At 56.0% G+C, this 115,343-nt stretch carries 106 protein-coding genes, 4 tRNA genes, 1 rRNA gene and 2 riboswitches; of the genes, 37 read left to right on the top strand and 74 right to left on the bottom strand.

What is annotated here, in order from left to right; genetic code table 11:
• Positions 1-372: 372 nt before the first annotated feature.
• Positions 373-1,898 (bottom strand): 16S ribosomal RNA (locus tag QMQ05_RS00545).
• A gap of 446 nt (positions 1,899-2,344) precedes the next feature.
• On the opposite strand from QMQ05_RS00545, the gene QMQ05_RS00540 reads away from it, so the two are divergent.
• Positions 2,345-3,295: an NAD(P)H-dependent flavin oxidoreductase gene (locus QMQ05_RS00540; RefSeq protein WP_345472132.1), complete on the top strand. Its 951-nt coding sequence runs from the start codon at positions 2,345-2,347 to the stop codon at positions 3,293-3,295.
• Between the two features lie 19 nt (positions 3,296-3,314).
• Here QMQ05_RS00540 and panC read toward each other — a convergent pair whose 3' ends face one another.
• From panC to dacB, 13 genes are all read right to left on the bottom strand, one after another.
• Entirely contained in the window at positions 3,315-4,187 is an 873-nt protein-coding gene (gene panC / locus QMQ05_RS00535; protein WP_345472130.1) for a pantoate--beta-alanine ligase, read from the bottom strand.
• A 4-nt stretch (positions 4,188-4,191) separates the two neighbouring features.
• Entirely contained in the window at positions 4,192-5,058 is an 867-nt protein-coding gene (locus QMQ05_RS00530; protein WP_345472128.1) for a Rossmann-like and DUF2520 domain-containing protein, read from the bottom strand.
• A 2-nt stretch (positions 5,059-5,060) separates the two neighbouring features.
• Entirely contained in the window at positions 5,061-6,431 is a 1,371-nt protein-coding gene (locus tag QMQ05_RS00525; protein WP_345472126.1) for a PH domain-containing protein, read from the bottom strand.
• Positions 6,428-6,925 carry a PH domain-containing protein gene (locus tag QMQ05_RS00520; protein WP_345472124.1) on the bottom strand — a complete coding sequence of 166 codons (498 nt, stop codon included), beginning with the start codon at positions 6,923-6,925 and terminating at the stop codon, positions 6,428-6,430. The genes QMQ05_RS00525 and QMQ05_RS00520 overlap by 4 nt, the downstream gene beginning before the upstream one ends.
• Positions 6,894-7,355, bottom strand: coding sequence for a DUF3180 domain-containing protein (locus QMQ05_RS00515; protein ID WP_058256674.1), 462 nt, complete (start codon positions 7,353-7,355; stop codon positions 6,894-6,896). Before QMQ05_RS00515 ends, QMQ05_RS00520 begins: the two co-directional genes overlap by 32 nt.
• Positions 7,352-8,185, bottom strand: a complete 834-nt coding sequence (folK, locus tag QMQ05_RS00510; RefSeq protein ID WP_345472121.1) for a 2-amino-4-hydroxy-6-hydroxymethyldihydropteridine diphosphokinase — start codon at positions 8,183-8,185, stop codon at positions 7,352-7,354. The genes QMQ05_RS00515 and folK overlap by 4 nt, the downstream gene beginning before the upstream one ends.
• The gene (gene folP, locus QMQ05_RS00505; RefSeq protein WP_345472120.1) at positions 8,172-9,074 is read right to left on the bottom strand and encodes a dihydropteroate synthase; all 903 of its coding nucleotides are present in this window, start codon (positions 9,072-9,074) and stop codon (positions 8,172-8,174) included. The genes folK and folP overlap by 14 nt, the downstream gene beginning before the upstream one ends.
• Positions 9,075-9,081: 7 nt before the next feature.
• Complete coding sequence (gene folE / locus QMQ05_RS00500; protein ID WP_058256671.1) at positions 9,082-9,660, bottom strand: GTP cyclohydrolase I FolE; 579 nt, start codon at positions 9,658-9,660, stop codon at positions 9,082-9,084.
• A gap of 9 nt (positions 9,661-9,669) precedes the next feature.
• Positions 9,670-11,595, bottom strand: coding sequence for an ATP-dependent zinc metalloprotease FtsH (ftsH, locus tag QMQ05_RS00495; RefSeq protein ID WP_058256670.1), 1,926 nt, complete (start codon positions 11,593-11,595; stop codon positions 9,670-9,672).
• A 108-nt stretch (positions 11,596-11,703) separates the two neighbouring features.
• Positions 11,704-12,255: a hypoxanthine phosphoribosyltransferase gene (gene hpt, locus QMQ05_RS00490; RefSeq protein WP_345472117.1), complete on the bottom strand. Its 552-nt coding sequence runs from the start codon at positions 12,253-12,255 to the stop codon at positions 11,704-11,706.
• 49 nt (positions 12,256-12,304) lie between these two features.
• Positions 12,305-13,246: a tRNA lysidine(34) synthetase TilS gene (gene tilS / locus QMQ05_RS00485; RefSeq protein WP_345472115.1), complete on the bottom strand. Its 942-nt coding sequence runs from the start codon at positions 13,244-13,246 to the stop codon at positions 12,305-12,307.
• Entirely contained in the window at positions 13,243-14,163 is a 921-nt protein-coding gene (locus tag QMQ05_RS00480) for a zinc-dependent metalloprotease (protein ID WP_345472114.1), read from the bottom strand. The genes tilS and QMQ05_RS00480 overlap by 4 nt, the downstream gene beginning before the upstream one ends.
• A 17-nt stretch (positions 14,164-14,180) precedes the next feature.
• On the bottom strand, positions 14,181-15,545 hold the full coding sequence (gene dacB / locus QMQ05_RS00475) for a D-alanyl-D-alanine carboxypeptidase/D-alanyl-D-alanine endopeptidase (RefSeq protein WP_345472112.1): 1,365 nt from the start codon (positions 15,543-15,545) through the stop codon (positions 14,181-14,183).
• Between the two features lie 97 nt (positions 15,546-15,642).
• On the opposite strand from dacB, the gene QMQ05_RS00470 reads away from it, so the two are divergent.
• The gene (locus tag QMQ05_RS00470; protein WP_013347472.1) at positions 15,643-16,122 is read left to right on the top strand and encodes an inorganic diphosphatase; all 480 of its coding nucleotides are present in this window, start codon (positions 15,643-15,645) and stop codon (positions 16,120-16,122) included.
• 382 nt (positions 16,123-16,504) lie between these two features.
• On the opposite strand, the gene QMQ05_RS00465 is transcribed toward QMQ05_RS00470, so the two are convergent.
• A complete protein-coding gene (locus QMQ05_RS00465; RefSeq protein ID WP_345472109.1) occupies positions 16,505-17,698 on the bottom strand; it encodes a DNA recombination protein RmuC in 1,194 nt (397 codons plus the stop codon).
• A gap of 46 nt (positions 17,699-17,744) precedes the next feature.
• Here QMQ05_RS00465 and QMQ05_RS00460 point away from each other — a divergent pair, with 46 nt between their 5' ends.
• Entirely contained in the window at positions 17,745-18,350 is a 606-nt protein-coding gene (locus QMQ05_RS00460) for a pyroglutamyl-peptidase I (RefSeq protein ID WP_345472107.1), read from the top strand.
• Here QMQ05_RS00460 and QMQ05_RS00455 read toward each other — a convergent pair.
• On the bottom strand, positions 18,347-19,744 hold the full coding sequence (locus QMQ05_RS00455; RefSeq protein WP_345472105.1) for a PLP-dependent aminotransferase family protein: 1,398 nt from the start codon (positions 19,742-19,744) through the stop codon (positions 18,347-18,349). The two genes, QMQ05_RS00460 and QMQ05_RS00455, sit on opposite strands and share 4 nt — an antisense overlap.
• Before the next feature lie 60 nt (positions 19,745-19,804).
• Between QMQ05_RS00455 and QMQ05_RS00450 the strand changes: the two genes are divergently transcribed.
• Together QMQ05_RS00450 and QMQ05_RS00445 are read left to right on the top strand one after the other, a co-directional pair.
• Positions 19,805-20,431: a YczE/YyaS/YitT family protein gene (locus QMQ05_RS00450; RefSeq protein ID WP_345472103.1), complete on the top strand. Its 627-nt coding sequence runs from the start codon at positions 19,805-19,807 to the stop codon at positions 20,429-20,431.
• A 420-nt stretch (positions 20,432-20,851) separates the two neighbouring features.
• The gene (locus tag QMQ05_RS00445; RefSeq protein ID WP_345472101.1) at positions 20,852-21,454 is read left to right on the top strand and encodes a hypothetical protein; all 603 of its coding nucleotides are present in this window, start codon (positions 20,852-20,854) and stop codon (positions 21,452-21,454) included.
• A gap of 15 nt (positions 21,455-21,469) precedes the next feature.
• Here the strand turns inward: QMQ05_RS00445 and QMQ05_RS00440 are convergent, their stop codons facing one another.
• Both QMQ05_RS00440 and serS read right to left on the bottom strand, forming a co-directional pair.
• Positions 21,470-22,300: an HAD family hydrolase gene (locus tag QMQ05_RS00440; protein WP_345472099.1), complete on the bottom strand. Its 831-nt coding sequence runs from the start codon at positions 22,298-22,300 to the stop codon at positions 21,470-21,472.
• A gap of 124 nt (positions 22,301-22,424) precedes the next feature.
• Positions 22,425-23,702: a serine--tRNA ligase gene (serS, locus tag QMQ05_RS00435; RefSeq protein ID WP_345472097.1), complete on the bottom strand. Its 1,278-nt coding sequence runs from the start codon at positions 23,700-23,702 to the stop codon at positions 22,425-22,427.
• 38 nt (positions 23,703-23,740) lie between these two features.
• Here serS and QMQ05_RS00430 point away from each other — a divergent pair, with 38 nt between their 5' ends.
• Complete coding sequence (locus QMQ05_RS00430; protein ID WP_345472095.1) at positions 23,741-24,787, top strand: diacylglycerol/lipid kinase family protein; 1,047 nt, start codon at positions 23,741-23,743, stop codon at positions 24,785-24,787.
• 72 nt (positions 24,788-24,859) lie between these two features.
• On the opposite strand, the gene pheA is transcribed toward QMQ05_RS00430, so the two are convergent.
• Positions 24,860-25,783 (bottom strand): prephenate dehydratase, encoded by a 924-nt coding sequence (pheA, locus tag QMQ05_RS00425; RefSeq protein ID WP_345472093.1) that lies wholly within the window; start codon positions 25,781-25,783, stop codon positions 24,860-24,862.
• Positions 25,780-26,106: a rhodanese-like domain-containing protein gene (locus QMQ05_RS00420; protein ID WP_345472092.1), complete on the bottom strand. Its 327-nt coding sequence runs from the start codon at positions 26,104-26,106 to the stop codon at positions 25,780-25,782. The genes pheA and QMQ05_RS00420 overlap by 4 nt, the downstream gene beginning before the upstream one ends.
• A 68-nt stretch (positions 26,107-26,174) precedes the next feature.
• On the opposite strand from QMQ05_RS00420, the gene QMQ05_RS00415 reads away from it, so the two are divergent.
• Entirely contained in the window at positions 26,175-27,524 is a 1,350-nt protein-coding gene (locus QMQ05_RS00415) for an amidase (RefSeq protein WP_345472090.1), read from the top strand.
• A 52-nt stretch (positions 27,525-27,576) separates the two neighbouring features.
• Positions 27,577-29,034: a peptide MFS transporter gene (locus QMQ05_RS00410; RefSeq protein WP_345472088.1), complete on the top strand. Its 1,458-nt coding sequence runs from the start codon at positions 27,577-27,579 to the stop codon at positions 29,032-29,034.
• A 57-nt stretch (positions 29,035-29,091) separates the two neighbouring features.
• Here QMQ05_RS00410 and QMQ05_RS00405 read toward each other — a convergent pair whose 3' ends face one another.
• From QMQ05_RS00405 to QMQ05_RS00395, 3 genes are read right to left on the bottom strand one after another with little or no spacing between them, the layout of a single operon-like run.
• Complete coding sequence (locus QMQ05_RS00405) at positions 29,092-29,304, bottom strand: helix-turn-helix domain-containing protein (RefSeq protein WP_345474582.1); 213 nt, start codon at positions 29,302-29,304, stop codon at positions 29,092-29,094.
• Positions 29,305-30,066, bottom strand: coding sequence for a hypothetical protein (locus tag QMQ05_RS00400; RefSeq protein ID WP_345472087.1), 762 nt, complete (start codon positions 30,064-30,066; stop codon positions 29,305-29,307).
• 60 nt (positions 30,067-30,126) lie between these two features.
• Positions 30,127-30,450 carry a DUF4190 domain-containing protein gene (locus tag QMQ05_RS00395; RefSeq protein WP_058256651.1) on the bottom strand — a complete coding sequence of 108 codons (324 nt, stop codon included), beginning with the start codon at positions 30,448-30,450 and terminating at the stop codon, positions 30,127-30,129.
• A 16-nt stretch (positions 30,451-30,466) separates the two neighbouring features.
• Here QMQ05_RS00395 and pgm point away from each other — a divergent pair, with 16 nt between their 5' ends.
• Positions 30,467-32,101, top strand: coding sequence for a phosphoglucomutase (alpha-D-glucose-1,6-bisphosphate-dependent) (pgm, locus tag QMQ05_RS00390; protein ID WP_434063162.1), 1,635 nt, complete (start codon positions 30,467-30,469; stop codon positions 32,099-32,101).
• Between the two features lie 285 nt (positions 32,102-32,386).
• Here the strand turns inward: pgm and QMQ05_RS00385 are convergent, their stop codons facing one another.
• From QMQ05_RS00385 to QMQ05_RS16935, 5 genes are all read right to left on the bottom strand, one after another.
• Positions 32,387-33,319, bottom strand: coding sequence for a nucleotidyl transferase AbiEii/AbiGii toxin family protein (locus QMQ05_RS00385; RefSeq protein WP_345472084.1), 933 nt, complete (start codon positions 33,317-33,319; stop codon positions 32,387-32,389).
• Positions 33,316-33,858, bottom strand: coding sequence for a type IV toxin-antitoxin system AbiEi family antitoxin domain-containing protein (locus QMQ05_RS00380; protein ID WP_345472082.1), 543 nt, complete (start codon positions 33,856-33,858; stop codon positions 33,316-33,318). Before QMQ05_RS00380 ends, QMQ05_RS00385 begins: the two co-directional genes overlap by 4 nt.
• Positions 33,859-33,988: 130 nt before the next feature.
• Positions 33,989-35,437 carry an amino acid permease gene (locus QMQ05_RS00375; RefSeq protein ID WP_345472080.1) on the bottom strand — a complete coding sequence of 483 codons (1,449 nt, stop codon included), beginning with the start codon at positions 35,435-35,437 and terminating at the stop codon, positions 33,989-33,991.
• A 79-nt stretch (positions 35,438-35,516) separates the two neighbouring features.
• Positions 35,517-36,950 carry an aldehyde dehydrogenase family protein gene (locus QMQ05_RS00370; protein WP_345472078.1) on the bottom strand — a complete coding sequence of 478 codons (1,434 nt, stop codon included), beginning with the start codon at positions 36,948-36,950 and terminating at the stop codon, positions 35,517-35,519.
• Positions 36,951-37,007: 57 nt separating this feature from the next.
• Positions 37,008-37,103, bottom strand: a complete 96-nt coding sequence (locus QMQ05_RS16935) for a glutamate-cysteine ligase family protein (RefSeq protein WP_350340392.1) — start codon at positions 37,101-37,103, stop codon at positions 37,008-37,010.
• 174 nt (positions 37,104-37,277) lie between these two features.
• Here QMQ05_RS16935 and QMQ05_RS00365 point away from each other — a divergent pair, with 174 nt between their 5' ends.
• From QMQ05_RS00365 to QMQ05_RS00335, 7 genes are all read left to right on the top strand, one after another.
• Positions 37,278-38,648, top strand: a complete 1,371-nt coding sequence (locus QMQ05_RS00365) for a hypothetical protein (RefSeq protein ID WP_345472076.1) — start codon at positions 37,278-37,280, stop codon at positions 38,646-38,648.
• A complete protein-coding gene (locus QMQ05_RS00360) occupies positions 38,645-39,010 on the top strand; it encodes a GntR family transcriptional regulator (RefSeq protein WP_345472074.1) in 366 nt (121 codons plus the stop codon). Before QMQ05_RS00365 ends, QMQ05_RS00360 begins: the two co-directional genes overlap by 4 nt.
• 37 nt (positions 39,011-39,047) lie before the next feature.
• Positions 39,048-39,142, top strand: a riboswitch (TPP riboswitch).
• Positions 39,132-39,926, top strand: coding sequence for a hydroxyethylthiazole kinase (thiM, locus tag QMQ05_RS00355; protein ID WP_345472072.1), 795 nt, complete (start codon positions 39,132-39,134; stop codon positions 39,924-39,926). (Overlaps the previous riboswitch by 11 nt.)
• On the top strand, positions 39,919-40,560 hold the full coding sequence (gene thiE, locus QMQ05_RS00350; RefSeq protein WP_345472070.1) for a thiamine phosphate synthase: 642 nt from the start codon (positions 39,919-39,921) through the stop codon (positions 40,558-40,560). Before thiM ends, thiE begins: the two co-directional genes overlap by 8 nt.
• Entirely contained in the window at positions 40,542-41,984 is a 1,443-nt protein-coding gene (gene thiD, locus QMQ05_RS00345) for a bifunctional hydroxymethylpyrimidine kinase/phosphomethylpyrimidine kinase (RefSeq protein ID WP_345472068.1), read from the top strand. The genes thiE and thiD overlap by 19 nt, the downstream gene beginning before the upstream one ends.
• 29 nt (positions 41,985-42,013) lie before the next feature.
• Entirely contained in the window at positions 42,014-43,291 is a 1,278-nt protein-coding gene (locus QMQ05_RS00340) for a uracil-xanthine permease family protein (RefSeq protein ID WP_345472066.1), read from the top strand.
• Positions 43,292-43,514: 223 nt separating this feature from the next.
• A complete protein-coding gene (locus QMQ05_RS00335) occupies positions 43,515-44,921 on the top strand; it encodes a sugar porter family MFS transporter (protein WP_345472065.1) in 1,407 nt (468 codons plus the stop codon).
• A gap of 82 nt (positions 44,922-45,003) precedes the next feature.
• Here QMQ05_RS00335 and QMQ05_RS00330 read toward each other — a convergent pair whose 3' ends face one another.
• From QMQ05_RS00330 to QMQ05_RS00295, 8 genes are all read right to left on the bottom strand, one after another.
• A complete protein-coding gene (locus QMQ05_RS00330) occupies positions 45,004-46,392 on the bottom strand; it encodes a histidine phosphatase family protein (RefSeq protein ID WP_345472063.1) in 1,389 nt (462 codons plus the stop codon).
• A 33-nt stretch (positions 46,393-46,425) separates the two neighbouring features.
• A complete protein-coding gene (locus tag QMQ05_RS00325) occupies positions 46,426-47,421 on the bottom strand; it encodes a LacI family DNA-binding transcriptional regulator (protein ID WP_345472061.1) in 996 nt (331 codons plus the stop codon).
• 1 nt (position 47,422) lies between these two features.
• Positions 47,423-48,247, bottom strand: coding sequence for an inositol monophosphatase family protein (locus QMQ05_RS00320; protein ID WP_345472059.1), 825 nt, complete (start codon positions 48,245-48,247; stop codon positions 47,423-47,425).
• The gene (locus QMQ05_RS00315) at positions 48,240-49,007 is read right to left on the bottom strand and encodes an HAD family hydrolase (RefSeq protein WP_345472058.1); all 768 of its coding nucleotides are present in this window, start codon (positions 49,005-49,007) and stop codon (positions 48,240-48,242) included. Before QMQ05_RS00315 ends, QMQ05_RS00320 begins: the two co-directional genes overlap by 8 nt.
• Positions 49,004-50,083, bottom strand: coding sequence for an ABC transporter ATP-binding protein (locus QMQ05_RS00310; protein WP_345472057.1), 1,080 nt, complete (start codon positions 50,081-50,083; stop codon positions 49,004-49,006). The genes QMQ05_RS00315 and QMQ05_RS00310 overlap by 4 nt, the downstream gene beginning before the upstream one ends.
• A 20-nt stretch (positions 50,084-50,103) precedes the next feature.
• On the bottom strand, positions 50,104-51,270 hold the full coding sequence (locus QMQ05_RS00305; RefSeq protein WP_345472055.1) for an ABC transporter substrate-binding protein: 1,167 nt from the start codon (positions 51,268-51,270) through the stop codon (positions 50,104-50,106).
• A gap of 47 nt (positions 51,271-51,317) precedes the next feature.
• The gene (locus QMQ05_RS00300) at positions 51,318-53,150 is read right to left on the bottom strand and encodes an ABC transporter permease (RefSeq protein WP_345472053.1); all 1,833 of its coding nucleotides are present in this window, start codon (positions 53,148-53,150) and stop codon (positions 51,318-51,320) included.
• Between the two features lie 217 nt (positions 53,151-53,367).
• Positions 53,368-56,556 (bottom strand): beta-phosphoglucomutase family hydrolase, encoded by a 3,189-nt coding sequence (locus QMQ05_RS00295; RefSeq protein WP_345472051.1) that lies wholly within the window; start codon positions 56,554-56,556, stop codon positions 53,368-53,370.
• A gap of 92 nt (positions 56,557-56,648) precedes the next feature.
• Between QMQ05_RS00295 and QMQ05_RS00290 the strand changes: the two genes are divergently transcribed.
• A complete protein-coding gene (locus QMQ05_RS00290; RefSeq protein WP_345472049.1) occupies positions 56,649-57,626 on the top strand; it encodes a hypothetical protein in 978 nt (325 codons plus the stop codon).
• A gap of 42 nt (positions 57,627-57,668) precedes the next feature.
• On the opposite strand, the gene QMQ05_RS00285 is transcribed toward QMQ05_RS00290, so the two are convergent.
• Positions 57,669-58,985 (bottom strand): ABC transporter substrate-binding protein, encoded by a 1,317-nt coding sequence (locus QMQ05_RS00285; RefSeq protein WP_345472047.1) that lies wholly within the window; start codon positions 58,983-58,985, stop codon positions 57,669-57,671.
• A gap of 170 nt (positions 58,986-59,155) precedes the next feature.
• Positions 59,156-60,178, bottom strand: coding sequence for a LacI family DNA-binding transcriptional regulator (locus QMQ05_RS00280; RefSeq protein WP_345472046.1), 1,023 nt, complete (start codon positions 60,176-60,178; stop codon positions 59,156-59,158).
• A gap of 173 nt (positions 60,179-60,351) precedes the next feature.
• Here QMQ05_RS00280 and QMQ05_RS00275 point away from each other — a divergent pair, with 173 nt between their 5' ends.
• Genes QMQ05_RS00275 through QMQ05_RS00255 form a run of 5 tightly spaced genes read left to right on the top strand, consistent with a single transcriptional unit; the run spans position 60,352 to position 66,900 of the window.
• A complete protein-coding gene (locus tag QMQ05_RS00275; protein WP_345474812.1) occupies positions 60,352-61,488 on the top strand; it encodes a Gfo/Idh/MocA family protein in 1,137 nt (378 codons plus the stop codon).
• Positions 61,485-62,738, top strand: a complete 1,254-nt coding sequence (locus tag QMQ05_RS00270; RefSeq protein ID WP_434063161.1) for a dihydrodipicolinate synthase family protein — start codon at positions 61,485-61,487, stop codon at positions 62,736-62,738. The genes QMQ05_RS00275 and QMQ05_RS00270 overlap by 4 nt, the downstream gene beginning before the upstream one ends.
• Positions 62,735-63,643 (top strand): sugar phosphate isomerase/epimerase family protein, encoded by a 909-nt coding sequence (locus QMQ05_RS00265; RefSeq protein ID WP_345472044.1) that lies wholly within the window; start codon positions 62,735-62,737, stop codon positions 63,641-63,643. The genes QMQ05_RS00270 and QMQ05_RS00265 overlap by 4 nt, the downstream gene beginning before the upstream one ends.
• 30 nt (positions 63,644-63,673) lie before the next feature.
• Positions 63,674-65,821: a DUF6807 family protein gene (locus QMQ05_RS00260; RefSeq protein ID WP_345472043.1), complete on the top strand. Its 2,148-nt coding sequence runs from the start codon at positions 63,674-63,676 to the stop codon at positions 65,819-65,821.
• Positions 65,806-66,900 carry a M24 family metallopeptidase gene (locus tag QMQ05_RS00255; RefSeq protein ID WP_345472042.1) on the top strand — a complete coding sequence of 365 codons (1,095 nt, stop codon included), beginning with the start codon at positions 65,806-65,808 and terminating at the stop codon, positions 66,898-66,900. The genes QMQ05_RS00260 and QMQ05_RS00255 overlap by 16 nt, the downstream gene beginning before the upstream one ends.
• A gap of 73 nt (positions 66,901-66,973) precedes the next feature.
• Here QMQ05_RS00255 and QMQ05_RS00250 read toward each other — a convergent pair whose 3' ends face one another.
• The 4 genes from QMQ05_RS00250 to QMQ05_RS00235 form a co-directional block, all read right to left on the bottom strand.
• The gene (locus tag QMQ05_RS00250) at positions 66,974-67,882 is read right to left on the bottom strand and encodes an NAD-dependent epimerase/dehydratase family protein (RefSeq protein ID WP_345472041.1); all 909 of its coding nucleotides are present in this window, start codon (positions 67,880-67,882) and stop codon (positions 66,974-66,976) included.
• 8 nt (positions 67,883-67,890) lie between these two features.
• Complete coding sequence (locus QMQ05_RS00245; protein ID WP_345472040.1) at positions 67,891-69,246, bottom strand: Gfo/Idh/MocA family protein; 1,356 nt, start codon at positions 69,244-69,246, stop codon at positions 67,891-67,893.
• A gap of 93 nt (positions 69,247-69,339) precedes the next feature.
• Positions 69,340-70,170 carry a carbohydrate ABC transporter permease gene (locus QMQ05_RS00240; protein ID WP_345474808.1) on the bottom strand — a complete coding sequence of 277 codons (831 nt, stop codon included), beginning with the start codon at positions 70,168-70,170 and terminating at the stop codon, positions 69,340-69,342.
• Between the two features lie 142 nt (positions 70,171-70,312).
• Entirely contained in the window at positions 70,313-71,239 is a 927-nt protein-coding gene (locus QMQ05_RS00235) for a carbohydrate ABC transporter permease (protein WP_345472038.1), read from the bottom strand.
• A 421-nt stretch (positions 71,240-71,660) separates the two neighbouring features.
• Between QMQ05_RS00235 and QMQ05_RS00230 the strand changes: the two genes are divergently transcribed.
• Positions 71,661-72,719: a mandelate racemase/muconate lactonizing enzyme family protein gene (locus QMQ05_RS00230; RefSeq protein ID WP_345472036.1), complete on the top strand. Its 1,059-nt coding sequence runs from the start codon at positions 71,661-71,663 to the stop codon at positions 72,717-72,719.
• Between the two features lie 58 nt (positions 72,720-72,777).
• On the opposite strand, the gene QMQ05_RS00225 is transcribed toward QMQ05_RS00230, so the two are convergent.
• Entirely contained in the window at positions 72,778-74,193 is a 1,416-nt protein-coding gene (locus tag QMQ05_RS00225; protein WP_345472034.1) for a glycoside-pentoside-hexuronide (GPH):cation symporter, read from the bottom strand.
• A 289-nt stretch (positions 74,194-74,482) separates the two neighbouring features.
• Between QMQ05_RS00225 and QMQ05_RS00220 the strand changes: the two genes are divergently transcribed.
• Entirely contained in the window at positions 74,483-75,490 is a 1,008-nt protein-coding gene (locus QMQ05_RS00220) for a LacI family DNA-binding transcriptional regulator (protein ID WP_345472032.1), read from the top strand.
• 56 nt (positions 75,491-75,546) lie between these two features.
• Here QMQ05_RS00220 and QMQ05_RS00215 read toward each other — a convergent pair whose 3' ends face one another.
• The 9 genes from QMQ05_RS00215 to QMQ05_RS00175 all read right to left on the bottom strand — a co-directional run bounded on the left by QMQ05_RS00215 (position 75,547) and on the right by QMQ05_RS00175 (position 82,544).
• Entirely contained in the window at positions 75,547-76,269 is a 723-nt protein-coding gene (locus QMQ05_RS00215; protein ID WP_345472030.1) for a glycerophosphodiester phosphodiesterase family protein, read from the bottom strand.
• Positions 76,266-77,060: an HAD family hydrolase gene (locus QMQ05_RS00210; protein ID WP_345472028.1), complete on the bottom strand. Its 795-nt coding sequence runs from the start codon at positions 77,058-77,060 to the stop codon at positions 76,266-76,268. Before QMQ05_RS00210 ends, QMQ05_RS00215 begins: the two co-directional genes overlap by 4 nt.
• A 1-nt stretch (position 77,061) precedes the next feature.
• Positions 77,062-77,961: a PfkB family carbohydrate kinase gene (locus QMQ05_RS00205; protein WP_345472026.1), complete on the bottom strand. Its 900-nt coding sequence runs from the start codon at positions 77,959-77,961 to the stop codon at positions 77,062-77,064.
• An 11-nt stretch (positions 77,962-77,972) separates the two neighbouring features.
• A complete protein-coding gene (locus tag QMQ05_RS00200) occupies positions 77,973-78,641 on the bottom strand; it encodes an alpha/beta hydrolase (protein WP_345472024.1) in 669 nt (222 codons plus the stop codon).
• On the bottom strand, positions 78,641-79,429 hold the full coding sequence (locus QMQ05_RS00195) for an enoyl-CoA hydratase/isomerase family protein (protein ID WP_345472022.1): 789 nt from the start codon (positions 79,427-79,429) through the stop codon (positions 78,641-78,643). The genes QMQ05_RS00200 and QMQ05_RS00195 overlap by 1 nt, the downstream gene beginning before the upstream one ends.
• 33 nt (positions 79,430-79,462) lie before the next feature.
• A complete protein-coding gene (locus QMQ05_RS00190; protein ID WP_345472020.1) occupies positions 79,463-80,209 on the bottom strand; it encodes a LysR family transcriptional regulator substrate-binding protein in 747 nt (248 codons plus the stop codon).
• Positions 80,210-80,298: 89 nt separating this feature from the next.
• Positions 80,299-80,730, bottom strand: a complete 432-nt coding sequence (locus QMQ05_RS00185) for a universal stress protein (RefSeq protein WP_146277221.1) — start codon at positions 80,728-80,730, stop codon at positions 80,299-80,301.
• Positions 80,731-80,787: 57 nt separating this feature from the next.
• Positions 80,788-81,486, bottom strand: coding sequence for a dienelactone hydrolase family protein (locus tag QMQ05_RS00180; protein WP_345472013.1), 699 nt, complete (start codon positions 81,484-81,486; stop codon positions 80,788-80,790).
• Between the two features lie 86 nt (positions 81,487-81,572).
• Complete coding sequence (locus QMQ05_RS00175) at positions 81,573-82,544, bottom strand: nucleoside hydrolase (RefSeq protein WP_345472011.1); 972 nt, start codon at positions 82,542-82,544, stop codon at positions 81,573-81,575.
• Between the two features lie 204 nt (positions 82,545-82,748).
• Here QMQ05_RS00175 and QMQ05_RS00170 point away from each other — a divergent pair, with 204 nt between their 5' ends.
• Complete coding sequence (locus QMQ05_RS00170; protein ID WP_345474806.1) at positions 82,749-83,741, top strand: LacI family DNA-binding transcriptional regulator; 993 nt, start codon at positions 82,749-82,751, stop codon at positions 83,739-83,741.
• Between the two features lie 22 nt (positions 83,742-83,763).
• Here QMQ05_RS00170 and QMQ05_RS00165 read toward each other — a convergent pair whose 3' ends face one another.
• Positions 83,764-84,300 (bottom strand): YdeI/OmpD-associated family protein, encoded by a 537-nt coding sequence (locus tag QMQ05_RS00165; protein ID WP_345472009.1) that lies wholly within the window; start codon positions 84,298-84,300, stop codon positions 83,764-83,766.
• A 74-nt stretch (positions 84,301-84,374) separates the two neighbouring features.
• Here QMQ05_RS00165 and QMQ05_RS00160 point away from each other — a divergent pair, with 74 nt between their 5' ends.
• Positions 84,375-84,830 (top strand): DUF523 domain-containing protein, encoded by a 456-nt coding sequence (locus QMQ05_RS00160; RefSeq protein ID WP_345472007.1) that lies wholly within the window; start codon positions 84,375-84,377, stop codon positions 84,828-84,830.
• 76 nt (positions 84,831-84,906) lie between these two features.
• Here QMQ05_RS00160 and QMQ05_RS00155 read toward each other — a convergent pair.
• Positions 84,907-84,990: transfer RNA gene (locus QMQ05_RS00155), tRNA-Leu, on the bottom strand.
• Between the two features lie 281 nt (positions 84,991-85,271).
• On the opposite strand from QMQ05_RS00155, the gene QMQ05_RS00150 reads away from it, so the two are divergent.
• The 7 genes from QMQ05_RS00150 to pknB are packed head-to-tail and all read left to right on the top strand — an operon-like array spanning position 85,272 to position 94,536.
• On the top strand, positions 85,272-86,084 hold the full coding sequence (locus tag QMQ05_RS00150) for a DUF3662 and FHA domain-containing protein (RefSeq protein WP_334121257.1): 813 nt from the start codon (positions 85,272-85,274) through the stop codon (positions 86,082-86,084).
• The gene (locus QMQ05_RS00145; protein WP_334121258.1) at positions 86,081-86,560 is read left to right on the top strand and encodes an FHA domain-containing protein FhaB/FipA; all 480 of its coding nucleotides are present in this window, start codon (positions 86,081-86,083) and stop codon (positions 86,558-86,560) included. Before QMQ05_RS00150 ends, QMQ05_RS00145 begins: the two co-directional genes overlap by 4 nt.
• A gap of 3 nt (positions 86,561-86,563) precedes the next feature.
• On the top strand, positions 86,564-87,964 hold the full coding sequence (locus QMQ05_RS00140) for a PP2C family protein-serine/threonine phosphatase (protein WP_345472003.1): 1,401 nt from the start codon (positions 86,564-86,566) through the stop codon (positions 87,962-87,964).
• Entirely contained in the window at positions 87,961-89,358 is a 1,398-nt protein-coding gene (locus tag QMQ05_RS00135; RefSeq protein ID WP_058256609.1) for an FtsW/RodA/SpoVE family cell cycle protein, read from the top strand. Before QMQ05_RS00140 ends, QMQ05_RS00135 begins: the two co-directional genes overlap by 4 nt.
• On the top strand, positions 89,355-90,809 hold the full coding sequence (locus QMQ05_RS00130; RefSeq protein WP_345472000.1) for a peptidoglycan D,D-transpeptidase FtsI family protein: 1,455 nt from the start codon (positions 89,355-89,357) through the stop codon (positions 90,807-90,809). The genes QMQ05_RS00135 and QMQ05_RS00130 overlap by 4 nt, the downstream gene beginning before the upstream one ends.
• A complete protein-coding gene (locus QMQ05_RS00125) occupies positions 90,806-92,626 on the top strand; it encodes a protein kinase domain-containing protein (protein WP_345471998.1) in 1,821 nt (606 codons plus the stop codon). The genes QMQ05_RS00130 and QMQ05_RS00125 overlap by 4 nt, the downstream gene beginning before the upstream one ends.
• A complete protein-coding gene (pknB, locus tag QMQ05_RS00120; RefSeq protein WP_345471996.1) occupies positions 92,623-94,536 on the top strand; it encodes a Stk1 family PASTA domain-containing Ser/Thr kinase in 1,914 nt (637 codons plus the stop codon). The genes QMQ05_RS00125 and pknB overlap by 4 nt, the downstream gene beginning before the upstream one ends.
• An 11-nt stretch (positions 94,537-94,547) precedes the next feature.
• Here the strand turns inward: pknB and QMQ05_RS00115 are convergent, their stop codons facing one another.
• Genes QMQ05_RS00115 through QMQ05_RS00105 form a run of 3 tightly spaced genes read right to left on the bottom strand, consistent with a single transcriptional unit; the run spans position 94,548 to position 96,154 of the window.
• Complete coding sequence (locus QMQ05_RS00115) at positions 94,548-95,192, bottom strand: anthranilate synthase component II (protein WP_345471994.1); 645 nt, start codon at positions 95,190-95,192, stop codon at positions 94,548-94,550.
• Positions 95,189-95,359, bottom strand: a complete 171-nt coding sequence (locus QMQ05_RS00110; protein WP_345471992.1) for a hypothetical protein — start codon at positions 95,357-95,359, stop codon at positions 95,189-95,191. Before QMQ05_RS00110 ends, QMQ05_RS00115 begins: the two co-directional genes overlap by 4 nt.
• 9 nt (positions 95,360-95,368) lie before the next feature.
• The gene (locus QMQ05_RS00105) at positions 95,369-96,154 is read right to left on the bottom strand and encodes a class E sortase (RefSeq protein ID WP_345471990.1); all 786 of its coding nucleotides are present in this window, start codon (positions 96,152-96,154) and stop codon (positions 95,369-95,371) included.
• Positions 96,155-96,376: 222 nt separating this feature from the next.
• On the opposite strand from QMQ05_RS00105, the gene QMQ05_RS00100 reads away from it, so the two are divergent.
• Entirely contained in the window at positions 96,377-96,634 is a 258-nt protein-coding gene (locus QMQ05_RS00100; protein ID WP_345471988.1) for a cell division protein CrgA, read from the top strand.
• A gap of 52 nt (positions 96,635-96,686) precedes the next feature.
• On the opposite strand, the gene QMQ05_RS00095 is transcribed toward QMQ05_RS00100, so the two are convergent.
• Positions 96,687-97,004, bottom strand: coding sequence for a DMT family transporter (locus QMQ05_RS00095; RefSeq protein ID WP_345471986.1), 318 nt, complete (start codon positions 97,002-97,004; stop codon positions 96,687-96,689).
• A 14-nt stretch (positions 97,005-97,018) separates the two neighbouring features.
• A riboswitch (guanidine-III (ykkC-III) riboswitch) is annotated at positions 97,019-97,075 on the bottom strand.
• A gap of 15 nt (positions 97,076-97,090) precedes the next feature.
• The gene (locus QMQ05_RS00090; RefSeq protein WP_345471984.1) at positions 97,091-97,975 is read right to left on the bottom strand and encodes an ArgP/LysG family DNA-binding transcriptional regulator; all 885 of its coding nucleotides are present in this window, start codon (positions 97,973-97,975) and stop codon (positions 97,091-97,093) included.
• 70 nt (positions 97,976-98,045) lie between these two features.
• On the opposite strand from QMQ05_RS00090, the gene QMQ05_RS00085 reads away from it, so the two are divergent.
• Entirely contained in the window at positions 98,046-98,663 is a 618-nt protein-coding gene (locus QMQ05_RS00085; protein WP_345471982.1) for a LysE/ArgO family amino acid transporter, read from the top strand.
• A gap of 484 nt (positions 98,664-99,147) precedes the next feature.
• Here the strand turns inward: QMQ05_RS00085 and QMQ05_RS00080 are convergent, their stop codons facing one another.
• On the bottom strand, positions 99,148-99,882 hold the full coding sequence (locus QMQ05_RS00080; protein WP_345471980.1) for a rhomboid family intramembrane serine protease: 735 nt from the start codon (positions 99,880-99,882) through the stop codon (positions 99,148-99,150).
• A gap of 218 nt (positions 99,883-100,100) precedes the next feature.
• Positions 100,101-100,646 (bottom strand): peptidylprolyl isomerase, encoded by a 546-nt coding sequence (locus QMQ05_RS00075; protein WP_022874483.1) that lies wholly within the window; start codon positions 100,644-100,646, stop codon positions 100,101-100,103.
• Between the two features lie 170 nt (positions 100,647-100,816).
• On the opposite strand from QMQ05_RS00075, the gene QMQ05_RS00070 reads away from it, so the two are divergent.
• A complete protein-coding gene (locus QMQ05_RS00070; protein ID WP_058256597.1) occupies positions 100,817-101,023 on the top strand; it encodes a hypothetical protein in 207 nt (68 codons plus the stop codon).
• Between the two features lie 7 nt (positions 101,024-101,030).
• On the opposite strand, the gene QMQ05_RS00065 is transcribed toward QMQ05_RS00070, so the two are convergent.
• Together QMQ05_RS00065 and QMQ05_RS00060 are read right to left on the bottom strand one after the other, a co-directional pair.
• Complete coding sequence (locus QMQ05_RS00065; RefSeq protein ID WP_345471976.1) at positions 101,031-101,900, bottom strand: DMT family transporter; 870 nt, start codon at positions 101,898-101,900, stop codon at positions 101,031-101,033.
• Between the two features lie 131 nt (positions 101,901-102,031).
• Positions 102,032-103,003, bottom strand: a complete 972-nt coding sequence (locus tag QMQ05_RS00060; RefSeq protein WP_345471974.1) for a bile acid:sodium symporter family protein — start codon at positions 103,001-103,003, stop codon at positions 102,032-102,034.
• Between the two features lie 111 nt (positions 103,004-103,114).
• Between QMQ05_RS00060 and QMQ05_RS00055 the strand changes: the two genes are divergently transcribed.
• Complete coding sequence (locus QMQ05_RS00055) at positions 103,115-104,257, top strand: glycosyltransferase family 4 protein (RefSeq protein ID WP_345471972.1); 1,143 nt, start codon at positions 103,115-103,117, stop codon at positions 104,255-104,257.
• Positions 104,258-104,323: 66 nt separating this feature from the next.
• On the opposite strand, the gene QMQ05_RS00050 is transcribed toward QMQ05_RS00055, so the two are convergent.
• From QMQ05_RS00050 to dnaA, 11 genes are all read right to left on the bottom strand, one after another.
• Positions 104,324-104,396 (bottom strand) — tRNA-Ala (locus tag QMQ05_RS00050).
• A 92-nt stretch (positions 104,397-104,488) separates the two neighbouring features.
• Positions 104,489-104,561 (bottom strand) — tRNA-Ala (locus tag QMQ05_RS00045).
• 7 nt (positions 104,562-104,568) lie between these two features.
• Entirely contained in the window at positions 104,569-104,688 is a 120-nt protein-coding gene (locus QMQ05_RS16930) for a DLW-39 family protein (protein WP_022874488.1), read from the bottom strand.
• Between the two features lie 30 nt (positions 104,689-104,718).
• Positions 104,719-104,792: transfer RNA gene (locus QMQ05_RS00040), tRNA-Ile, on the bottom strand.
• Positions 104,793-104,912: 120 nt separating this feature from the next.
• Positions 104,913-105,512: a DUF3566 domain-containing protein gene (locus QMQ05_RS00035; RefSeq protein WP_334121275.1), complete on the bottom strand. Its 600-nt coding sequence runs from the start codon at positions 105,510-105,512 to the stop codon at positions 104,913-104,915.
• On the bottom strand, positions 105,509-108,136 hold the full coding sequence (gyrA, locus tag QMQ05_RS00030; protein ID WP_434063159.1) for a DNA gyrase subunit A: 2,628 nt from the start codon (positions 108,134-108,136) through the stop codon (positions 105,509-105,511). The genes QMQ05_RS00035 and gyrA overlap by 4 nt, the downstream gene beginning before the upstream one ends.
• Before the next feature lie 54 nt (positions 108,137-108,190).
• On the bottom strand, positions 108,191-110,194 hold the full coding sequence (gyrB, locus tag QMQ05_RS00025) for a DNA topoisomerase (ATP-hydrolyzing) subunit B (protein WP_345474802.1): 2,004 nt from the start codon (positions 110,192-110,194) through the stop codon (positions 108,191-108,193).
• A 344-nt stretch (positions 110,195-110,538) separates the two neighbouring features.
• Positions 110,539-111,096, bottom strand: a complete 558-nt coding sequence (locus QMQ05_RS00020; RefSeq protein WP_345471969.1) for a DUF721 domain-containing protein — start codon at positions 111,094-111,096, stop codon at positions 110,539-110,541.
• Entirely contained in the window at positions 111,089-112,252 is a 1,164-nt protein-coding gene (recF, locus tag QMQ05_RS00015; RefSeq protein WP_345471967.1) for a DNA replication/repair protein RecF, read from the bottom strand. The genes QMQ05_RS00020 and recF overlap by 8 nt, the downstream gene beginning before the upstream one ends.
• A 57-nt stretch (positions 112,253-112,309) precedes the next feature.
• Positions 112,310-113,437 (bottom strand): DNA polymerase III subunit beta, encoded by a 1,128-nt coding sequence (gene dnaN, locus QMQ05_RS00010; RefSeq protein ID WP_334121277.1) that lies wholly within the window; start codon positions 113,435-113,437, stop codon positions 112,310-112,312.
• Between the two features lie 469 nt (positions 113,438-113,906).
• The gene (dnaA, locus tag QMQ05_RS00005; RefSeq protein WP_334121278.1) at positions 113,907-115,343 is read right to left on the bottom strand and encodes a chromosomal replication initiator protein DnaA; all 1,437 of its coding nucleotides are present in this window, start codon (positions 115,341-115,343) and stop codon (positions 113,907-113,909) included.

The following is a 115,343-nucleotide window of genomic DNA, read 5'->3' as shown; positions in this document are numbered from 1 at the left end:
CACCGAAACACCAAGAACCCCAACACCACAACAACAACCCCAAAGGATCATCACCACGGTATTAGAGGCTTGTTGCCTCAAAACCCAACAGCATGCCAAACCATACAAACCACACACCACTCACACACCACGTTCCAACACCACCAACAACAACCCCCAAGAGGACCATCATCACCAGTGCGTACTAACAGCACACAAACACCATGCAGCCACAGCCAGTACCCCACACACACCACACAACCCCCATATAAAGGACTGATCAGGCATGCATGCTTTCCAGTACTGAGTTCATTGATATTCCACCCATGAGCAACCCACCCGTACAACACTCGTGCACAGACATGGGCAACCAAAAAATGGTTAGCTCCTTAGAAAGGAGGTGATCCAGCCGCACCTTCCGGTACGGCTACCTTGTTACGACTTAGTCCCAATCGCCAGTCCCACCTTCGACGACTCCCCCCACACAAGGTGGTTAGGCCATCGGCTTCGGGTGTTACCAACTTTCGTGACTTGACGGGCGGTGTGTACAAGGCCCGGGAACGTATTCACCGCAGCGTTGCTGATCTGCGATTACTAGCGACTCCGACTTCATGGGGTCGAGTTGCAGACCCCAATCCGAACTGAGACCGGCTTTTAGGGATTAGCTCCACCTCACAGTATCGCAACCCATTGTACCGGCCATTGTAGCATGCGTGAAGCCCAAGACATAAGGGGCATGATGATTTGACGTCATCCCCACCTTCCTCCGAGTTGACCCCGGCAGTCTCCCATGAGTCCCCACCACTACGTGCTGGCAACATGGAACGAGGGTTGCGCTCGTTGCGGGACTTAACCCAACATCTCACGACACGAGCTGACGACAACCATGCACCACCTGTGAACCAGCCCCGAAGGGAAAGACCATCTCTGATCCGGTCTGGCACATGTCAAGCCTTGGTAAGGTTCTTCGCGTTGCATCGAATTAATCCGCATGCTCCGCCGCTTGTGCGGGCCCCCGTCAATTCCTTTGAGTTTTAGCCTTGCGGCCGTACTCCCCAGGCGGGGCACTTAATGCGTTAGCTACGGCGCGGAAAACGTGGAATGTCCCCCACACCTAGTGCCCAACGTTTACGGCATGGACTACCAGGGTATCTAATCCTGTTCGCTCCCCATGCTTTCGCTCCTCAGCGTCAGTAAATGCCCAGAGACCTGCCTTCGCCATCGGTGTTCCTCCTGATATCTGCGCATTTCACCGCTACACCAGGAATTCCAGTCTCCCCTACATCACTCTAGTCTGCCCGTACCCACCGCAGATCCGAGGTTGAGCCTCGGACTTTCACGGCAGACGCGACAAACCGCCTACGAGCTCTTTACGCCCAATAAATCCGGATAACGCTTGCGCCCTACGTATTACCGCGGCTGCTGGCACGTAGTTAGCCGGCGCTTCTTCTGCAGGTACCGTCACTCTCGCTTCTTCCCTACTGAAAGAGGTTTACAACCCGAAGGCCGTCATCCCTCACGCGGCGTCGCTGCATCAGGCTTGCGCCCATTGTGCAATATTCCCCACTGCTGCCTCCCGTAGGAGTCTGGGCCGTGTCTCAGTCCCAGTGTGGCCGGTCACCCTCTCAGGCCGGCTACCCGTCGTCGCCTTGGTGAGCCATTACCTCACCAACAAGCTGATAGGCCGCGAGTCCATCCCCCACCGATAAATCTTTCAACAACCCACCATGCGGTAAGAAGTCATATCCGGTATTAGACCCAGTTTCCCGGGCTTATCCCAAAGTCGGGGGCAGGTTACTCACGTGTTACTCACCCGTTCGCCACTAATCCACCCTGCAAGCAGGGCTTCATCGTTCGACTTGCATGTGTTAAGCACGCCGCCAGCGTTCATCCTGAGCCAGGATCAAACTCTCCATAAAAAACAAAAAGCCACCGAAACCCCTCGGAAAATAAGGGAGAATCAATGAAAAAATCCTGGCGAATAAAAAACACTCAAGAACACTACACGGGGGTGTAATGCCTCAAGCAAATGTTATGTATTCACCAAATAAAAATAATTCGGTATCAACAAACTTGGCACACTATTGAGTTCTCAAACAACAAACACTCTCGACACCACAACCACCACAAAACCAGTGACTGCTTCGCTCCGGAGCAACTTTTCTACCCTACCATGTTTCGTGACCCGGTCAAAACCGGTGAAACCTTTCGGTGAAAAGTGATTGGCTGCCAGGTAAACAACTCGTAGATTCCGTGTTGTTTCCGTTCCGGCAACAGATAAAAACTATACAGAGGTTTTCACGATGTTACAAATCGAGGAGCCGCGTTCTAGGTCACATCAAGTTTGCTGTTCTAGTCTGGGCTCATGAGCGACCTACAGCACCTCCTTGGCTACCGTGAACCGATCTTCAATGCCCCTATGGCCGGCGCTGCAGGAGGCGCCTTAGCCGCAGCTGTTTCTCAGGCAGGTGGTGTGGGCATGATCGGAGTTTCCGGTTCCCCCAAGACCGAATGGATCAAAGAACAGGTAGGGCACGTTGCCGACCTAGAGACGCCGTGGGGTGTTGGCTTCATGGCATGGTCCTTGGAAGCTGACCTCTCCCCCTTGGAAAGCTTCCTTGAATTCTCCCCCTCCTTGGTCTCGCTAAGTTTCGGCGACGTCACCCGCAGTGCCGCATTAGCCCATGAAGCGGGAGTGCTCACTGCCATGCAGATTGGTAACGCTGCAGAACTGGAACGAGCCATGGAAGATGACATCGACATCATCGCTCGTGGTGGTGAAGGAGGTGGGCACGGGCGTAATGAGTCAGCCACCCCGCCGTTGCTACAACTGGCCACTGCGCAACACACTAAACCGGTGGTGGCGGCCGGTGGTATCGGCACCGCTCACGGGGTCGCAGCAGCGTTGACCGCGGGAGCTCAAGCAGCCTGGGTCGGCACGCGATTCTTGTCGGCCAGCGAATCCTTAGGCCATGAGAACTTCAAGAGTGCTGTACGCCAAGCGGGAATGGACGACACCACCTATACCCGAGCCTTTGATATCGCCCAGCAACTTGCTTGGCCGGCCGAATTCGGCGGACGCGCCCTACGCAATGAATTCAGTGAAACTCATGAAGACTTGGACTCGTGGGAAGCAACCCCGGAGCTACGCGATGAGATGTTGCAGGCCCGCGCCGAAGCGCGAGCCAACATGGCCCCGGTATATGCAGGTCAAGCAGTCCAGTTTGTCCAGGCACCACAGACCGCGGCCGAGGTGGTCACCGAACTAGCCGGTTTCCGTCAGATCTTGCGCGATACCGCCAGCCGTTTTGCCTAGAAACTAATTTATCCCAGTACTAGGCGGAGATCGGCTGGTTGTCGATCAAGCGCACCTTACCAACCAAGGCGGCTACCAGGATGAGGCCTTCACCGGTGAAGGGAGTGTCCTGGCAGTTGAAGGCCAATTCTTGAAGGGTATTTGGGTCAACCACCACAAAGTAGTCGAGCTCAACGAGCGGCTCCATCTGGAATAGCCCGATCGCGTCCTCAATATTCAGTGGCTCGTGGCGGGCGGCACGCTCGGCGATGAGCTTGATAGCCCGGTGCAGGACCAGGGCGGCCTTTTGCTCTTCGGCGCTGAGCAGTGCATTGCGGCTGGAGAGTGCCAGGCCCTGCTCATTGCGCACGATCGGTACCAAACGCAGCTGGACCGGGTAGTCCAGGTCCGCGACCATACGACGGATCAAGGCCACCTGCTGGGCATCCTTCTGCCCAAAGTACGCTCGGTATTCGCCTTGGCGCGGGTCGGCGAAATGCAACAGCTTAGCGACCACTGCCAGCATGCCATCAAAGTGGCCAGGCCGAGAGGCACCCTCGTAGAGTTCGCCCATGCTTCCGGAGTTCAGCCGAACCAAGGGCAGGCCCGCGTGGTAAACCTCGCTGGCTTCGGGGGCAAAGATGATGTCCACACCGGCTTCGGCCGCCAACTGTGCATCGGCCTCGAGTTGGCGCGGGTAGCGGGCATAGTCGTTGGCGTCGTTGAACTGCAGTTCGTTGACAAAGATGGAGATCACCACCAGGTCGTTCTCTTCACGAGCGGCCTGGAAGAGGGAACCGTGCCCCGCATGCAGGGCTCCCATGGTGGGCACAAAGCCCAGGGAGTCCGGGTTAGCTTGGGCGATGGCTGCCTTCAGCTCGGCACGGGTTTTACAAATCTTGGGGGTTTTCACTCTTCTATTCTAGAACTCGCAACAGTTCTTCGAGGGTGCCTTGAGAGATCAGTCCGCGCTGTGCAGCTCTGAGGGCAGTAGCCCGCGAGAGGCTGCGGTAGGAATTATTGGTTTCGGCTGGATCGTTGGCCAGTGCCTCAAGGTGCGCGGCCACCGTGCCAATATCGCCCCTGGCTACCGGCCCGGTCAGCGCCCCGGCCCCCGAACGCAGCGCATTATCCAAGCTCGCACTCATCAATGCGCGCAAAGTATTGGACGGATCTTCAACCCCGATGCGCCGCAAAATATCCGCAGACTGAGCGGTGATGGTGTTCAGGTGGTTGGCTGCGTGAGCGAGGGCCGCGTGATAGCTGGCGCGGTCTTCTTCTGCGATAACCACCGGTTCGGCGCGCATTTCTACGACCAGTGCTTGGGCTACCGGAAGCATGACCTCTTCGGCGGTCACCGCAAAAACGCAGTCGGTCAGTCGACTCAAGTCCATGCTCATGCCGGTGAATGTCATCGCCGGGTGGATCGCCAGGCCAAAGGCTCCAACGTCTAGGGCCGGTTGCAGGATGGAGGTGCCGTAGCGTCCGGCGGTATGTGCGATCAGTTGCCCGGGTTGAATATGTCCGGCGGCGGCCAGCCCGGCGACAAGTTCGCCAAGCACATCATCGGGGACCGCAAAGAGCACCAGTTCGCTGCGGCGGAGGATTTCGGCCGGGTCCAGGAGTTCAACCTCGGGTAGCAGCGCTTCGGCGCGGGTTCTTGAGGCTTCGGAGACGGCGTGAATTCCGGTAATCCGGTGTCCGCTGGCGGCCAGTGCGGCCCCGAGCACGGTACCAACCTTGCCCGCGGAGATGATGCCTATTCCCAAACGTGGAGCTTGCACACTTACCTTTCAGCCTGGCGCTCGGCTTGAGCCAGGGTAAATTCTGCTGCGGTCTGCGCATCAATCTGATGCAGGTAACCAATGATATTGCCGCCGGCACAATGCAGGCGGACCCCGGCCAGTTCACGACGTTTCTCCCACGGGCCCTGCCTGAATTCCGTACCTTGGACGCGGTGGTGCGGGACAAAACTTGCGGTGCGGGCCAACCAACCATAGCGGGAGATCACGGTGGTTTCGGTACTCAAAAATCCTTGATGTTTCCACGCTGCCGGGGAGAGAAGTTTTGCCCGGGGTGGGGAGCCGATGAAGCCATGGTTGTATCCGGTGCTGACAGCGGTGGAGAGCACTTCACGCTGATTGCTGATGCCCAGATCGGGCAAGAGAATCCCCATAATGCGGGTCACCGCGTCAAAGTCTCCGACCGGTAGTACCTGCAGGTTATCCAGCTCGTCACTTTTGGTGCCGAGCACGTTGACTTCCAGCTTGTACCAGCCGAAGAGCCGCCATAATAGTGGGGCGGTGATGGAAATGGCCTGCACGCGCCCGGCGGGAATGGAATGCTGGCGGGTATCAGCCAATCCGTAGCTGATTCGCATTCCGGTATCCGTGGCGCTGGCAGTGTAGTTCCATCCTTGGTTCAGCTGTTTGTAGAACCAGCCACCAAAGCTTAGGAGAATTGGCAGGACGGCGGCGATCATGCCGGTGATTCCACTGAGCCAGAGAACCACAATGACCACGCAGGCCAGCGTGCCGATCAGCATCGGTAACTGCAGGAAGAGTGAGGCGAACAACCGGGTGATGGGGACCTTGGCCATCAGTGGCGTGGATGCTTCGGGAGTATTGGCGGCGAAGGTTCCGGTGTGTTCTGGGGCTTGCGATGGGCTTGCCGTGGGGTTTGCTGCCGATGGCCCGGTGGCGCGTTGCAAGATGAGCTGACGCAGTTCGTGGGCTTCGGCCTTACGCAAAAAGGCTAGGCGTAGCACCGATTCGGAGGAGTCGGCCACGTCAAAGCGTAGTTCGGCCAGACCGAGTAGTCGGGCGATGAGCGGTTGGGCAATGTCGATGCCCTGCACCTTGTCGATGCGCGCCTGCTTTTGGCTCCGAAACAGGGCACCCGAGTTCACGTAGACGTGGGTTTCGGTGAGCTTGTAGCGGGTGAAGTACCAGGACAGGAAGTAGAAGGCCAGCACCACCAGTAAGGCGGCGGCACCTAAGACCACGGTCCACTTTAATCGTTCCCCGGAAAAGCGTTCGGCCATAGATAATTCGTCGGTATTCTGCCAATAAATGTAGAGCAGACCGACGATGGCCAGCCATCCATGGACAATGGGGCTGGCCGGGTGGACGCGTTGCCAGTCAGAATTCTGGCTCACAGCATTTTCTCTTCCCCGGCGGCCACCAGACGTTCACGCAAGAGCTGTCCTTGGGCCTCGGGTAAACCATAGACGTGGGCGGTAGCCCCGGCACCGGCGGTGTTGAGTGTGAGTTGGCACAGTCCATAGCGGCGTTCCAAGGGACCACTGTTGACCTCAACGTATTGCATCCGCCCGTAGGGGATGACCAGCTGTTTGCGCCACATCACCCCGGAGCGAACCACAAAGTCTTCTTCGCGTTCAAGGTAGCCCAGGGCCGCAACTTGCCGGCGCAAAATCCGCAGGGTCAGCAACGCAATGATGACCACCAGGAGCACCGGAAGGATGACCAGCCACAGCAGAACCTCTACCCCGGTGGCCAGGAGAATGCCCGGGATCAGCGATACCAGCAGGATCAGTCCCCAGGTGATCGCCCAGGTAGTGAGCTTGACCTTAAAGTAGGAGGGATCTGCGGGGGTGAAGCTATTCGGTGACCACGGAGTTGTTGCTGTCATCGGTGTCCTCTGGAGGTAACTTGCATAGATGCTGGACAATATACCCGATGATCACCATCAATATCCCGGCGCCGGCCAACACCAAACCGCGGGTCAGCGTGGGGCTTTGGCCATTAGCTAGCCACAGGGTCACGATGGCTGGTACGTGCCACCCGGTGATCACCGCGCCGGCATAGGCCGAGGCCTGCGCCAAGACCAGGGTGCGCGCGGCGGCAATCGGTTCAAAGTGTGATTTACCCAGGGTGGAGCGTTTTACGCGGATGCCTAGGAACAAGATGACCGCGCAGACCGCTCCTAAGGAGTACAGCGCCGAGTAGTCCAGTACCGGGGCGAAGCGTGAGGATGCGGTCAGTACCCGTAGGATGATCCAGCCAGCCACGGCCCCAATGACCGCGCACCACAGTACCCAACGCAGCTTCAGCTTGTTCATAACCGGATGATGTCCTTGGTGTCCGCTGCCTCGGCGGCCAGGCGGGAGACCAGTTGGCCTTCCAATACCGCGTCGGGGTCCATCCAACTCCACGGGGCCAGCACAAATCCGCGGATCGCGGCCCTCGGGTGTGGCAGAGTCAGGCGTTCATCGTTCAGACGCAGCTGATCAAAGGTGATCAAATCCAGATCCAGGGTGCGTGCTTCCCAGCGTACGGTGCGAGTGCGATGATGTTTGGCTTCGATGCTCTGGCACAAGTCCAAAAGTTCATGGGCCGAACGCTCGGTGCGCACCTCGATGACCTGGTTGGTGTAATCGGGTTGCTCTGGCGGCCCGCCCACCGGCTTGGTGATCGCTACCGGTGAGACCTTCAGGATCTCAAGCTCCTCACCCAAATCCTTGAGGGCTTGGGCCAAGGTGGCCTGCGGGTCGCCAAGGTTGGCGCCCAGGGCGATGATCGCGGTGTGCTGTTTCTGCTTGCGATTCAGCGAGATGGTCACGTCGGTGAAGGGTACCGGGATCGGAGCCTGTGGCTTATGTACCACGACGTCTACTTCCAGCACGCTGCGGTAGGTAGTGAGGATGGCTTGGGCGATTTCGTTGCCCAGTTTCTCGATCAAATCCCAGGGTCCGGCCTGGATTTGTTCCACCACCAGCTCACTGACCTCACCGTAATGCACGGTGTCCAGAACATTGTCGCTGGCTGCAGCGCGGGAGATGTCCACGTGCAGCACCACGTCAATGATGAACTTCTGCCCGTCGCGCTTTTCATGGTCAAAAACCCCATGGTAGCCGGTGGCAGAAATCCCGAAAATGCTAATGCGATCCATAGGCCTTCACGACTTCGATGGCGTCGCGGCTACCAGCCACATCGTGCACGCGTACGGCCCACACCTGGTCCTTAGCAGCTAGCGCGGTGGTGGCAGCGGTGGCGATATCGCGTTCGAGTGGGGCGCGGCTACTCTCACCGGTGGCCAGCAGCTCACCTAGGAAACGCTTGCGGCTGGTGCCGATCAGCACCCGGTGACCCAGCTCTTCGAGGGCATCGAGGTGCCCGAGTAGCGCCCAGTTGTGTTCGGCATCCTTGGCGAAGCCCAGTCCTGGATCGATGATGATCTGCTCGGGGGCGACGCCCTTGGCCACAAACTCATCGCGCAGCGTGCGCAACTCGCCAATGACCTCGGTGACTACATCCTGGTAGTTCGCTTCGGCCACCATGGATTGTGCGGTGCCGCGACGGTGCATCAGCACATAGGGGACGCCGGTTTCGGCGATCAGCTCGGGCATGCCCGGCTCATAGGTCAGCCCGGAAACATCGTTGATGATGTGCGCGCCAGCGTTGATGGCAGCGCGGGCGGTGCTCACGTGCATGGTGTCCACCGAGATAATGGCTCCGGCCTTCACCAGGGTTTCGATCACCGGAATGATGCGTGAACGCTCCAGCTCGGGATCAACATCCTTGGCCCCGGGTCGGGTAGATTCTCCGCCCACGTCGATAATGTCGGCGCCTGAGTACAACAGCTTCAGACCGCGGTCGATGGCTGCATCGGCGGACAGGTACTGTCCACCATCGGAGAAGGAATCTTCGGTGACGTTGAGGATTCCCATGACCAGGGTGCGGCCGGTGGGCAGATCTGCCAGGGTCTTGACCTTGGACTTGCGGATCACGGGCAAGGGACTGGTATTCGGGCCGGTGCCCGGGATGGCGCCTAGCGACATAGGGTTCCTACTTTCCGAGAATCAGGCTCATGGCTTCGGCACGCGTCGCGGTTTCCCGCAACTGCCCGCGCACCGCACTGGTCACAGTCTTCGCGCCGGGCTTCTGCACGCCGCGCATGGACATGCACATATGCTCGCATTCAATCACAACGATCGCACCGGCAGGGTTCAGGTGTTCCACCAGCGAATCAACGATCTGCGTGGTCAAACGTTCCTGCACCTGCGGGCGGCGGGCGTACACCTCAACAAGTCGGGCCAGCTTGGACAGGCCGGTGACCTTGCCACCCTTGCCCGGGATGTAGCCGATATGCGCCGAACCGTAGAAGGGCACCAGGTGGTGCTCACAGGTCGAATAGAACGGGATGTCCTTGACCAGGACCATCTCGTCATGCTCGATGTCGAAGGTGGTCGACAGGTGCTCTGCCGCGTCCTGATGCAAACCTGCAAAGAATTCCGCGTAGGCCTTAGCCACCCGCTTGGGGGTGTCTTGCAGGCCGTCACGATCGGGGTCTTCACCAATGGCTTCCAGGATCTCGCGGACGGCTGCCGCGATCCGCGGCTGATCGATCTGTTCTAGTTCACTCACGCTTCGATCCTAGTCGGTCGAGGTAGCTGCGCGCTCCTTGGGGCTTAATACCGGGCCATCTGAGTGGACCGGGCGGTCCTCGTTGCTCAGCCACACATCGCGTACCTCACGCTTTTGCAGGTCCGAGAAGATCTCAGCGATTTCCTTCTGGTTCAGCGTCTCACGCTCCAGCAAAGCCAGGGCCAAACGATCGAGCACGTGACGGTTACGCATCAGCGCCTGGTAGGCGTCATTGTGGGCCTGCTCGATCAGCTCGCGTACTTCCTGGTCCACCAGGTGAGCCATCTCGTCGGAGAATTCGCGCTGTGCGCCACCCATTTGCTGGTCTGCGGCGGAACCGGCCAGGCGTACGGCGCCGACCTTTTCGCTCATGCCGTATTCGGTGACCATCTTGCGGGCGGTGGCGGTAGCCTTCTCAATATCGTTGGAGGCACCGGTGGAAGGATCGTGGAAGACGATCTCTTCGGCCACACGACCACCCATGGCATAAGCCATCTGGTCCAGCAGCTCATTGCGGGTCACCGAGTACTTATCGGACTCCGGAACCACCATGGTGTAACCCAGGGCGCGACCGCGAGGCAGGATCGTAATCTTGGTGACCGGTGCGGTCTGGTTCATCGCAGCAGCCACCAGTGCGTGACCACCCTCGTGGTAGGCGGTGACCTTGCGTTCGTGCTCGTCCATCAGGCGGGTGCGCTTCTGCGGGCCAGCCATGACACGGTCGATCGCCTCATCCAACGCACGATCATCGATCAGGTTCGCGTTGGAACGCGCGGTGAGCAGGGCGGCCTCGTTGAGCACGTTGGCCAAATCGGCACCGGTGTAACCCGGGGTCTTCTTCGCGACGGCGTTCAGATCCACGGTGGCATCCATTGGCTTGCCCTTAACGTGAACCTTCAAAATGTCTTCGCGACCCTTCAGATCCGGTGCTTCTACCGGGATCTGGCGGTCAAAACGGCCCGGGCGCAGCAGGGCCGGATCCAGTACGTCTGGGCGGTTGGTAGCGGCGATCAGGATGACGTTGGTGGTGGCGTCGAAGCCGTCCATCTCCACCAGCAGCTGGTTCAGGGTCTGTTCGCGCTCATCGTTACCGCCACCGATACCGGCGCCACGGTGACGACCCACGGCGTCGATCTCATCAACGAAGATGATGGCCGGGGAGTTGTTCTTGGCCTGTTCGAACAGGTCGCGCACGCGGCTAGCACCAACACCAACGAACATTTCAACGAAGTCAGAACCGGAGATCGAGTAGAACGGTACCTGAGCTTCACCGGCAACGGCCTTAGCCAGCAGGGTTTTACCGGTGCCCGGAGGACCGTAAAGCAGTACGCCCTTAGGGATCTTTGCGCCCACGGCCTGGAATTTGGCTGGTTCCTGCAGAAATTCCTTGATTTCGTGCAGTTCTTCCACGGCCTCATCGGCACCGGCAACGTCCTTGAAGGTCACCTGTGGCATGTCCTTGGTGATCAGCTTCGCCTTGGACTTACCGAACTGCATGACCTTGGAGCCGCCGCCCTGGGAGCGGGCGAGGATGAACCAGAAAATACCGGCGATCAGCAGGAATGGAATGATCACGCCGAGCATCGAGAGTAGCCAGTTGCTTTGTACCGGCTGATCGGTGAACTTGCCTGGTGCAGCCTTGTTGATGGCGTCAACCACCTGTTCGGCGCGTGCGGTGGAGTAGTAGAAGCTCACCGAGGTGCCCTTGTCTACGCCATCCACCTTCAGTGCATCGCGTAGTTTCAAATCGACTCGTTGATCCGAGTCAAACATCTTGGCTTCGGTGACGTTGCCGTTGGTCAGCTGTTGCAGGCCTACGGACGTGTCTACCTTCGCAGAATTATTGCCAAAGACCATCGGCAAAAACAGCACGACGGCGACAACGCCCACTAGAACCCAAATGATCCAGCTATTAAAAAGCTTCTTCGTTTTCATTGATCCGCAAGGCCCCGCGCCTCACGCATCCCCCTCACGCACTTCTCTGGCGTCCGGGTCACGCCACCTTCGATACTTCACAACGCCCTAGTGGCGAAAAAAGTTCCCCTACTGGTAGATATGCGGAGCCAAGGTGCCCACGCAGTCCAGGTTGCGGTACTTTTCCGCGTAGTCCAGGCCGTAGCCCACGACAAATTCATTAGGAATATCCATGCCGACGTACTTCACGTCGATCTCTACCTTGGCAGCCTCAGGCTTGCGCAGCAGTGCACAAATTTCTACCGAAGCTGGACCACGGGATTCAAGGTTGGACTTCAGCCAGGACAGGGTCAGACCGGAGTCAATGATGTCCTCAACGATCAATACGTGCTTGCCCATAAGATCTGAGTCCAGGTCCTTGAGGATACGTACCACGCCGGAGGACTGGGTACCGGAACCGTAGGAGGACACTGCCATCCAATCCATGGTCAGGTGTGATTCCAGTGCGCGGACCAGGTCAGCCATGATCATCACGGCACCCTTGAGCACACCCACGACGAGAATGTCGCGGCCTTCGTAGTCCTTGTCGATCTGCGCGGCGAGTTCTGCCACGCGTGTCTGGATTTCTTCCTTGGTGTACAGAACATGCGCCAGATCGGCTTTGACTGCATTGGAATCCACGAGGGTTCTCCTGATTTTAGAGGTGTGGTACTTACCTAGAGTGCCACATTTAGTGAACTGTTGTTGAGCCGGTCCTCGTGAAAACGATCACCGACCGCTGCCGGAAGGCACTGATTTTGCCATCTAGTTGCACCGGACCAGCAGATTTGGACTTGGGCACACCGATTCCGGCCAGCGCGCATAGCGCTTGTGTTCGCTCATGGCCCACATTTTTTGCTCCGGCTTCGATGGCACAAAGACGTAACACTCGTGAGGCTACAGCCACCGGAAGTTTGCTGAGTTCAGACAGGTTCAGCCCGTGCGCTTCCGTGGCCTGCTGTGCCCAGAGATCTAAGGCGTCGGCATCGGCCGCGGCTAGGGTGGCGGTGCGGGCTAAGGCCTCGGGCAGGTGCTCACCGAGTTGGCTTCGCAAAAACGGCAAGATTTCGTGGCGGATCTGGTTCCGGCGGTAGCTGGTGTCAGTATTACTCGGATCCTGCCAGTACACCATGTTGGCCTGCTCGCAGATCTCTTCGGTTTGTTTGCGCGTCAATTCCAAAAGGGGACGGCGGTAGGGTCCACGTTCGGCTGGGATCCCGGCTAAGGATCGGGTCCCCGATCCACGCAGTAACCCGAGCAGGACCTGTTCGGCCTGATCATCGCGGGTGTGTGCCAGCAGTAAATTTTGAGCGCCGGTATCCGTCAGCGCTTGCTCAAATTTTTCATAGCGCGCGGTTCGTGCGGAAGCTTCATCATTGGAGGTCTGTACGCGGTAGGTGAGCACCGGTTCCAGTTCCAACTCACGGCATTGCTCGGCAGCACGCTGCGCCACGCCGGCGCTATCGGACTGTAATCCGTGGTCCACGATCACTGCCCCGAAGCGATCTGGCAAGGTGGCCGCCGCAATGGCTAGGGCTAGCGAGTCCGCGCCGCCGGAGACCCCAATGAGAGTCAGCCCTGGGCCGGTGACCCGAGAGATAGCGGAGCGAGCAGCAAACAGGGCCTGGCTCATTGGGTGCGGGCCAGCCAACGTTCAGGGTGGTCAAGTTCCTCGCCGGTGGGAAATAGTTCTCGGGAGCTGAAGACCTGATTAAATCCTTCATATCCGATGTCGTTAACCACATGGCGCACGAACTTGGCTCCGCGCTTGTACTGCAGGGCCTTGGCATCTAGGCCTAGGAGCTTTCCTAACAAGGTCGCCAACGCGGAACGGTTTTCGCCGCGGGCTTCGAAGCGTCGACGGATGGTCTTAATGCTTCCAATAGTGGTGACGTCATTCATGACCACCATGGCGTGGCCTTCCAGCACCGACATGATGCTGGTCAGCTCGCTGACCTCGGATTTCATGGACTTAAGCCGTTCACCGAGTTGGTTCATGGAACCTTCATTTTCCAGTGGTCCAAAGGCTTCGGCGATGGTGGACTTCATGACTTCGGGAATCCATGGCGCATATTCAAACTGCAGGCGGTGGGTCTGTTCATGGGTGGCAATCCATAGATAAAAATCTCTGGCGTTGAGGTTGAGTTCCCCACGGATCTGGGTGATGGTCGGGGCGTTCAGTAGCAATCGTGGGCCGACAAAGGGATCAAATTGTCCTAGCACTCGGGTGCCCAGTACCGAAAGTACTGCACCAAGTTCGGCTCCGGTCACGGCCGGGACCAGGGCGGGCACGTTAACGTCTGCTGGGAGCATCGCTTCAAAGTTTTGGCTGACGGCCTTGGCCCAACCAGCCCGGTCTACCACGAGGGTTTGTGAAGGTGCGGTGGAGGTGAGCTTGGAGATTCTTTCGGCCTCTGTCAGTCCTTCACCGGCGGCAATACGCAGCTCTTCAACAATGCGGGCAGCATCTTTTTTGACGATTTTTGGTCCGGCAGGCATCAGCGTTTTGGCCGCATTGACCGCTAATTTCCAATCAACAACCTTGTTCATGTGCTGCTCCTGATCCTTTAGCTCTGGCAGCCGCAACCGCGGATGGCGGTCACTGCTGAGTCGATAATCGGCTTGTGCGGTGCGAGTGTTCCACCCGGTTGGTGGGCAAAAATTGAGAAGGCAAGCAACCGCCCATCTTGGGTAATGGTCATTCCGGTCAGTGTGGCGACTCCGGTCAACGAGCCGGTTTTGGCACGCACCAATCCCAGTGTGGACTGTTGACCTAAGCGCTTCATGAGTGTCCCGTTGTAGCCTGCCACCGGCAAGGAATACACCAGTTCACGCAGTTCCGGCTTGTTGCTGGTGGCCGCTGCGCGCAGCACAGTGGTCAGAGCGGCGGGAGAAATTTTGTTCTGTGCCGCCAAGCCGCTGGTATCGACCAGTTGCACGCCTTCTGCCCCGTGCTCTCCAGCGACCGCTGCTACGGCGGCCCCTGCCTGCTCGGGGGCGACACCGCGTTTGATGGCCACGAGTCGTCCCATGGTTTCGGCGATGTAATTATCGGAGACCAACAGCATGTGTTTGATGATCTGCCGTAGGGGCGCTGATTTAACCTCGGTGATCTTCTCGCCACCGTCATAGGATCCGCGTCCACCTTCGGTAACCTTCACCGAGGCGCTAAGTTCTTTTGAAAAGACCTTGCGTACTTGTTCGGCAGCATCGGACTGGTACGCGGCGTTGGTGCTTTCCCCGGCACGTCCGGCGTAGTGCGCGATCGGGTAGACCTCGCCGATGTTGTTGGACGTGAAGAGCGACTTATCCCAGGCAGAGTTATTGTGGGCGTCGCCAAAGAACGAGTCATCGAGCCACAATGTCACTTCGCTGATGCCACGGGTTTTGAGTTCTTTAGCGGTTTGTTCGGCGAGGGTGGCCAATCCGGCGTAACCTTTGGGGTGGGAGGGGTCTGATTTTCCGTCGCCCAGCAGGACGTCTCCCCCACCATGCAAAATCAGGGTATTTCCATCAAGTAAGACCGATGTGGATAGCTGACTGTCTCCGCCCAAGGTGTCTAAGGCAGCCAGTGCGGTCACGACCTTCAGGCTGGAGGCCGGGGTGCCGTTGGTGCCGGCGTTGCGGTCATACAGGACCGTGTCGCTGGCAACGTCAACAACTTGCGCGTTAAAGCTGGTGCCGTCCGAGGTATCGGCCAGGATCGCATCAAGTTGTGCGGTCAGTGTTGCAGCATCGGGAATCGGGGCGTCAGGATTGAGGTCAGCCACGGTGACCGCGTCTTTTTCGGCCAGCTGCGCGCTGGCCGGGGTGTAGAAAGCTTCGGGCTCACCGGTGAAGAAACGCGGGGCCAGCACCATGGCCAGAATGACTGCAACCACGCCTAGCACGGCCACCCCCAGCGTAAGCGCGCGTCGGGCGGCAGTGTTCATATGGTTACATTCCTCTCGAAGTTTTATCGAAGGGGCCCTTCGGGGCGATACCCTTATTAGCGGATAACCCTAAGACTAGTTTAGGAGCGTGCTTTTCATGAGCCACGACGTGACCATCGAGATCCCAACCGGATCGCGCGTCAAGTACGAGATCGACCACGAGACCCACCGCCTGCGTTTGGATCGCGTGCTGTTCACCTCGATGCAGTACCCAACCCACTACGGTTACTTCGACGATACTCTGGGCGAAGATGGTGATCCATTGGATGCCATGGTTTACATCCCAGGCGTAGACCTGATCCCAGGTGTTGTTGTTGAGGCCCGCCCGATTGGCGTATTCAACATGACCGACGATGGCGGTGGCGATGCCAAGCTGCTGTGCGTTCCTGCCGACAAGCGCTTTGATCACATCAAGGAACTTGAAGACATCGACGAATGGCTGATCAAGGAAATCGAGCACTTCTTCACCCGCTACAAGGACCTGGAACCAGGCAAGTGGGTTAAGGCTGAAGGCTGGGAAGGCCGCGAAGCTGCTGAAGCTGAGCTGGCTCGTTCCATCGAGCGTTTCAAGGCCTAGGCCACAACTAATGGCGGCAACCGATCGGTTGCCGCCATTTGTTTCTTAATCTACGACTTTCTTAAACTGCGGACGAGATCCGGATGCGCTGATTGCTGCTGCGAGATTAGGCCATCTAAAAACCTCAGATCTCCGGCAGCTGCGTTTCGAAGAGCCCGCAAAGTTCCCAGGTCTAGAAGCCCTGACTCACGGAATGAGTAGGGGCAGCGGCCACGCACAGTCACCCGGCTTTATTCTTTGTTTTTTCGTTGGTTCCGACGGCGCCCAAATGCGGCGCAGGCAGCAATGAATGCCATACCGAAAAGCATCGCCAGCAAATACTCAGGTCCCATATTGACCTCCCGATTCGGGGTTCGATTCTGCCACCACGCTACCAAAAACCTCAGATCTCCGGCAGGATCCCTGGCAACTGCGTTTCAGCGTTCAGCGACTGCACATCGCGTAGCGTGCGTTCCACCGCACGCGTCCTGGTTCCGGCAGCCTGCACGGTATTTTGTGCTGCCGAGAGTTGTTTGCCCAGTTTGTCCCAGACATCCCCGTACTTGCGGAATTCCTCCTTGGCCCCAGCCAATACCTTCCACACTTCGCTGCTACGTTTCTCGATGGCTAGGGTCCGGAATCCCATTTGCAGGGAGTTGAGCAAGCTCATCAACGTAGTTGGCCCGGTGACCAATACTCGGTGTTCGGTCTGAAGTTTGCTAGCTAGTCCGGGGCGGCGTACTACTTCAGCAAACAGTCCCTCGGTGGGCAGGTACATGATGGCAAAGTCAGTGCTGTGCGGAGGGGCAATGTATTTGGAGATCAGCTTGGCTTGTTCCACGATTGCGCGGTCCAAGGCCCTATTGGCCTGTTCGATGGCCGCCAGATCCCCGGATTCTTGGGCGTCGAGCAGACGCTCATAGTCTTCCTGAGGCAGCTTCGAGTCAATCGGTAGGTAGATTTCCCCGTCTTCCCGCCCAGGGAGGATTACGGCAAATTCCACCAGCTCGCGACTACCGGGAACGATACTGACGTTCTGCGCATACTGATCCTTGGTGAGAATGTCTTCCAGTTGCCGCTCCAATTGAACTTCACCCCAGGAACCGCGACTCTTCACATTGATCAAGACGCGCTTGAGCCCACCGACGTCCTGGGCCAGCGACTGCATCTCTCCCAGTCCTTGCTGGACCATTTCTAGTCTCTTGCTAACCAGCTCGAAGCTTTCGCCCAGACGTTTCTCCAGAGTGCCCTGTAGTTTCTCATCCACGGTTTCACGCATCTGATCCAGCTTGGCTTCGTTGCCGGCGCGTAGCTTGTCCATTTGTTCCTGCATTAGCGTCTGCAGTTGCAGGTGGCGGCGGGCATTGCCCTCAGCCATGGACCCCAACTTGGCATCGATCTCGGTACGGATTTCGGCCAAGTTCTGCCGTAGCTCTCCACGCTGCGCACCCAAGTCTTGGCGCAACTCACCATGGGTGGAACGAACAGCTTCTCTAATGGCTTCGTTATCCCCGCCAGTTCGCCGTATCAGCAACAAAGCAATACATGCCGTTGCAAGAATATTGATGACCACCAGTACAAACACCGCAATTATCATGCTCTAAACCTATCGTTGAGCACCGACAGTTAGGCATAATGAGCTCATGCACATTCTGGTGACAGGTTTTGAACCCTTCGGCAGTGACACGATCAACGCCAGCGCAGAAGTCGTGTTTCGACTCCCCAAGTCGATGGGCCCGCACCGAATAAGCACTGCCACCCTGCCGGTCGCTTTCGCCACCTCGGGACCAGCGCTTGAACAGCTGGTGGACGAGCACCAGCCGGACATACTGCTCTGCCTCGGTGAAGCCGGAGGCCGCAACGCGATCACTCCCGAGGCCTACGGGGTCAACATTAATGACGCCCGGATTCCAGACAATAATGGTCATCAGCCACGCGGCCACGTGATTGACCCGCAAGCCCCTCCTAGGCGTCCGGCGGGCCTCGATCCGAATATCGTGGTGGAGATCCTAGTCCGCGCAGGATTCAATGCTTCGGTGTCCGATGATGCAGGAAAGTTCGTCTGCAACCATATTGCATTCACTGCTTATGGCTTGAGAGTCCCGGCCTTATTCATCCATGTGCCAGCGGTGCGCCCCACCGGAGCCCGAGCCCTCGTCGGAGCCGAAACCGATGGGGCAACTGTCGATTCAGGCTGGAGCTTTGAGCAGCTGACCGATGCCATAATGACCGTAATAGCGAGCCTCTAAGCCACCTGTCGCCACGCCTGGATAATTGCCGGCAGTGCCTTTTCCAGCTCTTCCCGGCCTTGAGCATAGGGAAGGCGCACATAGTGCTCGAGCCCGTGCCCATCCACCGCAAAAGTGGACCCCGGAGCGAGCAGCACCGAGGTGAGTTTCCGCGCCAGCGCGGTGGATCGCGGACTTGGCAGGTGGCACCACAGGCTCAACCCGCCAGCCGGATTATTCGGCCGCCAGTCAGGCAGGTGCTCCGCCAACTGACCCAGCATCCAGTCGCGGTTGTCGCGCAGCTGGGCCCGGGTCTGTTCACTTAATGCCGTGCCGGAATTGAGCAGGTTGGTCAGCACCAGCTGTTCGAGGATTGGCACACCCAAGTCCATGCTCATACGAGATCTCGCGATGGCTCCGGTGAGGTGTCTCGGGGAACGGATCCACCCGAGCCGCAACCCGCCCCAGTGCGATTTGCTCGCACTTCCCACGGTAATCAGGTTCTTGGAGTAGGCGGCCATGGGCAGGGTTTGTGGGCGTTCATCGAGCCAGAGGTCCACGCAGGTTTCATCAACAATTCCCACGGTGCCAGAAGCATCTAAGGCTCGCGCCCACGCCTTGCGTCCATCATCATCCAAGAGCGTTCCCACGGGATTGTGGAAGTCCGGCAGGCAGAGCATCGCTTTGGCCCCGGTGGTGTGTAGCATCTGCGAAATCTGCGAGATGTCCGAGCCCGAAGCATCGATTGGCACTCCGACAGCTTTGGCTCCGGTGGCTTTGAGGGCCAAAAGCGAATTCGGGTAGGTGGGGGTCTCAGCCAACACTTTCTGACCTCGGCCCAGCACCGCACGTCCGGCCGCCGCCACACCAGGCAGTGCGCCGGTGGTGACGATCATCTGGTCGGCGCCGGTAGGTAGGCCGCGTGCAGTGTAATAGTCGGCTAGGGCCTGACGTAACGCATCGAGCCCCAGCGGGTAGTAGCCCATGGTTGCTGCGTAGGCGGGAAGCTCCGCTACCGCTTGCGCGTAGTTTTCCACCATGCCTGCTGGAGCACTGGGTGCGGCACAGGTCAGGTCAATGGCCGTACTGGAGCTTACCGGGCCAAATCCGCCTAAGGGTAGTGGTTCAGATCCACCTGCCGCCGGCCCGCCAGGAATTTGGGCCACGGTGCCCGAGCCCTGTCGAGAAGTGGCGTAGCCAGCCTCGCGTAGTTCGGCGTAGGCACGGGAGACCGTGGTGCGGCTCAACTTCAAGGCGGCAACGACGTCGCGTTCACTCGGTAGAGCGGTGCCGTGCAGGATGCGGCCGTTAGCAATCAATGAGCGAAGGGTTGAATAGAGCCAGCGATAGGCGGGTTGTCGCGGGTCGATGTCGCCGAGCATGGCAACCAGCGAGATGGCTGTGATGCGCCCCATAAAGCCACTCCTTCAAAATTGGCTATTTTTTCTAATACCAATTTATCGGATGATTTTTATATGACGATCACCAACCTCACTCCGCGCCAACAACTGAGCTCAGGAAGGGTGCCCCTGCGCCTGACCAATCTCTTCATCGGGCTGACGCTCTACGCGCTGGCCATGGCGTTGATTATTCGCGCGCAGCTGGGTGTGGACCCCTGGGACGTCTTCCACTTGGGGCTGGCGAATTACCTACCACTTTCACTGGGTGTGATCGTTATTCTCACCGGGGTGCTGATCTTGTTGGCATGGATCCCGCTGAAGCAATGGCCCGGCATTGGCACCATTGCCAATGCGCTCTACATCGGCGTAGCGCTGGACTTCTTCCTCTGGGTGTTACCCGAGGTGCATTCCCTGGGCTGGCAGATTGCGGTGTTCGCCGTAGCCATCATCATCAACGGACTGGGCGGTGCAATGTACATTGGCAGCCATTTCGGAGCCGGTCCGCGCGACGGGCTGATGACCGGACTGCACCTGCGCACCGGATTGTCCATCCGTCTGGTACGCACCGCGCTAGAGCTTACGGTATTGGGCATCGGCTGGCTGATGGGTGGCCCGGTAGGCATTGGAACGGTGGCCTACGCCCTGTTGATCGGACCAGCCACGCAGTTCTTCTTCCGCTGGACGATCATCCGACTGCCCTAACCGGGTTACCCTAACGCCGCACTAGTCGCCTGCGGCTTCAAAGAAGAGGGCGGCAGTGGCCGGGACCGACTGGACCAATGGCCTAGGGCCCGAAGCTGCCGCTCATTGGCCAACTGCCACTCTATAGCCATGACCTAGATCGGAGGGTGTGAGCGGTTAGTACCACTAATATTCGGAATCACCGGAACTGCTTCATTCTTGACCACCCTGAATTTCGGGTTACCTCGGCAACACCGCGATCTTTCCGGTTCAAGATTGGCTCTGCACTGAATTAATGAGAGCACAATTTGTATCGACATAATCAGGGCTGAGCAGTATCGAATACCCATCAAACGCCAGCAAAGCACTTAGATTTCACGACGACACAACGCATGTGGCAGTACCCACGACAAATGAAGCTTCACACGCAATACTGGAAATATGTTTGTTGTTGCGCTCAGCCCCCGGCCCCGCTCGGTCACCGATGTTGCCGACGCCAGCGAGCAATTATGGCACCAGCTCTCGCAAGTAGACACCCATGCACCCTTCACCGCATTGAGCGGTCAATTATTACTGGGTGTACCCAAAGATCCCGAAGCCGCCGTGGATGCGCTGATGCGCGTGGCCAGACTGAACTTCTGCAATATTGGACTGGGTATCGGAAGCCTCTATGAGCCGGTACCGACCGAGGCAGACTTGGTGGAAGGCAAGGCCGCACGCCGAGCCCTGGGTGCTTTGGAAGCGGCCAGTCACCGCGGTGAACGGGTACCAATTTGCGTCTCCTCGGGCACCGATGAGACGGATGCCGAACTAGAGGGCCTGCTGCGCATGCTGGGCCAGTGGATTCGCACCCGTACCGAGGCTGAATGGTCAGTGGTGGATCTGCTCACCCCGGGAGTGCGTGGTCAGCAGAAAGCCGTGGCCGAAATTCTTGGCATTACCCCGCAGGCGGTGTCTGCTGCCATCGTGCGTTCCGGGTATAACGATGAGCTCGGCGCACGAGCCGCCATTGCCCGACTGCTGGAATTCACTGACCAGCTTTAGCGCGCAATGGCAGGACTAGCCTTCGAGAAGTCTTTCGAGAACGATCGCCAGACCATCGTCATCGACGCCTTCGGTCACGGCGTCCGCGGCGTCCTTAACTTCATCCGGCGCTTGGCCCATGGCTACGCCATGACCAGCCCACTGGAGCATTTCGATGTCATTGCGGCCATCGCCTACGGCCAGTGAATCGGCCAGATCAAATTTGAGGATCGCGCGTAGGCGCTCCAGACCACTAGCTTTGGTGGTGCCGTCGGCGGCGATATCCAGCCACGCGGTCCACCCTACGGAGTAGGTCACTCCGGATAGGCCCAGGCCTTGCACCGCATGACCGAATTCCTCGGCAGTATTGTCGGTGGAGAACACCACAACACGCACGGCCTTATTGCTGAGTAATTCTTCGAAATCCACAACCCTGGTTTCTGCGCCAAAGCTGGCATCGCCAAAGGCTTGGTTAGATAGAAATTCGCCACGCTCGTTTTCCAGCGCGTACTTGGCCTTGGGCAACTGCTTCCACAGGGCCTTGAGTGCTACCGAAGGATCAAAAACTTCGCGGTGAATCACTTCGATGTCATTCGCGCTCACCTTGGCCAGCACACCACCATTGCTGACGACCACGTAACCATGGTCAATACCGAGTTCTTGCATGATGGGCAGGGCAGCTCCCAGCGACCGTCCGGTGGAGATAATCACTTCGTGACCTTGTTCCACCACAGCACGGGCTGCTTCGCGCACCCGCTGGCTCATTTGCCCCTGATGGTTGACGATAGTTCCGTCCACATCAAGGCAAATCATCTTTTTTTGCTTATCTAGTCGGTCATCGTTGCCGATCTTTGTCATAACTGTCATGGCTCAAGTTAACCACCACCACCACATTTTGGCGATGACCCACGGCACAGGAGCAACTGAACAGCTGGTTAACGACAGTTGCCGGCCACCCGCAATGGATGACCGGCAACTATGTGAACCTGTTTTACTTGAGGACTTCGAGTCCGCCAAGGTATGGCTGCAACGCCTTAGGTACATTAACCGAACCGTCTGGGTTCTGGTGGTTTTCCAGAATCGCGACAATCCAGCGGGTGGTAGCCAAGGTGCCATTCAGGGTAGCGACCGCACGGGTCTTACCTGGCTTGCCGTCAACGATTTCGCGTTCGCGAATGTTCAAGCGGCGAGCCTGGAAGGTGGTGCAGTTAGAAGTTGAAGTCAACTCACGGAAAGCATCCTGAGTTGGCACCCATGCTTCGCAATCGAACTTGCGGGCGGCGCTCATGCCGAGGTCACCAGCGGCGGTATCGATCACGCGGTATGGAAGTTCCATGCGGCCAAGCATTTCTTCTTCCATGGCCAGCAGGTTCTGGTGCTCAGCTTCAGCATTCTCGATGCTGGTGTAGATGAACATTTCCAGCTTGTTGAACTGGTGCACGCGGATGATGCCACGGGTGTCCTTGCCGGCTGAACCTGCTTCACGGCGGTAGCACGAGGACCAACCGGCGTAGCGGATTGGCCCCTGCGACAGATCCATGATCTCGTCTGCGTGGTAACCAGCTAGGGCAACCTCGGAGGTGCCGACCAGGTACATGTTGTCACGCTCGAGCTTGTAGATCTCGTCGTCGTGCTCCACGTCGAAGCCGGTACCCTGCATGGTTTCTGGGCGAACCAAGGTTGGGGTGATCATCGGGATGAAGCCACGTTCCATGGCCACGTCCAAGGCCATGTTCATCATCGCGATTTCCAGGCGGGCGCCGATGCCCTTGAGGAAGTAGAAGCGCGAGCCAGAGACCTTGGCGCCACGTTCCATGTCAATCGCGTCGAGCTTCTCGGCGATTTGCAGGTGATCCAATGGTTCAAAGCCTTCGGCCTTAAAGTCACGGACCGTACCCACGTGCTTCACGACGGTGAAGTCGTCTTCGCCGCCGGCAGGAATGCCGTCGATGATCAGGTTCGGGATCAGGCGCTGTAGCTCGGTGCACTTGGCAGAAGCTTCATCAGAGGCTGCCTGAGCAGACTTGACCGAGGAGGCCAGCTCTTTGACCTCGGCCAGTAGCGCGGTGCGCTCCTCGCCCTTAGCCTGGCCGACCTTCTTAGAGAACGCGTTCTGCTCGGCACGCAGGCGCTCGTAGGTGGCAATGGTTTCACGACGTGCCGTGTCAGCTGCCAATAGTTGGTCAACTAACGACTCGTCGGCACCGCGCGCGCGTTGCGAGGCACGGTACAAATCCGGATTTTCGGTGAGCATTTTCAGGTCGATCACACGTTAAGCGTAACAATCATGAGTACGATGAAGGCACTATGCAGAAAAATCGTGTGATCGTTTTCTCTGCCGTGGCCGCTGCAGCTGCCGCCGCGGCGACCAGTTGGTACTCCGTGCGTAAGCTCTCGCACTACCGAAAGCCATCGGCCCAAGAACCGCTGGCGGCCGAACATGTCACCGCCAACAAGGTGGCATTGGTCATCAATCCCTCCAAGTCAGGCGCTGAAGAAGCGCAGAAGGCTGTGGAGCGCGTGTGCGCCGAAGCTGGACTTGAAGCACCACTAGTCCTGCACACCACCAAGGAGAACGCTGGCCAAAACGCAGCCCGGGAAGCCTTGGATGCGCAATGCGACACAATTATTGCCGCCGGCGGTGATGGAACAATTCGTGCCGTCGCAGAAGTACTCGAAGGCACTGAAACCTCCCTCGGTGTGCTCCCACTGGGCACCGGAAACCTGCTGGCACGCAATGTCGAGATCCCTATCGATGATCTTCACACCGCAGCCCTGGTTGCCGTGCGGGGCATGGTGCGCCGTATCGATGTGGGACATATGAAGCTGAAACTGTTGGACGGTAACGAAGCTGACCATGCATTCTTAGTCATTGCTGGCGTTGGCACGGACGCGGATCTTTTTGATGACACGAACGAAGAACTCAAGTCCAAGGTTGGCTGGCTCGCGTACTCAGAAGCTGGCCTGCGCCAGCTTCCAGGCAAACGCAAGAAGGTCAACTTCAAGTTGGACGGAGACGAGAACTGGCAGTCCCGCAAGGTCCGCTCGGTACTCTTCGCCAACTGTGGCAAGTTGCAAGGCCTGGACTTTGTCCCGGACGCCAAAATTGACGATGGTGTGCTCGACGCGGTGATCCTTTCCCCACGCTCGGCCGCGGGGTGGATGTGGATCCTGCTCAAGACCGCATTCCGAGCTAAGAACAAAATTCCGGTGATGAGTTTCTATCAGACTCCAGGTGTTGCCTTGCGTTGCACCGAGCCGATGAATACCCAGATTGATGGGGATCCGACCGGTCAGGTGAACGAGTTGGAAGTCAGCGTCTCACCGAGCGCTTTGCGCCTGCGTACCCCGTAACTCAATAACTATTCTGCACACAGCGAAGGCTCTGCTGGTCCATGAGGATCAGCAGAGCCTTCTGCGTTGAAGCTACAGTCGATCGCGCAGCGATTTCACCCAGGCGCGGGCATCGCTGAACGCGGCATCGGAATTATGCGTATCTACAAATGGTTCAACACCCTGGGCAGCCGGGTAGGAACCGAGGAAGCGTAATTCTGGGGATACGCGGTGCAACCCAGAGAGGGCCGCTGCTACGCGTTCATCAGCGATGTGTCCTTCGAAATCCACGGAGAAGAAGTACTGGCCTAAGCCTTCTCCTGTGGGTCGTGATTCGATGCGTGAAAGGTTGACTCCGCGAGCGCTGAATTGCTCAAGAATCTCCATCAGTGCACCGGGACGGTCCTGTGGCAACGGCAGGATCAAGGTTGATTTATCCACGCCACTGGGCGCTGGAATCTTTCCCGGACGGGTCACCAGAATGAAGCGGGTGACCGCACCAATGTTGTCTTCCACGCCGCGCACCAGCACGTTCAGTCCGCGTTCTTCAGCTACCAGCGGGTTGCAGATCGCGGCGTCATGCTGCGGCTCATTCTCCGTCAGGGCCACTGCTGCGGCTGCGGTGGATGAGGCCGGGGTGAATACGGCAGCAGGGATACTCGCTTCGGCCCACAACCGACATTGAGCCCACGCATGCCCGTGGGTGGAGATCAATTGGATCTGGTCCAGCGAGGTAATGCCAGGGCGTACCGCCAAAACAAAGCTGATGGGCACAAGAATCTCTGCAATGATCTGCAGGGCTTGGCCCTGAGCGATGGCATCTAAGGTGGCGGAAACGCCACCTTCCACCGAATTCTCAATGGGCACCATGGCGGCATCAACACTGCCTTCACGCACCATGGACAGTGCAACGTTCACATTAGTTGCAGGGATACGCTGTGCGTCCACAGCCCCGGGAACCTGCAGTAGCGCCGACTCAGTAAAGGTGCCAGCAGGTCCCAGATAGGCGTATTTCATCGGACGGTAGGCTCCTGCCCGTTCTCCGATTCCATTGGTAGTCCGGCTTCAATCCACGAATCGGATCCACCGGCAATGTTGAAGGCGGTGTAGCCCATTCCAGTCAGCCATGAGGCAGCCTGAGCAGAACGCCCACCGGTACGGCAGATCACGTAGGTGTCCATGTCTGGGTCCAACTCGCCAACACGCTCCGGCAAAGTACCCAGCACGATATGCGTAGCACCGGTAGCGTGGCCAGCTTCCCACTCGAAGTCTTCACGCACGTCAAGGATGAAGGCATCCTTCGGGACATCGTTGACCGAAACAGTCTCAAAATCGCTCATGGCTAGCATTCCTCACTTTTAGGGTGTTTGCTTAATAAGACTAGTCATTTCCTGCGTCGAAAGCTGACATGTTTCCCACCAGCGCCTTGAAATTGCGAGACGACCTAGCCCGTGGCGAGATTTCAAGCCGCGAGCTCACCGAGCACTACCTGAACCGCATTGAGCAGCATCAGGACTTGGGCGCCTTTGTGCACGTGGCAGACGATGCGATGGCAGCGGCCGCCGCTGCCGATGAGGCGCAGGTGCGCTCTGAGACCGGCCGCCTGCATGGCCTACCGACGGCGTTCAAAGACCTTAACGACGTTACTGGGATGCCCACGACATATGGCTCGGCCGCAATAGATCATCCGGTAGCCACACGCGATCATTCGCTCGTGGAACGCTTGCGCGCCGAAGGTGTGGTGATTCTGGGTAAGACGCAGGTCCCAGAATTTGGGCTCAGTAGCCATTCGGAAAACCTGGTTAACCCACCATCTCGAAACCCCTTTGATCTGAAACGTTCTTCTGGTGGTTCATCGGGTGGGCAGGCAGCGGCAGTAGCTGCCGGACTGATTCCGCTGGGTCCAGGCTCCGATGGTGGTGGCTCGGTACGTATCCCGGCCGCTGCCTGTGGGCTCATTGGGCTCAAGCCATCGTTGGGGCGAGTTCCCTCAGACGTGTTGGACGGGTATGTTGATCCACTCGGTGCACCGAAACTCGCGGTCTCTGGTCCGTTGGCCCACGATGCGTTGGATGCTGCGCTGTTATTGGATGCCATGCGGGGCAAGGATCACTATCTGCCGCTGTTACAAGGTAGCTACCCACAGAGATTGACCGATCTGAACATTGGCTTCAGCGCTCACTCCCCCTTTGAATCTGTGTACGATATTTCGCTCTCTGTCGAGGCCCGTACCGCCTTTGAGCGGGGTCTGGAAATACTAGGAGGCCAGCGCCATCGGGTACAGCCTGCGCAGCTGGAGTACGCAACGGACTATCCGCAAACTTTTGCCACGGTGTGGACCAATGGGCTCAAGGACGTCCCGGTGAATGACGAGTCTTTGCTCGGTGAATTGGCGAGGGACTTTAGGCGCCGGGCTGCAGGACGGACGCTGGAGCAGAATCTGCAGGCGGGTTCACGACTGAAGCAGATCGCAGCTGATTTTGTGCGGCAATGGTCCGCCTACGACGTGATCGCTACTCCGGCCATGGCGAGCATTCCACCGCTGATCGGGCACTATACACAATCCACCGCGGATCACGATTATATGTTGCAGTGCCAGTACACCCCCTATACCTCGATGGTGAACGTCGCCTCAGTTGCTGCCATCACCATTCCGGTCACGACCACCGAGGATGGGTTACCAATGAGTATTCAGCTGATTTCTCCGCGATCTGACGAAGGACTGTTGCTTGCGTTAGCAGCCCAGATGCAGGTGTGAACTTTCCCATATAAGTAGGTACTCGAGTAGGCAAAAGCGAAAAATATTACGTATGTCTACTGCAACAACGAGCACTTCTAACACCGGAAGGACCTTCTTCGGTCACCCCGGTGCGCTCGCAAACCTCTTCAGCGTAGAAATGTGGGAGCGATTCTCCTTCTACGGCATGCAGGGTTTGCTGGCTTATTACATGTACTACTCGGTCACCGACGGTGGCTTGGGTATGGATCAGGGCCTAGCCCTGTCCTTGGTGGGTGCCTACGGTGGCGCCGTATACCTCTCCACTATTTTGGGTGCGTGGCTCTCGGACCGACTCTTTGGTTCCGAACGCGTACTGTTTTTCTCGGCCATCGCCATCATGCTCGGCCACATCGGCTTGGCGTTGCTGCCTGGTTACATTGGTTTGATCATTGGCCTGATCCTCGTTGCCGTGGGTTCAGGTGGCCTCAAGGCTAATGCTGTGGCACTGGTTGGATCACTCTACGCCAAGGATGATCCTCGCATTGATGCTGGATTCTCCCTGTTCTACATGGGCGTGAACATCGGTGGCCTGATCGGCCCACTGCTCACCGGCTGGCTGCAGGTGACCTACGGTTTCCACATCGGTTTTGGTGCCGCCGCCATTGGTATGGGTATCGGTCTAAGCATCTACGCAGCGGGACGTAAGAAGCTACCTGCTGGTGGCAATATCCCTAATAACCCATTGCCAGCTGCCGAGCGCAAGCGCTACGTCTTCATCTTTGCTGCCGTCCTGGTGATCATCATTGCTGCCTTTGCCACCAAGATCGTCACCCCAGAGAATCTGGCAAAAACCATCGCTTACGTGGTGATTGTTGCTTCTGTCATTTACTTTGCACTGATCTTGCGTAGTAAGAAGGTCAACGCCACGGAACGCAAGCAGGTCTGGGCCTTCATTCCGTTCTACATCGGCTCAGCAGCATTCTGGGCGCTGTTCCAGCAGCAGTTCACCTTCATTGCTGCATACTCAGATCAGCGTTTGGACCGCCACCTAGGTAACTGGGAAATGCCACCAAGCTGGGTGACCTCGATCAATCCAGTCTTCATCATCATCTTTGCCGGTGTATTTGCCGCCATGTGGACCAAGTTGGGCAAGCGTCAGCCACGCACTTCCCTGAAGTTCGGGCTTTCACTGGTGATCGTTGGCGCGGCTTTCCTGTGCTTCATTCCGCTGGAATCCTTCCCCAAGACCCCACTACTAGCCTTGGTGGGCATCTTGCTGCTGTGCACCTTTGCTGAGCTACTGCTCTCGCCAGTAGGCCAGGCCATTGCCACCAAGCTGGCTCCGGCCGCATTTGGTACCCAGATGATTGCGCTGTTCTTCCTGTCGGTATCCCTAGGCACCACCCTTTCGGGTGTGCTCGCCGGCTACTACACTCCGGGCAACGAGATTCCTTACTTCATCGCCATGGGTGGCACCGCCGTCGTTCTGGGTGTAGCCATGATGGCTGCAACTCCAGCATTGAAGAAGTTGATGGGTTCAATTCACTAAACTGAGCACGACGACACTGAGGCGCGGATCTTCTTAGCGAAGGTCCGCGCCGCGGTTTTAACGAAGCACCAGCAGGTCGCCGATCTCGCAACCCAACGCATGGCAAATGGCGACTAGAGTGCTGAAACGGATTGCCTTTGCGCGGTCGTTTTTGAGGACCGAAAGGTTCACCACCGACACGCCGACTATCTCGCTCAACTGAGTCACAGTCATTTCGCGTTCGGCAAGCAGTTCAGTTAGTCGGCAGTGTACGCCGCGAAGTTCCACCAGCTACACCAATCCGTCGGTATCGTGTTTCAACCGCTCGTTCTGCCGAGCCAAGCGCATTCCAGCATTCACCAGCTCAACCACAACTAAAATGGCCAGAGCCATGAACAACGGCCCAAATTCATAGTTGATGGAGAAGGTCAGCTCCGGCCAGGGCGAGGAACCGGGGAATTCTTGCTCGCCTACACTTGCATACCCGTCGACCCTCAGTGCTTCTTCGCCGACCCGGTAAGCGCCAATACCGGTAAGCGTCTGGCCGAGCAGGGTTCCAAAGGCCAGAGCCCCAGCGGAGAGCCTGCCCATTCGCAGCAGGGAGCCACTGAACGGCTTGGCGGAAATAAGTTTGTTGCACAGGGTGATGACCGCCGCCAGCACCGCGACCGCGGCCAGCCCGGAGACCAGCATGCCTGCGGCCAACAGTCCGCGCGTTGCAAAGCTCAGGTTCGTTGCGGTGACCGAGACCGTCGTGATTTCGCTGTGTACGGTTCCCGCATGGTCAGGAGTGACGCTTATGACCGAAGGATACTGCGGCCAGTAGGGCTCAACCGGCACCTGGACGTTCATCTCCCCATTGGCAAGCGCGGTCACGATGCCAATGAGCGCCGAACCACTGATCAGGATCAGACCGATCCAGGCGATGACCCTGGTGAAGGCGAGAACCCCGCCCGCGCTGGATGCCCTGCCGCGCAATGCGTAAGCAATTCCGAGAACGACCAGCACCCCAAGCAAGCAAAGTATCAGCAGCGATGGAAATAGTATGCTCACAACAAACCTATCGATATTCGTTAACAACGATTATCGATAATATAGCATGGCTTGGTCTATTTACGAGTAGGTCATGTTCTCGTCATAGGAATAGCTTCCGTACTCGGAACCGATGAACCAGATAAACCAGATCATTGCCGCGTAAGCGAGGATGGCTAGGGCTAATCCGAACCATGAGGTGATGAGTCCAGCTAAAGCCAACCCTCTAGATTGCGGTTCACGACGGTAGGCCATGTGTCCTGTAATGACTCCGGCCAGCGGAACGAGGATAATAGCAGCAAAGCCCAACATCGATAAGATGCCCAGCACTAAGGAAGCCACGGACAATCCGGTGGACTCTCGAGGTGGCTGGTAGGGATATTGCGGATACTGGTAGTAGCTCATCACCTACTATTCTTCTATGAATTCGCATAAAGCGCATCAACCTGAGAGGCAATCTGTGGCACATCTTCGAGCTGGCCAACCAGCTAACGAATCCGACCTGATTAATCTTCAGGAGGTGCTCGACGCCTACAGCGACATCACACCCTCCACTAACAACCCAGACCAGGCAGTCATTTTTGGCACTTCTGGGCACCGTGGCACCTCGCTCAACGGCACCTTTAACGAAGCTCATATCGCCGCTATCACCCAAGCCGTGGTGGACTACCGTGTAGCTGCCGGGATCACCGGTCCAATGTACGTGGGCAAGGACAGCCACGCACTCTCCGAACCGGCCTACCAAACCGCACTTGAGGTACTGGCTGGAAATAACATCGAGGTATTAGCCGAAGACGGCCTGACGCCTACCCCTGCGGTGAGCCACGCAATCTTGGTCCACAACGCCCGTGGCAAGGACCAGGCCGATGGACTGATCATCACCCCATCGCACAACCCACCAACGGACGGAGGCATTAAGTACAATCCTCCGCATGGTGGCCCAGCAGAATCTGAGATCACCGGACCCATCGCAGCGCGTGCCAACGAACTGTTGGCCAGCGGGCAGATCAAGAGAAGCCAAGCTAACGCCAAGCCGTTCGACTTCCGCGAGCTCTACATTACCGACCTAGCTGAAGTCATCGACTTTAAGGCCATTGCAGAATCGGGCATCTCTATCGGGGCTGATCCATTGGGTGGTGCTTCGGTACATTACTGGGGCGAAATCGGACGCCGGTACGGATTGAATCTAGAAGTAGTCAACGAGAATGTTGATCCGCGCTTCGGCTTCATGACCCTAGATAAAGACGGCAAGATCCGCATGGACTGTTCCTCGGCTCATGCCATGGCATCCTTGGTAGCAAATCGCGAAAAATACGACATTGCCACCGGCAATGACGCGGATGCTGACCGTCACGGTATCGTCACCCCGGACGCGGGCTTGATGAACCCCAACCACTTCCTGGCGGTAGCTATCGACTACCTGCTGACCCATCGTGAGAATTGGCCAGCAGATGCGCAGATCGGCAAGACCTTAGTCTCTTCGGTACTCATCGACAAGGTGGTGGCTTCCCATGGCCGTACCCTGCGTGAGGTGCCGGTGGGCTTTAAATACTTCGTTGAACCACTAGCCTCGGGCAAGGTGGCATTCTGCGGTGAAGAGTCTGCTGGTGCTAGTTTCTTAGATTTCAGCGGCAAGGCCTTCAGCACTGATAAAGACGGTCTGATGCTGGCCCTGCTGGCTAGCGAGATGCGCGCTGTGACCGGCAAGAGTCCAAGCCAGTTGCACGCCCAATTAGTCGAGCGCCACGGCTCTAGCTTCTATGACCGCTTTGATGCTCCGGCTAATCGCGAGCAGAAGTCAGTACTGGCAAAGTTGGATCCTTCGATGGTCTCTGCCACCGAATTGGCTGGCGATACGATCACCGCGAAGGTGACCGAAGCAGCTGGTTTCGCCATTGGTGGCTTGAAGGTCTCGAGCGAGCACGCATGGTTCGCTGCCCGCCCCTCGGGTACCGAGGACATCTACAAAATTTATGCAGAATCAACAAAATCACCCGAACATCTGCAGCAAGTGCTCGCAGAAGCTCGGGTGATTGTTGACGCCGCGCTGGCCTAAGTCAAAGATTCACAATCCTTCAGTGGCCTAGTTGCGGAGAATATATCCGCGGCTGGGCCACTACTGCCTTTCGATCGGTTCACCACTCCAAACAGTGGATAGACAGTAATCACTAGGCTAATAACTCGATGATGCCGTCCAGCGAGCCTTCGGGCTACAGTGCGTATGCGGCAGTTTAGCCAGATTCAGCATGCATGGCCGGCCGGCACAGTTCCCCAACCTTTTCTTCCCATGTCGAAAGACAATAGACTCCAGCTGACGCTCGGTCAGACCTGGACATTATGGTTACTGATTGTTTGACCTACTCGGCGTTGAATCATCAATATCCATGATCAATTTTGTGAGCCACTTACGGGCTGCGTCGATGCTTGGAAGTACTAGTGATTCACCACGAACTTGCGTCTCCTTGCGAGCCTCGCTATACGGAATGTCCCAGCCATCCATTGCACGCAATGGTATTGGTGGCCACTTCTGAGAACACCGAAAATCAAACGTGCGCACGCTAAATTTGTGAACTTCAGACAAATCAGGGTCGACACTACACAGGAGCTGTAAATCCACGAGATCATGGGCACGGTTATAAGCGGGGTCAGTTACTGCATGAATTTTCTGTGCAATCTGGAATTCCAGATCGACCAGCTCTACCGGCACTAAATCACCAAAACCAAAATATGCGCCAAGTTCGATAAGCTCACCGTCTAGGACGAGCCGACTATGGGCATGCGGTTCGATCTCTGGATCAGACACCTCAACATCTAGCCCGGCCCACGTGCTACCGAGAAAGGCTAACGTAACCCTGTATGGGTGAATCACATACTGGGGATGAGTAAGCCCAGGGTCATGCCGACGTTGTTTCTTAACTGTGGCGGTGAACGCTACCCGGTCTGGCGCAGCAGGGTTTTTACGCAGTGCGCCCTTTGACGCGGGAACAGTTCCCCAACCTTTTGCCAGCCGCTCACGAAATGCTGATTCAAAGACTTCACCACGTTCCTTAGTAGAAACATCTAAATCTGCGGTAGCTCGTGTACCGCTTTCCCCTAGGCGCAGCTTGATTCCCATGCCGCCTTTGACGGCAACCGCGTCAGGCAACATCTGAGAAATTATGAGCGTACACAGCATTCGACGCACGCGTGCAATGGGAACCCCCAGTTTTTGAGAGGCTTCCTCCATCCTGGCGTTCAGTTGCGCGATGGTCAGTGCTGGAGCAACGGGAATCATGCTAGTTGCCACCATTGACTAAGCCCGCGCATATCGCGATCATCTAGCAATTCACGACGATAAGCTTGGTCAGCCAATGCCTTCCAACGTTCCAATGGCACGCTGTCTCGAATATCTTCCAGAGCCCGTCGGACGGTTGTCGCTGGCACCCCTTCATACCGCGTTACGTCACCGTCTGGTACTTCCGGACGCATCTCCAACTCGACCCATTCGGGGAGGGACCGGCGCACCCTACGGCGGGTCGCCACCCTAATGCGATGCGGGTTGAACTGCCCTAGGCCCAGCAGGTCAAAGACAGCCTCACGATGCAGAAATGCTCCATTTCCAGCCAATGCTAGTGCTACTGCCACTTGGGTGAATTCGGTCATTGGCACACCCAGATGGACATAGACACCTTTGCCGTAGGCGCGAAGGGCGCCTCGGTGTGCAAGTTTACGCACCTCCACGGCAGGAACTCCTGCGTCCTCAGCCTCTGGAATGGTCACCACGCCATGACGTTCTGAGGCAATCTCCCACAAGTCATATCTGTATCCGCGCATTTCGACACCTCCGCCAAAAGCGTACCATTTTCAGTACGGTTTTGACATCAATCCACAACCCCAAGTACAGCAAGGCCGACAGGTCCCAAAATCACAATGGGTCCTGCCGGCCTAGGGGCACAAGAAAACGCTAGTTCAACTTCGCAGTCCATGGGTCGATAACCTCGGTTGGCTGCTTGCGAGTAACCAACCAGTGGCACAGCCACAGCAAGAGGAAGATCGGAAGACCGATATAGCTTGAGGCCATCTGCAGCAGGTTGCCGTCCAGCACCGCCTGATAATTCTGACCGGCGATAACAACCAACAGGATGGCAAAGGCGAGGATGGGGCCCAGTGGGAACAATGGAGCCTTGTACGGCAGATCAGCAAGACTCTGGCCGCTGGCTATATATGCCTTACGGAACTTGTAATGGCTCACCGCAATACCAACCCAAGCAATAAACCCTGATAGCCCGGATACATTCAGCAGCCAGGTATAGGCTTCACCCTGTCCGATAATCGCCGTCAGGAACCCAAAGAGTCCTACCGAGGCGGTCAACAGCATGGCTGGTACGGGTACTCCGCGCTTGTTGAGGCGACCAAAGATCTTCGGTGCCTTACCGTCTTTCGCCATCGAGTAAAGCATACGCGCGGAGGCATATAGGCCAGAGTTACCGGCCGAGAGGATCGCAGAGAGGATCACTGCATTCATCAGGGCCGCAGCGAAGGCAATGCCAGCTCGCTCAAAGACCAAGGTGAATGGTGAAGTCGCAATATCCGAAGCCTCGGATGAAAGTAGCGATGGATCCAGATAAGGGATCAACATACCGATGACAAAGATGGCACCGATGTAGAAGAGCATGATGCGCCAGAAGATGGTCTTGATGGCCTTCGGAACATCGCGCTGTGGGTTTTCCGCTTCACCAGCAGCCACACCAACCAGTTCGGTTCCCTGGAATGAGAAACCAGCGATCATGAAGACTGAAACGATGGAAAGCCAGCCACCGACAAACGGTGCTTCACCGTCGGTCCAGTTGCTGAAACCCGGAGAGGTTCCACCGATGATGCCGAAGATCATCGCGAAACCACACACTAGGAAGACAATCACTGTCACGACCTTGATGGCCGCCAACCAGTACTCGCCTTCACCAAAGGCCTTGGAAGACAGGGCATTAAGTCCGGTGAGCAATACAAGGAAGACCGCGGCCCAGATCCAACCCGGGACGTCTGGCAACCAGTAAGACATCACGATTCCGGCTGCTACCAGTTCAGCAGCGACGGTGATGGCCCAGTTGAACCAGTAGTTCCAGCCAATCGCAAAGCCAAAGTGTCGGTTTACGAAAACCGTGGCGTAGGTCTGGAAGGACCCCGCTACCGGAAGACGCGCACTCATTTCGCCAAGGGATTGCATCAGTAGCAGCACCATGATGCCGATGAGAGCGTAGGCTACGAGCGCGCCACCTGGGCCAGCTTCAGAGATAGTGCCGCCGGACGCGACGAATAGTCCGGTACCAATTGAGCCGCCAATGGCAATCATCTGCATATGGCGAGCTTTGAGGCCACGCTTCAGGCCGTCCTTGGACGGTGCGGGCTCAGTCATGCGTTACATCTCCTGATGCTTAGAAATTTCCAACCTTTCAATCCAAGCACTCTGACCAGTCATAAAGCTATGAACCGCGCTACAGTAAGCGATCAATAATCTTTCGCTTAGCCCACGAATATGGAGGATAAATTGCGCTCAGGGTGTCGACCACCGTGGTTTTGTTGAGTTCTGATCGCATCTGCGAAAGTCGGTCAAAGCCATGTTTGCCGTGATATGAACCCGTGCCGCTAGCCCCTACCCCGCCAAATGGGAGGGTCGGGATAACCATTTGCGCCAACGGAGCGTTGTGCACGATCGCTCCAGCACGAACCCGATCTGAGAATATCGACTGCAGCCGAGGACTCTCACTCATCAGATAGGCCGCCAGTGGAGATGGGCGCTGAGCAATAAATTCCAAGGCTTCTTCGAAGGTCTTGACCTCAACGATTGGGAGTATTGGACCGAAAATTTCCTCGGTCATCAAGGTTCCATCCAGACTGACATTACGCATGATGGTCGGGGCGATACGCAGGGTCTCTTCGTCATACTCACCACCGGCAACCACTTCACCTTGCTCCATCATCGCCAGCAAACGGTCAAAGTGCTGACGGCTGGCAATCCGACCAAAGTCCTGATGGGTTATCGGCTCCTTGCCATAGAAACTGGTGATGGCCTGAGTCAAACGACTGATCAATGGGGCGGCATCACCGATGCACAAGATGTAGTCCGGGGCGACGCAGGTCTGTCCTGCATTCATGAACTTCGCGTAGGCCAGTCTCTTGGCCGTGGCCGGCGAATGGTTATCGACTACTGCCGGGGACTTTCCGCCAAGCTCCAAAGTGGTCGGAGTCAGGTGCTTAGCTGCCGCCATGGCGACAATCTTCGCCACCCGCTCACTTCCGGTGTAGAAGATGTGATCCCAGCGCGCCGCCAATAGTTCGGTCGCGGTGTCTACGCCTCCTTCAATGACAGCGAAGACACGCTCATCGAGATACAAGGGAAGGAACTTCGCTAGGGCTCCCGAGGTTGCTGGGGCAAGTTCCGAGGGTTTGATTACCGCTGCGTTGCCGGCGGCAATGGCCGCCACCAGCGGTGCAAGGACCAACTGCAATGGGTAGTTCCAGGCACCCAGGATCAAAACAACACCCAAGGGACGAGGTTCAATCTTGGCGATAGCCGGTTGTAGCGCGAGTGGCACTTTCACGCCGGTACTGTCCATCCACTCGGCCAGGTGCCTCAGCGCAAAGTCGATTTCTGCGCGCACCACATCAACCTCCGCAAATTTTGCTTCGGTGGGGCTTTTTCCGAGGTCGTCGTTGAGTGCCTGCAAGAAGTCATCAAGGTGCTCTTCCAGCATCTTTTCCAGTGCTCGCAGTTGCTGTACTCGGAAGCGGCGCGGGTGGGTAATTCGCGCGTCGGCTGAACGGCGCAGATGGTTCAGAACCGTGGCAATACGCGACGGATGCTCATCTACCGGAGGGGCGGAATCGCCAACAGGTTCCGGCATTGGAGTGGAAGTAAACAGACCCATGATTTGAGCGTACGGCACCCCGAGGGTTTTTCATCAAATAATTCCTCTCCGCATTCATTATGTATCAAGTGTTTGATACATTAAAGGTCTTCGGGAGGAATACATGGAATCTCTGCCATCACAATTCGGCACGTTTGCGGTAGCTGCACTGATCGTTTATTTTTTGTTGCGGATCTTGGTCCAACCAATGACAGTAACTTGCTCAATAGCGCACGACAGCATGCGTTTTGGTGCGCAATCATTGGCTTCTTCGCCAGCAGCTCATCAAATTGGTTCAGTGATACCATCAACGTTCCAATTGATGAGCAAAGTAGTCTCGATACCACTGTGAGCATTGCAGTGGCAGCCACCCCGGGCGTGTGGATCGCCTTCATCTATATCGCCAGCCAGTACACCTGGCCACGCAAATTAAAACCGCTACGCACCGCGACCCTCACCCCACGTTCCTTGACCAGTCCCATACCCAAGAAGCTAGTGGCTACGTTGCTCATCGTCCTGGTCTTAGCTTGCGTGAGCCTCTACTCGGTTCGGGATGTCACAGCCATTGCACCGGTACCCGAACTTGAAATCAGCACCGATGACTATTACTCCAGCAGCCCTTCGCAGGACGGTTTGCGTGCCGCAGGCGAGGTCCTACCGTTCCTCTATGCGAGCCTAGGATTCCTCATATTGGCAGCGGTGATCGCTTCCATTGTTATTCTTCGGCGCAAACCACTGCCGGGCATCTCACAGCACAACAACCAGCTACTCCGCACCACCTGGTTGAACCGCCTCTACCGCACCGTTACGGTGTCGATCGCGGTCCAGGCCGGAGAAGCACTGCACTACAAGGCCCAATGGTTTCATCATGAGTCCTCGCGCTATATCGATGGGTCCGGTGCAGGTATCGACTACATGGAAAGCATGTCCCGAATCGGCGGCACCTTGGACTCGACAGCAAACTACGCTGTGCTGGGAATTTCGGTCATCATGTTTCTTTGGCAGCCGCCGACAAATTATGAAAATGTCGCGACAAAGAAGAGAACACAGTTCAACAGGCTGCGTGACCAGTTACTCTCACTGCAGTTCGCAACAGCAACGCTCACGTTCGTTGCCCTTTTCATCACTTGGCTATCCCTGCCTGAGATTGATGAATACATGATGCCTACCGGCGAACGTGTAACCTGGATGTTGGTGATTCTCACCGGGGCGGCACTGTTTTATCTTGCCCTCAATGCGTTGTATCTGGGATATGTGAATGCGGTATCACGACAAATTTCTTCCGCCACCAAACATTCTGCACATCTACCCCTGTGGCCATATATTTGTGCCGGATTGTTCGTCGTCACGAGCGTATACTTCTTGATTTTTCCTCCGCTGGACTACTTATGGGGGTTCGTTGCGCCCAGTAAGATTGTTGTCATTGCGTTGGTAGTCGTATTGATCGCTGCGCACCTAGGATTTGTTTGGTTCTCGCGTAGAGCCAACATTGCATGGGAGGTGTCGGCAGACGAGGAAATTTGGTATCGCCGAGTCTTCGAGCTTCGCTCCTTGCGGACCATCACGGCCGCTATCGTTGCGATGTTGGTGGTCGGTTACGAATATCCTGTCCGACTAGATTTTCTCGCAGTCCTAATCTTCTTGTTGCCCGCGGTCATATTCCTTGAACGTCCAGCCGGCGGCGTAGCCAAGTCGCTTCAGAAATCCATCTCCTCATGAGCACGCATATCAGTGTGGATCTTGAGGCGGCCACCGCACCCTATGAACAGATTCGTTCGCAGATTGCTTCACTGATCAATCTCGGGGAACTGGTAGCAGGCAGTAAATTGCCCACAGTTCGCGCACTGGCCACGGATCTTGGTGTGGCTGCCGGAACGGTGGCGCGGGCCTACAAGGAGTTAGAAGCCGAAGGGCTCATTTCCTCTAGACGTCGCGCCGGAACCATAGTGAACGAACTCAGCGAACCGGTTGACGCTCACGAAGACCTCGTGGCAGCGGTAGACCATCTGTGGGAGTTAGCCGCTGCGCAGCAGGTTGATGCCGCCACCCTCAAGGCTTTGGTGGCACGACGTGAACGCTGAGGATTTGTTCTCGGCAACCCTTCTGCGTACTCTCTAAATCAGTGACACGGGGTGTCGGAGACGCCGACTGAGATGAAACCCGTCGAACCTGATCTAGTTCACGCTAGCGGAGGGATGTCGCATGACTCTGCCTACCGTTGCCCAAAAGTATCGGCAACACTCCCCCTTGGTTTTTTGTTTGACGAATACTGTCGTCACCAATTTCACCGCCAATGTTCTACTCGCTTCGGGTGCTTCACCAGCGATGACGGATCTGCCCGGAGAAGCTGGCCCTTTTGCGGCTGTCGCTTCTGCAGTACTGGTCAATCTGGGCACACCAAGTACAGAACAAATGGTGGCCATGGAAGAAGCTGTTCTCTCGGCGAGCGCTGCCGGCACCCCTTGGGTCTTAGACCCGGTGGCCGTGGGTGCATTGCCGGTACGCACCGACTTTGCACGGCGCATCGTGCAGCATCATCCAACCCTGATCCGCGGTAACGCCTCTGAAATCTTGGCCCTTGCAGGCAAGGATTCAAGTGGCCGTGGCGTCGACGCAGCAGATACCGTGCAGGCCGCCTTGGACGCCGGGCGTGAACTAGCCAAGGAGCATGAGTGCGTTGTTGCCATCTCCGGTGAAGCAGACGCGATCATCGATACCAACCGCACCGTGCTGGTGCACACCAACGGCATCGGACTGACCAGAATCACCGGTGGCGGCTGTGCCCTGGGCGCTTTCAACGCAGGCATGCTCGCAGTCCGTGAGGACCCCTTCGAAGCAGCCATCGCAGCCCATGGTTTATATGGCCTAGCCGCAGAAAAGGCCTTGGCTGCAAGCACGGGGCCGGGAAGTTTCGCCGTGGCCTTCCTTGATGCTTTAGCTGCTACGGAACCTGAAGAACTAGAGAATTTGAAGTACGAGGAATTGAACCATGGATAACATCGGCGCCTACCTAGTAGCCAACACCGCCAGCTGCACCCCACGCACCACCCTGGAAGTCATCGAAGGTGCAGTAGCTGGTGGCATCGAATGGATCCAACTGCGAGCCAAAGATGAGACCGCCCGCGAATTCTTCGAATTGACCTGTGCTGCGGCCAAACTGACCGAAGGCAAAGCGAAGCTACTGGTCAATGACCGCATTGACGTGTTCTTAGCGGCTCGCGCCGCCAGTGCGGCTGTCAGTGGAATTCATATTGGGCAGAAAGACATCCCAGTGCGCCTGGCACGCCAGATCATCGGTGAAGGCATCATCGGGTTGAGTGCTTCAACCGATGAACAGTTGGCACAGGCCAACCTAGACGCTGAGGTCATTGACTATCTTGGAGTCGGTGCGGTCCGCGCTACCCCCACCAAGAAGGATCATCCCACCCCAATTGGTCTTGACGGGTTTGCTCGGGCAGCATCGTTGACCGAACTGCCCTGTGTCGCTATTGGTGCAATCACCGCACAAGATGCGCAAGCGATCCGTGCCGGTGGAGGAAATGGTCTGGCCGTGGTCCGAGCCGTTTGTAACGCTCAAGACCCGCAGTCTGCCAGCGAGCAGCTCGTTGCAGCATGGGCGGCGGCACAGTGAAAAATATTCTCTCTATCGCCGGCTCCGACCCCTCCGGAGGCGCAGGTATTCAGGCGGATCTGAAGGCCATTGCCGCCAATGGTGGTTACGGCATGTGTGTAATCACCGCCTTGACCGCTCAGAATACGCAGGGCGTGAGCGCTGTACAGGCCATTGATGGGCACTTTGTGCTTGCTCAGTTAGAAGCTGTGAGCGCAGATGTACAGATTGATGCCATCAAGATTGGCATGCTCGCCAATACTCAGGTCATTCTCGCGGTCAATGATTGGCTCGATACCGTGGATGCGCCGGTCGTTCTTGATCCGGTCATGGTGGCCACCAGCGGGGACCGACTCCTCGATGATGATGCTGCGCTTGATTCCCTGCTGGACCGTGCTTCGGTGATCACCCCCAATTTGTTGGAGCTCGCTAGTCTCCTGCGTGAGCCGGCCGCTACCCAGTGGTCCGAGGTTCTTGAGCAAGCCCAGCGTCTGGCTGCCAAGCATGACGCACTGGTCTTAGCTAAGGGTGGGCATCTTGATGGTGAGGTGTGCCCCGATGCATTGGTCTCTGCCCAGGGCGTGCTGGCCGAGTTCAGTAACCCGCGCCATCACACCAAAAATACCCATGGCACCGGATGTACCCTGTCCAGTGCTTTGGCTACCATCTTTGCATCGAGCCAAGACTGGGTCAGCGCACTAGAGCAGGCCAAGGCTTACCTCTTCCGCGCTATTGTCGCTGCCGATGAACTACATGTGGGTAGTGGGCACGGCCCGGTAAACCACTTTGTGGACTTCTTTGGCACCGTTGATCCGATGGATCAGTGGTGGCAACAGATTCAAGGGTTACGCGACTCCATCGATAACTTGGAGTTCATTAACCAGCTGGCCGATGGCACCCTCAAAGCAGCGGACTTTGGATACTATTTGGCGCAGGATGCCTTGTATCTGCAGCGTTACGCGCAGGTATTGGCTGAGGCCAGTGCCCTCGCACCAGATCTTGAGGCGCAGCGTTTCTGGGCTCACTCGGCCAGTGAGATTCTTGAAGGTGAACTGCAGCTGCATCGTAATTACCTGGTGGAAGGTAGTGCGAACCCCAGTGCCACCACGTTGAACTACGTGAACCATTTGTCGGCATCCAAGCAAAGCTACGCTGAGCTAATTGCGGCGATCTTGCCGTGTTATTGGCTTTACCAAGACATTGGTAAGCGGCTGGCCTCGGCCAATCATGAGGACCATCCGTATAAGCAGTGGCTGGGCACCTATGCATCAGATGAGTTTGACCTCGCTACCGAGCGGGCCATCAACATGGTGCGCAGTGCGTGGCAGCTCGCGGATCCGGGATTACGTGAGCGCATGCGCTTGTCCTTTGTCCGTTCGGCTGAGCATGAGGTGGCTTTCTTCGATCAAGCGCGACTGAACCGAGTAGAATTTTCTACGGTCTAAAACGCGCGGGCCACAACCTGGAGGATTGTATGAGCTGGAGCATTCACGGCAACGGAAAAACCATCACGGCAGGCGAGGTGGTTGCCCCGGAGGAAAGACTGCACTGGCCACAAACAATCTCCATTGGTACCCAGCATATTCTGGCCATGTTCGGCTCAAGTATTCTTGTGCCCACCTTGACCGGTTTCCCGGTCACCACCACCTTGTTGTTCACCGGCTTGGCCACCATCATCTTCTTGTTGATGACCAACAACAAAGTCCCCAGCTACCTGGGCTCATCGTTTGCGATGATCGCTCCGGTCATCTCGACCACCCAGTCGCACAGCATGGCTGGTGCCCTTGGTGGCATTGTGATGACCGGTGCACTGCTCTTTGTGGTGGGTTTGATTGTGCAGGTGACTGGCACGGGCTGGATCCACGCGCTGATGCCTCCGGTGGTGATGGGTACGATTGTCGCGTTGATTGGCCTGAACCTGGCCAGCGCAACCTTGACCCCAATGACCGATTTCCCAGTCACCACGTTCCTGACGGTGATTTTCACGGTATTGGCCACCGTTGCCTTCAAGGGGCTGCTGGGGCGCTTGTCGATCCTTGTGGGTTTGGTTCTTGGTTATTTGGTGGCTTTGCTTCAGGGCCAGATTGATTTTAAGGCCGTGGGCGAAGCGCACTGGATTGGCCTGCCCCAGTTCACGACTCCGAGCTTCCACCTTGATACCGCGCTAATGTTCCTTCCGGCAGTCTTTGTCTTGATTGCCGAGAATATTGGGCACGTGCGCACTGTGGGCGTGATGACCGGAAAAGACCTGTCGAAGTTCAACGGCCGTGCGTTGATGGCCGATGGCGCAGCTAGTATTGTTGCCGGATTTGGTGGCGGTTCGGCCACCACCACCTACGCCGAAAATATTGGTGTGATGGCGGCATCTCGCGTGTACTCCACCGCGGCCTATTGGGTGGCGGCCATTGCGGCCATGGCCTTAGCCTTCTTGCCAAAGTTTGGTGCGCTGGTGGGCACCATTCCAGTGGGCGTAATTGGTGGTTTGGGCATTGTCTTGTACGGCATGATCGGTATTGTTGGCGCCCGTTTGTGGATTGAATCCAAGGTTGATTTTGGCAATCCTATCAACCTGATGACTGCTGGCACCGGGCTGATTATCGCTATCGCGGTCACCAGCGAAATTACCTTTGGTCAGTTCAAGCTCGGCGGCATCGCGCTGGGATCAATCGCCACCTTGGTGGTCTTCCACCTGATGCGTGCGGTAGCCAAGTTGCGCGGAAATGACCTGGCCAAGGAATCCACGGAGTCTTAAGAGTTTTAAAAATTTTTTTCCATCGGCCGGTGCCGCGAATTAACTCGCGACACCGGTCGATTTTTTTGGACAATCTCCCGGCTGGTTAGGCATGAGAGAAGTCGCATCGAAGTACCTCCTGAACGAATCATGTAAGGACTCCTTCCAAAATGTGATGGTTCTCCCACCAAAAACTGAAAATTCCTGAATTTCATCGCAGTCAAATCAGATAGCATGGCTGATTGTGACTGCGACTACATCAGACGGAAAACTCTCCGCGCGACTCATCTTTATCGCCCTTGGGGCGGCATTAGGTGGGTTCGTTTTTGGATATGACTCATCAATCGTTAACGGCACCGTGGACGCTGTCGAGCACGAATTCGGGCTCAACGCGGTAACTATCGGTTTCACTGTTTCCTGCGCCCTCCTCGGCGCAGCACTGGGCGCGTGGATAGCAGGTGTAGTCTCCGAACGAGTGGGGCGTGTACGCACCATGCTCTTCGCTTCCATTCTCCTCATCATCTCGGCCATCGGCTGTGGTCTCTGTTTCAGCGCCGCTGACCTGATCGTCTGGCGCATTGTTGGCGGCATCGGCGTGGGCTTCGCCTCGGTGATCGCCCCTGCCTATATCGCAGAAGTATCCCCAGCTGCCCACCGCGGCCGCCTGGGCACCATGCAGCAGATGGCCATCGTTCTAGGCATCTTTGTTGCCTTCTTGGTCAGCGCCCTGTTGGTCTTCGTCATGGGCTCCGCCGATGCTATTGGCCTCTTTGGTCTGGCAGCTTGGCGTTGGATGTACCTTTCTCTGGTGGTTCCAGCGGCCATCTACGGACTGCTGGCCTTGCGCCTTCCAGAATCCCCACGCTACTTGGTTGAGCGCGGCCGCTTCGTTGAAGCAGCTACCGTCCTCACCCGCGATATGGGCATGAACGCCGGCGAAGAAGCCGAGAAGAAAATTGAAGAAATCCGTGCCACCGTGCACGTGGAACGCCGCCAGAAGTTCAGCGACCTGCTGGGCCGCTTCGGCTTCCACCCACTGGTATGGGTAGGCATCCTGCTCTCGGTCTTCCAGCAGTTTGTCGGCATTAACGTGATCTTCTACTACTCCACCACCCTGTGGAAGTCCGTGGGCTTCGCCGAATCGGACTCTTTCACCATTTCGCTGATCACCTCGGTGACCAACGTGGTGGCAACCATCGTGGCTGTCCTGCTGATCGACGTCCTGGGACGTAAGCTCCTGTTGACCATCGGCTCGGCCATTATGACCCTGTCTTTGGGCATGATGGCAGTGGCCTTCGCTCAGTCCGTCACCATCGACGGTGCGGTATCCCTGCCAGGTAACTGGGGCATCGTTGCTCTGGTTTCGGCCAATCTGTTCGTAGTCGGCTTCGGCGCCACTTGGGGCCCGGCCGTATGGGTATTGCTCGGCGAAATCTTCCCGAACTCCATCCGCGCCATGGCGCTGGGTGTGGCTGCTGCAGCCCAGTGGATTGCCAACTTCATTGTCTCCACCACCTTCCCGGCCCTGGCCGACGCAGGCTTGGCTCTGGCTTATGGCATTTATGCGGTCTTCGCGCTGCTTTCCTTGCTCTTCGTGATCTTCATGGTCAAGGAAACCAAGGGACGCACCCTAGAGGACATGAAACTCTAGAGGGCATCGCACTCTCATAAGCACCAAAAAGCACGGCAGGATTTTTCCTGCCGTGCTTTTTGCTGTCGTACTTTTTCTACGGTTACTTGGTCAGATCACCGAGGCAACGCTCAAGTTCGGTGTCTGCGTAGAAGAAGCTACCTTCTTCAATCGGCTTGCAGTCGAAGCCGAAGGCGGTTTCCTTTTCGTTGTACAGCATCCGGACAATCACGTCTTGATCATCATTGGCAAAGACATCCCACTGGATGTTGGCGCCCATCGGAGCTACTTCGGCACCTCGCCATGCATTGTTGTCGTAGCTGAAGAGGGTGTCAGCTGGCTGTGCAGTTTCACTACCGGGCAGCTTGAGCAAGGCAGCTAATGGAATGATCTCTTCTGCGTGAGCAAAGCGGAAGTCTGCAGCCTGTTCGGTCTTACCCTCTCGCACACCAGCCACCGCATCCAGCATGTCCGCGAGCAATACGTCGGCCATCTTGTAGGTGACATCGTTGCCGGCGATGCTTGGGCCCTTTTCATAGAAGTCTTCAGCTTCTGAAACCCGCGAGAGCACTAGCGCATCGTCTGCGGTGACAAATTCGCTGAAGTCGACTTGGTAGTCTTCGCCCATGCCTGGTGCAATCACGTACAGCTCGTAGAGGTACATGGCTGCGTCCACGACGCTTTCCAGGTGCTTCTCGCCCTTGCCGCGGTCCACCAGGTCGATGGCCCCACTATCAAGCTTGTTGATGAACTCTTCGGTAAAGAGACGTGAGAGCACATGCTTGGAAGCCTCAACGATCTGCGGGTCCTCTTCCACCTTCTCCAAGGTTTCAGCCAACACAGGATCATTGTCGATAAAGTCGTTATAAGCCTGATCTGTATCGTGGAAATACAGAACATCCTTATCCGTACGTGGCTTGCTGATCAGTGACTTCAGATCTTTATCTTCATCCACCAGACCCTGCACAAAATTCTGTGCGCTATCTACAGCACGGTCCACGCCGGAGGTCACAATGTTGATCTTCTTGTCTTCGTCTTCGGCGTCCTCGAAGAGATCCTCCATGCGATCATAAGCGCGTTCAGCCATCTTCTGGTGCTCATGTTCACCCAAGGTGCTGAGCATGCCGTAGCCAACCTTCTCGTGCACCGCAGTAATCTGTGCAACCACTGGGCCCAGGCGTTCACCGGTCTCGGTCAGGGCGTTCTCTTTTTTCGCCATCTCCCACAGCTGGGTGATCAGGTCATCGTATTTTTTGCTCGACAGCAATCGCGAACCGTGGCGCGCTACATGCTCAATGAGAACCGGCTCAAATTCATCCGGTGCCTTGGAATATTCCACGTCTTCTGCCGGAGCAGCATAGGTGGCTTTGGTGCCCAGCGCCAGTCTGGCGCTCTGATCTTCATCGGCGGCTTGGCTGGAGGCAGCGCAACCGGTCAGGGCGAGCATTACCCCCGCCATCGCTAGTGAGGTGAAACGAGTGTACTTGGCCATGTCTTACTCCCTGGGTGAAAGTGATGAGTGATTCTAGGGTTGTGCCGTTGAGGAACGAACGACCAGTTGTGGGGTGTAGAGCTCACGTAGCGCTTCGGTCCGTCCGGCGGTGCGTTCAGCAATGGCGTCCACCGCCCGGCGTCCCATGTTGACCTGTGGCTGGTCGATGCTCGTGAGGCTGGGGTAGAGCAATCTGGCCAGAGCCGTATTGTCATAACCGATCACCGCTAGTTGTCCGGGCACCTGAACCTGTTGTTCATGAGCTAAGCGGATCACTTCAGCAGCGGTGAGGTCGTTATTGCACAGCACGGCATCCACGCCGGAGGCGCTCAGCTCTTGCAGGTTTATGTCATCTCCGGCGTCCACCTGAACGATGGTGCACGGCAGCTGCGCAGCTTCCAAAGCCAGGACTACCCCGTCGATGCGTGCCTGGCTGGTAGCACTGGCGGACCGTGAGAGATAGGCGATGCGCTGATGCCCTGCCTGAACCAAATGTTCCACCGCTAGCTGGGCACCGTAGACATCATCACTGGCAATGGTGTCCACCTCGGCGGGCGGATCGGCCAAATGGGTGAGCACCACGGTGGGGACTTCACTGCCGGCACGTTCCAATACCTGGCGGGGAACCCACGAAGAAACGATGACCAGTCCATCAACTCGCAACTCGATCATGGTGTCGATCTGACGTTGTAGCTCTTCGGGATTCTGTGCACCATTACCGATAATCACCCGAGCGTTCAGTTCCTTGGCACGCTCCTGCACGCCCTGAACAATGCCGGTGTGGTGCTGGTTATCGAGCTGGTTAAGCACCACGCCCACCAGCCCGGACACCCCGCGCACCAGTGAACGCGCCGCAGAATTAGGGCGATAGCCTAACTCTTGGGCGGCATCGAGCACCAGGTCACGGCTGCTCGTGCTCACTCCTGCGTCTCCACGCAGTGCCCGTGACGCCAATGACTTGGAGACCCCGGCACGCTTGGCCACATCAATAATGGTGGGACGACGTCCGGCCGCCAGTTCCGCTACCATCTCAGCTACTGACCCGCACGCGGGTGAATTGCTCGACGAAGTGATCCAGTGCCGGATACTGCGCTCCGGGTCCCTGAGCGACGAATGCTGGGGCTAGGTGTTCGCCTACGACCCCGGCTTCCAACAGCAGTGGCTCGTAGCTGCCTCCGGCGCGCTGAACAATCAGTGCACCTGCGGCCACATCCCAAGGGTTCACCGAACCACCAAAGGCACAGTCCACCCATCCGGCAGCCACGTGGGCCAAGGTCAAGGCGCCTGAGCCGGTGCGGCGTAGCGAGGAGAACGCCTCAGCGAGATCACCAAAGTGACCCAAGGCAGTCTCCCGGTCTGCTTCAAGATCCCGAGCCGTGGGGTAACCGGTGATCATGGTGGCCGCTGCGGCCGGCTGCGCCTGCGGGGTGCGCAGGATCTCGCCATCTAGGTAGGCGTGCTCGTGATCGGCGCTAAAGAGTCGGCGGGCGATCGGATCAAAGATGGCCCCGGCCACCAGTTCGCCATCCACGGCGACTCCGATGGAGACACAGAAGAAGGCCAGGCCCTGAGCAAAGTTTGAGGTGCCGTCGATCGGGTCCACATACCAGGTCACCGGGCCGTCACCGCCCAGCGCTCCGCCTTCTTCACCGATGATCCGCCAGCTAGGATCACGTTCAAGCAAGAACGGCACGATCAGCTCTTCGGCGGCCCGGTCATGTTCGGTGACCAGATCGTGACGGTCGCGCTTGTAGTCGATGTCCATCTGGCCGCGGAAGACCTTTTGCAGGTATTCTCCGGCGAGGACGGCCGCTTCTTCAGCAGTGGTACGCAGGAAGCTCGGGAGGTCAGACACTATACTTTCTCATTTCATTCAGTAATTCTTTGGGTGTGGCGACCACAAGGTCGGCCGTCACCTCAACGGTGTAGGGGCGTTTGGCACTGCCCGGGGAGGGCATGAGCACATTGCCGCCGATTCCGGCACGCACCCCACAGAGCACGTCGCGATCCAGGTGGTCCCCGACATACCAGCAGTCGGCGGCGCTCAGCTCCAGCGCCTGGGCACCGAGGTGCAGAAAATCTGGGTTGGGTTTACGCAGCTCGCACTCATCGGAGTAGAGTTCGGCAACAAAATAGTCGCTAAGCTCTTGTTCTGCCAGGTAGTCGCGGTGCACCTGCCCACACATGGCATTGGAGACCACGGCGACCGGCAAGCCGATCTGTGTGCACCAGGCCAAGAGCTCGGTGATGCCCTCGCGTAGCTCGCGGTGCTCCTTGGTCGAGCTGACCAGGTAGCACAGCTGCTGGTAGTGGTTTTCCATGGTCTTGCGGGCATCTTCGGGCCAGTCAGCGGCGATGAAGTCCATCGCGTAGGTGTGCTGATCCAGTTCCTTGGGATGGCGTGGCCGGGACATGGCATTGCGCCAGAGCCCAGCGGCCACCGCGCCGGCGGTAATATCCGCGATCAACCGATCGCGCGAGACCATGGGTTCGGATCCGACCAAGGCCAGGAATTCATCGGCCACCAGTTGCTGCCAGTCGGCCGGCTTTTCGCTGTTGACAATGACCCCGCCGAAATCCAGCAATAGGCCCTTGGGTAAGGTTTGCAGGCTCATGCTGCCACCGCCTCTACGTTAGTTCGACGTTGCCCCGAGGCATCAAAGAGGTGCAGTTTCTGCGCTACGGCCTGCACTTGTTGTCCCTCGGTGAGCGCCGGGCGTTGCTGCGACGTAGCGAAGTACCGCTGTTGGCCGTCGGTCAGCTCGATAATCCATGAACCGCCGGTCGGCAATAAGGCACTGACCGTGACGGGCAAGGAGAATTTCCCGGGCGTCGGTGTTGTTGTGATCTCTAAGTCTTCAGGGCGGATGCCCAGTGACGTTGCTGCGGAATCGCGGGACTTCATCCACGTATCCGCGTCTTGGTTGTTCCCTAATTCGATGATGTTCATCGGTGGGCTTCCCATGAACTCTGCGACAAACCGGTTGGCGGGCGAATCATAGATCTCACTCGGGGTGCCGACCTGTTGAATCCGTCCCTGATCCATCACCACAATTCTCGTCGCCAGGGTCATGGCCTCAAATTGGTCATGAGTAACAAAAACCATGGTGTTGCCGGTCTGCCGATGGAGCCGCTGAAATTCTGCACGCATTTCCAGGCGCAGTCGGGCGTCGAGGTTGGACAGTGGTTCATCCAAGAGCATCACCTGCGGGCGTGCTGCCAGAGTTCGGGCAATGGCCACACGCTGCTGCTGTCCACCGGATAGCTCTCCGGGGTAACGGTCAGCTAGTTCGCTAATCGCCAGGGTTTGCAGGGCCTGATCCACGAGGGTGGCGCGTTCAGCCTTGGAAAGCTTTTGCACTCGCGGTGCAAAACCCACGTTCTCTTTGACGTTCAGGTGTGGCCACAGCGCATAGTTCTGGAACACTAATCCCAGTGAGCGGCGCTCTGCCGGGACACACTGTCCGCCGGCCACATCATCAAAGACGGTCCCGCCCACGACGATCTGCCCGGTGCTGGGATGTTCCAGTCCTGCGATCATGCGTAGCGTGGTGGATTTGCCACAGCCTGAGGGACCTAGCAGGCAGAGGAATTCTCCTGGCTGCACTTCAAGGTCTACTGAATCGACGCTGGGGGTGTGGTTACCTGAGTAGGTTTTGCCCAGGCCCCGCAGGGTGATCATCGGCTCCATCTGGATTCCTAACTGCTGTGTTACTTCTTGGACGAGGTGCGCCACAGGTCCTGCCACTTTTCGCGTGATGCCCAGTCGGTTTCCAGTCCGGCGTTGTCGAACTGGAAGATTTCCTTGAGGTGATCACCAACGTTAGCTGGATCTTCTGGCTGCTTGACGGAGGAGTTTGAGGAGATCTTGCCATCGGAGATCTGCGGGTCAATACCCTCTTGGGTCAGTGCGAAGTGCACAAAGAGCTTGGCGGCATTCGGGCTCTTGGTGCCCGAGGCAATGGTCAAGGACTTCGGTGAAGCCTTACCTACCCATGGGACCAATCCTTCACAGACGCCCAGGGCGTAGCCCTTCTCATCGATGTTGCGGTACTTGGCGCTGGACATCAGTGCCATCGGAGGATCATCCTGGCCGGTAGCGCCCACGGCTTCGGAGGCCTCTTCACTGGACTTGGTCAAGATCGGCTGGTTGGCCGCCATGCGTGAGACCCATTCGGCAGCTGCCGACTCCTTGTCGGTCTTCAGTTCTTCACCGAAGGCTTCCTTATAAGCATCACGCAGCTCCTGGTCGCCGAACTGCTCCATCTGGCTGTACCAGTCAAGGGCACCGTTATCACCCACGGGATCCTGGAAGGCTACCTTCTTGGTGAACTTCTCGGTGGTGAAATCCCAAATGTTCGTCGCCGGGCAGGTGTCGAAAGCCTCGGTGTTGTAGGTCCAGAAACTTGGGTCGGTGATCACTACCAGTGGTTCTTGCATCGATGAGTCGATGTTTTCTGCCAGGTCAGCTGGCACCCAGTTGGTGACGAAATTATTTGGCAACAGCTGATTCTTGACCGCTGGGAGGTCTGAAATCGCTACAACGTCACCGACTACATTGCCCGACTGTGCTTCGCGGGTGACCTTTTCGATGGCCTCGGCCGCATCGGCTTTTACACCGGTGGCTTCGATTCCGTAGGTCTTGGTGAAGGCAGCAGCCATTTTTTCGATCTTGGAGGTGCTGTCGTAAATGGTGATTGGGCCTTCAGCCTTGGCCGCTTCAATGAGCTGATCTAAGTCAAAGTCTTCTGCTGAGGCGGTTGCCGGCGCGCTGCTGGTGGTGGCTGCGGGGGCTCCACCGGCGCAGCCGGTGAAGAGTACTGCGCCAAGTCCCAGGCTCAAAACGGTGGTCCATCGGTGAGTGCGGTTAATGCTCATGGTGGTACTCCTTGAATACGGTAGTGGTGCGGTGAAAGGTGAGTGGCTCAACCCAGCGAATCGGCAAGGTTGCTTCGGAACAATTTCTGCGTGGCCCAGGTTCCTAGCAGGGCAATCGCGCAGATCAAGACCACGACCGCGTTGGCGGCGTGGGTATAACCGAAATCAATGAGGGTCATGGACAGCGTGGTCATCAGTTCGGTGCCCGGCGTTGCCAGGATGATGACCAAGCTCAGTCCCTGAACTCCAGAAACGAAAGGCAATAACGTAGCGCTAGCCAGCGAGCTACGCACCATGGGAAGGACTACTGTGCGCAGGCGATAGCTGAACTTTGCGCCGAGGCTTTGTGCGGCCTCTTCGCTTTCCAGTCCCAGCTGCATCATGGCGCTGACCCCGGCCCGTGAAGCGAAAGGCATTTCATCGGCGATCATGATCAGGATCAGGATGGTTGCCGTGCCGTACAGCGCCGGGATCGGGCCACGTGGTACCGCGAACAGGGAGAGATAGGCGACCGCGAAGGCTAGGCCCGGCACGAGGTAGGGCATGAAGGTGATCACGCGCAGTGCGGTGCCCAGTTGGCGCAGTGGCGAACGTACCACCACATAGCCCACCAGCAATCCGAGCACCCCGGTGCACAGCGCTGCCAGACCCACCATCCACAGGGTGTTCCACATCGCGCGCCAGGTGGCCGCCGAGACCAGCACGCCCTGGCTGAATCCTACGGTGGGAAGGTCATGGCCGATCCAGTAGTCCGCGGTGAAGTTCTGCAGCGAAAAGTCGCCGGGAACGCGCATGATGGTGGAAAGTACCAGGGTGCTTAGCGGGATGAGAACCGAGATGGTGAACAGCCCACCGACCATGATCAGGGCCGGGGTGCGCCAGCGTGCCAGCGGTTGGGTTTTGGTCAGTGTGGCCTTGCCGTTCAGCGTGGTGAAGCGTTTGGCTTCGCGCAAGAACCGTAGATCAACCAGGAGCGAGATACCTCCCAGGCCCACCATGACCGCTGCGATCACCGCGGCGATTCCAGATTGCTGGGTGGAGATGCTCTGGTGCAGGGTGGTGGACAGGACCTGGAATCCTGAGGGCAGACCCAGCACATAGGCCACACCAAATTCGCCGATGGCCTTAGCAAACATCAAGGTCGCTGCCGAAAGTAGCGCGGGGCGTAGCAGTGGCAGGGTGATGCGCCACCAGCGTTGTTGGGCACTCGCGCCGCAGATGCGGGCGGCCTCATCAAGTTGCCCCGGCAGGTTTTTCAATGCATTGGTGACCAAGAGGATCACAAAGGGGGTGAAGTGCAGGGAGAAGATCACGATAATTGGCACCGGACCGTAGGCCAACCAGTTTGGTGGCTCCCAGCCCAGAGTTTCCATCCAGCCTTGCTGTCCAGCGTTGCTGCGGTTGCGGAAGATGGTGGTCCAGGCCAGGGCGAAGGTCCAGGCTGGCAGCATATATGGAACGATCAGCGCGCTGGAGAACCAGCGTCGTGCTGGCAGGTCGGTGCGAACCAGAAGCCAGGCCACCGGTACACCCAAGGCCAAAGCAATCACCATGGAGCACAGTGAGATCCAGAGGGTGTTCAGCAGTGGGGTGTAGAAGATGATGTCCGAAACCGGGGAAGAAAAGACACGATCAAGGTAGTACCCGGTGAGCGATCCGGCTCCTGCTCCTGCTTTTGCTTCGTCCCCAAATCCCACTTGGACTGCGCCGAGCAGAAGGGAAATGACCGGGGCGACGATGAGGTAGCCAAAGACCAACAACAAGAGCACACCGAGTAGCGTGGCTGGGTGACGCAGGATGATCTTCGTCCGGTAGCCCAGTGAATTTTTTTCTTCTGTAGCTGGTGTGGAACGTTCCCTTTGTGGCGTAAGCAGTGCCATTAAGTCCTCCGCGCGCTCGCCTAGTTTCATGCCAGCCCAGAGGATTCCCGGGCACATTGATCAGGTTAGGGAGCCTAGGTGACGCTCAGATGACGTGAAGGTGAACGGGTCAGGACCGGATGTGGAACGTTCCCATTATTCTGAATCTGGCCTTAAGAACGATATTCGAGGACGACAAAGGCCGCCGTTCACATTGGAACGGCGGCCTCATCATGGCCTACCAGGCCTTGCGGGGCACATCTACCCCGGCTTCACTTTGCACCTCGAAGACCCTGTCCAGGCTCGGACGGCCTTCACGGACCGGTCCCTGATCAGCCAGTTCAACAACCACGCTTTCCCCTGGGATCAGATCCACCTGCTCACCGCGCACCCAAAGCGGACGCGAATACGCGCCATCTAGGGTGAAGGTAATACTGGTTTTATCCAGTCGGATAGCAATGCGCATACCGTGCCAGGCCAAGCTGAAACTGATCGACCGCCACGCTTCGGGTAACCGCGGATCAAAGCAGAGCCGGTCATCATCATCACGCAGACCAGCAAAACCATAAATCAGTCCGGACCAGACCCCGCCGGTAGAAGCCACGTGGATACCGTCTCCGGTATTGCCGTGCAGATTCTCCAAATCCACATTCAGTGCGTGCTCGAAGTACTCCCATGACAGCTCGCGGTACCCAACTTCGGCAGCCAAAATGGATTGCACCGTGGCTGACAGGGTGGAGTCCCCCGTGGTCAGCGGATCATAGTAATTGAAGTCCGCAAGCTTCTGCTCCGCAGTGAAGTCACTGGAACGCAACCACAGGGCCAGCACCGCATCGGCCTGCTTGATCACCTGGAAGCGATAAATCACCAGCGGGTGATAGTGCAGCAACAAGGGGCGCTTATCCGGCCCGGTATTGGCAAGATCCCACACCTCACGATTTAAGAAGTGCTCATCTTGTGGGTGGATCCCTACAGATTCCGAATACGGAATATGCATGCAGTCGGCGGCCTTGAGCCACAGTGCAATTTCTTCATCGCTCAATTCCAGCTTGCTCGCCAGCCGGGTGTAATGCTCGGGACGTTGTTGAGCCAATTCGATGAGCAACTGGGCACTACGGCGCAGGTTAAAGCGGGCCATGACATTGGTGTACAAGTTGTCGTTGACTACCGCAGTGTATTCGTCTGGGCCGGTCACCCCATGAATATGGAAACGCTCATTGCCTTCTTGACCGCGCCAGAAGCCCAGCGAAGCCCACATTCGCGCTGTTCCCACCAGAATCTCGGCACCACCAGCCAACAGGAATTCATCATCTTCCATCACGCTGAGATAGCGATTGAGTGAATACACGACGTCCGCGTTGATGTGATACTGAGCAGTGCCCGCAGGATAGTAGGCACTGGCTTCTTCACCATTAATGGTGCGCCAAGGAAAGAGCAGTCCTGCCTCGTTCATGATGCTGGCCCGCCGGGTGGCTGCCGGGATCATGGCCACGCGGGCTCGCAGGGTATTACGCGCCCACTGCTGATTGGTATAAGTCAAGAACGGCATCACATAGATTTCGGTATCCCAGAAATAGTGTCCGGAATAACCGTTGCCACTCACGCCCTTGGCGCTGATGCCTAACCCGTCGGCACGGCCAGCAGCCTGAGCCAGCTGGAAAAGGTTCCAACGGATCTTTCGCTGCAGTGCGGCATCGTCACAGTCCACCACCACATCGCTACGCTGCCAAAAGTCAGCCATGAACTCGCGTTGGGTGCGGAAATGCTGGTCCATGCCCTGATCTACCAAATGGTCCAGGGCCCGGTCCGAACGCAGCAACATTTCCTGGGCTGGGTGTCGTCGGGAGCAGTTATAGACCGCGTACTTCGAAACACGAAGGCCCTGTCCGGCTTCTAGCCGAGCACTGATGACCTCGTCGGCACGTTCATCGGTGGCTTTACGGTCAATTCGTGGCTGCTGCTCAGTTCCGCCAGTGGTGCTCACCTGGTGTTCCACCATGGCAGCCACCGACATTCCTGACCCGGGGACCTCATAGGAAATACCCAACCGCGAGCCTTGGACGCTGTGCCCGGCCGGGTGCAATGGGTTTTCGCTAGCCTCTTCACTCTTACGTGGATCAGCCACGCCCGCATTGGAAGCATCAGTCTCTTCCGGTGAGGCCACCGTGCGCGTTGAAAGGTAGCCCACCACCGAAGACTGCACGAGCACCCGGGCCGGAGCATCCAGTAGCCGGACGTGAACATCCTGTAGAGCTAGGTGTCGGTCGGTGAAGGAAATCATGGTGCGGGCCATGACGGCCACACGATGGCCTTCTGCGGTGCGCCACAGGGTTCGTGCGCACAGCGTGCCATCGCGCATGTCTAGCCGCAGATCATCGCGCAGCATCTCGGTGCGCCCCACTTCTAAGGCTTCATCATTGATGAAGACGCGCAGTGTTCTAAAGTCCGGGGCACTGATCATGGTCTGTCCGGTTTCGGCTAGACCGAAGGCGCTTTCAGCGTGCCGGATTTCCCAAGCCTCGTGCAGGCCGTTGATAAAGGTTCCCCCGCTTTGATCACCCAAACCCAATTGCGCTGCTCGTGCGCCGAGGAAACCATTGCCCAAAGAGAAGACGGTGTCTTGGGCGCCGTCGGTGTCTCGGTTCTCGTCGCGCATCAGCGACCAGGAGTCCATCTCCCAGGCCTGGATAGATTCCTCTGAAACTAGTTCGGAAAGATCTTCAATGACAAAGTGCGCGCCGGCTTCCAGCAAGTCGACAGAGTTCTCTTCACGGGCCACACCGACTACGCCAAAACCTCCGGCCCGGGCTGCTGCCACACCACTGGTGGCATCTTCAAAGACCACACACTCTTCAGGGCGCCACCCTAAATCGGCGGTGGCGGCCAAGAACGTATCGGGGGCAGGTTTGCCCGCCAGGTTACGGGCGGCAGCTTCCTGCCCTCCCATCACCAGTGGGAAGTGTTCTTCGAGACCGGCAGCTGAAAGGACCATGCGGGCGTTGCGTGAAGAGGATACAACCGCCACGTCTAGCCCTGCGTCGAGCACCTGACGCAAATAGGCTACCGAGCCGGCATAAGGTTCGATGCCATCGCGCAAGAGCACTTCGGTGAATTTGTCATTTTTCATATTGCCTAGGGCACAGATGGTGTCCTGACCGGCGGGGTCTTGTGTGGTTCCCCAAGGCAATTCGAGACCGCGTGAGGCCAGAATGGCCTGTACTGCGTCATAGCGAGGGCGCCCGTCAAGCAAGTTGAAATAGTCTTGCTCCGTGTAGGCGGCTACGCCCGGAAATTGGTCAAAATAGGCAGAAAATAGTTCTTGCCAGGCCCTGCGATGTAACAGTGCCGTTGGTGTAATCACACCATCCAGATCAAAGAGGACGGCTTTGTAATCACGGTGTCGGTACTCAGGTCGATAAGCGTTCACGATCGAAATCCTTCGAAAGAGGAGCAAATTACTAGCCGTAGTCCATACGGTAGCAACTGATCGCGTTTGCATCGACATACTACGATAAGAACGTGGCACAGTGGATAGATTTGTTCAACAGCGATAACTGGCGTGAGTCGACCGCCGAATGGATTGACGCGGCCTGCGAAGCCTACGGCATCCAACGCACCTCCGGTCCTGACTTCTGGCCTGCCCAATTGCATCAGATCCAGGCAACGGTAAAAACCGATGCTGCAGATCTGATCTTCAGCGCCAACGCTCCGGGGTTGACTGCTGAAGCGGCGACCACCGTGGTTGCTGGACAGCTTCTGCCTGAACGCGTGGTGATGCCGCTCGCGGTGGATCGTAGCGCTGGCTATATGTTGAGCCCGGATTTCGGACATACGCTGGCAGACCTCGGTGACTCGGTGGAAAACTGGGAGCTAGCCATGGCCTCTCTCGGTTCCTTGCAGGTTGCCCTGATGGGCCACGAAGATGAGTTCTTTGATGCTGGGGTCACCGTTGTTGATCCGCAGTTCTTGCCTGAACAGTTTGAGCAGGCATTGATGATGCATGTTTCTTTGCCGCCAGAACACCCATTGCACATTGATGGGGCGCAGGCAGATCATCTGGCGACGCATATCGATGAGTTGCTCAAGGCTTGCTCCATTTTGCATGAGGGGCCGGTTCCGCTGAGTTTGGAACACGGTAACTTTGATCTGTCCCATGTTGTTGTTCCGGCCGAGTCTGGCACGCATGGGCGCATCTTGAATCTTTCTTCGGCGCACTGGGCTCATCCCTTCTCTTCACTGAATACGGCGTTGGCCGCCATGTGTGAAGCTTGGGACTGTGACACCAACGATGAACGTGTGATGCAGGTGTTGTTCGCGTACCTTGATCAGTTTGCTGCCTACGGTTCACCGGATGAGCTTTATGATCTGATCAATCCTGCGTGTTTGGTAGCTCCGCTTTCCCAGCATGAAACGTGGTTGCGTTTGCTCTTGGACGCTGACGATGAACATTTGCGCCAGAACGCGCCGAATGTGTTGAGCACGCTGGATCTTCAGTAGCTTAAACAACGAACGAGCCCGAAAGGGCTCGTTCGTTTTTTGCTACTGAGCTACTGCTGTTTCAATTTCCTTGAACGCGTTTTGTGCGGCATCTGCCACGCTTTGTCGGTCAAAGAAGACTTCCATTTCATAGCGATACAGGATGTCTTGAACAGCGCTGAATCCCATGGGAGGAATTGGTTCAGTTCCTTGGAGTTCTGGCTCTAGGCTGCTCACAAATTCTGCCGAAGCGGTCTCCACTGAATCCAGATCAGCAACGACGTTCTTACGCACATCGAGGTTGGCTGGTAGGCCACGATCCATCTGATTCAGCTTACCGGCTTCTTGCGAATTGACCATGAAGTCAATGAATTTCTTGACCTCGTCTGGATGCTTGGTGCGGCCGTAACCGGACATCATCATTGAAGATTTGTACCATAGGCCATTATCTTCGGCCTTGCCGGTACTGCTAGGTAGGCGCAATGGAACCAGGTCAGAACCGACAGCAGCCGACAAGCCGCCGAGCTGGTTGCTCCACCACATTCCGAAGGCAGCCGTTCCGGTTCCTGTCATGGAGCGGTCGGGTCCAGCATTTTGGTTTTCGGCCAGGACCGATGCCTTCGGGTAAGAACCGTCGGCAAGAAGATCGTGATGATGTTGGAAGTAACCAGTCAGATCTTCTGCGGTGAAGCCGAGAGCGCCGTCGCTACCGGTCAAGTGTTTTCCACCCTGTCGCAACCAGGTCTGTAATCCGGCAGGTTCGTTGGGAGCTTCTGCGCCGTACTTTCCATCCAGCTTTTCACTGACGGTCTCGGTGATCTTCCGATAATCATCCCAAGTCCAGGTCTTATCGTCTGGCACCTCCAATCCGGCCTCTTCGAGTACTTTCGGATTAGCCGTCAGGGTGAATGAATTGATGCCAGTAGTCAGGCCGACCAGCCCGTCATCAGTTGTTCCGTTCTGGATAGAGACTTCTTCAAACTTGGAGACGTCCACGCCGGTCAAATCGAGAAGAGCCCCGCGGTCTGCATATTCACGTAGATACTTGTCATCCATCTGGATGATGTCTGGCGCATCGTTGGAAGCAACCTGGGTTGCCAACTTATCCCAGTAGCCGCTCCAGTCCGAATACTCGCCCTGTACGTCGATATCGGGATTCTCGGCCTCAAAAGCTTCAATGATTTTATTGGTGGCCTGCGCGCGGGAATCAGATCCCCACCAGGAGAATCTAAGTACAGTCTTGCCGTCAGCGCTGTCTGCACTGCTGCTACCGCCACACCCGGTTAATGCCAAGGCAGCAACCGCGACGACGGCAACGGACTTGCTCAGACGTGCACCGAACTTCTGTCGACTTTTTCTTGAGTGATCCTGCTGGTCCATGGGTCTCCTCCTTGAGTGGGCCGGTCAGTGCAAAGTATCAACAATTGACCGTATTTTCAGTCTTTCGGAAAGCGCTTCCCAAACAATCTAAGTGTGAGCCCCATCACGAGTCAAGGGGTGGGACTGAATCCGTCAATAACATTTGAACATGGCATTATGCACGCTGGGTATCACTGGTTCCCCGCATGCAGCTTGGTAGATTCGCGCAGCACGGGAGTTCCGGCAACTACCGTTTTACGCGCCTCTCCATGACTTAGCACCATCTCACCGGCCCATCTACCGATCTCTTCCAATGGCAGACGAGCGGTACTAATTCCAGGAGTAACGTCCTCAAGGGTCGGAATATCGTCAAAGCCTACAACCGCAATATCCTCGGGTACGCGAAGTCCACTTTCCCGAATGGCGCGAATAGCCCCCAAGGCCATGACGTCAGAAACGCAGAAAACGCACAGTTGTTGCGCATCCTCCTCCGACTTGCGCCCCCTAAGGAAATCACTCATCGCCATATAGGCGCCTTCGCGGGAAAACGCACCATGCACGACCCCCACAGCCGACAGCCCTGTACGCTTCAACTTCCTCAGGAAGCCTTGAGCGCGATCACGCGAAGTCAGTAAGTTTTCGTCTCCAGCAAGAACAACAAACCTTCGATGGCCCGATCTAATGAGCTCTTCAGCGAGGTTTTCAGAGGTCGTTTCGTTGTCTATCTGAATACCACCAGTGCTCGCCAAGGGTTGTCCGATAACGATTACCTGACCCCCATTTTCCTGATAGCTCCCAATCAACCGCAACAAGGCTGCATCCTCAGATAAACCACGGGAACCAGAGAGAATAATGGCATCCGTGCGCTGGGACATAAAGGATCTGACGGCTTCAATTTCTCGCTCTGGTTCAGAATCCGTACTAGCCAAAAGCAGCTGGGTGCCGCTATCCCCCAGGCCTCGCTGAACTCCGCGAGCGATCGTCGAGAAGTAGGGGTCCGCGATGTCGCGAACAACAAGACCAACCAGCTTCGTTGAAGCCCGGGCAAGCGCTTGCGCCTGAGCGTTGGGAAAATAGCCAAGTTTCTCCGCAGCAGCACGAACCCTGTCAGAGATCTCAGCGGCCGGCTTTCGTGCGGAACCATTGAGCACGCGTGAGGCAGTTGCCAATGAAACACCGGCTTCATTAGCGACGTCAGTTAGTCGAATAGCCATCTGAAATCCTTTTCGTCCACTACAGCTGGGACAAGCTTATCTTTCAAAACTCGTGATGGTTGACACTCCAATTCTGCATCACTATCGTGGAAAGCGCATTCCCAAACTTATTTCCCTCTCTCACTTCACCCAAGGAGTATCTCGTGACAAATACCAAAGTTCTCCGCATTGCCATGAACGGCATCACCGGCCGGATGGGCTACAGGCAGCACCTACTGCGCTCTATCCTGCCCATCCGCGACCAGGGTGGCATCACTCTTGCCGACGGGTCCAAGCTCACCGTTGAGCCGATTCTTGTTGGCCGCAATGAAGACAAATTGCGGGAGCTCGCGCAGAAACATCGAGTGGAGCACTACAGCACGGATCTCGATTCGCTCATCGATGATCCAAGTATTGACATCATCTTTGATGCCTCGATGACCTCGCTACGGTATGACACTTTGTCCAAGGCCATCGCCGCGGGTAAGCACATCTTCACGGAAAAGCCGACCGCCGAAAACTTAGATGATGCCGTTGACCTCGCCCGTCAGGCCAAGGCCAAAGGAATTACCGCCGGCGTAGTTCATGACAAGCTCTACCTTCCTGGACTAGTCAAACTACGTCGCCTCGTCGATGAGGGATTCTTCGGAAGAATTCTCTCCTTGCGCGGAGAATTTGGATACTGGGTCTTTGAAGGCGACATCCAAGAGGCTCAGCGCCCATCGTGGAACTACCGCTTAGCGGACGGAGGCTCGATGACCACCGACATGTACTGCCACTGGAACTATGTTTTAGAAGGAATCATCGGCCAGGTCAAAACCGTGACTTCCACTACCGCCACCCACATCCCCACCCGATGGGATGAGCAAGGCGAGCCATACGAAGCCACTGCCGACGACGCCGCTTATGGCATCTTTGAACTCGAAACCCCCGAAGGTGATCCGGTCATCGCACAGATCAACTCCTCGTGGGCTGTGCGCGTATACCGCGACGAACTAGTCGAATTCCAGATCGATGGAACCCATGGTTCAGCCGTGGCGGGCCTCAACAAGTGCGTCGCCCAGCAACGCGCTCACACGCCTAAGCCGGTATGGAACCCAGATCTGCCAGTGACCGAGTCCTTCCGTGACCAGTGGTTGGAAGTTCCCGCAAACGCGGATCTCGATAACGGCTTCAAACTACAGTGGGAAGATTTCCTCGCGGATGTCGCCGCTGGACGGGAACACAAATACGGTCTGCTATCTGCGGCCCGTGGAGTACAGCTAGCAGCCCTAGGCCTACAGTCTGCCTCCGAGCGCCGAACCCTAGATATTCCGGAGATCACGCTATGAGTCAGAACAACTTTCCAGAACTCACCCTGATCGATGAGCACGGGCAGTCATTTACCTACAAGATGCATGGACCTGGCGACTTCCACCGCCCCACCTCACCCATCACCTCACGCAAGGTGTACGCAGCAGCCCATGTGATTCCACATATGGATGCAGACAACACCCCTGGGGCACCAGCTGTCATTGATTGGGAGGCTACACTCGCCTACCGTCACGAACTCTGGTCCTACGGGCTAGGTGTTGCCGACGCCATGGACACCGCGCAACGTGGCATGGGCCTGGACTATGCAGCCACCTGTGAGCTGATCAATCGTTCAGCCCAAGAAGCAGCAACCGTCATTGCCGATAACCGCTACCCAGCACTCACCTCGCTGACGGTACGCGACATTATCGCGTGCGGAGTCGGGACCGATCAGCTCAACGACCAGCCGGTTGAGCCAGGTGATCTGCAGTTAGTCATTGACGCCTACCTGCAGATGTTGCACCTTGTCGAAAATTCCGGAGCAAAGTCCATTTTGATGTGCTCACGGGCTTTGGCCAAGGCTGCACGGACCCCGCAAGACTACGTCCAGGTTTACTCAACCTTGCTAGATGCTGCCCAGCAACCAGTGATCTTGCACTGGCTCGGTGAAATGTTTGACCCCCAGCTTGCCGGATACTGGGGCACCACCGATCTTGCCGAAGCAACGGCAGTGTTCCAATCCATCTTGGAGAAGCACTCAGAAAAAATCGACGGAGTGAAGGTTTCACTACTTGACGCGGAGCACGAAAAACAACTTCGAGCCACGCTTCCATCTGGAATCAGGCTGTACACCGGGGACGACTTCAATTATCCAGAACTCATCGATGGTGATGGGGAACTGCATTCAGATGCCTTGCTCGGAATATTTGCAGCTATCTATCCCGCAGCATCAACAGCCCTCCAAGCTTTTGATGCTTCAGATGCCGCAAGGGGCCGCACCATCTTGGACTCAACCCGGGAACTGGGCCTGCACATTTTTAGTGCTCCCACGTTCTACTACAAGACTGGAATCGCGTTCCTTTCCTGGCTCAACGGTCATCAAAGTGGCTTCCAGATGGTCGGTGGCCTGCACGCAGGACGCTCATTTCCCCATCTAGTTCGCACCTTCGTCTTAGCAGATACCGCAGGCCTGTTGCTGAACCCAGAACTAGCTGCCAAGCGCATGGAAGAACTCCTTGCCGTTTATGGCGCCAAGACCACTACCCGTACATTGACAGGAGTGTCATGAGCTTCGAACTTTCCCTGAACACCGGCACCACACCCAACCTCAATCTGCAGCAAGCGGTCGAGGCGGCTGCCCGCGCTGGATTAAGCCATATCGGCCCATGGCGTCACCTCCTCGAACAAGCTGGAGGGGCGCAACGAGCTGCGACCATCATCAAGGAAGGTGGGTTGCAGGCAAGTACCCTGTGCCGTGGCGGATTCCTCACGGCCACCTCTTCACAGGCACAGCAAGAAGCCCTCGATTCCAATCGTCAAGCCATCGAAGAAGCTGCCACCATCGGGGCGAATAATCTGATCATGGTAGTCGGTGGCTTGCCGTCAGCAGCGCATCTTCTCGGTGGCGCTGGAGATCGCCAGGACAAGGATATTGTTGGTGCCCGAGATCGAGTGGCACGAGCCCTAGACCAGTTGGTTCCGCTGGCAATAGACCATGGTGTCTGCCTGGTGCTCGAACCATTGCACCCGATGTATGCAGCTGACCGCGCCGTCTTATCTACACTGGGTCAGGCCTTGGATATGGCAACTGCCTATCCAGCTGAAGCGGTCGGAGTGGTTGTGGACACTTTCCACGTCTTCTGGGATCCACAGCTACAACAGCAGATCCAGCGTGCCGGCCACGAACGTCGCCTAGCTAGTTATCAAATTTGCGACTTCAACCTGCCAATCGCCAGTAATGCGCTCCAGTCACGCGGAATGATGGGCGATGGTCATGTTGATTTCTCATCGATCTCTCGTTGGGTAGCTCAGACCGGTTATCGAGGCCCCGTCGAAGTCGAAATCTTTAATGACGAAATCAACGCTCAAGACGCTGATCTAACGCTGAACACCATGTCAGAACGTTTCGCGTCACTGGTTTTACCGCATCTTGAGCAAGCTGCAGGCATCCAGTCGGCGAGCGCCATAAACTGATCTGACTTCGACAATTTCAAGAAGGACAACATGAACCAGCAAACCACCGCAGCGGCTACCAAAGACGATAATTCCGCTTCACCGTCATCAGCGCCAGCGGTGGTGCTGGTCGGTCTTAATGGTTTTGGACGCCAGCATCTGATAAATATTCAACGTCTAGTAGGTGAGGAAAAGATCAGTTTCCTTGCTGGAATTGATCCCAATGATCCGGGCAGCGCTATTCGCGGAGAAAATACTCGAATCTTCAGTAGCCTCGACGAGTTTATTGATTCGGGGTTGAAGCCGGACATCATCATCATTTCGACCCCCATTAATACTCACGCAGATTTGGCTTTGAAGGCCTTAGTAACCGGTGCTGACCTGTATTTGGAAAAACCTCCTACGGCTACCTTGGAGCAGTACGAAACACTGCTGAGTGCCGCGCAAGCAGCTGGTGTCAACGTCCAGGTAGGGTTCCAGGCACTGGGGTCATTGGCACTCAAAGCAGTGGCTGAATTCTTTGAATCCGGTTCCGAGAATTCACCCATTGGTGCCTTACGTGCGGTCGGGGCCAGCGGAAATTGGCTACGCACCACGGGCTACTACAACCGCTCACCTTGGGCCGGTCACCGACAACTGAATGGTATTGAAATCGCTGACGGTGTGGTGACCAACCCACTAGCTCATGCGGTCGCCAGTGCCCTAAGGATTGCCGGGGCACAACGCTCCAGTGACGTCATTTCGGTAGCCACAGATTTGTATCATGCGCACCAAATCGAAGCCGACGATACTTCGGTAGTGAAACTACAAACGACTACCGGCATTCCGGTCACCGCAGCCCTGACAGTCTGCGCGAAGGAACAGCAGGACCCTTGGATCACCATCTATGGAACTGAAGGTTCAGCCGTCTTGTACTACACCCGCGATGAATTGATCATCAAGCCCAATCCGGACTTAGGCCGTTCCGCTACTTCCAAGGTTTTTGATCGGGTGAATCTGTTGGAGAATCTTGTCGACGTCCGTGCCGGAGTTGCCACTGAACTACTAAGCTCACTGGAATCTGCCGGGGCCTTCATGCGCGTTCTGGAACAAATACGAATTGGTCCAGAACCAACAGACATCCCTGAAGAATATGTGATCCCCACGGACGATGGAGATCAATTCCATCCTGTCATCCCAGATATTGAGCATTTCATTGATAGGTCTGTGGCTGCGCAGTCGAACTTCTCCTCACTTGGAGCCCCTTGGGCCGCTGAGCCGGAATCTAGCGGTAAATTCACGCTTGAGCATCCCACCACCGGGCAGAAACAGGTCGTCGCCAGGCTCCGCACCGGTGAGGATATTGCCGTCACTAACTCGCCGCGGCCATTTCTTGATGAGCTCACGACCCTAGGCGGTGTGCACATCAGTGACCAGCAACCGTTGGATCACACCTGGCATCTTGGCGTCGGGGTAGCCATCCAGGACGTCAATGGAAATAACTTCTGGGGCGGACGAACCTATACACGGGCGGACTCACGTTACGTATGGCGCGAAGATCATGGACATATCCGCACTCTTGCAAATTCTTTTGCTGCCAACGGGAGTTCGGTCAATTCCCAACTAGAGTGGGTCGGCCATCAGCAGCACGTTTTGTTGGATGAACAACGCACAGTAGATTTCCGTACTTTCACCCACTCATCCGTTGGGGCAACAGGATGGATCATGGACTTCACGTTCAGCCTTTCGGCCCGTGAACAATCTGTTTCTCTCGGGTCACCTGGATCTAATGGACGGCCCAAGGGCGGTTATGGCGGATTCTTTTGGCGAATGCCTAGAAACAGTAACCCACAGATATTTACCGACTCTCTAGTAGGCGAGGAACAAGTCCATGGCTCTTTGAGCCCATGGTTGGCCTTCAGTGCCGACTTCTTCTCAGAGGCAGTGGGCCTCTCACAGCGTGGCACAGGACATGGCGAAGCGACTCTCATTTTCTGTAGCGACGAGGGTGATCCGTGGTTTGTCCGTAGCTCTGGTTATCCAGGTGTTGGCAGTTCATTGGCTTGGGATGCCCCAGTCGTATTAGAACCCGGCACCTCTCTGACTCGTCGTCTGCGCGTTTTAGTGGTTGACGGTCGTCTGAATGCCACAGCAACCTCCGCACTTGTCCAAGAATTCGGTGCAGACAATCAGAAAGATGGAACATGCCCACGGCGATAACAAGTGAATACACAAAAAAGCACGCTCTGCTCACGGAAATCATTCAAAGGCGGGGAGCCCAAGCAATACTGCTCTCCACCCCAGCATCGTTAGCCTGGCTCCTGGACGGTGCACGTACACACGTTTCGCTTGCAGCTCCTCCGATCGTCCGCGTTTTGGTTCACGCTGAAGGCTGCGAGCTTGCTACATCAATCAGTGAAGCACAGCGGCTACAAGACGAAGAACTCACTGTTCTGAGCTCGGCGAAACTACATGTCACCAACTGGTACGAGTCACTAGATGATGTCAGCGCTTGGTTCCCCGAGGCTGCAGACTGGAAGATTCTTGCAGAGTCCGAGGTCGACTCGGAGCTTCGTACTATGCGCACGGCGCTAACGGCAACGGAAGTGGACCGCTACCGTCAGTTGTGCCAAGACACTGCTTCGGTGATGACCGAAGTACTTTCAGAGTCTTCCAGCGATGACTCCGAATTCGCTATCGCAGCCAAACTATCTGCAGGCGCCATCGCACAAGGTGGAGAAGTCCTGGTAGCCCTAGTTAGCGGTTCCACTCGTACCGATTATCGACACCCTTTGCCGACTCAGGCACCACTGGGGCGCAAAGCCATGGCCGTATTGTGCGTCAGGAGGCATGGGTTGATTGCCAACCTGACGCGCTGGGTCCGCTTTGCGCCTGCTACCGAAGAAGAACTTGCCGGAGAAGCTGACATTCTCGGCGTCGAGGCAGACATTATTTCGGGTATTTCAGAAGGCAAAGCACTCGGCGAGCTGCTGCCTATCATCCAGCAGGCCTATCCAGCCCATGGCTTTGACGAGCTGGAGTGGACGCGGCATCATCAGGGCGGAATTGCCGGATTCAACGGTCGGGATCCGCGACTAGCTCCAGGAGCAACGGACCGTTTCCAAGCAAATCAGGCTTTCGCAGTCAACCCGAGTGCACAACGCGACGGCCATACTTTTAAGGTTGAGGACACCATGTTGTTCACTGAATCTGGTGCCATCGAAGTGCTTAGTGTGGATCCCCAGTGGCCAACCACCATGGTCAACGGATTGCCTAGGCCCCAAGTGCTACAGCGATAAGCGAGCATGGAAAGACTGGTGGGTACCGAGAATCAAATTCTCGGTACCCACCAGTCTTCTTTGTTCGAACGTTTTAGACCTTGGCTTTAAGCTCGGATCTCCAGCTGCGCTTAGGTTCCCAGCCGATCACTTCGCGGGCCTTTTCGATGCTGAAGGCCGGGCTATCGCCGGTCAGGCCCGTTGCCAGGGATGCGAGTTCCGGATAGATCTCTGGGATGATCTCCGAGAGTGGACGGGTGGCCATGGCATCCTTAGCTCCTACAAAGAACACTGCACCGTTCTCAACCCGGTCAAATCTCTCGAGTAACAGCAGCAGGAAGTCTGCGACGTCGCGAGCATCGACATAGTTGAACAGTGCAGGAGCCGAGAGCTTCGGATCCTGCAATCGTTCTGCCACCGTGTGGCCCTGTTGGGTCGGTGCACCATCCCACTCTTCTTCTGCAATCACGAAGCAAGGGCGGAATGAAGCAAACTTCACCGGGCTCCGTGGCCCCATCTTGGCGGCGAACATGGCTGCGATCTGTTCAGCGACATACTTGGATAAACCATAGGCATGCCACGGGCGTGGTGTTTCATTTTCGTCTAGTGGAAGCTTTTCAGGAACCCAACCGCCGGGAGATCCGTAGCCCATGATTGATGGACTAGAGGCCAGGACAACACGCGTCGCTCCCGATTCCACAGCCGCAGAAGTGACATTGTGCGCGATGGTCGCGTTAGTTTGAAGAAGGACTTCTTCCGGAGCCATAAACGGTACCGCCATGGCCGCTAGCGAAACCACGGCCTGAGGAGAAATTTCCTTGAATGCTACGTGCGTAGCTTCAGCATTCATCAAATCAATGCTGCGGTAATCAACACCGGGCACTGGTTCTTCGGGTAACCCCCGGTCCAGAGAAACGACATCATGTCCTGCGGCCGCGAAACCAGCAACGACAGCGCGACCCAAGCGTCCTGAACCGCCGGTAATAATAACTTTCTCACTCATGAATTCAATTACACCTGAACCTTTTCAATTGATGACAAATTAACGCCAAGGCCGGCGGACGTAACGTCCACTAACGCGCCAGTTTCCAAAGATTTATTCCCGCAAATGCCCACGGCGATCGCTCGGGCTCCGTCAAGAAACCCGGCCTGTCGTGAATAGGCGTCCGCTTGGCGTCCTTCGAAGAGTTCTTCCAGCAGGAGCTTATCGCCGCCACCGTGTGATCCATCTGAATTGATGATCGGGATTTCTTCGGCTTCTTGCCAGTGCCGTTGCACCACAAGACGTTCACCCTTTGCTCGGATTTTGCTGCTCTGTCCGTCATCGCTAAAGGAGGGATCAACGGGTCTGCCTCCTGCCGCCGGTAGTACTGCGGCTCTCTCCACGACATCGAGCTCGAGTCGTCCCTCGGTACCGTTTATGGCTACGCGGTACCCCTCCCACGGGCTGTGCGCATTAAGTGAATAGGAGAGGATGGGGCCCTTGTCATATTGAACCGTCAGACTCAGATTATCTTCGATGGAAATTTCTCCATTAAAGACGCCTTGGTCCCGTCGATAGCCGTCAAAATGTTCATTAGCTAAGTACAGCTTTTCTAGACGTTCATCGCTACGTAGGTCCAGGTCAAAGGGTTCCTGATCACTGAATTCATGCGTGCCACGTTCGTGCGCCGCCAGGCCTCTGGACTCAGCATTTTTAGGACCATAGAATTTCAGGCCACCGGCGGCGAAAACGCTCTTAGGTGAGTCATCAATCCACCAGTTAACGAGATCAAAATGATGACTCGATTTATGGATTAGAAGCCCTCCCGAGTTCTCTTTCAGTCGGTGCCAGCGGCGGAAGTAGTCGGCTCCGTGAACAGTATCGAGCATCCAGTTGAAATCAATGGATGTCACCTGACCAATCAGTCCATCATCAATAGCTTTTTTCAGTGCCGTGTTTCTTGGTGAGTATCGATAGTTAAAAGCTACGATCACTTCTCGACCTGTATCGGTCATCGCTTGGGCAATTCGTGCGGTGCTCTCAGCATCGATAGTCAGCGGCTTTTCCACAATGACATCGGCACCGGCATACATGGAAGTGCAGATCAGTGAAGCATGGGTATAGTCCGGGGTCGTAATGATCACTCGGTCGATGGAATGCTCACGAATGAATGAATCCAGCTCCTCCGGGTCAAACGCTCCCAAGCGTTCTCCAAAGGTCTGCTCGACGACATCTTGGTAATACTCAATACGGCCCGGATTTGTATCTGCCAATGCGACCAATTCCGCGACGTTACTGTGATCACCGAGCATGGAAGTGATGTACATTTCGCACCTGTTGCCGGCGCCGATCAATACATAACGTGTGCGTGTTGTTGTTCCCATGGGTTTTCTCCTTAGCTATGGGCCGCTGTAATTACGTGGCTGCCAGAAATGCCAATGGCCCGGATTTCGAAGTCCCGGGCCATTCGCAGTCGGTTATTTGATACCGGTTGTGGCGATACCCTTGACCAGATATTTCTGACCGAAGAGGAAGGCCAGGAAGACCGGGATGAGGGTAACGATCGACATGGCGAACAGAGCTCCCCAGTTTGATTCACCGGTGGAGTCGATGAACGCATTCAGCGCCACCTGCACGGTGTAATTGCTTGGGTTCGTCAGGTAGATCAACGAGGTGAAGAAGTCACTCCAGGTCCAGATGAAAGTGAAGATCGCTGTTGTGGCCAACGCTGGAACCATCAACGGCAAGATCACTTGGAGGAAGATGCGCGGGTGTCCAGCCCCATCGATACGTGCGGCCTCGTCCATGTCCTTAGGAATGCCTCGGATGAACTGGATCATCAGGAAGATGAAGAACCCGTCCGTGGCCAACAACTTCGGGACAATAATCGGCCAGAAGGTGTTAACCCACCCAATCTGCGAGAACATCACGTACTGAGGAACGATGATCACGTGAATAGGGAGCATGATCGTCATGAGCATCAGCACGAACATGATCTTCTTGAACTTGAAGTCCAGTCGAGCGAAGGCGTAGGCCGCCATGGAACACGAGACCAGGTTTCCTAGGATGCAGCCTAGGACCAAAATGGCGGAGTTCATCAGATACTTGCTGAACGGTTCGGAAAGGGCATCCCATCCGTTGGGGTAGTTATTCCAATCCACCTGTGAGATGACTAGCCCGGCTTCCCTGAAGATCAGGTCATTGGGGCGGAAGGAGCTGGCTACCATCCACAACAGCGGGTAAATCATCACGCCCGCGGCGAGGATGAGCAGTGCGTGCTTCACGACCGATCTAAATGGTGTCCGCATTTTTGGCCGGTAACCCTTGACCTTACGTCCACTAGCGTCAGTTCCACCCACCGGTGGTTTCTGGCCTAACATCTTCTCTTCATCGAGAACATGATCATGACTTGTCTGATTAAGATCATCAGACTGCGGTAACGAAGTTTGATTAGTCATCGTAGAACACCCAATACTTTGAAACGAAGAAGTTCACGGCGGTGAATGCGCCAACTATTAGGACCAAAAGCCAGGCCATAGCCGAGGCGTATCCCATATCGAATTGCTTGAAGCCTTGCTGATACAGATACAGAGTGAAGAACATCGTGGAGTCAGCAGGGCCACCCGAACCGTTGGAAACGATGAATGCTTGGGTGAAGTTCTGGAAAGCCCCAATAATCTGTAATACGAGATTGAAGAAGATAATCGGGCTGATCATTGGAAGCGTGATGCTTCGGAATTGGCGCCATTTCGAGGCGCCATCAATAGATGCAGCTTCGTAATACATGGCGGGAACTTGGCGTAGGCCGGCCAAGAAAATCACCATCGGTGAACCAAAGGTCCAAACGTTGAGCAGAATCAGGCTTCCGAGCGACGTATTTGGATCCGAGATCCAACCAATGCCTTGAATGCCTATTAGGTCCAGCATTTGGTTGACCAGACCGGTGGTACCGAAAATTTGCTTCCAGAGCACCGCGATTGCTACTGAAGAACCAAGCATGGATGGCAGGTAAAACACGGATCGATAGAAGGACAATCCACGCATTCCTCGGTCAAGCAAGATGGCAACACCTAGGGCAACGGCCAGTTGCAGCGGAACTCCAACCAATACATAGGTGAAAGTCACGCGCAACGAATTGTGGAGTCGCTGATCATCCAACATCCGTTCAATGTTGGCGAACCCCGTGAACTCCGGTGACTGCAACAAGTTGTAGTCCGTGAAGGCGAGGTACAGCGACATGGCCATCGGGCCGAGGGTGACCAGGAAGAGCCCAATCGTCCAGGGGATCAAGAAGATATGAGCGGCTTTGTTATCTTTTGCAGGAGCCTTCCGACCTTTGGTCTTACTCAGGCTTTGCAACTCGGCAATGGCACTCACTGGCCATCACCTCCTTTCATCAGAACGCTAGGGTGCCCCTTGCGAATCGGGACCGACATGACTGACTCCTTGCTTCAAAACTGTTTCGTCAACATGCTTTGGAATGCGCTTTCCAATCTCTATTCCACAACGCTAAACTAAGAGCAACGTGAGGTCAACCACATTGGTCAGATGACCATCTTTGGTGGCATCGTCATCATTAATGTCAACTCCCAACCCAAGCGGATATGCTTGAAGAACATCCAATATCAAAAAAGGGGCTTATAAATTGTCGCAAGTCAAAACCGTATTAAAAGACACGATTGCCTCTATCGAACTCTATCTAGTTTCACTGCCATTTGATGCGGCACGTCGCGAAACTGAAGATTCCAATGCGGAATCAATTGATACTTTCAATGCATCATCAAGGAGCTTCACGCAGATGGAATCCTTGATCGTAAAAATCACCACGGAGCAAGGGCTTATTGGGTGGGGTGAAGGCTTTGGACACAAGGCCAATCCAGCCACATGGGCGGCGCTTGAGCATATCGTTGCTCCTTTCTTCTTGGGTCGGTCCACCGAGTTAGACCAATGCCTACCCGCCGCGGAATATGCCTTTCATGCATTCGGACGTACCGGCCCCATTCACTACGCGCTGTCCGCTATTGATATCGCCCTCTGGGATATCGCGTCGAAGCGTGCCGGCAAGCCCCTCCGCGAATTCATTGATGCCGATTCACGCGACGAGATCAATGCCTACGCCTCGCTGGTTCACTACGCTGAGGACCCGACAGAAGTTTCATTCCATCTCTCTCGCGCTATGTCTCGGGGGTTCAAAGCGTTCAAGTTGCATGAATCGTTGAAACCAGCAATTCAGGCGGCTCGGAATACCGTCGAGGATTATCCATTGATGGTCGATGTGAACTGCAAGTGGCAGTTACCCGAAGCCCGTTCGGCTTTTGAGCAACTTTCTGACATCAATCTTCTATGGATCGAAGAACCAGTTTTCCCACCAGATGATTCGGATTCTCTGCAAAAGCTTAATTCTGAATTCAAGAATGTTTCCGGCGGCGAGAACCATTCGGGAGTACATGGACTGATCAATGACATGGAACGCGGAGCCATCGAGTTTGCACAACCGAGCATTGGCAAAATCGGTGGCGTCAGCGCGATGTTGCAGGTGCGAGAAGCTGGCAAAAAGCTTAATGTCCATGTCATTCCTCATTGTTTCTATTACGGCCCAGCGCTATTGGCCAGCGCGCAAATCATTGCTCTTGATCCTTCGATGCGACTTCAGGATGGTCAAACACGTCCTGAGCTGGAGGTCCCCTTCTTGAATTGGGAACTTCAACTACATCCTTGGCATGCTCCACATCAGGGTCTTCTTAACTCCGACGGCACCTTGCCCTTGCCCACGGCACCTGGAATTGGCTTCGAACCAGATGCTGAAGTCATGAGCCAGCACACGATTAGGTACTGCTCCGTAGGAACGAGCGAGTAGATCCACAAACAGAATTAGCTGGGCAAGTTTTCCACTAAAACTTGCCCAGCACGATCTGCTACCTGCTGAAGTCGTCGCTAACGGCTCCCGCAGCCAACTCCCGATCCCTGGTTTCTTCGGTAATAACCTTCATGCGTCGGTCAGTGAGCGGGTACATGAAGTACAGCACTACCCCGGCGATGAGTAACGCCAAGCATGGGTATAAGGTCTGCAAGACTTTCATTCCCGAAAGCGCGGTCTCGGTCTGGGCAACATTTGGGACATAACCGACAGCACTTAAACCGAAGCCGGCCAAACCACCAGCAACGGACTGGGCAATCTTTCGCGAGAAGTTGAACATGGAGTACGTAATGCCTTCTCGTCGGGCCCCATTCTTCCAATGCCCAAAATCAATGACATCGCAGACCATGGCCCAGGTGATCCCGTTAGGCAAAGCAACACCGATGAAGGACAAGCTAAAGAGGATCGTAAACAAAATTGGGTTTGTCGGCAGGATGAAATTCAATCCATCCGCAACGACTGCCAGACCAAATCCAAACAAGGCGGTGTTCTTCTTCCCAATCAACCTCGTTAGTAGTGGAATCGAGAGAATGCCTATGATCGATGAGCCGATACTGATGACATTGACGAATGGAAGCAAAGTGACATCGCCAAGGTAGTACTGGGTGAAGTACACAATCATCGATGTCTTCACGTTATAAGCGGAGATCGAAAATGTGGTCATCAAAATAATCGTCAGCAACGGTCGATTTCCAACGATGGCACTGGCAAACCCCTTGAGTGTGAGCTTTTCAGTGGATCGCACCACGGGAACATTTTCATTCGTGCCACGGTAGGTGGCGAAGAAGCAAAGAACACCAGTCACCGCCATGGCCCCGGCAGCAAAAGCATAACCAACTCGTTCGGAATCAAACGCCAGAACGATTGGCATGAAGGCCACGCCGGTGATCAACAGCGCCGATACCGACCCCGCTTGTCTAAACGAGGCGAGCTTGGCGCGTTCAACAGGTTCCTGCGTCATGACCGAGGCTAGAGATCCGTACGGAATATTGGTGAAGGAATACAGAACACCCCACGCCATGTAGGACACGTAGGCGTAAACGAGATTTACACCCTCAGACATTCCTGGAGTCAGGAACGTAAAGATGGTGAGAACTGCCAAAGCAATAGAGGAGTAGAACATCACTCCCCTGAATCGTCCAGAACGTCCGACTTTGCGCCGGCTATCGATGGCCGTGCCAGCCAATGGATCCATAAACGCATCAAAAAGCTTAGTAACTACGAATACTGTTGCCGCCGCTGCCGCGGGCAGTCCAGCGACATCAGTGTAAAACTTCAGAAGGTAGGCCTGCCCCAGATCGAACATGAAACCGTTGCCGAGGTCTCCCATTCCATAAGAGATCTTCTCCTTGAGCGAGAGTTTTCCCTCTTTAAGTTCAGCTCTCCGTTGAGCCGTGGTTTGGTTGTTTGCCATTCAAGTGTTCCTTTTTCTGCACGCAATGTGGGTTCGCTCGAAACGCCTGCCTGAATTAGCGACGTTATTGATTTCGTATCGGCAGGTGTCACACTGCGAGTGGTGAAATCGGTGCCTGAATGCTCAGAACCATCTTTGGAGGTCAATTTTGCATTCAAGATGAAAACGTTCACATTAATGTAACCCGCATTACAGCGTGAGACCAAGCCCACACTGAAAAAATATGGGAGAAAACGTAATCTTCGCTAAACAGCTAAACTTTCAGACAACGGTTTGAAAGGACACAACGATGTCGAAATCTATGACTATCAGGGACGTTGCAAAGGCTGCCGGAGTCTCCCCGGCAACAGTGTCCCGGACGTTTGTGCACCCGGAAAAGGTCGATTCGGTAACCCGCAACAAGATCTTGGCACTCGCCAAGGAGCTGAACTACCGGCCGAATGCGGCTGCACGTTCGCTAATCACCGGACTCACTGGGAATATCGGCATCGTCGTACCCGACCTGACAAACCCGTTCTTCCCGACAATTGTGAGATCGGTTCAGCGCAAGGCCGAGCAGCTTGGGTATTCCGCGTTGCTCGTAGATACGGGCGAGGACGTGAAACACGAACCGGAGCTGACGGAAAATTTAGCCCGTCAGGTTGATGGTCTCGTCTTATGTTCTCCGCGGATGTCCGATGAAAAACTCGTCGACATTTCCAGTCGATACCCCTTGGTGATGATCAACCGGGAAGTCCCCGAAGTTCCGGCAGTTACGATTGACAACCGCAGTGGTATCGCCCAGGAAGTGGCGCATCTCAAGGCGCTCGGCCATCATCGCATCGGCTATGTTGCTGGCCCTCAAACCAGTTACTCATGCCTAATTCGCCAACAGGCCGCTACCGAGCTTTTAGCTGACGCGGGACTAGAAGAAGTTTCTATCGGCCGGTTTGAGCCCACTTTTGATGGTGGTCGCAGCGCTGCCCAGCAAGTTCTTTTATCTTCTGTCTCAGCTGTCATGGTTTACAACGATGTTATGGCTTTAGGGCTCATCAACCAGCTAGCCCAATTTGGCGTCAAGGTCCCGGAGGATTTGACGGTCGTTGGCTACGATGACATTGAGTTTTCCTCGATGTCATCCCCTGCGCTGTCCACCGTGCACGTTCCGCGAAATGACTCCGGGATCTTGGCCATGAATTACCTAGATGCATTGTTGCGCCAAGGAGTTAACGGACCGGAATTGCCTCCACGATTGCCTACCGAGTTCATTTTCCGCGAGACTTCGCGGCGTCTGGGATCACCGTTAGTCGCCCAGTAGGTCGAAACTTAGGGCTCTTAGATTGAAAACGCATGAAACCGTTTTCATTGGTTATTTCAGAAGTTCAGCACCTTCATGAGAAGGGCCGCGTCATCGCTCATGATCGCATCGACTTTGCGTTCCATAAGTAGTTTCATGGTTGGCTCATCGTTGATGACCCAAACGTGCACTTGGGCACCAGCTCGTTGAACGGCTCGCGTAAACCTACGTGTTGCCACAGGTAGCCACGCTTGCTTGAAGGGCACCTGCACCGCCCAGAAATCTTTAACCAGCGCCTTGGGGACCCATCCCAAAAGGTGGGCGCAGAGCCAAATCAGAATGATTTCGCTTTGTCCCGGCGAGCGCCTGATCGGTGCCGAAAGTAAGTGGCGTACCGCATGGCTGCGAGCGCTGGAAAAGGAGGCCAAAGCGATCCGGTCGTGTGCTGCGCGTCGTTCAATCAGCTCCGCAAGTGGCCCAATGACGTGCTCATCCTTCACATCCAGATTCACTACTTGAGCCTGTGGGAAGGCATCTAGTAGTTCATCTAGGGTGCACAGCGGTTCTCCCCCAGCGGTAATCTGCGCGAGTTCCGCGTCGGTGCGTTCGCTGAATTTTCCAGTCGCAGTGGTGACTCGATCCAAGGTTTCATCGTGAAAAAGGTAAACAGTTCCATCGGCTGACGCGTGGACATCCGATTCCAGATGAGTGACGCCCACATCAACAGCGCGTTGAAAAGATACCAAAGTATTCTCTTCATTTGAGTGACGTACTCCGCGGTGTGAAAAAGCGTAAGTCATTTCAGCAAACCTTCGATCACCTGAGCGACACCGTCTTCGGCCAGTGGCGGTGCACTGTACCTCGCGGTGGCCAGGGTGGTGGGGTGTCCGGAGGCCATGGCGTAGCCGTGGCCGGCAAACTCGAGCATCTGGATGTCATTTGGCATGTCGCCAAAGGCCATGACCTCATCTGGGGTGATTCCCAAGCGCAGGCAATACTCGTTCAGGGTTTTTGCCTTGTCGATATCCACGTGGGCCATTTCCAGCAAGGAGACGTCAAACGCCGAGTGGGTGATGGAGACAAGGTGACTAAGTTCGGGGCGCACGGCAGCATAAAAGTCGTCAATGTTCAGGTGCTGGGATCGGGCGAGGAACTTGACGATGCCTTCTTTATCAATGGCATTCGAGGACAAATCTAACGCCGCCTGCACCCCAAAATCGTGGTGGCGGTCGGCAAAACCCTCACCAAGATGTAGACCCACCGTGGTCTCGGCGGCGAAGGTCGCCTCCGGTTCAACCTGTGAAATGATGGCCGCTGCTTCACGGGCCTTCGCCGCGCTAAGGGTACGGGACCAAATCACCTGATCACGTTCTAGGTCATAGAGCACCGCACCATTCGAACAAATTACGGTGCCCAGGCCACCGAAAGCTTCGATGATTGGGGTCAACCAGCGGAAGGGCCGACCGGTAACAAACACGATCTGGATCCCAGCGTGGCGAGCATCCAAGAAGGCCTGACGGGTGCGCGGAGAAATAGTACCGTCCTTGGCGACAATGGTGCCATCGAGGTCCGAAGCGATCAGCTTGATCACGTTAGAGCTCCTCGCGTCGCGGCGGGTTGGCACCGGCGCGCTGCACGGTCACGGCAGCCGCCATAGCCGCAAATTCAAGGGCTTGAGACAATTCGCTGGTGCCCAGCTGGCCCAACTTTTCACGGTTGGAGGCACCAATCAGGTCGTGTTCGGCCAACCAGCACAGTAGGGCCGCGGTAAACGTGTCACCGGCGCCCACGGTATCGGTCACCTCCACAGAGGGGGCAATAAATTCGGCATCCCCGGCGCTTACCACGCCCCAAGAACCCCGCGATCCGGCGGTGGACACCACAATGGCAGGTCCCATGTTCAGCCAGGCCCGCGCCGAGTCTTGCACCGAACGCATTGGGTACATCCATTTCAGGTCAATGCCTGAGACTCGCACAACGTCCGCCTGACCGACGAAGCGTTCCACCTCGGCCACCGTTTGAGCATGATTGGTCACCAGTGACGGGCGCAGGTTCGGATCATAGCTAATTGTTGCGTGGGTGCGGGCCACTGAAAGCAGGGGCAGCAGCTCTTCGGGGCTGAAGAGTGTGGCGATAGAGCCGGTGTGTACCAGCTCCACGTCCTGCGGCAGTTCTGGTCCGATGGTGGGCATCTGCCAGAAGGCATTAAAGGCGAATGCTGCACCACCGGCGGGATCAAGGATGCCGTGGGCAATCACGGTCGCCTGATCATCGGCGCCGCCGAGGTATTTAACGTTGTTGTCTTTGAGGTATCCCTCAATCTTTGCGCCCTTGTCATCGGCACCCCAACGAGAAATCAGGGTTCCGGGATAACCCAAACGAGCCAGTGATACCGCGACGTTCAGCGGGCTACCGCCAACAAACTCCTGCGCGGGGGCAATGCCCGAAGCCAGGACGTCAACGAGGGCTTCACCGATCACGGTCGGGTTCATGCTTGCTCCTTCTAGTAGTGCAAGGGTGTCAGGGCGCCCACGCAGGCAGCCCATTGGCTACTGTGCGGGTCAATCCAAGTGTAGTGATCCCCTGCAAACAACGCGAAGCGGTAGTCCTGTCCCAGCGCCGCTGCCCTTTGAGCGGCCAGTCGAGCGATTTTTACCGGCACATCCTCATCATCTCGACCATGAAAGATGATCACACGGGCAGCCATCGGCCATAATTCCACGGGATTGTAGGCAGCTGGCTGTGCCCCATCGAGTAACAGGTCAACTGCTCCATCACTGAGCGCCAGCCGGCGCGCATACTCGATATCCAGCAGACCTGCCTGACTGATTACCTGGCTGACGCGCGAGTCATTGGCGGCCAGCACACAGGCTAACTGTGCGCCGGCCGAATGACCGATCAGCGTAATTGGGCCGTCTTCCTTGATCAGCCCTAGGGCCAGCCGAGCATCAGCGAGCATCGCTGCAGCGCTACCGGTCCCCCGGCGGTATTCCAGGTTATAGCTCGGGATCCCTCGGTTTGCCAGGTCCTGGGCCAGTGGTACGCCTAATTGTGCGGTGTACTTCTCACGCCAGTACCCACCATGGATGATCATCACCGCACCCTTGGCCATCACGTTCTCGGGTTCAAAGAATTGCAGGTGCTGATCCGGGTGCGGACCGTAGTGCATCATTAGTTGCCCGGGAAATTCGGCGAGCGCTTCTCAACAAAGGCAGCTCGCCCCTCCACCGAATCATTGGTTGTGAAGGCACGCTGGAATGAGTCTGCCTCAACTTTTAACGCCTCATGGGTGTTCAACGCATCCATCTGTACCAAGGCGGTTTTGGCGTTGGCCACCGCGGTCGGTGAGACGGCAGCAATTTCTTCAATGGTGGCTAGTGCCTGGTCAATCAGTTCTGCGGCTGGCACGACCCGATTGGCTAGGCCGATACGCAGTGCTTCGGCCGACTTAATACGGCGCCCGGTGAAGATCAGTTCCCGGGCTAAGGCATTACCAATCCGGCGCGGTAGGCGCACGGATCCGCCAAAGCCGGGAACCAGGCCCAAGTTAACTTCGGGCTGTCCGAAGCTGGCATTTTCTGCAGCGTAGATAAAGTCGCAGGCCAACGCGATTTCGCAGCCGCCGCCCAGAGCAAAGCCATTGACGGCAGCAATGACTGGAACTTGGAGGGATTCTAGGCGTTCGGTTACCGCGTGCATCTGGCGTCCATAGGCCAGTGCTTCTTGGGCGTCCATGGCGTTCATCTGCACAATATTGGCGCCGGCGACAAAGGACTTCTCTCCGGCTCCGGTGATGATCACTCCGCGGTATTCAAACCCGGTGGTTTCAAACCAATTAAGGAAGGATTCCAAGTCGTTCACGACTTCTTGGGACAGCGCGTTGAGCGAAGCCGGCTGGTTAATGGTCAAAATCAGGGCTGAGCCACGCGAAGACAGCGCGAGCGTATCAAATTGCATCATGGCATCACTCTACCCATGCCTGACGGCCCGGTTCTACCGTTTTTTGCGTCCTTTAGCGCCGCCGGGCTTCCCTGGCTTGCCACCGTTGCTGCGCGCTTGCTTCTTAGCTAGTTCTTTCTGTCGCTTCGCTGCTGCTTGGGCCTTAAGTTTGGCTTCAAACTTGGCTTTGTCGTTAACGCGCTTGGCTTTCTGCTCTTGGTTACGTACCGAAGCCTGCCGCGAAGAGTTGGCGCTGCGTCCGCGCACAATGCCGATGAATTCTTCTAATAGCGTGGTGTCTTCCATGTGCACGGGCCAGGCGATACCTACCTGGGTTGGTTCGCCATCTTCAACGAAGCGAGTAACAACATCCTTGCGGGCAAAAAGACGCGCGATGCTCTGTGGCACGCGCAATACCTGGGCCCCGGAGGCCACGACTTCCATGGCAACGCTCGGGCCGCCAACTGCTTCGGGATAGTCCTCAAGGTTCAGCTGTGGGAAGCCTGCAACCACCTCGGCTGGCACCGACTCGTCGTAGTATTCGACCTCATGGTCCTTGGCCGCGCAGACCACTTCAAGTTCCTCATAGAGCGGGATGACGTGGCGGGTGTGATCCTTGGGTGATTGCCCTCGGTAGCGCACAAACACCGCGTCGGCCTGATCCTCTGCCAAGAGATCAAGTATTTGCCCCTCATCGTGTCGCCAAGCTTGTAGCTCAACCTGCGGATAGCGCTCCTTAAAGCGATCCATCCATTTGCCGGGGGTGACGCCGGTGGCGTAGGCGATTCGAAGAGTTTGCACGGGTTAAGCCTACGCTGTGCGGGGTTAAATGCCGCAGGCGGGCACCGAATGATGAACGGTACCCGCCTGTTGCGCGAAAGCGCTATGGCTTACTTGTCGGTCTTAACAACCAGTACGTCGCATGGAGCCGAGTGAGCTACCGAAGAAGCTACGGAACCCAGTACGCGGCCCAGGCCCTTCATGCCAACGTTACCGACAACGATCATCGAGGCCTTGCGGTCCTCTGCATCGGAGATCAGGACGTCGCCTGGCTTGCCGTGGCCGGCAGCTGCGGTGATCTTCACGCCAGGAACGCTGTTCTTCACGTCGTTTGCTACGCGCTGGGCGAGCTTGCGAGCCTGCTCTGCATCGTCCAGGATCCAAGTGTCGGAACCGATGGAAACGACCTCGGTGTTATCCGATGCGTGTGCGGTGACGACCACCAATTCGGCGTCGATCTTCAGTGCTAGTTCTGCTGCTCGGCGAGCTGCACGCTGTGCGGTTTCCGAACCGTCGACACCTACGATGATGGTTTCTGACATATTGCTCTCCTTATTAGTAAGTGATGCTATTAAGTGATGGATAACACTTTATGGCCTTTAGGCCACTTTATCCTGCAAAAAGCCGACGGCGCGTTCCCAAGCGATCACTGCCTGCTCAGGGTCGTAATTTCCGGCGGTGTTTTCGTCATTGTGGAAGGCGTGCTTGGCGTCGTAGAAGTAATACTTCACGTTGGCGCCGGACTGCTGGCGAATCTGCTCTTCCTGGGCATGAGCCTGTTCAGGAGGATACATTTCGTCAAAGTTCGCGTAGTGGCCTTGGATATCGGCTCGAATCCCAGAGAAATCATTGGGCACGCCCTGGCCGACTCCGTAGAACGGAACGGCGGCGGCAATTTTTTCGCCCTGCTGCGCGGCGAGCTGTAGAACGAAGCCACCGCCCATGCAGAATCCGATAACTCCCAGCTTCTTGCTGGTCACATGTTCGTTGGCCAATAGGTAGTCCACGGCGCCAGCCAAGAGCTCAGCGCCCTTAGCTTCAGGAAGATCGGCCATCATTTGTCCGGCTTCTTCGCCGTCGTGGGTAATGGATCCACCGTAAAGATCTGGTGCTAGTGCGACAAAGCCTAGGGCTGCGAGGCGGTCAGCTATGTCGCGAATATGGTCGGTCAGGCCCCACCATTCTTGGATCACGATAACTCCGGGGCCTTGCCCTGAATCCGGTACTGCTAGGTATCCGTGTGCTTGCGCACCCGAGGATGGGAACGTCACGTTCTGGTGCGGGGTTTTTCCTGCCATTACGTCTCCTGATCTTCGTTTGATCCTAGTTTATGCAGGTCTGAGCGTAATTGGCATTGATATGCCCCACATTGCAAAGAAGTTGTTTACTTCTGGGGTGTGACTTCGCCGATGCGTTGCAGTGCGTCCGTCACAAGGTTCCAGAATCCGTCGTGATCCAGGTCCACGGCCACCGAAGTGTTGCAGTGTTCATCGGCTGGAGCGCGGAAGTCGGTGACCGTCATCCCTAGAGTTAGCTCACCTCGAAGCTCCACGTTAACCGGCGCTTTGACGGTGCGCACGATCTGCGGGTCGATGACGTAGGCCACCGCGCAGGGGTCGTGCACCGGTGGTGCGTCGAAGCCTTGGTGGTCGCGGTACGCCTGAGCAAAGAAGTCCATCAATTCGCGCACAAATTTTGCCGGGCCGGTGCCGATCTTTTCGATGCTCTGGACGACTTCGGTGGTGGCCAAGGCCTGGTGGGTCAGGTCTAGTCCAACCATGACTACCGGCCAGTTTTCGTTAAAGACAATATGGGCTGCTTCTGGGTCCACCTTGATGTTGAATTCTGCGACCGCACTCCAGTTTCCGGTGTGGTAGCCACCGCCCATCAGCACGACTTCGCGTACTCGGGAGACGATGCGTGGTTCTTTGCGTACTGCCATCGCAATGTTGGTTAGCGCCCCGGTGGGCACCAAGGTGATTTCCCCTGGCTCATGGCTCATCACTAGGTCAATGATGACGTCTACCGCGTGGCGTGGGTCCAACTCGATGGTGGATTCTGGTTGTTCCGGCCCATCCATACCCGAGTCACCGTGAACATCTGCAGCGGTTTCTACTTCGCGTACCAGTGGGCGGGCGCAGCCGGCGGCAAAGGGAATGCCGCTGATACCGGCGATGGTTCCCACGGCGAGCGCGTTGGCGGTGACCTTCTCAAGGGTTTGGTTTCCGGCCACGGTAGTGACGGCCAGCAGGTCAATGGCCGGGCTTCCATGGGCAAGGATCATGGCGACCGCATCATCATGGCCTGGGTCGCAGTCCAAAATGATCTTGCGGGGTGTTGCACTGTCCTGAGCCATGGTGCCATCCTTCTTCTGCCGGCATGGGGCCGGATGTTAGTGACGATGCGATGATCTTTCTCTGAGCCAATTCTTTCCTGTTCTCGCAGTTGCGTCAAGCGCTTAACTAAGGATTTATCCCGTCGAGTGAGCGACTACGATGGATCCATGACGATTGCTGAGAAGACCGGAAATTCCCGCGAACCACGTCGGGTCACCGCGGCCATGGTGGCCGCGCATGCAGGGGTGTCCACGGCAACGGTCTCTTTAGTGGCCAACGGAAAGTCTTCGGGGCGAGTTTCAGCCAAGAATGAGCAACGCGTCCGCGAAGCGATTCGCGAACTAGGCTACTTTGTTGACAGCATCGGCAGCTCGCTGGCCAAGGGTGTCAGTTCCTTGGTCATCCTGGTAGCCCCAGATATTTCCAACCCCTTCTTCGCCAAAGTCATCGCCGGCGTTCGCTCGGTATTAGCCAACGACTACCAGCTCATGCTCTCCGTCACGGATTCCGGCGTCTCCCCCAGCGCGAGCGAAACTCGCAAGATCCTCGGGCTACGCCCGGCTGGCTTGCTGGTGCACGCACCAAGCCAAGAGTTCCTTGATGAGATCGGCGGTCACATACCGATGGTGGCCCTTGACGCTCCCGGAATTGACGCAAAATTCCCGGCAGTGAATATGGACGTAGCCCAGGGAGCCCGCGATGTAGTGGCACATTTTGCAGCTCAAGGGCATACCAAGGCCGCCTATTTAGATGCCATCACCGGAACGGAAACTCTCGCGGTGCGCCGTGAAGCATTCCTTCAGGCAGCTAAGGATTACGGTATTGAAGTTTTGCCGCAGTGCGTGGCCAGCTCGATGATTGATGTCACCGCGGCCTCGGAAACCTTCAGTGAGCAGTGGCAAATATGGAAGGAAAACGGGGTAAGCGCCGTGGGATGCGCCACCGACAATCATGCCTTCGGCGTACTACACGCAGCCCGTGCCCTGGGAATTCGCATCCCAGATCAGCTAGCGGTCGCTGGCTTTGATGATCTTCCCTATTCAGCCACGTCCAATCCGTCGATCACGTCGGTGCAGCTCAACGCCCAGGAAGGCGGACGGTTGGCGGCCCTGAAACTGCGTGCGTTACTCGAGGGGAAAGACCTCGAGCCATTGCAGAGCATGCTGCCTAGCTCATTGATTATTCGCGATTCCACGAAGAACGGTGTCGACGACTAGTACTGCGCCAGCGGCGGCAGTCTTATTCAGCGAGTTTGCCACCCTTGGCTAATTCGGGGTTGGTGCAAGAAGACAGGTCAAAGCAGCATGGACGGCGTTTGCCGTCGCGCAGCTTAGAAATACTCACCTCAACACGTCGTTGACGCGTATCCGGATTCTTGGTGGCTCCGACCCAACGAACCCATTCCCAGCGGGCCATGGGCGTCAGACTGACCCAATTCTCATCCAAATCACTGGCTTGATCTAAGGCTTCAGCCAGATCTGTCGGGACGGTGGTCTCGGGCCATGATGTACTCGGCTGTACCGAAAGCTGGATCTGTTGCCCAACTTCACCATCGATCACCGGAGCCTGAGCCGACTCCAAATCCAGCCAGTGACCGCGACGCCCATCAGGATCAATCACCACGGTATGCCCAGCAAAATCACCAAGGAGATCGACGGCCACCTGGCCGCGACTGGAAAGAAAGTCACTGGATTCTTGCTCTAAGCGAAGGATCCGATGTCCGTTGATCACATCAACGGTTCCGCGGATTTCAAATGGTTCTTTGGACGCAGCCACAATACTTACCTTTCACTTAGTAAATGGAATTCTAATCCAGTGCTCGATTCATGGCACACGACTAGGATAAAGACATGAGAAAGGTCCCGATACTTGTTAGCTCTTGTCTTGCTGGTATCCCCTGCCGTTATAACGGCAAAGCAAAAACTGACCAAAACATAGTCAATGCTGTAGCGCGCGGCGAAGCGATCGCCGCATGCGCCGAAGAACTAGGGGATCTGCCAACACCCCGACCTCCCGCAGAGATCGTCGGCGGGGATGGATACGACGTCCTTCAGGGAAACGCCACCGTCGTCTCTATTGACGGTCAAGATCTCACCGAGGCCTTTGTCGCCGGGGCTCAAAAAGTTGCCCAGCTGGCTACCTCCAACGGAATCACCGAAGCAGTGTTGCAAGATCGCAGTCCCAGTTGCGGTTGCGGGGCGATTTACGACGGCTCTCACAGTGGGACCCTTGCAGAAGGTGATGGCGTACTGGCGGCCATACTCAAGCAGCGAGGACTGCAGGTTTCGGCACGCCGTGGCCAATAGTTATCAAAGCGATACCTGAAAGAAAAATAACCTCTGCAATGAATGAAAATTCATTGCAGAGGTTATTTTTAATTTGTGCGCGAGGGGGGACTTGAACCCCCACGACCTTGCGATCACTGGCACCTGAAGCCAGCGCGTCTACCAATTCCGCCACTCGCGCATATGTAATTTTTGTTGCGTCGTGCTTTTGCAACAAGAAATAGCTTACACACACATTTTCAGTTCACCTAATCGAAACCTTGACATGTGGCCAGAGACACAGGCATTCGTCCCTGACCTCGGTATCGTTGAGTTACCCTCGCGTCGATCACCCAAGGATTTTTCGGCATTTGCACAGCTGAAAACAGTAAGATCGAATATGAAGTTCTGTGTTCACTGCTTTTACGTACGAATTACGGGACACTAAGACAAACAATGGACCCCTAGGAAGGAGCACGAATAATGGGCTTTCTCGACAATGTCGAACGCGGCTTAGAGAAGGTCGTCACAAGCTTCTTTCGTGGAACCAGCACCGCAGACCTCAAGCCAGTAGAGCTGACTACTGCCCTGCGCAATGAAATGGATCGCGGAATTCTGCCAATTAGCGAAGGACGCAGTCTTGCTCCGAACGACTTCGTCGTTGCGTTGAGCACCAAAGACTTCGAAACCGCTAAAAGCTGGGGACGTGCCGTCGTTAATGAAATGGCTAAGGTCACCGCAGAGCACGCCACCAATCAGGACTACTCGGTCCATGGCGATGTCATGATCCATTTTGTATCCAAACAAGATTTCAAGCCTGGCGAAATGGAAATCACTGGCTCCGTCAAGGAGACCAGCTCCCATGTTGTTGCTTCGGCTCCGGTAAAGACGCCTACCGCCAAGCCAGCCAGCCAGCCATCGCCGCGCACCACCGCGCAGCCACGTCCCAATGTCCGACCTATCAACGAGATCCCCAAGGTGCCAACCCAGAAGCAGGCCATTCTTGAGGTTGCAGGACAGCGTTTCGCGCTGAACCATCACTCGGTTGTTTTGGGCCGTTCGGCAAGCACCGACATTCCGGTGGATGATTCTGGTGTTTCACGTCAGCACATCCGCGTTGAAACCCGCGGTAAGACAAACTTTGTGGTGTCCGATTTGGGTTCAACCAATGGAACCTATGTGGACGGTAAAAAGATCTCCGCTGAAACTCCCATTTTTGATGGTTCGGTCATCACTATCGGACAAACAAAAATAGTCTTTCGGCTCATCACCTCGAATAACGGAGGCCGCGCATGAACGATCTGGTTCTCACCCTGTTCCGACTCGCCTTCCTTGTGCTGATCTGGCTGCTCGTTTTGAGCGTTGTCGGATCGATGCGTCGTGATTTGGCTGTCGGATCTCGAGCCCGCACAGGCAAGCCCAGCGCACGGGCACTGAAAAAGAACCCTGAGCTGGCAGAACCAGAAGCTCCGGCGCGCAAGGCTGCAACATCCTTGGCTATTGTTGAAGGCCCACTGGCTGGCAACAGCATCCCACTAAGCGGTCAGCCGATCATGTTTGGTCGTGCCCAGGATGCAACCGTGGTGCTTGACGACGACTACGCTTCCGGACGTCACGCACGACTTTTCCCACAGGGATCACGCTGGTTCATCGAAGATTTGGGATCCACCAATGGCACCTTCGTCGGTGACAGTCAGCTCACTCGCGCACAGCCTGTGGAACCGGGTCAGCGGATCCGCATCGGAAAGACTGTCCTGGAATTGAAGTCCTAGCCTATGGCCCTCAAACTCAAATTTGCCGCAAAGTCTGACGTCGGACGGATTCGTAAGAAGAACGACGACTCCGCCTACGCCGGTGAGTATCTAGCTGTCCTTGCCGATGGCATGGGTGGCCACGTCGGCGGCGATGTGGCTTCTGCCTCCACGGTCTTGGACCTGGTGCACTTAGACCACGCAGATATCGTCGATCCGCAAAACGCTCTCCCTGATGAAATTCAGGCCGCGAATCTGGTACTCAATGAACTCGTCGGTGCCAACCCGAAGCTCTCAGGCATGGGCACCACTGTGACCTCCCTACTGCTCTCTGGCAGCACCTTGCACATGGCCCATATCGGTGACTCGCGCGCTTATCGACTCAAGCACGATAACTTTGAACAGATCAGCCGTGACCACACCTTCGTGCAACGACTCGTTGATGAAGGACGCATCAAGCCGGCAGAAGCTGAAGTCCACCCTCATAAGAACGTATTGCTACGTGTTCTAGGTGATTCTGATGCTTCCCCCGAGCTTGATGTCCAGCAGATTGAGGCTGAGCCCGGCGAACGCTGGATGCTGTGTTCCGACGGTCTGACCGACGCGGTCCCACTGCCCATCATTGAGCAGATCATCCGTAGTACCAAGGACATGGACGAGGCAGTTAACGACCTCGTGGCCATCACGCTGAAAAATGGCGCACCCGATAACGTCACCGTGGTGATGTTTGAAGTCGTTGAGGACAGCACCGATGAGTCCAGCGAGCCTTCGGTACAGGAACCAGCTCCGGATACCGCCCAGTTAGCTATTGCGGCTGAGGGCGATATTGAAGCCAGCGCCTCACTGCTTCGTCACGAAATTTCGCAACGCCCACATCTTTTGGTCGGCGCAGCTCAGCTAGCTACGCAGACCGGTCAGATACCTGTGGTCACCCAGCACACTGGTGAGCGTCGCGCGGCCGCGCTGCTGACCCACCGTTCGCCGGCGGCCGGTCAGGTACTGGATCCAGTGGAAATTCCACCGACACGCCGTCGCTGGATGATGCCTATTCTGCTCACCCTGGCAGCCTTCCTCGTGGTGGCTCTCGCCGTATGGGGTTATATGTGGACTCAGACCCAGTACTTTGTTGGCACCGTGGATAACAAGGTCGCCATCTATAAGGGTGTTCCGCAAGAGCTTGGCCCGATTTCACTATCTGAGGTTGATACTGTCAGCAAGGTTCCACTCGAATCCCTGCCCGAGTATTCACGCCAACGAGTTGAAGCCACTATTTCGGCCGAAAACCGTGAGCACGCCCAGATGATCATTCAGGAACTGTTGGTCACCGCCAAACAGAACTGCCCGGTACAAGTCCCGGGATCCAGCGATTCATCAAGTAGCACCCAAACCGAGCTGCCAGCCTACTGTCAGGAGATCATGCAATGACCGAAGTGCAGACCGCACCGGTACCACGGCGCAATCTCGAGCTGTTGCTGCTTGTACTGGCCCTCTGTGTCGGTGGTGCAGCGTTCTTCTTGGTGGGTAGCACCACCGAGGGTGTCGACAATACTGACTTCTATGTTCAGATGAGCATCATGGCGGTCCTCGCCCTGTCGGTTCACGTATTGCTTCGCATTTTCGCTAAATATGCCGACCCGGTAATACTTCCAATTACGGTGGCGTTGAACTCTCTTGGCCTGGCCATGATTCACCGCATCGACTTGGCGAAAGGTACCTCCCAGTCAGCCCGACAACTGCTGTGGACCGCGATAGCCATCGTCATTGCCGCAGCAGTTCTCTGGGCCGTCAAGGACCATCGAATCCTGCGTCGCTTCACGTACATTGCCCTTCTGGCATCTATCGTGTTGCTTCTGTTGCCGCTGATCCCACACCTGGGTGTGACCATCAACGGTGCACGAATCTGGATTCGCATCGGCGCTTTCTCCCTGCAACCGGGTGAAATCGCCAAAATTACCCTGTCGATCTTCTTCGCCGGGTATCTGTCGTCCAATCGCGACCTGATTCTGCTCGCCGGACATAAGTTTGGTCCGCTCCAGCTTCCCCGCCTACGCGATATGGCTCCTATGGTCATCGCCTGGTTGCTGTCCATTGGTGTGCTGGTTGTTCAGCGCGATCTTGGTTCAGCCATCTTGTTCTTCGGCCTGTTCATCGTCATGGTGTACGTGGCTACCGCCCGCATCTCTTGGGTACTGATCGGCTTGCTCATGGTGGTCGCCGGTGGATTCGTCGCCGGACTAACCATGAGCCACGTGACGCGACGCCTTGATGTTTGGCTCAATGCTTTTGACCCAGCCATCTATCAGGCCGCCGGCGGCAGTATGCAGATCGTTGAAGGTCTCTTCGGTATGGCTGACGGCGGACTGTTCGGCACCGGCCTTGGCGCTGGCTCCCCGTACCGAGTACCGCTAGCCAACTCCGACATGATCATCGCTTCCTTTGGTGAAGAGATCGGCCTGATCGGACTGACCGCGATTGTCTTGCTCTACATGCTGCTGGTCTCTCGTGGTCTGCGTGCAGCCCTCGGTTCTCGCGACTCCTTCGGCAAGCTCTTAGCCGCCGGTTTGTCCTTCACGCTCGGCCTGCAGTGTGTGGTCATCATCGGCGGTGTCACCCGCCTGATTCCACTGACTGGTTTGGCTACACCCTTCATGGCAGCCGGTGGTTCATCCCTGCTGGCCAACTGGATCATCATCGCCCTCCTGCTCTTGATTTCGCACAATTCACGCCGACCTAAGTCCGGCGTCTCAGGACCCACCGATGAAATTGCAACACCCAGTAAAGCCCCAACGACCAGCACCAAGGTGGTGAAGAGCAAGTGAATCAGGCCATTAAGCGAGTCTGGGTTGCACTAACCCTGCTCTTTGTCATTTGCCTTGGCGGATTGAGCTATATCCAGTTCTTTAATGCTGACAAGCTGACAGATAACGCACTGAATAAGCGTCAGTTGTACCGTGAGTTTGATTTGCCGCGTGGCGCCATCCTGGTTGACGGCAAGCCCATCGCCGAGTCGGTCCCTACCGATGACGGGCAATTTGAGTACCAGCGTAAGTACACCGACGCAGAGGTCTACGCACACCTAACCGGTTACTACTCGCTGGCCAACGGCACCACCCAGTTAGAGTCTTCACTCAATGACTGGCTCACCGGAACCAGCTCGGATTTGCTGTACGACCGCCTGTTGGCGATGTTCACCGGCAAGAAGACCGAGGGTGCCTCCGTCGAGCTGACTATCGATGGGGATCTACAAAAGACCGCTTACAACGCCATCCCGGATGGCGTGAAGGGCACCATCATTGTCACCGATCCAAAGACCGGCGACATTCTTGCGATGGCATCCAAGCCAAGCTACGACACCAATGACCTTGCGGTACATTCGACCACCAAGGCTGCTCAGAACTTGAAGAAGGTCAGTGAAATTGAGGGCCTGAGCCCTTATCTGAACCCTGCCATCAGCAGCCTGAACTTCCCCGGTTCGTCGTTCAAGATCCTCAGTACGGTCGCCGCTCTGGAGTCTGGCAAGTACGACCTTGACACGGTTATCGACAATCCGACCTCGGTGAACTATCCAAACTCCACTCGTTCAATGAACAACTTCCAAGAAGGTATTTGTGCTCGGGAACCACGGGCCCGACTGGCCTTCATCTTTGCCCAGAGCTGTAACACTCCGTTTATGGAAATTAGCCAGACCGTTGGCAAGGAAGAGTTCGCGAATGTGGCTGAGCGCTTCGGTTACGGCCAGCAGTTGAGCATCCCGCAGAATGTGGTGCCAAGCCAGTTCCCGACCGACGACGCTGACGCAGCAGATTTGGCACGTATGGCTATTGGTCAGGGTAGCAACAAGGTCACCGCACTGCAGATGAACATGGCAGCCATGGCCATTGCCAACAAGGGCGTGATCATGAAGCCAAACATGATCGATAAGGTGATTGCCCCGGACCTTCGAGTCATCGAAGAACCTAAGCCGGAGAAGTTCTCCACGGCGACCACCCCAGAGGTTGCTGCACAGCTCGCTGAGCTCATGGAAGGCCCGGTCAAGAGCGGAACTGCGATGAATGCTGCGGTCCCAGGCGTGGACTTCCGCGCTAAGACCGGTACCGCACAGCTCGATAACGGCACCAACCATGTGAATTCCTGGATGACTGGCTTTGCTCCGGCAGATGACCCACAGGTGGCCATTACGGTCACCTTGCAAGACGTAGATTACAACACTGGTCACAATACGACCGGTGCACTGATGAAGACGATGTTAAAGGCGGTGTTCAACAAGTGAGGCCAGTAACCGGCACCACCTTGGGCGGACGTTACAAGCTCACCGACCGCATTGCGATCGGTGGCATGGGCGAAGTATGGAAAGCTCGTGACCAGGTCCTTGGACGCCTTGTAGCGATCAAGATCCTCAAAGAGGAATACACCGACAACGAAAGCTTCCTGACACGATTCCGTGTTGAAGCCCGCCACACCGCCCTGCTCAACCACCCGGGCATCGCCGGCGTCTTTGACTACGGCGAAGAGCAAGGCTCCGCCTACTTGGTGATGGAACTTGTTCCAGGCCCACCGCTGTCCACCATTATCGAGCGTGAACGCAAGCTCGAGGTGGACCGTACCCTCTCGCTGATTGCACAGACCGCTCGCGCGCTAGCCGCAGCCCACGAGCACGGACTGGTGCACCGCGATGTGAAGCCGGGCAACATCTTGGTCATGCCTTCGGGCATTGTGAAGATTACCGACTTCGGTATCGCACGCCTGGCAGACCAGGTCCCACTGACCGCGACCGGTCAGGTGATGGGCACTGCCCAGTACCTGGCTCCAGAACAGGCCACCGGACAAAATGCGACCGGCAGCTCGGATATCTATGCCCTGGGCGTGATCGGCTACGAGTGTCTTGCCGGACGACGCCCGTTCACCGGCGAATCGCAGATCGCTATCGCCCTGGCACAGGTCAACGACGCTCCCCCAGCGTTGCCGGACACCATCCCAGCACCGGTACGTCAGCTGATCATGTCGATGTTGGCCAAGAACCCTGCGGACCGTCCAAAAGACGCGACCGCTTTGGCTAAGGCAGCCGACGCACTGCGTGCCGGTGATACCAACACCGCCACCTTGGCGGTGCCTGGCATGCTCGCCACCGGTATTTCTGAGGACGCAACGCAGGCACTGAACCTGAATGATGACGCAACCCGCGCCATGACCCGCCAGGATTCTGCGCCAACGATGACCAACGCCATGCCTACCGTGGTGGAACCGGTGAATACCGCCAGTGGTTTCACTGCTGCCAGTAATCCAGAAACCAATGGTTTTGATGATGAGGATGTCGACGCACAGGATCCACAGCCTGAGGAATCCAAGCGTAGTCCGTGGCTGATCCCTCTGATCGTGATCATCGCGCTGGCAGTGATTATTGCACTGTTGACCTGGTTGATCCCGGCCTTGAGCAGCAATAACGATGACAAGCCTACGGCGACTATCACCGAGAGCACCTCCGAATCGGCCGAGTCCACTGAGCCTACGGAAGAAACGACCGAACCGACAGAGCAGAGCACTCCGGCTTCGGAGACTTCTTCCACACCTTCGGAAAGTGCTAGCCAGAGCCCCGAGTACGTTCAGGTCTCGTCATCACTGATTGGTCAGGATATCGATACTGTCACCCAAGAACTTGAAGGCCAGGGCCTGAAGGTTAATGCGGTGCCGCAGGAAACCAATGACTATGATCCCCGCGAAGTGATTTCGCTGAACCCCACGGGCAACGTGGAAGTTGGTGAAACCGTTACGGTTACCTACGCCATGGCAGCGGAGACCGTTGAGGTTCCATCGGTGACCGGAATGAGCTATTCCGCAGCACAGCGGCAGCTCCAGAACGCTGGGTTGGCTGTAGCCAAGGGTCAGGAACTGACCGATTCTTCGGTGGCCGGCACCGTTCTCTCGCAGGACGTCACGGCAGGCAGTGAAGTTGCCCCTGGCACTACCGTCACCCTGGATGTGTCTGCTGGCCCGTCGCAGGAGCCAGAGGCTACTGAAACCCCGACACCAACCCCGTCTGCCACCCCAACGCCGACTGCCACGGAATCGGACCAGAGCACAGCACCATGAGCGAAGTTGAAGCATTGCCACCTGGCTTGCCACGGATGATCAATGACCGATACGAGATTGAATCGCTCATTGGTCGTGGCGGTATGGCGGATGTCTACCTTGCGCTAGACCATGTGCTCTCGCGCAAGGTCGCAGTCAAAGTACTACGCCCGGACACGGCCACCAATCCCATGGTGGTCAACAGGTTCCGGCGCGAAGCCAAGGCCGTGGCCGCATTAAGCCACCCAAATATCGTCGCTGTTTACGATACGGGCGAGTTACCTACCACCGAGCAGCAGCACGAACGCCTGCCCTTCATGGTCATGGAGTACGTCACCGGGAAAACCCTGAAACAGGTCATTTCTCAGGACACCATCGATGCCGAATTTGCTGTGCGCGTCGCCCGTGGCGTGTGTGATGCGCTAGATCATTCACATGCGAATAATGTGGTGCACCGCGATGTAAAACCGGCCAACGTCATGGTGACCGATGCCGGTCATGTGAAGCTGATGGACTTCGGTATCGCGCGAGCCCTGGATAATTCGGCCACGATGACGCAGACGGCAGCGGTGGTGGGCACCGCTCAGTACTTCTCCCCTGAGCAAGCTCGGGGTGAGCAGGTAGATTTCCGTTCCGATATTTATTCGGCCGGGTGCCTGTTCTACGAGCTGATTACCGGTAAACCACCTTTCACCGGGGATTCCCCGGTGTCTGTGGCCTATCAGCATGTCGGCGAGATCCCGCCAGCTCCGAGCGAGATCGCGCAGAACGTGGACCCAATCTTTGATCCGGTCTTGGCCAAGGTGCTCTCCAAGGAACGTGATGACCGTTTCCAATCCGCTGGAGCCTTTGCTGCGGCCTTGGAGGATGCCCTGAACGGGGTTGAATTCCATGAGGATCCAGCCGCACCATCGACCTATACTTTGCCGATTTATGGGAACCACGATTCCACGGAAACTGGTTTTGCAGCTCAGTCGGCACCGCTCACCTCTGAGCATCCGGTCTTCGCGGCTAATGATGCACCGGTGGAAACGACGCGTCATCGCTCTAACCGTGGGCTGATTGTGCTGTTGTCGCTGATCGCTGTGGTTGCTGTAGCGTTGGCTAGCTTCTTAGTGATCCGTTCGATTCAGGCTGATGCGGAAAAGCGTGCACCGGTGGCCGTACCTGATGTGAAAAATCTGTCGGAAGACGATGCCAGTAGCCTGTTACGAGATGCGACCTTTAATGTGCGCGTTGAACGTGAATTTAGTGAAGATGTCGATGAGAATAAGGCTTCGCGCACCGATCCCTCCTCAGGTACTCAGGTAGCCAAGGATTCGACGGTGACCTTGTACATCTCCGAGGGTTCAGAGCAACGCGTGATCCCCGAAGATCTTGCCAACCAGTCCGAGGCAGCAGCTCGTGATGCCTTGCGACAAGCAGGACTCGAAGTGGGAAACGTAACGCGTGAAGATTCGGCGACCATTCCCACTGACTGGGTTATTGGCACCAGCCCAGAACTAGGCTCCAAGGTAAAAGCTGGTTCGGAAGTCGATCTGATTCTTTCGACGGGCAAGGTGAAAGTTCCTGACCTCACCGGGATGACTCTGGATGAAGCCGAACAAGTCCTTAAGGATCAGGGCTTGGAAAAACTCTCGCTCAGCGACAGTAATAATACCGAAGTGACCAGCAACTTTGCTCCGGGCACTATCGCGAGACAAACTCCTAGCGCATCGGAAACCATGGAGCAGGGCGGCACCATTACCTACGACCTAGCCGAGGCTCCACCGGAACCAACGCCATCCGACACCCCTTCTGAAAGTCCATCTGAAAGTGAATCCTCGGGCGATTCAAATAGTGAGTCGCCAAGTGAGACTACTTCGCCGTCGCCAACCCAGTCACAGAGCGGAAAATTGCCCCCACCGGCAAATCCCGGTGAGGGCAACTAGTCGGCGAAGTATTATTCGCCGCTAAAGAGTGGGCTCAGGGTGGCAGCCTTATCGGCTGCCCCCTTCAGTCCTAAGAATTCCAACCAGTTGCCGAGCATCTGGTATCCCTGTTCGGTCAGTACCGACTCAGGGTGGTACTGCAGGCCCCAGAGTGGAGCTTCTCGGTGGGCCAGTGCCATGATGACTCCCCCAGCGGTCTGAGCAATGATTTCTAGCTCTTCTGGGATGGTTTCTCGCACCGCGGCCAAGGAATGGTAACGAGTTGCCGTGAACGGATTGGCAACGTTTCTAAATACTGGATGGTTATCATGGCTAACCAACGAGGTTTTGCCGTGCATCAGTTCTTCGGCGTGGGTTACCGTTCCCCCATAGGCCTCTGCCAATGCCTGATGGCCTAGGCAGACACCCAACATTGGTTTGTATTGCTGACCGCACCACTTGATCAGATCAATGCTGACTCCGGCACCGGCAGGATCACCTGGGCCCGGAGAAATCAGTACGCCATCGTAATTGGCAGCCAGCTCAATAGCTTCTTGAACGCTTAAGTCATCGTTGCGGTGAACGGTGGTTTCGGCGCCAAGCTCCTGTAGGTAGCCTACAAGGGTGTAGACAAAGCTATCGTAATTGTCGATGACTAAAATCTTGGTGCTGCTCACGAGGTACTCTGGCCAATCGTTGAATCGGTAAAGGGGCTGATGTACTGGTTCAGCCATGGAAAAACGTACACCATCAGTAATAGCACGATGGCGGCAATGAGAATCAATGCTTCAATAATGCGAAACCACACGGGTCCAGGAAGGTTTCGGAAAATCCAAGCGTACATTTATTCTTCCTAACTCGTTGCGTCGATAACCATGTCACGGATTTCCTTTGGTGGGCCTGCATCGAGAGGCCGCCAATCCGTCAACTCGGAGTACGCGATCATTCGCTGTTGAGTTGTGTATTTAGGGTGGCAGGTGGTCATCGTCAAGATCGACTTTGTTGGCTCCACTCCCCACTGATGCGGGGTTGGCAAGAGGACGTCTCCGTTGGATGGATCAACAATTTCCGTGGCATACCAGGTGTAGGTGTAATAGCCTTCGGAAGTCTGCAGATAAATCTTGTCGCCCTTTTGAAGCTTGTCGATATCCCAGAAGACTTGGCCGTGGGTCTGACGGTGAGCTGCGACTGCAAAGTTTCCTAGTTCCCCAGGCTGCTGAGTTGTGGGGTAATGTCCGATACCCAAATTATCGATGACGTTGTCTCCAACGCCGTTAGTTACGGGGTGGTGTGATCCGTGAGCGCCAAAGCGCGGGAAGTACATAATTCCGAAGGTCTCCCCCGGCCCAATTTTCGTCACTGGAGCTGGACCATAATCCTTATTGTCATCTTCAGCTGCCGAATCATCAGATTCATCCGGGATGACTACATCGCCCAATTCTTGCACCAGGCTTTGGGTTGCCTGTTTTTGAGCTTGGGCGGAATCGATGTTGGTCCACCAGAGTTCCCACGCTACGTAGAGCATCAAGATGATGCCCAGGGTAATGAACAGCTCGCCAAAAAATCCTACGACAATATTGCCCGCAGACCGGGGTCGACGGTCGATGCGGCGACCTTGCACTGTGGCGGATCGATTCACAGTTCTTGGGCTCCTTAGTCATTCGCCATTTAACGTTCTGTTAGTCAACGCGTTCTGATGCAAGCCAAAACGCCGGAGTTTTCACGGGTTGCGACTAGTATGGAAGCTACGTAGGAATGCAGAAAGCAGTTCTCAGCATTCTTGTACCCAAGCCTACCGGGAAGACGTTAAATGTCTCCCACATTTACTATATTAAGCAGATGAAGCCGAGGGAGCATTCGAGTGCCGGAGTCAAAACCACGACGCAAGAAATCAGCGCAGGCCCAAGCCGAGCGACAAAGCGCTCACGCTATTGATAAGCCAATGCCGGGTTGGTACAAGCCGGTCATGTTTGGCCTCATGCTCCTGGGGCTACTGTGGATCATCGTCTACTACCTTTCCCAGACACTATTCCCCATCCCCAACATTGGTGGTTGGAATATTGTGATTGGTTTTGGCATCGCGATGGTCGGGTTCTTCATGACCACAGGCTGGAAATAGAACTTCGCCGGTCCCCTTGGAGGGACCGGCGAAGTCTGTTTAACGGTACTTTCTAGTGGCTAACGGCCTTAAGTCCAATGATGCAGCCAATCAGCCCCAGGATTAACGCCATCTTCAGAACAGAGAATGCTTCCTGACCGGTGATCATGGAATAGATCACCGCCAGTGAGGCACCTACCCCTACCCAAACCGCGTAGGCAGTACCCACCGGTAGTTCTTTCATTGCGAAAGCCAAGCCCGCCATTGAGACAATCAAGCCGGCAAAGAAGATGATGGTGGGGACAACTTTCGAGAATCCTTCGCTTGCCCCAAGTGCGATGGCCCAAACAGCCTCAAAAACACCAGAAATAATCAGTACGGTCCAATGCATGCCAGATTTCCTTCTCTGGCCGTCTTGTCGCGCTCCGGGTACGGCTCCCTCGTCCGGGCTTCAGGCATTCGTGGCCTGTAACAGGATCAGGCTATCAAATGAAGGCCGCTTTGACGGGCTGCTGTGACCAATATGCTATCGATCTTATTGAGGATGCTGGAGTCAACAGCCCAACGCTGTAGGTACAAGGGAACATCTGCAAACCATTGTTCGTGTAAAATTTCGAGCTTCTTGGCCTGCACTAGCTGTATTTCTGGAATCATCCCCCAGCCCATGCCAGCTTCTATGGCACTGACGTATTTGAGAGAGTCTGGGATGTGATGAACCGCGGCCGTTGGTCGACTACCGGTGCCAGCCAGCCGCTCGAGCATGTCATATTGAAGCGGATCTTCGCGATCAAAAACCACCATCGGAGTCCGTACCAGTTCCTCTGGACTCCATTGCTGCAAGTATCGGCTGATAATACGCGGTGAGGCAGCTGCCCGATACCGCATAGCGCCGAGCTTCTTACTGGTACATCCCTGCAAGGCTTCGGCTGTTGCCGTCACAACTGCACTGACTCGACCGGTGCGCAGCAGTTCCAATCCCCTATTTTCGTCGGTGCGAATAATTTCGACCGATAGGTTCTCGATCTCTGACAGCTGTTCAAAGACCGGCCCAAACCAGGTCGAAAGGGAGTCGGAGTTAACCCCTAACGCGATGGACTGTGGTTTATCTGCTGAAAGTTCACGAGCAAATTCTGTGCTGAGCAACGACATTTGTCGGGCGTAACGCAGTACTTTATATCCCTGTTCGGTGGGGACGACCGGGCGGCTTCGGACGACTAGAATCGCGCCCAGTCGGTTTTCGAGTGCTTTGATTCGCTGGCTTACGGCCGAGGGCGTGATTCCTAGATCTATCGAGGCATCATCAAAGCTCCCGGCATCAACAACAGCTAGGAGGGTCTCGAGGTGTTCTACATCGATGTTCACATTAGGAACTCTAATCTAGATCCAGAAAGTTAAGTTCGACTAAGAAAGATTCTTCTCATACGGTTTTCTCATGACCGTTGCACCTTTATTTTTAGGCTTTACCACCGGACTTTCGCTGATCGTGGCGATCGGTGCTCAGAATGCCTTCGTTCTGCGCCAAGGAATCAGAAGAGAACACGTTTTCGTTACCGCTCTTGTTTGCTTTCTCTCCGATGCTGTCCTGATTTTCGCCGGTGTTAGCGGCATGGGTATTCTTGTTGAACGCGTTCCGTGGCTGCTGGTTGCTGCGAGACTCGGAGGTTTCCTATTTCTGGCGACCTACGCCGTGTTTGCTTTCCGTAGGGCGATCAAACCTGACTCACTCAAGTTCTCTGGGGCCAACCAGAAGACAGGCGTGCTGGCGGTTATCTTAACGACGCTTGCACTCACTTGGCTGAATCCACACGTTTATATAGACACTATGCTGTTGTTGGGCTCAGTTGCCGTTTCCCAGGGGGCAGGTGCGAAGTGGTTCGCTCTCGGCGCCGTCGTTGCGAGCTTTATTTGGTTTTTTGCGTTGGCCTACGCCGCCCGTTTCCTCGCCCCGCTCTTCGCTAAGCCAAAAGCGTGGCAGGTTCTCGATTTGATCATTGGTCTACTGATGTCGTTCTTTGCAATCTTGCTTATCTGGCCAGTTTTCACCATGTAATCCACAGCTACAGCGGCTTATCCACAGAAGATGTGTACAACTTTTACAAACAGTTGTTCACAAAGTTATCCACAGGTGGGGACATTGACGAGGGTGTTGCGTAGATTTTGCCAACATTCCTTGTCATCGACTGTTTACTGTACCCAAATCACATGCATGTAAGTTATTAACACTGTGGATTTCACTTGTGGATAAGAGGTTTATATCCAAATCATCCTCATGTTCACTGTCGTCGGTTAAATTTTCGAATCCGCAGTTATTAACAAGTTGGCTGTTCGTATATGCACTGTCTACAGGGATTGTTTAAAAGTTATCCACAGATGGGGACAAAGTTGTGAGTATTGAGCATTCCATGCAGAAAACCCCTGATTTCTAGGGAAACCAGGGGTGTTAATATCTCCACGCTCCCGCAAGTTACACGCATGTAAGTTATTAACAGTGTGGATAATCTGTGTGGATAACGGTTTGGAGCGTATTCGAATGACTAGCCGGTGTACTTGACTGCCTCCATGGCAAAGTACAACGCACCTACGAGGAGAACTGACAGGGCAGTAAGAAGAAGCAACTGCGTCTTGGCTCGTTGTGGATTACTTCGTGGAATCAGCACGATGCAGCATGCAGCGAGAATTCCGGTGATTGCGCCGCCTAAGTGACCCTGCCAAGAGATTCCCGAAACAACAAAGCCAAGGACAACGTTCAAAGCCAGAATGATACCCATTTGGCGTAGCGCCTGCTTGTTAGAGCGGAAGACGACAAAGGTGGCAAGGAAGAGCCCTGCCAAAGCTCCGGAGGCGCCCAAAGTAGCGCTCAACGGTGCGCTGAGCAATAAGATGCCCAGTGAGCCACCAAAAGCACTCAGAAGGTACAACCACGTGAAACGTAGTCTGCCCAGTTTTGGCTCGAGTAGCGTGCCAAAAATGTAGATGCCGTACATGTTCATGGCTAGGTGCAGGAATGAACTTGTGGAGTGTGCAAACGCGCTAGTAATCAGTCGCCAAGGTTCATAAGCTGCAATGGCTGGTGCCAGAACCAGTGAATTGGTGAATCCAGGGATTATCCACTGCAAAAGATAGACGAATACGTTCAGTGCGATGACCACATAGGTCACCAACGGGGCTCCTGCGCGAAGCCTGCCACCAAATTCGGTCTTTTGCGTTGGGATACTTCTATTGGCCTGGGCAACACATTCAACGCACTGCACTCCCACCGGAGCTGACACCTGGCATTGAGGACAGATCGGGCGTTCACATCGGTGACACGAAATGTACGACACGGTATCTGGGTGTCGGTAACACGTCGGTGCTGCTTGGCCCTGTGGGTTTATCTGCCCGTAGGACATCGGTACCTGCCTTTTGTAGTGGGAGAGTGCTTAAAGCTTGAGACCCCGACAACACCACTGAGTGGATCGTCGGGGTCTCGTGAAATGGCGTCGACTATTTACAAGGTCTCGATATCGACCGAGTTGATAACGACGTCTTCCAGTGGCTTATCGCGACCATCGGTGGCTACAGCGTTCAATGCGTCGACTACCTTGCGGGAATCTGCATCGACAACTTCGCCGAAGATGGTGTGCTTGCCCTGCAACCAGGTGGTTGGGACGGTGGTGATGAAGAACTGCGAACCGTTGGTTCCACGGCCCATGCGGATACCCGCGTTAGCCATAGCCAACTTGTAAGGCTCGTTGAAGTTCAGTTCTGGGTGGATCTCATCATCGAACTGGTAGCCTGGGCCGCCGAAGCCCTGGCCCAGTGGGTCGCCACCCTGAATCATGAAGTCAGAGATGATGCGGTGGAAGATGGTTCCGCTGTACAGCGGAGTGTTGGTCTTCTTGTCACCGGACTCTGGGTGTACCCACTCCTGCTCACCGGTCGACAGGCCAACGAAGTTCTTTACGGTCTTAGGTGCGTGGTTGCCGAAGAGATCGACAACGATATCGCCCAAAGTAGTGTGAATCGTGGCTTTATGAGTTGCGTTTGCGGTCATGCCTACATTCTTCCATGATCAGGGCGTGACCCGCTAAAAACTGACGTACGCGTTGAGTGAAAATTTGGAACAATCTCTGGTGGCTTCCCGACAAACACTGGTCTGCGACACGGTAACTGCATAGGCTTGAGATGTCGGATAGCAGATCCTCTTTCAGTCTGGAGCAATGCATGAGCAAGAAGAGCAAAGTGGGAAAAGTACTAGCCGTAGGCTTGATTGCCGGAATTGTCGCGCTGTTGGTAGCAGTTTGGAAGGCTTCAAAACCCGTTGAAGACCCCTGGGAAAACGAAGCTACTGCCACGCAACCACAACAGCCGGTAGCCTCTCGCGAAGCAAGCGTAGAAGAGATTCGCGAAATCATCGAAGATGACAAATAACCTCTAGTTATTCACGAGCTTTCGGTTGGGCTTGTCCTCGTATCACGAGGGCAAGCCCAACGAGTATCACCACAAGGCCAATGTAAGTAGACGCTGAAACTACCTGTCCCAAGAACAATGCTGCAAGTAATGCGGCTCCCGGGATTTCCAAGAGGATCAGCGTGGAAACCGTCAGCGGTCCCAGCAGATTCAGTAAATGATTCATTGCGGTATGACCAAATATTTGTGCGCAGAGGGTCAGTAGGATAATTCCCCACCAACCTGTTGCGTCGAATCCCCATATGGGCATGCCCGTGGCAAGGCAGAGGATCAGCAAGACGACCGCGGTAATTGCATAGCAGCTCGAGGCATAAGTTGCCGTGGTCATCGTCTGCCGAGCTACTGAGCCAGCCAGCGTGTACACCGCTGCCAGCACGCCGCCGGCCAGTGCTAGCAGGTCGCCGAGGAGCGCTTCTGAACTCAATCCCATGTCGAATCCGGTAATGAGGATTGCTCCACCAAGCGAGATGGCCATGCCAAAGAAAACTGGAGTTCGGTATTGAACGCCACGAACGACCTGGAACACAGCAATCCAAACGCCCTGGATACATACAAGAGCCGTTCCGGCTGCAACGCTAGTCAGTCGCATTGAGTACATGAAACAAACAAAATGCAGAGCCAAAGCAATGCCGGCGATGCCTGTAAAAATCCACTCGCGTTTGGTCATCGAGAGGTAGGCTCTCGGGTTTTTCCGAAGTGCCGGAACACTCAATACGGCAGCTGCGGCACCGTTGCGCCAGAACGCCATTGATAAGACTGGAACTCCAGGAAACGCAGCAATGATGGGGCCGGAAGCTGAGATGCCGATGATCCCGACCAGAGCTAGCAATAACGTCACAGACTCAGATTACCTGTGGATGCGACCAGGTACATCTCACCGACTCCAGATGCATGTCCTGCGGGGGAGTTCTTGGAAGGATCATAATATTCCATAAGGGGAATATTACTAATCTTTCCTTCAGTCACAGATCATTCAGCCTTTTTCCTACGCCAATAAGCGGCAACCATCGCACCGGACAAGTTATGCCACACGGAGAATACGGCTGCAGGCAAAGCTGCCTCAGGGCTGAAGTACTGTTTTGCTAGACCGCCAGCCAGTCCAGAATTCTGCATTCCAACTTCAATAGCCATGGTTCGTCGGGCATCGTCTGGCACACGTAAGAGCACACCAGCTCCATACCCGAGCAATAGGCCCAGTCCATTGTGGAGAATCACCGCGACGAGGACCAGAAGACCGGCGCTCAAAATCGCTTGTGCGCTGCCGGCGATAATAATCGTCACCACGAAGGTAATAGCCAGAACCGAAACCCAGGGAAGCAGTGCGTTCACCTTGAGCACCAGCGAGTTGAGAAGCATGCGAAGCACTAGTCCCAGAACCACAGGGATCAAAACAATCTGAACCACGCTAACAGCCATGGAACCTGCATCAACTGGCATGTACTGGCCAGCCAACCACAGAGCCAATAGAGGAGTGAGCACCGGTGCAATCAATGTGGAAACCGAGGTCATGGCCACCGACAAGGCGACGTTACCTCGAGCCAAATAGGAGACGACGTTCGATGCCGTTCCGCCCGGGGCGCAGCCAACCAAAATTAAGCCTGCAGCCAAGGCTGGTTCAAGGTGCAGCACCGTAGCGACAAGCCAACCCATGGCGGGCATGATGACAAACTGAGCAACAACGCCACCGAGTACGGGCAGTGGATTCTTAAAAATTAGTGCAAAGTCCGGCAAGGTTAAGGTGAGCCCCATGCAGAACATGATCACCATCAACAGGGGATTGATCCATCCAGTTAGGCCGAGGAAGGCTTGCGGGAACAACATGCCGCATAGCCCGCCGAGAAGGATCAACGCTGGGAAGAGTAGTACGGCAATGCGTGAGTCTTTTTCAATCTTTGCGGTGTCCGCGTCTTCGCGTACCTCGCCGGAATTTTCGTTAAACACCTACGGTATCTTGCCACCAATGCTGGTTTGGCAAAAATGGGAAGACAGAAGTTAATGAACTGACCCAGTCATATTTACTTGCTTGTTACTGTTGATCCTCATGCTGAAAGTGTGAAGGTTGCTATCGTTGCTGAATCGTTCCTGCCCCACTTCAATGGGGTTACCAACTCTATTCTCAAGACGCTGGACCACTTAGCGCTCACCGGTCACGACGCGGTGGTCATTACGCCAGCAGGTTCTTTGGCTGGCGAATTGACGGGGCATGGTGTGCCTCGACAGTACAAAGGTTTCGCGATCCGTACTGTGCCCTCAATGCCCCTAGCAAGCTATCCGGAAGTCCGGGTAGCAACCACTAGTGTTAGCCGAATCCGCAAGATTCTCGCCCGTGAACGGGTGGATGTCGTCCATTTGGCCAGCCCGTTTATCCTGGGTTGGCAAGGATTGCGTGCTGCCCAAGAACTGAACCTACCTACGGTGGCGCTATACCAAACTGAAGTTCCAAGTTATGCAGAGCGATACAAGATGCCTTGGCTTACTCAGCGCCTGTGGGACCACGTTCGTGCCATCCACACTGCAGCAGATTTGTCGCTGGTCCCTAGTACTTTCTCTTATCGCCAGTTGCAGGACCTGGGTATTGACCGTTTGAAGATCTCAGGCAGGGGAGTGGACACCGAACAGTTCACCCCGCGTCGGCGAAGTGAACAGTTCCGACAGGCCGTGGCACCCAATGGTGAGGTAATCATCGGCTACGTAGGACGCCTTGCCGCCGAGAAGCAGGTAGCTGATCTCAAGGCCTTAGCGGATCTGAAGAACACCAGACTGGTTATCGTTGGTTCTGGGCCGTTAGAAAGCGAACTGCGGGCTTTGCTTCCCGCTGCGCACTTCACCGGTTTCCTTTCGGGTGAACGTTTGGCAGAGGTTATGGCTTCCATGGATGTCTTTGTCCACCCTGGATCTTCGGAGACGTTCTGCCAGACGATTCAGGAAGCCATGGCCTGTTCGGTTCCCGTGGTCGCTGTCGGTCGCGGCGGGCCATTGGACCTGGTGGATTCTTCGCGTACCGGATGGCTCTATCAGCCCGGAAACCTTAATGAACTTCGCAACCGGGTCAGTGACCTAGTTTACGACGATGCCAAACGCCTGGCATTTGCCAGCGCCGCTTTGACTAGTGTTCAGGACCGATCATGGTTCAGTATCGGTGAACAGCTACTCGATCATTACCGTCAGGTGCGGATGGCACGCGTCAGTCGCTAATCCACAGCGGCATTAAGCCGAAGAATGAGAAAGGACGGAAAGCAAGTGCTTTCCATCCTTTTCTTGTGGAGCCTAGGAGAATCGAACTCCTGACATTCTGCTTGCAAAGCAGACGCTCTACCAACTGAGCTAAGGCCCCGTATTTAGTTTTGGTGTTTCCACCGATTGATCCATGACGAACCAATCAAAAAGAATTAGCGGAAAGCTGATGCTTTCCGCCAGTCTTTTTTGTGGAGCCTAGGAGAATCGAACTCCTGACATTCTGCTTGCAAAGCAGACGCTCTACCAACTGAGCTAAGGCCCCAAAAGCTTTAGGAAACTTTATCGGCTACCTGATGCCAGGTTTCCTTTGTTTCCGAAGAAGCCTTCGCTTTCTTGACCAAGACTACCGCAGCAGTCGCAATCGTTGCGAGAACTAGGAACTTTTTCATTTTCCCTCTTTCTCTCCAGCAAGGTTTCCGTGGGCGTACCAAGACTTGAACTTGGGACCTCTTCGTTATCAGCGAAGCGCTCTAACCGCCTGAGCTATACGCCCTTGCTTTTGTTTGTTCCCTTTGGAACGAAATAAAACTCTACCGGGGATTTCCAGAAGATACAAATCGAGCCCGGGTGTCATGCATCACAGCATGAAACCCGGGCTCGACTAGGGGTGTTTCTAGTCGTCGGTGAGCGTGACTCCGACGCCACCTACGAGCGAGGCAGCAATGTTGTACAACACTGCACCCAGCATCGAGACGATAGAAATGACCACAACGTTCACCACAGCGATGATCGTTGCATAGGAAGCCACCTGTCCCAGAGACATCGTCTGGCGCAGATCGAAGCCACCTTCAGCCATGGCGTCTTGAATCAGCTGGTTGAATGCGTCGAACGTACCCATCAGGTCCAACAGGGCCCAGATACCGACGGCAGCGACCACGGTGATGACACCGAAAGCAACCGAAAGCAGGAAGGCCAACTTCAGGACCGAGAATGGCTCAACCTTGGATACCAGCAGGCGAGCCTTGCGGACCTTAGCCTTGGGAGCCGGACGAACCAGTCGTTCTTGGCCGTTAGCTGGACGCTGGGCGCCGGTAGGCCGCTGGCCTGCCGGGCGGGCACCTGCAGGCCGAGCCTGACCGGCAGCTGGCCTAGCACCTGCGGCAGCTGGGCGGCTACCGGTGCCGGTTGGTGCCGGACGCTTTACCTGGGTAGGTCGCGGCGCTTCGCTCTTCGGGGCACTGCCGCTGGGGCGTGGCGTCGAGGGCGTGCTCATGCGTTACCTCCGTTAGTGGTGTCATCTTCCTGGACGTCCGATTCGTTTTCCGGCGCGGTGGATGACTGATCGATCGTGTTTTCTGCGTCCAACGTTACGGCATCTTCCTCCAAGTTCTCTTCGAGCTGCGTCTCCGAGTTCTTGGCTACCGCAATAATGTGGTCCTTCTTATCCGGCTTAGCGAAGATAACACCCATGGTGTCACGCCCCTTGGCAGGAACCTGTGCGGCGGCCGAGCGGACAACCTTGCCCGAGCCCATCACCACGAGCACCTCGTCACTCTCGTCGACGATCATTGCGCCGACCAATTCGCCACGTTCTTCATTGAGCTTAGCTACCTTAATTCCCAAGCCACCGCGGGATTGTACGCGGTACTCGGCAACGTCGGTGCGCTTGGCATAACCCTCGTTGGTCACGGTAAAGACGAAGGAATCCTCGCGGACCACATCAGCAGCCAGCAGCTCGTCACCTTCGCGGAACTTCATACCGGTGACACCACTGGTGGCTCGACCCATTGGACGCAGGGCGGTATCGGTCGCGGTGAAGCGCACCGATTGACCCTTGCGCGAGACGAGCATCACATCATCAGATTCACTGACTAGCTGCGCGGAGACCAATTCATCGTCCTCACGCAGGTTGATAGCGATCACACCGGCGGTACGGTTCGTGTCGTAATCTTCCAGGCGGGTCTTCTTCACCAGACCATTACGGGTGGCCAACATCAGGTAGGCCGCGTCTTGGTAGGTGCGCAGATCCAGTACCTGTGCGATGTGCTCATCAGGCTGGAAGGCCATCACATTGGCCACGTGCTGACCCTTGGCGTCACGACCGGCCTCGGCCAGTTCATAGCACTTGGTGCGGTACACGCGACCGTGGTTGGTGAAGAACAGTAGCCAGTTGTGGGTTGAGGTCACGAAGAAGTGCTCCACCACATCGTCCCCGCGTAGGTTGGCACCCTTGATGCCCTTACCGCCACGGGCCTGCGAACGGTAGTTATCAATACGGGTGCGCTTCACGTAGCCACCACGGGTGATGGTGACAACCATTTCCTCTTCAGGAATCAGGTCTTCCACGCTCATGTCGCCGTCGTAACCCATCAGGACCTTGGTTCGGCGGTCATCGCCGTGCTTATCCACGATCTCACCGAGTTCTTCGGAGACGATCTCACGCTGGCGGGCAGGGGAGGCGATGATGGCTTGGAATTCGGCGATCATCCGCTCGAGCTCTGCGTGGCGGTCCTGGATCTTCTGACGTTCCAGGGCAGCCAGACGACGCAGCTGCATGTCGAGGATGGCGCGAGCCTGGTCCTCATCGATGCTCAGCAGTTCCATCAGCCCATCGCGCGCCGCTTCGGTGGTGGCCGAACGGCGAATCAGGGCGATGACCTCGTCGAGAGCATCTAGGGCCTTGAGCAGACCGCGCAGGATGTGGGCCTCTTCTTCGGCCTTCTTCAAACGGAATTGGGTGCGGCGAACGATCACTTCGATCTGGTGGGTGACCCAGTGGCGGATGAACCCATCCAGTGGCAGGGTACGTGGCACCCCGTCAACGATGGCCAGCATATTGGCCGAGAAGTTCGACTGCAGTTCGGTGTGCTTGTACAGATTGTTCAGCACGACCTTGGCCACGGCGTCGCGCTTGAGCACGATCACCAGGCGCTGGCCGGTGCGGCCCGAGGTCTCATCGCGCATATCGGCGATGCCAGCGATCTTGCCGTCACGAACCAGTTCGGCGATCTTCACCGCAAGGTTATCCGGGTTGGCCATGTACGGCAGTTCGGTGACCACCAGGCAGGTGCGACCCTGGATTTCTTCCACGTTGACGACCGCGCGCATGGTGATCGAACCACGACCGGTGCGGTACGCATCGGAAATGCCCTTAGTGCCCAGAATCATCGCGCCGCTAGGGAAGTCCGGGCCCTTCACACGCAGCATCAGCTCGGCGAGCAGTTCCTCACGCGAGGCTTCAGGGTTCTGCAGGTACCACTGCACACCCTCGGCGACTTCGCGCAGGTTATGCGGCGGAATGTTGGTGGCCATACCCACGGCAATACCCGAGGAACCATTAACCAACAGGTTCGGGAATCGTGCCGGCAGAACCGTAGGTTCCTGGTTCTTACCGTCGTAGTTGTCCTGGAAATCAACGGTGTTTTCGTTGATGTCACGGACCATTTCCATGGCCAGTGGGGCCATCTTGGTTTCGGTGTAACGCTGGGCAGCAGCCCCATCGTTACCCGGGGAGCCAAAGTTACCCTGGCCCAGGGCCAGTGGGTAACGCATGACCCAGTCCTGAATCAGGCGGACCAACGCATCATAGATCGCGGTATCGCCGTGTGGGTGGTACTGACCCATGACTTCGCCGACGACGCGGGCGCACTTGTTGTACGCACGTTCCGGGCGGTAGCCACCGTCGTACATCGCGTAAAGCACGCGGCGGTGTACTGGTTTCAGACCATCGCGGACATCTGGCAGTGCACGGCCGACGATCACGGCCATCGCGTAGTCCAGGTAGGACCGTTGCATTTCGGTTTGCAGGTCGATCTGGTCGATGCGCCCGCCGTCATGGTTCGGCTCGATAACCTCGCCGTCCATAGGTTCGTCCTGTGGGGTTAGCTCGTCGCTCAATGTGTTCCCTTATAAGTCAAAAGTCTTCGGTGGATGATCTTTCGGCGGCGCCGCTTAGATATCCAGGAAGCGCACGTCCTTGGCGTTCTGCTGAATGAAGCTACGGCGGGACTCCACGTCCTCGCCCATCAGCACGGAGAAAACTTCGTCTGCGGCCGCGGCGTCATCCATGGTGACCTGACGCAGGGTGCGGAATTCGGGATCCATGGTGGTGTCCCACAGTTCCGAGTAGTCCATCTCGCCCAGACCCTTGTAACGCTGAATGCCGTTATCCTTCGGCAGACGCTTGTTAGCGGCCTGACCAGCCACCAGGGCATCGTCGCGTTCCTTATCGGAGAACACGTAGTCATGTGGGGCATTGGACCACTTGATGCGGTACAGCGGTGGGGCTGCTAGGAAGACATAACCGTGTTCGATCAGTGGACGCATGAAGCGGAAGATCAAGGTCAATAGCAAGGTGGTGATGTGCTGACCGTCAACGTCAGCATCGGCCATCAGCACGATCTTGTGATAACGAAGCTTGGCCATATCAAATTCTTCACCGATACCGGTGCCGAAGGCGGTGATCATGGCCTGCACTTCGGCATTGCCCAGCGCACGATCCAAGCGAGCGCGCTCAACGTTCAGGATCTTGCCGCGTAGTGGCAGAATGGCCTGGGTGTGTGGGTCACGTCCGCGCTTGGCCGAGCCGCCTGCGGAGTCACCCTCCACGATGAAGACCTCACACTCAACAGGGTTCTTCGAGGAGCAATCCGAAAGCTTGCCCGGCATGCCGAAGGATTCCATGGGCGACTTGCGGCGGGCATTATCGCGGGCCTTACGGGCAGCCATGCGAGCCTGGGAGGCCAGCTGGGCCTTGCGAATAATGTCGCGGGCTACGTTCGGGTTGCGTTCAAACCAGTCGCCCAGCTCTTCGTTCACCACACCCTGGACGAAGCCACGGGCGATCGAGTTACCCAGCTTGGTCTTGGTCTGGCCCTCAAACTGTGGTTCGGAGAGCTTCACCGAGATCACGGCGGTCAAACCTTCACGCGCATCTTCACCGGTGAGGTTGTCATCCTTTTCGCGCAGGATCTTGTTATCCCGGGCGTAACGGTTGAGCAGACCAGTCAACGCGGCGCGGAAACCTTCTTCGTGAGTACCACCCTCATGGGTGTTGATGGTGTTCGCGTAGGTGTGCACGGATTCGGCGTAGGCACTGGTCCACTGCATCGCGATTTCCACGCTGATGCCTCGAGCGGAATCTTCAGATTCGAAGGCGATGACTTCGTCGTGAACGAGTTCAACCTTCTTGGCAGCGTTCAGGTGCTTGACGTAGTCCAGCAGCCCGTCCTTGTACAGGTAGTCCACGGTACGTGGCTTGACTACCTCATTTTCGATCTCTTCTTCGACTTCAGCTTCCGGCTCCGCGTTGATGGGAGTGCGTTCGTCGGTCAAGGTGATGCGCAGACCCTTGTTCAAGAAGGCCATCTGCTGGAAGCGAGCACGCAGGGTCTCAAAGTCGAACTCGGTGGTCTCGAAAATTTCGGGATCCGGGTAGAAGGTCTGGCTGGTACCGGTGCGCTCGGTTTCTTCACCCTGGGTCAGCGGGCTGGTGGTGACACCGCCGTTGCCGAAGCTGATGCGCCATGCGTGGCCCTGGCGGCGAACGATGGTGTCCACCTTGCGCGATAGCGCGTTAACCACGGAAATACCGACACCGTGCAGGCCACCGGAAACCGCGTAGCCGCCACCGCCGAACTTACCGCCGGCGTGCAGGATGGTCATGACTACCTCAACGGTAGGCTTGCCCTCGGTGGGGTGGATATCCACGGGGATGCCGCGACCATTGTCTTCACAACGCACGCCACCATCGGCCTGCAGGGTGACGTTAATGGTGTCGCAGTATCCCGCCAATGCTTCATCGACGGAGTTATCGACAACTTCATAAACCAAGTGGTGAAGGCCGCGAGGGCCGGTGGAACCGATGTACATGCCCGGGCGTTTACGTACCGCTTCGAGTCCTTCGAGGACGGTAATATCCTGGGCGCCATAGGTATGTTCGACTTTGGAAGTCATCGATTCCGCGGGAACCTGGCTTTCTGCCGGCTCCTGCGGTGAAGCATTTTCAGTAGACACGGGTGCTACGAACTCCTCGAATTTAGCGCGCGGTCGCCGTTGGCACTCCGTGGAGTATCTCTAGCGACCATGGTCTGGAGGGACATCGCCACAGGGCAAAACCTGCAGCGGTGCCTTTTCACTACGTCTAATTCTACCGCGTAGAGCAAAATATTCCGTGCTTCTGTGGCCTAAATCAGCCACATAAAGCTAGTAATTGACCATCTAAGGCAGTTGCGGAGCTCAAGTGAGGGGGGATCCACCCTCCGGGTCCGTTAGCGCGCCATATGCCGTATCAGCAATTTTTATCCGTAGGTATCCCGAGGACCTCGACCAGCCACCGATCGCATCCCGTGACGCCAGGACGGGGCGTTTGGACCCAGGACCCTAATTACGGTCACGATTCCCGGGCCCAACTCAGCATCAAACTTTTTCAACAACTGGTGGCTGAGTAGGCGTAACTGTGTCGCCCATGAGGTTGAATCGCAGCGTACAATCACCACCGTATCTTCAAAAGATTCTGGTTTGCAGTGCGCCGCAATGTCTTCTCCGACCAGCTCATTCCAGCGGCCGAGCACCGATCCGACCGCCACTTGGGTGTTCCAGCCGCGGGCCTTCGATAGACGAGCGACAACTTCACCAATGGCTCGTGGATCTCGAATGGCTCCAGGTGCGGCCGCTGATCTTTGCTCCATAAATCCGCGTCGAGCGGCCTGGCGTTTGCGAACTTTTTCCATGCGGGCGGCATCAACACGGCGTTCCCCACGCTCTTCCGCGAGCTTGCGCATGCGGTTAAGCAATGCCTTGGCAGCGTCGATTTCTGGATCAAAACGATGTTCGTCTCGTTCTTCAGGCTCACGCATCGACGACCTGGCCAGGGGATACCTGGAAGAAATGTCCCTTCAGTGCTTCGGGAACATCTTCCACGACGGCGGCGGTGACTAGAACCTGTTCGGCGCCGGCAACAATATGCGCCAAGCGGTCTCTGCGCGTGGCATCAAGCTCAGCAAAAACATCATCCAAGATCAGGATCGGTCCCGATCCTGGGCGAGGATCATCATCGCCAAAGACACGGTAGGCGGCAAGACGCAGCGCCAAGGCAAAAGACCACGTTTCCCCATGCGAGGCGTAACCCTTGGCCGGGGTTGGCCCCAAAATCAAAGCCAGATCATCACGATGTGGGCCAAATAGTGAAATACCCCGGTCAAGTTCGCGACTACGGTTGGCCTCAATGGCATCCAGAAGTAGGTTCTGAATTTCTTCTTGGCTTAGATCCTCTAGTGCGGAAGGCGCAGCACCGTTTTCGTCCGTCTCAGTTTCCAGTGATGAGCGGTAAATAGCTTTGGCGTCCTTGGCCCCATCTGCAAGATCAGCATAAGCAGCCTGCATATATGGCCTGATCAGCATGAGCACATCGAGTCGCCCACGGATCAATCGCGCGCCACAGCTGGCCAGTTGAAGGTCCCAAGCTTTGAGTGTGTTCTCCTGCGAGGTATTCAGCTTAGATTTGCCGCGCACCGACTTAAGCAGCGCGTTGCGCTGTTTCACAATTCGTTCGTAGTCGTTTTTTGTGCCAGCTTCTACCGGACGCAAGGCTACGAGAAGTTCGTCAAGGAATTTGCGTCGATGCGAAGGCTCACCCTTGACCAAAGCTAAGTCTTCCGGGGCAAAGAGGACCGTACGGACCATGCCAAGGATTTCGCGGGCACGGACCGGATTGGCACGGTTGATTCGAGCGCGGTTGAGCTTACCGATAGTGATCTCAACTTCTAAGGTCGTCTTTTGATTTCCGCGGTGCAAGGTGCCACGGATAAGAGCGCGCTCAGCACCAAAATTGAGCAGGGGAGCATCGTTACTGACCCGGTGAGAAGCCAAATTGGCTAGATAGCCAATGGATTCAACGATGTTGGTCTTGCCGACACCGTTAGGACCGATCAGCACGTTGATGCCTGGAGCTAGGTGCACGTCGGCCTGCGCATACGAGCGGAAGCTCGTGAGGGAAAGCTGCGATATATACACCGAGGTCCTGACAGAAACGAGGTGGTGGATGAAAAATTCATCCACCACGCATGGGGTTTAGTTCGAGTTTGGCAAACGTACCGGCATGACGAGGTAGCGGTACTGATCCTGGTCTTCTTCATCCAGTTGCTTCTGACCGGTAAGCATTGCCGGCTTTGGCGCACTGGTGAATGAGAAACGCACGAAGTCGGTAGTGAATGAGTTCAAACCCTCCGAAAGGAAGGTTGGGTTGAAAGCAACCACAATATCTTCACCGCGCAGCGAAGCAACGATGGCTTCTTCAGCCTGAGCATCTTCGCCAGTGCCTGCATCCAAAGTCAACTGACCATCGGTGAAGGCCATGCGAACTGGGGTGTTTCGTTCAGCAACAACCGATACACGACGTACAGCTTCCATCAGTTCGCTGGTACGAACGGTCGCGTGGATGGGGGTATCGCTTGGGAAGAGCGAGCGAATCTTGGGGTATTCGCCATTAATCAGCAATGAGGTGGTGCGGCGGTTCGAGCTTTCGAAGCCAACCATGTCGCCCTTCTCGCTGATGGCTAGCTTCAATTCGCCCGCACCAGAAAGGGTCTTAGCCACTTCACTCAGGGTCTTGGCCTTGATCAAGAAGGAAGTAGAAATCTCTGAAGTGTTAGGCGTCCAGTTCAATTCACGCAGTGCCAAACGGTAACGGTCCGTAGCCAAGAACGTGATCAGGTCATTTTCAATTTCGACCTTGATACCGGTAAGCACTGGAAGGGTGTCGTCCTTGGAGGCAGCAACGATAACCTGCGAGACGGCAGCGGAGAATGCCTGGCCGTCAATGGTGCCTGCGATTGCAGGTAGCTCTGGCAATGTTGGGTATTCATCAACTGGCATGGTGGCCAGATGGAAGCGTGAGCGGCCACAGGTGAGTGAAATCTTTGAGCCGTCGGTTTCCAAAGTCACAGTGGAATTTGGAAGTGAACGGGTGATCTCAGCCAGAAGTTTGCCTGAGACCAGAATTGATCCTTGCTCGGAAATGTCCGCAGGGATCTCAATATGCGAGGAAATCTCGTAATCAAAACCCTCGAGGCGAACTATGCCTTCATGGGTGGTGATCAAAATACCAGCCAGTACTGGTGAGGGTGGGCGTTGTGCCAAGGACCGGGCGGTCCAGGATACGGCTTCTGCCAATACATCCTTTTCAACGCTGAACTTCACGAAAAATCCGCCTTTCGGACACCCTTGAGTCTTAAGTCAGGCCAAGAAGGTTGTTCCCTCGCCAAGTTCTTAAGCATAGAGCAGGTAGTTGCACGTTCTCTCCATTTTAATCTTGCCACGTCCTGTCGATGCAAAGTCAGTCTTCAATCTCATCTGTTGATGAGAGTCCGAAGGACAAGATTTGAACAGGTTTGGCTCGAGGGTCAGGAGTGGACTCGTTATTTGGATGAATAAGGGTTTAAAGGAGAAGTGTTAATAACCCTTGTTGATACTGTGGATAAACGCTAAATGCCTAGATCTGACGGCGATTGTGCATGTGAACAATCTGTGGTTGAACGTGACACTGAGTTCCAAGGTCTTGTTGAAACTCAGTTCCACGATTTTTAACGTCCACACGGCGACCTACTCTTATCCGCAGGTAGTCACCAGATCATCCACAGATTTATCCACACCTGTGGTTTCTTGCTTTTTAGTGTTCTCGCTGGCTCTGCTTAATGCGGTTTGTAAGCTCAGTGACTTGGTTAAAGATGGCTCGGCGTTCGGCCATGAGCTCTCGAATCTTGCGATCCGCGTGAATCACGGTGGTGTGATCGCGTCCGCCTAGCTCGGCACCAATCTTCGGCAGAGACATGTCGGTAAGCTCACGCAGCAGGTACATCGCGATCTGGCGGGCCGTGACCAAAGTTCGAGTTCTTGACTTGCTATTCAGCTCATCAATGGTCAGCCCAAAGTACTCGGCTGTTTGCTTGATGATGGTCGATGGCGTGATTTCCTGGGCACCGTCTTCGCTGATCAAGTCTTTGAGGACGGTTTCGGCCAGAGCAAGATCAACCGGCTGATTATTCAACGAAGCAAAAGCGGTGACGCGAATCAACGCGCCCTCGAGTTCGCGAATGTTGGTGGAAATGCGTGAAGCGATGTACTCCATCACGTCGCCTGGAGCAGAAAGATTTTCTGCGTCTGCTTTTTTACGCAGAATCGCAATACGAGTTTCGAGCTCTGGCGGCTGAATGTCGGTGAGCAGACCCCACTCGAAGCGCGAACGCATACGGTCTTCGAAACCCTGCAGCTGTTTTGGAGGAAGGTCAGAAGTGATTACAACTTGCTTGTTGTGGTTATGCAACGCATTGAAGGTATGGAAGAACTCTTCTTGCGTCGCGTCCTTATTAGCCAAGAACTGGATATCGTCGATGAGAAGAATATCGACGTTGCGGTAGGTCTGCTTGAAGCTGGCACCTTCGTCATCACGAATCGAGTTGATGAAGTCGTTGGTGAACTCTTCTGAATTTACATAGCGAACGCGGATGCCTTTATACAGGTGTCGCGCGTAATGACCGATGGCATGTAGCAAGTGGGTCTTGCCCAGACCAGAATCACCGTAAATGAACAATGGGTTATAGGCCTTTGCCGGCGCTTCAGCTACGGCGACCGCTGCTGCGTGAGCGAAACGGTTTGAGGAGCCGATCACGAAAGTGTCGAAAATGTACTTTGGATTCAGCCGGCCAAACTCTTGAGAATTCGAAGGCGGAGTAGGCTGCGGGGCCGGCTGAGGACGCGGACCAGGGGTTTCAGTAACTGCAGGAGCAGCAGGCGCTGGCGTGCCGGCTTCAGGAGCTTCTTCTTCAGTTTCGTCTGAGAGTGAGAGATCTACGCTGACGGCACAGCGAATATCATCCTGGAATACTTCGCGTAATGCCTCATCCAGCGGTTCACGCAACTGAGTCTGCAAAATGTCGCGGGTCAGGTCATTGGGGACTGCGACCAGCAGAGTTGTACCGATCAGGCCCTGAGGCTTGGCCAAGGATACGAAGGCACGGTAGCGCGCCTTAACTCGATCATCGTCCTCGATCTTGCGAATTACCTGACGCCAGGAGCTACCAATGCTATTGGTCTCGTCGCTGCTCAC

This window comes from Glutamicibacter sp. B1, assembly GCF_039602135.1.
In the GTDB taxonomy this organism is placed as follows: Bacteria; Actinomycetota; Actinomycetes; order Actinomycetales; family Micrococcaceae; genus Glutamicibacter; species Glutamicibacter ectropisis.
This window is presented reverse-complemented; position numbering and strand designations above follow the sequence as displayed.

What these genes read in the sequence shown, in the direction of transcription:
- QMQ05_RS00540 (WP_345472132.1), top strand. Translation starts at nt 2,345, where the DNA reads ATGAGCGACCTACAGCACCTCCTTGGCTACCGTGAACCGATCTTCAAT.
- QMQ05_RS00520 (WP_345472124.1), bottom strand. Translation starts at nt 6,925, where the DNA reads ATGACAGCAACAACTCCGTGGTCACCGAATAGCTTCACCCCCGCAGAT.
- QMQ05_RS00515 (WP_058256674.1), bottom strand. Translation starts at nt 7,355, where the DNA reads ATGAACAAGCTGAAGCTGCGTTGGGTACTGTGGTGCGCGGTCATTGGG.
- folK (WP_345472121.1), bottom strand. Translation starts at nt 8,185, where the DNA reads ATGGATCGCATTAGCATTTTCGGGATTTCTGCCACCGGCTACCATGGG.
- folP (WP_345472120.1), bottom strand. Translation starts at nt 9,074, where the DNA reads ATGTCGCTAGGCGCCATCCCGGGCACCGGCCCGAATACCAGTCCCTTG.
- ftsH (WP_058256670.1), bottom strand. Translation starts at nt 11,595, where the DNA reads ATGAAAACGAAGAAGCTTTTTAATAGCTGGATCATTTGGGTTCTAGTG.
- tilS (WP_345472115.1), bottom strand. Translation starts at nt 13,246, where the DNA reads ATGAGCCAGGCCCTGTTTGCTGCTCGCTCCGCTATCTCTCGGGTCACC.
- QMQ05_RS00480 (WP_345472114.1), bottom strand. Translation starts at nt 14,163, where the DNA reads ATGAACAAGGTTGTTGATTGGAAATTAGCGGTCAATGCGGCCAAAACG.
- dacB (WP_345472112.1), bottom strand. Translation starts at nt 15,545, where the DNA reads ATGAACACTGCCGCCCGACGCGCGCTTACGCTGGGGGTGGCCGTGCTA.
- QMQ05_RS00470 (WP_013347472.1), top strand. Translation starts at nt 15,643, where the DNA reads ATGAGCCACGACGTGACCATCGAGATCCCAACCGGATCGCGCGTCAAG.
- QMQ05_RS00465 (WP_345472109.1), bottom strand. Translation starts at nt 17,698, where the DNA reads ATGATAATTGCGGTGTTTGTACTGGTGGTCATCAATATTCTTGCAACG.
- QMQ05_RS00460 (WP_345472107.1), top strand. Translation starts at nt 17,745, where the DNA reads ATGCACATTCTGGTGACAGGTTTTGAACCCTTCGGCAGTGACACGATC.
- QMQ05_RS00455 (WP_345472105.1), bottom strand. Translation starts at nt 19,744, where the DNA reads ATGGGGCGCATCACAGCCATCTCGCTGGTTGCCATGCTCGGCGACATC.
- QMQ05_RS00450 (WP_345472103.1), top strand. Translation starts at nt 19,805, where the DNA reads ATGACGATCACCAACCTCACTCCGCGCCAACAACTGAGCTCAGGAAGG.
- QMQ05_RS00445 (WP_345472101.1), top strand. Translation starts at nt 20,852, where the DNA reads ATGTTTGTTGTTGCGCTCAGCCCCCGGCCCCGCTCGGTCACCGATGTT.
- QMQ05_RS00440 (WP_345472099.1), bottom strand. Translation starts at nt 22,300, where the DNA reads ATGACAGTTATGACAAAGATCGGCAACGATGACCGACTAGATAAGCAA.
- QMQ05_RS00430 (WP_345472095.1), top strand. Translation starts at nt 23,741, where the DNA reads ATGCAGAAAAATCGTGTGATCGTTTTCTCTGCCGTGGCCGCTGCAGCT.
- pheA (WP_345472093.1), bottom strand. Translation starts at nt 25,783, where the DNA reads ATGAAATACGCCTATCTGGGACCTGCTGGCACCTTTACTGAGTCGGCG.
- QMQ05_RS00420 (WP_345472092.1), bottom strand. Translation starts at nt 26,106, where the DNA reads ATGAGCGATTTTGAGACTGTTTCGGTCAACGATGTCCCGAAGGATGCC.
- QMQ05_RS00415 (WP_345472090.1), top strand. Translation starts at nt 26,175, where the DNA reads ATGTTTCCCACCAGCGCCTTGAAATTGCGAGACGACCTAGCCCGTGGC.
- QMQ05_RS00410 (WP_345472088.1), top strand. Translation starts at nt 27,577, where the DNA reads ATGTCTACTGCAACAACGAGCACTTCTAACACCGGAAGGACCTTCTTC.
- QMQ05_RS00395 (WP_058256651.1), bottom strand. Translation starts at nt 30,450, where the DNA reads ATGAGCTACTACCAGTATCCGCAATATCCCTACCAGCCACCTCGAGAG.
- pgm (WP_434063162.1), top strand. Translation starts at nt 30,467, where the DNA reads ATGAATTCGCATAAAGCGCATCAACCTGAGAGGCAATCTGTGGCACAT.
- QMQ05_RS00385 (WP_345472084.1), bottom strand. Translation starts at nt 33,319, where the DNA reads ATGATTCCCGTTGCTCCAGCACTGACCATCGCGCAACTGAACGCCAGG.
- QMQ05_RS00380 (WP_345472082.1), bottom strand. Translation starts at nt 33,858, where the DNA reads ATGCGCGGATACAGATATGACTTGTGGGAGATTGCCTCAGAACGTCAT.
- QMQ05_RS00375 (WP_345472080.1), bottom strand. Translation starts at nt 35,437, where the DNA reads ATGACTGAGCCCGCACCGTCCAAGGACGGCCTGAAGCGTGGCCTCAAA.
- QMQ05_RS00370 (WP_345472078.1), bottom strand. Translation starts at nt 36,950, where the DNA reads ATGGGTCTGTTTACTTCCACTCCAATGCCGGAACCTGTTGGCGATTCC.
- QMQ05_RS00360 (WP_345472074.1), top strand. Translation starts at nt 38,645, where the DNA reads ATGAGCACGCATATCAGTGTGGATCTTGAGGCGGCCACCGCACCCTAT.
- thiM (WP_345472072.1), top strand. Translation starts at nt 39,132, where the DNA reads ATGACTCTGCCTACCGTTGCCCAAAAGTATCGGCAACACTCCCCCTTG.
- thiE (WP_345472070.1), top strand. Translation starts at nt 39,919, where the DNA reads ATGGATAACATCGGCGCCTACCTAGTAGCCAACACCGCCAGCTGCACC.
- thiD (WP_345472068.1), top strand. Translation starts at nt 40,542, where the DNA reads ATGGGCGGCGGCACAGTGAAAAATATTCTCTCTATCGCCGGCTCCGAC.
- QMQ05_RS00340 (WP_345472066.1), top strand. Translation starts at nt 42,014, where the DNA reads ATGAGCTGGAGCATTCACGGCAACGGAAAAACCATCACGGCAGGCGAG.
- QMQ05_RS00330 (WP_345472063.1), bottom strand. Translation starts at nt 46,392, where the DNA reads ATGGCCAAGTACACTCGTTTCACCTCACTAGCGATGGCGGGGGTAATG.
- QMQ05_RS00325 (WP_345472061.1), bottom strand. Translation starts at nt 47,421, where the DNA reads ATGGTAGCGGAACTGGCGGCCGGACGTCGTCCCACCATTATTGATGTG.
- QMQ05_RS00315 (WP_345472058.1), bottom strand. Translation starts at nt 49,007, where the DNA reads ATGAGCCTGCAAACCTTACCCAAGGGCCTATTGCTGGATTTCGGCGGG.
- QMQ05_RS00310 (WP_345472057.1), bottom strand. Translation starts at nt 50,083, where the DNA reads ATGGAGCCGATGATCACCCTGCGGGGCCTGGGCAAAACCTACTCAGGT.
- QMQ05_RS00305 (WP_345472055.1), bottom strand. Translation starts at nt 51,270, where the DNA reads ATGAGCATTAACCGCACTCACCGATGGACCACCGTTTTGAGCCTGGGA.
- QMQ05_RS00300 (WP_345472053.1), bottom strand. Translation starts at nt 53,150, where the DNA reads ATGGCACTGCTTACGCCACAAAGGGAACGTTCCACACCAGCTACAGAA.
- QMQ05_RS00285 (WP_345472047.1), bottom strand. Translation starts at nt 58,985, where the DNA reads ATGGACCAGCAGGATCACTCAAGAAAAAGTCGACAGAAGTTCGGTGCA.
- QMQ05_RS00280 (WP_345472046.1), bottom strand. Translation starts at nt 60,178, where the DNA reads ATGGCTATTCGACTAACTGACGTCGCTAATGAAGCCGGTGTTTCATTG.
- QMQ05_RS00275 (WP_345474812.1), top strand. Translation starts at nt 60,352, where the DNA reads ATGAACGGCATCACCGGCCGGATGGGCTACAGGCAGCACCTACTGCGC.
- QMQ05_RS00270 (WP_434063161.1), top strand. Translation starts at nt 61,485, where the DNA reads ATGAGTCAGAACAACTTTCCAGAACTCACCCTGATCGATGAGCACGGG.
- QMQ05_RS00265 (WP_345472044.1), top strand. Translation starts at nt 62,735, where the DNA reads ATGAGCTTCGAACTTTCCCTGAACACCGGCACCACACCCAACCTCAAT.
- QMQ05_RS00260 (WP_345472043.1), top strand. Translation starts at nt 63,674, where the DNA reads ATGAACCAGCAAACCACCGCAGCGGCTACCAAAGACGATAATTCCGCT.
- QMQ05_RS00255 (WP_345472042.1), top strand. Translation starts at nt 65,806, where the DNA reads ATGCCCACGGCGATAACAAGTGAATACACAAAAAAGCACGCTCTGCTC.
- QMQ05_RS00250 (WP_345472041.1), bottom strand. Translation starts at nt 67,882, where the DNA reads ATGAGTGAGAAAGTTATTATTACCGGCGGTTCAGGACGCTTGGGTCGC.
- QMQ05_RS00245 (WP_345472040.1), bottom strand. Translation starts at nt 69,246, where the DNA reads ATGGGAACAACAACACGCACACGTTATGTATTGATCGGCGCCGGCAAC.
- QMQ05_RS00240 (WP_345474808.1), bottom strand. Translation starts at nt 70,170, where the DNA reads ATGCGGACACCATTTAGATCGGTCGTGAAGCACGCACTGCTCATCCTC.
- QMQ05_RS00230 (WP_345472036.1), top strand. Translation starts at nt 71,661, where the DNA reads ATGGAATCCTTGATCGTAAAAATCACCACGGAGCAAGGGCTTATTGGG.
- QMQ05_RS00225 (WP_345472034.1), bottom strand. Translation starts at nt 74,193, where the DNA reads ATGGCAAACAACCAAACCACGGCTCAACGGAGAGCTGAACTTAAAGAG.
- QMQ05_RS00220 (WP_345472032.1), top strand. Translation starts at nt 74,483, where the DNA reads ATGTCGAAATCTATGACTATCAGGGACGTTGCAAAGGCTGCCGGAGTC.
- QMQ05_RS00215 (WP_345472030.1), bottom strand. Translation starts at nt 76,269, where the DNA reads ATGACTTACGCTTTTTCACACCGCGGAGTACGTCACTCAAATGAAGAG.
- QMQ05_RS00205 (WP_345472026.1), bottom strand. Translation starts at nt 77,961, where the DNA reads ATGAACCCGACCGTGATCGGTGAAGCCCTCGTTGACGTCCTGGCTTCG.
- QMQ05_RS00200 (WP_345472024.1), bottom strand. Translation starts at nt 78,641, where the DNA reads ATGATGCACTACGGTCCGCACCCGGATCAGCACCTGCAATTCTTTGAA.
- QMQ05_RS00195 (WP_345472022.1), bottom strand. Translation starts at nt 79,429, where the DNA reads ATGATGCAATTTGATACGCTCGCGCTGTCTTCGCGTGGCTCAGCCCTG.
- QMQ05_RS00185 (WP_146277221.1), bottom strand. Translation starts at nt 80,730, where the DNA reads ATGTCAGAAACCATCATCGTAGGTGTCGACGGTTCGGAAACCGCACAG.
- QMQ05_RS00180 (WP_345472013.1), bottom strand. Translation starts at nt 81,486, where the DNA reads ATGGCAGGAAAAACCCCGCACCAGAACGTGACGTTCCCATCCTCGGGT.
- QMQ05_RS00175 (WP_345472011.1), bottom strand. Translation starts at nt 82,544, where the DNA reads ATGGCTCAGGACAGTGCAACACCCCGCAAGATCATTTTGGACTGCGAC.
- QMQ05_RS00170 (WP_345474806.1), top strand. Translation starts at nt 82,749, where the DNA reads ATGGTGGCCGCGCATGCAGGGGTGTCCACGGCAACGGTCTCTTTAGTG.
- QMQ05_RS00160 (WP_345472007.1), top strand. Translation starts at nt 84,375, where the DNA reads ATGAGAAAGGTCCCGATACTTGTTAGCTCTTGTCTTGCTGGTATCCCC.
- QMQ05_RS00150 (WP_334121257.1), top strand. Translation starts at nt 85,272, where the DNA reads ATGGGCTTTCTCGACAATGTCGAACGCGGCTTAGAGAAGGTCGTCACA.
- QMQ05_RS00145 (WP_334121258.1), top strand. Translation starts at nt 86,081, where the DNA reads ATGAACGATCTGGTTCTCACCCTGTTCCGACTCGCCTTCCTTGTGCTG.
- QMQ05_RS00140 (WP_345472003.1), top strand. Translation starts at nt 86,564, where the DNA reads ATGGCCCTCAAACTCAAATTTGCCGCAAAGTCTGACGTCGGACGGATT.
- QMQ05_RS00135 (WP_058256609.1), top strand. Translation starts at nt 87,961, where the DNA reads ATGACCGAAGTGCAGACCGCACCGGTACCACGGCGCAATCTCGAGCTG.
- pknB (WP_345471996.1), top strand. Translation starts at nt 92,623, where the DNA reads ATGAGCGAAGTTGAAGCATTGCCACCTGGCTTGCCACGGATGATCAAT.
- QMQ05_RS00110 (WP_345471992.1), bottom strand. Translation starts at nt 95,359, where the DNA reads ATGTACGCTTGGATTTTCCGAAACCTTCCTGGACCCGTGTGGTTTCGC.
- QMQ05_RS00095 (WP_345471986.1), bottom strand. Translation starts at nt 97,004, where the DNA reads ATGCATTGGACCGTACTGATTATTTCTGGTGTTTTTGAGGCTGTTTGG.
- QMQ05_RS00085 (WP_345471982.1), top strand. Translation starts at nt 98,046, where the DNA reads ATGACCGTTGCACCTTTATTTTTAGGCTTTACCACCGGACTTTCGCTG.
- QMQ05_RS00075 (WP_022874483.1), bottom strand. Translation starts at nt 100,646, where the DNA reads ATGACCGCAAACGCAACTCATAAAGCCACGATTCACACTACTTTGGGC.
- QMQ05_RS00070 (WP_058256597.1), top strand. Translation starts at nt 100,817, where the DNA reads ATGAGCAAGAAGAGCAAAGTGGGAAAAGTACTAGCCGTAGGCTTGATT.
- QMQ05_RS16930 (WP_022874488.1), bottom strand. Translation starts at nt 104,688, where the DNA reads ATGAAAAAGTTCCTAGTTCTCGCAACGATTGCGACTGCTGCGGTAGTC.
- QMQ05_RS00035 (WP_334121275.1), bottom strand. Translation starts at nt 105,512, where the DNA reads ATGAGCACGCCCTCGACGCCACGCCCCAGCGGCAGTGCCCCGAAGAGC.
- gyrB (WP_345474802.1), bottom strand. Translation starts at nt 110,194, where the DNA reads ATGACTTCCAAAGTCGAACATACCTATGGCGCCCAGGATATTACCGTC.
- QMQ05_RS00020 (WP_345471969.1), bottom strand. Translation starts at nt 111,096, where the DNA reads ATGCGTGAGCCTGAAGAACGAGACGAACATCGTTTTGATCCAGAAATC.